We start from the raw sequence: 115,343 nt of genomic DNA, 5'->3' as shown, positions 1-115,343 counted from the left end.
CTATTTTGGATGCCAAATTGAACCAATCTTTTCTTGATTCATCTCGCCGCGTTGGGGATTCATCGGTGTATTGATCGACAGAAGTCGAAACAGATGACCAGAAAGGGACCGCACAATGTCGAACTCCGTTGACACGAATATTGGCGCCTATACGGCTCTGGCTTCGTTGCGCACGACTCAGAGCGCGCTCAACGTCGCGTCCAAAAAGGCTCAGACAGGGTATCGCGTTGCTGAAGCGGCCGATGGCGCGTCAGCTTTCTCGGTTTCGCAAGGCATCAGCGGCAACTTGCAAGCCTACAGTTCCATCCAGGCTTCGCTTACCAGCGGCGTCGGTATCGGCACGATAACGCAGGCGGCGCTTACGAACATTTCGAACACGATCAGGAACCTTCAGGCCAGAATAATGCAACTCGGCGACGGATTTATCAGCACCAACCAGCGCTCGATCTACACGGCCGACTTCAATACGCTCACAACCCAAGTCGCGGACTTCATAAGCCAGGCAAGCTACAACGGCACAAATCTGATTTCCGCCGGTTCAACTGCAAAAGCGTTTCTTGCCGACAATAACGGCACGGCGCTGACCATGACCGCTCAGTCGTCGGTCGACGCGGCCTTCAACGCGTTCGCGTCCACTGCCAACATCGTCGCGACCGCGTCGGATGCGGCAGCCGGTCTTAACAGCCTCTCCACCTTCCAACAGGCGGTGGCCACGTCGCTAGGCATCAACGCAGCCGAAACGCGCACGTTCACACTGCAATCACGTTTCATAAACGCGATTGTCGATTCAACGTCGATTGGCTTTGGCGCCATCGTCGATACCGATATCGGCAAAGTGTCGGCAATCGTGCAGGCGCAGCAGGTACGCCAACAGCTTGGCATTCAGTCGCTGTCTATCGCAAACCAGCAGCCTTCGGTGCTGCTTAACCTGCTCCGCTAGTACAGACGTTATTTGTTCTGTCGTAAACGGGGGACCAACTCGGCCAAAGACCTTGCGCATTGCGAAGCCCGTCGACTTTGCAACAGAGTAAAATGCGCCACGCAGAAGAATCTTCTGCTGTATTGAGAAAGGCACGTGACTGACTCCATCAAAAAAATTATTTATTCTGTTATATTGTCCATCGCAGAAAAAGTACCAAAGAGTTTAAGCCAAAGGCCCCATAAACACGCCTCGGAGTTTTAATGAGCGTCACCTAGCGCGACTGGTCTTCGACGAGACGGTCAAGAAGCTGGTTCAATCGTTCGTGTGCGTTTTGCGAGAGAGAGACATAGGATCGGCGTCGGTCGAGGGAATCGTCGTGTCGCACGAAAAGTCCCGCTTGGACCAAGTCCTGAATACGCCTCACTGCGGTTGTGTGGCTTGTTTGCGCCAATACGGTCAGACCGCTCACCGTTGTTCTTTTGCCGCTCCGTTCGATCAGCGCAAGTTCCAAAAGCATACACCAGGCGGGGTCACCGAATAGATCTTGCGGCAGTATTTCGGATCGGAGCTTCAGCGAACGCAACATCAACCCCAGCATTTCGGTCCGTTGCCGCTCTCGTTCCTCGTAGCCCACGGCGCCAAACTTATCTTCGTCAACATGGGGTAGGGCGACGATCGGCGTCGGAGCATTCAAGAATGTGCGAAGCGTCGATACCGCAAGGTCCCGGGAATTGGCCACGTCGATGGCTTTCCTATAGCTCGAAACGGCAGCAGACGTTGCTGCGAGGGCTTCGTCTGGCTCGATCGGCTTTAAAAGGTACTTCTCGACCCTCAAATCGACTGCGGCAATGGCATTGGCGACTTCCGGAAATCCGGTCATGAGTATGAGTCCGCAAGCCGCGCCGCGACTGCCACAGCGGCGGATCTTCTTGAAAAATTCGACCCCGTCTTGCATCGGCATGTGGAAGTCGGAAACGACTACACCGATACTGTTGTCGCGGAGGAAACTCTCGAGCCCTTGTGCCGCACTGTGCTCGCCGATTGCATTGAACCCAGCGGCGCGCAACGCGTAGACGAGTTCTTCGACAGCCAATTCTTCGTCGTCCACAACAAGAATCTTCACGACATCGTCGGCTTGCCAGACTTGTGGCATGATTCGAAACTCCTGGGCCAATCCTACGCGGAAACCGGTGCCGGCACAGTGGCCCTACGTATCGGGAGCGATACGACAAAGCGTGCGCCGCAACCGTCATTGGAGGCTTCGATTGTTCCATTCAGGCGTTCGATAGTGGCGCGGCATATGGCCAGGCCAAGTCCAGTGCCCCCATTGCTGGATCGAGTGGTAAAAAAGGGCTGAAAGATCTGCTCGATGATGTCGGCAGGAATGCCTCCGCCGCTATCTTCGACCAAGATTCGGGCGATCTTCTGCGCACCGGGATCCTGTTCAATGCGAACCCTTATAATGTCTGGCGACCGCTTGCTGGAACCGGGAACCGACTTCTCGTGCGACCGAGATCTCAGAATCGCATCGTAGCCGTTCGCCAGCAAATTCACGAAAACCTGTTCGAGTTCGATGCGACTGCATTCCAGTGCGCAGTCAACATCCGTTTCGACAATCAGTTTTATTCCGTCGATACGAAACTGCTCCTCGTACATGCCGGTCGCGGCATATATCGCATCTGAAAGTTGGACATTCTCGACGAAGTCCCTGTCCTGCCGAACCAGCGAACGAAAGCGCGCGAGGATCTTTCCTGTGCGCTGGATGTTGTCGATCGTCTTGTCCGCGCGGACCAGGAGATCTTCTTTCGGCGCGCCCTTCTCGATAAGCGACTTCAGATTTCCAAGTCCAAGCCGGGCGACGTTCAAAGGTTGAACTATTTCGTGATTCAGCGTTGCAGCAAGACGACCGAGCGACGCTAGTTTCGAAGATTGGATCAGCATCATTTCTTTGGCCCGTAGGTCGGTATTGTCGATCCCGACACCGACGAAACGCCCCTCCACCCCATCGCCTATGCGGCTTTGCGTCCAGCTCCACATAATATCGATCCGAGGCTTGTTTTGGCAGATCGGCGCAAAAGACGACTCGAATTGAACCGGATAGGTCGTGGCGAGGCGCACACCGGAGAAATGGTCGATCTGCCCAGCTTTCAAGCCGCCACTCTCCACAATCGAAACAATTGACCTCCCAAGAAATTCTGTTCGATCCGCTCTCCCGACCATCGCAGCAAACGCCGAATTGCAGGCAACGATCGTTCCTTCTGTGTCGGTCTGAACGAGAACGGCGCCACAGCCATCCATAATGCCAACAAGCTCTTTGAACTGGCGATCCTGCAAAGCCGCAACGGCTCGGCTGACACGTGCCTGGTCCTGAAAGCGCGATAAAGTTTCGAAAGACACGCCGCCGACGACGACGAAGAGCGCTGCAACGAACCCGAACCCGAGATAGAGTCGGCGTTGACGATAGAAGTCATCAAAGACGGTATCGCTGCTTTTGCTGACGAGGACGATCATTCCGAAATCGTCGAGATGCCGAAACGCGGATACCAGCTCCATTTGATCGAAACGGCTGTAGCTTCGAAAGGCTCCCTCCCGCGCGCGCAGAACGAGTTGTTCGAGATCCAGGTCGGCAATCGACATTCCGATGATGTTATGTCCGTTCGCCACGGGCGCGCGTGCGCGTATGGTTCCATCGATCCCGATCAGAGAAACCATCGCAGTATGGCGCTCGTCGAGCACGCTGAGAAAACCGGAAAAATGGGCAGGATCGACCGAAACAACAGTCGCGCCGATGAAAGTGCCGTCGCTCCTGCGAATAGGCCGGCTGATGTTGAGCGACGATCGGCCCGTAGCGCGCCCGACAAGCGGCTTGCTGATGAACATTCGATCGTCGTTCGAATCCAGATGAACCCGAAAATGCTCGCGGTCCGACAGATCGAGACCGATGCTCGAAGCGCCTTCGGTCGTCGCCGCTAATCTTCCGTCGGCGCCGATGACGCCGATCTGAAAGAGAGGTTTGCGCAGAACGGCGCGCCGTACGGCCCACGCCGCAAGATCGGGATGGAGCCCATCTTCCAAGATTTCTTCGCGCAGCTGCAGAAGCACTTGGTCAAAAGCCTGCAGGAGGCTTTTTGTATAGGCCTCGAAGAGTCGGGCTTCGTATCGGACCTCAAGAATTGCGCGATTCTCGTACTCGGTTTCAAGACGACGCGACAAACCAAACGAAGCGAAGATGATCGCGGCCACAAGAAGACAGCAGACGACAGAAGTCGCAACGCAGCGATTCTTTTGGTTAGCGAAGTAACCAAATTCATGTTCTGTCGTCTCGGTCGGATAGTTCAAGCGTTGCCTGCTTCGTGTTGCGATCAAATTTCTTGTTCGTCTTATCGCAGGCGCCTGGCCCAAGTCGATCAGGTGAATAGTTCAATTTGAAATCTAATATGAACCAGATTTGCCTTTATCGGCATCTAGTACTGCATACTATCGTATCTAAGCTTAGACTGGTTAAATCTACACCAAGTTTTTGTATCTAGTTAATGGCTCCTTGATCGTATTCCGTTGCCTGATGCCGACAGCGAGAGTGGACCTCAGAGATGGCGACCACGAGCGAAAATCACCGAACACCTAATCCGACGGAAGAAGTCATTGCTTACCGGAGCCAGACTGGGTCCTCTTTTGTGCCGATCAATGTGACATCGCTTTCTATTCGAGGCACTCATGACGCGGAGGTCGGAACCACGGCTGATGCCGACGCGCGCAGCGGTGTGCCGGCAAAGGCAGAAACGTCCGCCATCAAGACTGGACTCTTTGCCAATCTGAACCAAGAAGCTCGTAGCTCTCTCAACGCAATTATCGGGCTTACGGAAGTTCTCTTGAGCGAAACCGCAGCAACATCGGTATGCGCCAAAACACGTCAGAGAGAGGAGTTCATCGCGCGGATCAACAGCGCCGGCCTTCACCTTATCGACCTCCTCGACAGTGCCGCCGACATAGTGCTGATCGAGGACAATCGCCTGCCGCCCGAAAAGGCACTTATCTGTGTAAACGATCTAATTCTGGAATTGGTCAATCGATTGACCCCCATTGCCCAGCAATTCGACATCTCTTTCCAGACCTCGCTAGATCCCGAGTTGCCGTACTGCATGCTTGATGCCGTGCGTGTCCGACAGGCCTTGAGATGCGTCATCGACAATGCGATCAAGTTTTTGCAGCCGGATGGTGTTGTCGATATATGGACGACACTATCGGACCAGCGCGGAATTGTTGTTGTCGTTGCCGACAGGGGCGTCGGGATCTGTCGCGAGGATCTAGAAAACATTTTCCTGCCGTTCCAAAGGCGCGTCCCATCAACCGCAAGGCGCTATAACGGTGCGGGTGTGGGGCTCGCTTTGGCTAAGAAGTACGTCGAGTTCCACGAGGGCAAGATTTGGCTCACCAGCGAGCCTGATGTTGGCACGACGGTCGAAATCATGCTTCCGCATGGCGCCGCACCAGAGCGATCGGAGTGAGGTGCTGTGTCTGCCGAAAGCTGCAAAGTCCTCGTCATCGACGACGACGCGAACTGCGCGGGGGAACTTTGCCTCTTGCTTGCCGCAGCCGGATTTTGGGTCGAAAGCGAGTCGAATGCAGCGGACGGAATACGCCGCTTTCTGGACGAGCCGAACTTCCGCGTCGTAGTTTCCGACATACAGATGCCGAATATCAACGGTATCGACCTGATGAAGCTTATCCGAGGCAGTTGCCCTCGCGGGGCGACTGCCAGTCTTATCTTCGTGACAGGGTATCCCGTGAGGAATCTTGTAAACGAAATATTGCAAGTCGGCTTATCGACAATACTTCTGAAGCCGCTCGATCCACTAGAAATCGTCCATGCAGTTTCGAGAGCGGTCAATCTGCACACGGCACCCAAGAGCCGATCCGAACTGAAACTGCTACCGGAACGTCAACACAATGTCAGAACTCGCAAGGCAGACCGTTTGGACGAGATACCCCTCGTGGACGTCTTGGCCGCCTTGCGGAGAATAATTCGGGAAGACAACGCGACCTGAAACGCCGCCATCGGATCCAATTGAAGATTCAACTGGCCGCGTCGACTAACATTGTTGGGTTATGCGTTATCGTCGGCTTCGCAGCAGCCATCCTTAAAAGTGCAGCCGCCTTGCTCGAACTCAAAGTCGCCGGTCCCGTTTACGATCACATCGTGTTGAGCAAGGATCTTGTCGCCGATATTCTGCCCCCGCCCGCCTACGTGCTGGAAGCCTATCTCGAGGCCACGCTTGCGATGCAGCCGCAAAGTGACGTGGCCGCGCACAAGCAAGCGCTCGTCAAGCTCCAGAAGGCCTACGACGAGCGCCAGGCGTTCTGGCGCGGTCAGGACATCGACAGCGACCTTCGCCGCACTCTCACCGTCGATGCGCACGGCCCCGGCCAGGTATTCTGGGAGACCGTCAATGCGCGGCTCGTGCCAGCCCTTGAATCCGGCAACACTGCCGCCGCCCAAGACGCATATGGCAGCTTGCGCCAAACCTATGCGCGCCACCGCACGGGCATCGATACAGCCGTCATCGCATCCGAAAAAATGAACGAAGCGACCGAAGCCCATGGAGCCGCCCAGGAAGGCCGCTTCATGCTGGTTCTTTGGGTCGTCTCAGGGCTCGGCATAGCGGTCGCGATCGTCGGCGTGGGTTGTGTCATTCTCGGCATGATCCGCCCGATCCGCACGATGACAGGGGCCATGCGCGCGCTTGCGGGCGGCGATACCAATCTCCAGATTCCGGCGCGCGAACGTGCCGACGAGATCGGCGAGATGGCCAAGGCCGTCCAGATATTCAAAGACAACGCGATCCAAAACCAACGCCTGAACAACGCAAGCGCTCTTGCCGCACGCCTCAAAGAAACGGCCCAGGACGTGACTGCGGCCGCCCAGTCGATCCGCACGGCCGCCAACGAGATTGCGCAAGGCAGCGACGATCTGGCCAAACGCACCGAGCGCCAAGCCGCCACCTTCCAGCAGACGGCGGCAACGCTCGCCGAAATTTCAGCGACGGTTTGCGCCAATGCCGAACGCTCGGTACGCGCGAGCGCACTTGCCGGCGAGGCGCTGGTACGCGCCGAGAGCGGCGACCAAGCGGTCACAACCGTGGCGGGCTCGATGTCCCGCATTGCCGATTCGGCGACCCGCATTTCGGTCATCATAGCGGTGATGGAAGAAATCTCGTTTCAGACGAAGTTGCTCGCCCTCAATGCCGCCGTCGAAGCGGCGCGCGCAGGCGAGGTCGGCAAGGGGTTTAAAGTGGTGGCGCGGGAAGTGTGCGCGCTGGCCGACCGCTCGCGCCCAGCCTCGCAGCAGATCCGCGACCTCATCGCCGCCAGCGGGCGCGAAATGGCGCAAGGCGTGACGCTCGCTCGTGCGGCCGGATTGGCGCTCGCCCAGATAAGCGACATCGTGCGGCAGATGGCCGAGGTCGCGCCCGAGATTGCGGCCGGCAGTCGCGAACAGGCGGCAAGCCTCGGTAAGATCAATGCGGCGATTTCTACTCTCGACCGCGACACGCAGCAGAACACAGCCCTCGTCGAGCAATGCTCGGCCTCGGCGGCAGCCTTGCTCGAGCAGGCGGAAGATTTGGTTGGCTCAACGGCGAATTTCGGTTGAAGGAAATATGGATAGGGCGCCACGACAGTTGGATTTCGATGCCGTGACGACGGCGCACCGCGCCTATCTGATGGGCAGGCTAGGCGGCAAGCGCATGGACGTGCGTAACGAAAAATTCGGAGCGGTCGACGGACGCGGGCGCAATCTTTCGGCGGCCGTTCTGTCGGGCGCCAACCTGATCGGCGCGTTGATGCAGGATTGCGATCTGTCGATGGCCGACCTCTTCGCGGCCGATTTCAGCTTTTCCAATTTGAGCGGCAGTAACATGCGCCGTGTCGATGCGCGCGGCGGCCGGTTTGATGGCGCCCTGCTGCGCGACGCCGATCTGCGCGGCGCCGATTTCCGCCCGGGCCAGACCGTGCAATGGTCCGACGGTTCGAGCAAAGGCAACGCCGAACGTTCGGCGAGCTTCCGCGACGCAAATCTCGACAATGTCGAGCTCAAGGGGGCGAATCTCGAAAAAGCGGATCTGACGGGTGCTTCGCTTCGCGGATCCAAACTCGCCGACGCCGAGCTGGGCGCTTGCGTGCTCGCCAACGCCGACCTGACGGGCGCCAATCTTGAGGGCGCCAAGCTCAAAGACGCTATCCTCGACGGCGCCAAGTTACAGGGGGCGGTCCTGATCGGCTGCGATCTGCGGGGCGCGCGCATGCGCGGCGTGGTCCTCGACGGGCTCGATCTCAAGACCGCCAATCTCGAAGGCGCGAGTTTCGATCCGCCGATGGCCCCGCCCGCACCGCGCTTCGATGCGCGCGCGATACTGTCCCAGCACAAAATCTGGATTGCGACCAACGGCGCGCAAGGCCAGCGCGCCGTGCTCGACGGTCGCGATCTGAGCGGCATGGACCTGCGCGGCCTCGATCTCAGTGCCGCATCGCTGAACTGCGCCAATCTCGCGCGCGCCAACCTGTCGAACAGTTTACTACGGCTCACCAGTCTCATGCAGGCCAACCTTACCGATGCCAATCTCACAATGGCCGACATGGCCGGTGCCATACTGATTGACGCTAATTTGCGCCGCGCCGACCTTACTCAGGCGCGACTCGTGCCAGTCGAACATAAAGACGCGTCCGGGAAACCCAATGGTCGTAAATTTCCAGCCAATCTCAGCAATGCCAATCTCGCGCATGCGATTTTCGACAAGGCGAACCTGACAGGGGCCGTGTTGCGAAGGGCCCACATCACCCGCGCGAGCTTCATCGATGCGACGACCGAAGGGATGGACCTCACCGGCTTTCACAAACTTAGTTGAGTCGGAATTTACCAGATGAGCTATCTGAACAGCTATAATCTCGGCGTTTCCTGCAACTTCGCAAACTAGCCTTGGGAGTGACGTCGATGCCGGATGGCAAGCAGCGCATCACCTGTCACGTCTCGATGAAGGTTGGCGGCGAGGAGCTTGCAGCGCGGCGCTTCCATTCCGTTGATGACGCGGCAGCCTGGCTTTTGTCGACGGGAAACCGGCTGAAAAGCGCGGTCGATGCCCAACTTTTCGAGAAGATCGGCGACAAGTTCCTCGTTGACGTCAGCGCCACGGTCGACGAAGACGGCTACAGCGAAAGGATCGGTATCTTTTCGGGGCGGCTGCAGGATGCACAGGATACTCTCCTGAAGAGCATTCGAATGTTTGAGGAGAAGGTCCATGGCGATTTCCATGCGGCCGCTGAAAAGGCGACACGCGAACGCCGCGGTCGTCGATTGCTGTGGCAGATCAGTGGTGCGTTTGCAGGCGCCCTGTTGATAGCGGCCGGATATCATGGACTGCGTCTCCTTCCGCCCATGTTTGACACCGACATCATGAGCGACCGGCTACTTAGCGCGCCGTCGCCGCCATTTGTGGGAGCGTGGCGTCCGACGGGGGCTGCAGACGGATGCAACACAAGTCGCATTGCCTTCCAGCGCGGGCAGTTCGAACTTGTGGTTAACGGACGCCAACGGGTACTAAACGCGCGCTACGAAAACCTTAATTCTTCGACGATCAAGGTTGAATACACCGACGGTAATGTGCGCGTGACGCAGACGTTCCGGAGCCTCGCTGAAGCAGGTACGATTCAGTTGGTGGCCGTAAATGCGACGGATGCCGACGTGCAGGCTGCGGCGGGCCGGATCGTCGGGACCCGCTTTGCACGGTGCGGTCCGGGTTAAAGAAAGCGTGGGCTTTTGCTGCAGGCTTCTACGACAGACCAAGAACTTAGAGGGACAGATTTATGGGCCACAGAAATATCTGCCAACTAGTATCGTCGATTAGCATTTTTGATTATTTTTCGCGGTGGGGCTCCCTGGGGGCAGGATCGACCAGGCGTCTGACGCGGTGGGTCGGCGGCTTTCTTTTCGTGATCGCGGCCGGCGGCGTGTTTGCAGCGGAGCCCCCCCAGCGCGAAGCGCTCGTGCGCGAGGCATTCAAGATCGATGCGACGATCGACGGGCGCGTCCACACGCTCGAAGCACTCGCGGTCTATCCACCCGGCGACGGGCCGTTTCCGCTTGCGCTTTTCGCGCACGGCTCACCACGCGGTGGCCCTACGGTTTTTCCATCCGTCGTTCCGCAAGGCTTTCTTCCGCAGATGGAGGAATTCGCGCGTCGCGGCTACGGTAGCGTGATCGTCATGCGACGTGGATTCGGGGAATCCGCCGGTCCGGTCGCGGAGTTCCAAAACGTGTGTGACGGCGCCGATCATCGGCATACGACGCGCGAGGGCGGCAAGGATATGCGCGCGGCTGTCGCAGCACTCCGAGGTCACGCCAAACTTGATCTAACACGCTTTATCGCAGTCGGTTACTCCACTGGCGGCATGGCCATGCTTTCGATGGCGCGCGAACCTATCGATGGCCTCGCCTTGATCTTCGCCTTCGCGGCGGCCCGTGGATCGCGTGGGCCCAACGATACGTGCAACCCATCAGGCCTCGTGGCGGCTATGGAGGAGATAGGCCGGACCGCCCGCGTGCCATCGGTTTGGATCTACACCGCGAACGACACATTCGCCAATCTGCCGGTCGCACGTCGCATGCATACGGCGTATGTTGCGGGTGGGGCGGTTGCCGAGTTGATCGAGTTACCCGCTTGGGCCTCAGACGGGCATTTTCTCTTTAGTCGCGCGGGGATACCCGATTGGCGCCCAATCGTAGATCGCGTATTGTCGGGTGCCAGCCTGCCGAATTGGGCGGCGGCGCCGTCCGAATCGCCGTGGCCCGAACTGCCACCGCCGCCGAATCTATCGGCTGCCGCCCAAGCTGGCTGGGCGCAGTATCTTCGACAAGGACTACACAAGGCTTTTGCGGCAAATGGCTCGGGCAACTGGTCTTATCGGAGCGGATTTCGGACTCTGGACGCCGCGCGCGCCGCAGCTTTACAGGCGTGTCACAGTCAACGGGAAAACTGCCGGATTCTAGCTGTCGATGATGAACTTGAGCAGTAGGGCTCGATCAGCCGACAAAAAGAGAGCCTCCCTTAGCCAAGGCGGATGTCTCGATGTCGATGCATTCAAAGGTTTTCACCGTCGGTGCTCAATGTCCGTCGTCAGAGCAATCGGAACGCTTTGAGGTGGCTGATAACTGAGGCTCCGGCTCATCAAGGTTCTCGCTATCGTCGCCGCTGGCGTGCCGTAGCGGGCGAAGCTGGGCACTATTGGGCTCGTGTTCTTTAACCCGCTTTAGCCGACCCGGAGACGGGCGAATCAGATCGGTTCTCACTTTCATCGCCGCTGGCGTGCCGTAGTGGATGTAAGTGAGAACCTTTGGACTGAAGTCAGGAGAGCCCCGTTACTTCGGTAAGTCACTGAACTCGATTATGTTTCTTTCTCTACCTCAGCAGAACCCGGGGCAGCCCACTTTGGGCCTTCCTTCCTAAACTGAATATCTCAACTAGCCTGTTTCAAGGAAACCCGGTCAGGTCAGACCTAATCCAGTCTCCTCACGCAACCCTTACCGTTCCCTCAGCGTGCCCCGAGAGATACTCGACGATCCCGCGCATCTCTCGAAACGTAAGCCCGACATAATCCGGCCCTATCCGAACCACGACGGCATCGCCGGAGAAAGCGTCCGAGACCAATCGCACCCGCTCGCCTTTCGCTACCGGCAGTTGGCCCGACAACCGAGCCCCTTACGGCGACAAATCGGCCACGCGAACCCTGATATCGCTACCATCTTGGCGGATCAGGCGCCCCGCCACATCGGTCTTGTGGCGCTCGACGCGACGCCGTAAAACGCTAGTGCGGCGTGCCCCATTGGCGTGCGAGCGTCTCGGCAACCACGGCTTGAGCGGCCTCCAGAGCGGCCTGGTTCGGCTCGTAGCGGAAACGGCTTCCCGCCACTTCGAACGTCCCTTGCGAGGGTGAATCGAACCCGTGATGGGCGCCCACATATTCGTGGTACGCGACGGTGCCGCGCGCCTGGGCACGGCAGGCGCCGCGCGTGCCTTGGTATGCGCCCCACATGTCGGCGGCACCGTAGAAGATGTGCACCGGCACTTGCGCCGCAGCGAGCGGCCAATCGGTCACGCACTGGCCGCCGCAGCCCGGATAGAAGGCGAACACGGCGGCGGGCATTTGCGCTGCCCCCGCAAACGTCCTTCCGGCCCCCATCGCCTCGGTTCCGCCGCGCGAAAATCCCATGATCGCGAAACGCGACACGTCGATTTCCGGCCAGTCGGCGAGCACAGCCAGGGCTGCGCGCACGTCGCCCCCATAGCGCAGCTCGCAGCCCGTGCCGAACCAGTTCGTGCGACCGCGCGCCGCTGCCGACCGAATCTGGACGGCCGCAATGCCGCGCGCATTGAGGAACGCCGCCCAATTCGGCGGCACGCGATTACTGCCGCCAGTCCCCTCGAGCATCAGCACGACCGGCGCTTTCGAAGCGCCCGGCGGCAGTGCCACCTGCAGCGCGCTGGCTAGACCGGCATTGGCGGCCGCACCTTGGGCCGTTGGACCTTGCGCGCCCGTGACGGGCGGATCGGAGGCGGCGGTCTGGCAGCCTGCGAGCAGCAGCGCGCCAAACAAGGCGCGCAGAGCGCGCGCGCGAACGGCAGAAAGCTTCATCCGACATTTCCCAAATGAACCGTCGAAACAGTTGACTTTTACCATGCTGGGCCCTTTCGGGTAAACCGCGAAACATCGCCCGAGCTTTTCCGACATTTTTGCAGTGTCCGCCGCCCAAAATCCCGCTCGATCCATTCTCTCGGCCTTCCGCTTGTTATTCGGACGCACGCCTCCCTTGGTAATGGCGCATCCGCCGCGTTCAAACCGGCGTCGGAACCGGTCGCCGCCGCAGCCCGTCGATCCGCTGCAGGATTTGGTCAAACAATTCTCTTGGCACTGCGACCTCTGCCATTTGGAAGATTGCGTAGCGGGCATGTCGCACGATCTTGGCCCCGATCTTCAGGAGCTTCTCGCACAGGCTGGTCAGCGACCACTGTGCGACCGGGCCTAGACCCGCTGGCGCATAGACGGTGCCAGCTTGGCCGGTCCGGCCCTTGAAGAGGTAATGCGTGCCCAAACGCTTATTGCGATCACAGTACGAAACGCCCGGGGACCTCTAAGCGCCGAGAACGCGAGGGTATTCATGATCTGACCGGGTTTTCTTGGACCACGCTGATTGAGATAATCAGTTTGGAAAGGAACCCAGGGAGATGCCCAAGAAGCGAAACAACGCCGAACAGATCGTCACGAAGCTGCGGCAGATCGAAGTATTCGTGGCGCAGGGCCGGACCATTGGCCAGGCCTGCAAAGAGGCGGAGATTTCCGAGCAGAGCTAATGTCGCTGGCGCAACGAGTGACCTGACCAAGGTTTTGAACCAAGCCGAATGAGAGATTTCTGCATCACGGTCACCGGTTCGAGAGGCTGGATTTGGCCGAGCGTCACCGGTGCCGGTGGCCGATATCCAAGCGACAAGTGAGGTCGCTAATCTCTCATTCGGCTTGGTTCAAAAAGTCGGTCAGGTCAGCCGATCACTCGAAGCGCTGAAGCTTGAGCGCATATTGGTGGTCGGACATGAACTGTGGGCACATGTCCTTACTGGTTACGCCGTCGCAAACCCTCTGGGTGACCGTCCCTGTCACCCACGACGGGCACGCTTTCCAGGCAAGGAGGTGTGCCAATGGAAATCTGGGACTAGGCCGAATTCTATTGGACGACGGCACGCTATATCGCCGACGCGAAGCGACTGGGCGTTTATCTGACGGAGAACGATAAATCCTGCCAGCGGCCAGAAAAATGTGGGAAGCAAGCTTTCCGCGTATCGAGATATTCGCAAGCGGCAACACTTGTCGCTCCAATTTTTGCCGGGGCACGCGCTCGCAGTGAGCGCTTTAGGCTCGAATGTCGAGGATCGACCCTCGACGCGTTGGGGGCGGTGATGCAGCCGCCGACGGCGTAAAATCTGCTTTGGACGACGCGACCGTCTCGATCGCCGCGCTCTGACCGCCAGGGACGACCTGAGCGCTCGAACTGCGCGCACCTGCAACGTCGGTCTTTTCACCGCCAGGGATGTTTTGGAGGCCGGAACCGCGCGCTTGCTGGATCGAGGCTGCCCTGCCGCCAGGTACGGTCTGTGAAATCGGTGGCAAGATATCAACCATCGCGTCTCTCTACCAAAATTCTGCTCTGCCAGTCTTAGTGTAAAATGGGTCTGCGGGCTGCGTTCGGCGGGAGGATATCGTCCTTGTATATCCAGAATTGCTGGGGTTAGACCTTGCCTTCTTGGTCTGTCTCACACAAAATTTCATACAAGATTAAAGTGGAGGAATCGACATGTTCGTGGTTCGCCTGCGCAACAGAAGCGCTGGTGCGACGCATGAACTGATCCTGAACCTTTATTCGGGTCCAAAGGTTAGGCGAGGATTTAGGTGTCGTTGATGCTGCCCCGAACTTGGGTCTACTCGCCAATCGAATATTCGGGTTCTCACTTTCGTCGTCGCTGGCGTGCCGTAGTGGATGTAAGTGAGAACCTATGGCGGGCGGTTAATGCTCGGAAGGCCGATTAACGCTCGGCCAACAAAAATGTGCATTGGTAGGCCAAATTTGCCGTTTCTCGTGGATCGGAAGGATCCGTGTTGCCGGCGAGGTCTGGGCAACAAACACCCAAAATGAAATGCTAGGCCGAATTGGTAAGGCCACTTGACAGGCCTGACCAGATATGGCCTACTTGCCACATGACCAAGAGCGCTCCGAAAGCCGCCCTCAATCGCCTCGCGATCGTGCGCCCCAAGCGCCTGTACGAACAGATTGCCGAACAGATCGAAGGTCTCATACGCGGCGGCGCGTTTCTCGAAGGCGGCCGCTTGCCGTCGGAGCGCGAGTTGGCCGAGCAGCTCGGTGTCAGTCGGCCGTCGATCCGCGAAGCGCTGATTGCGCTCGAAGCGGCCAATCTCATCGAAACGCGCGTCGGCGACGGAACCTATGTCCGCAATGGCCCCAGCACCTTGCCGGTTTTTCCGCTCGGTTCGTCCGACGATATGGGCCCTGGCACGCTCGAACAATTCGAAGCGCGGCGCGCGGTCGAATGCTCGGTCGCCGAACTTGCCGCAAGACGTGCAACGGCAGCCGAAATCGGGATGCTGCGTAATTGCGTAGTCCGCATGCGCGCGAAGATTGCAGCCGGGGATCCGCCGGCCAAGGAGCATCTCGAGTTCCACACGCGCTTGGCCGAAGCCGCCCGCAATTCGATCCTTGCCGGGGCGGTGCGCGAATTGTGGCGCCTGCGCCAGGGGCCTATGTGGGATCTGCTGCGCCGCCATGTCGAAAATGCCGAAAGCTGGGATCGCGGCCTCGAGTTTCGCGAGCGCCTGATCGCCGCCCTCGCGGACCGCGACGCAGCACGCGCACGCAAAGAGATGCAACGCCATTTTGACCGGGTCGGAAAACTCTATTTCGAAACCAAAATCTGAACGGCGCGATCAACGCGCCCAACAACGGGAGAAACGCAGATGGCCTTCGACACGACGCGACGCGCGGCCCTCCTGGGCGCAAGCGCTCTGGCAATCCCAGCGGTCTGGCGACGCGCCGACGCCCAAGTGCCGACGACCGTTACGATGTGGACGTTTCTCGATCCGTCGCGGCCGGGCGGGCGCGAGTCCGCGCTCAAGCAAATGATCGAATCGTTCGAAGCCAGAAATCCGACCGTCAAAATCCGCGTCGAGCCGCAAGTCTGGACCACGCTCGCCGAAAAATTCGTGCTTGGCCACAATACGCGCAATGCGCCCGACATTTGCTGGGTCAATGCCGAAAATCTCGGCCTCATTCTCAACACCGATGCGGCTGCCGATCTCAAACCGCTGGTGCTCGATACCTGGTCGGCCGAGCGGCGCGCCGATCTGGCCGTGCCCGCCGCGATCGACGCCGTGACGGTCGATCGGCGTGTTCTCGCAATGCCATTGATGGCGATTACCTGGACGCTCATGTACCGACGCGACCTGCTGGCCCAAGCCGGGTTGGCGCCCGACAGCCTCAAAACTTGGAACGGCGTGCTCGAAGCGGCCAAACGCATGACGCGCGACACCAACGGCGACGGAAATCCCGACATTTGGGGCCTCGGCCTCGGCCTTGCGACCGAGCGGTTCTCGGCCACGCCGGCCGTTCTTGCGACGGTCGGCGCACAGAACGGCATCTTCGGTGACAAGTGTCGTGCGCGTCTTGCAACCCAAGACGCGGAACGGGCATTGGTGTGGCAAAGCGACCTCATCACCAAACATCGCGTGACGCCACGCGAAGCGATCGCGATGACGTCGGACGACGCGATCGACCAGTTCGCCGCCGGCCGCTACGGCATGATGATCATCGCCAACAGCCGGTTCGAGCAGATCCAGCGCACGGCCGCAGGCTGGAACAAAGACGATCTGGCGCAAGTCGGTATCCCCGGCTGGACGGCCGACAAGGCCGGCCCCACCGTCATTACCGGCTGGTTCGCGGTTGCGTGGCGCAATTCGCCGCGCCTGCGCGACGCGGCCCGCTTCATCGACCATATGGCCAGCCCCGACGCGATGGCACTGTGGAACGCGCCCGGCGGCCAGGTTCCGATGCTCAAGAGCCTGGCGGCTTCGCCGCGCATGCAGGAACCGGCCAATGCCCCGCTAAAGCTCGTGTCCGAACATTTCGCCAGCAGCGGCTTCATGATGCCGGGCCAATGCAATTGGTCGCGCACCTTTGCCGACTTCAATCTGGCGACGCAGCAAGTCGTGCTCGGCCAACGCTCGCCCAGCGACGCGCTGCGCCAGGCCGAACGCGCCACCCAAGAACGCCAATAGAAGGAATCGCCGGGCGGCGGGCAACCGCCGCCCGGCTTCCGGAAGACACAAACCGCATGCGCCGCGCCGAACTCTGGGTTCCCTACCGTCTTGTTGCACCTGCGGTTGCGATGGAGCTGGCCTTTGTCGTTGCCCCTTTGGCGATCGGCTTTTGGTACAGCTTGCACAATGTCCGGTTCTTCCAGATCCGCGGTTTCGTCGGCTGGGACAATTATGTGCGGGTGCTGACGTCGCCCGAGATCCTCAACAGTTTCGCCGTGACCGCGATCTTCGCGTTCTTCTCGCTCATCCTCACTTTCACCCTGGGCTTTGCGCTCGCACTCTGGCTCGAACGCGACGGCCGCCTCGCGACCTTCATGCGCGCGGTCGTGCTCGTTCCCTACATGATCGCGATGCTGGTCGGCTCGATGCTGCTCAAATGGCTGTTTTCGCAGGAAGCGGGACTTGCCCAGCTGGCGCTGGGTCCGCTCGGTCTTGGCGACACGTCCATCCTCGCAAACCCCAACTCAGCAATGGCCGCCCTAGTCTTCAACGCCATGTGGCGCGATGCCGCCTTTGCCATGATCATGCTGCTGGCCGGCCTCAAGAGCATCCCGCCCGGGCTGCACTTAGCCGCCCGCGTGGACGGAGCCGATGCCTGGATGCGGTTTCGGCGCATCACGCTGCCGCTGTTGCGCATTCCAATTCTGATCACGCTCGTCCGACTTCTGATCCATTTCGTTAATATCCTGACCTTTCCGCTAATCTTGACCGGCGGCGGGCCCGGCAATGCCACCGAAGTCGTGGTCCTCAAGATGTTCCGGCTCGGCTTCATGGACCATGTGCTAGGCCCCGCCAATGCTCTGGCGGTGGTGGTGTTCTTCGCTAATCTCGCCCTGGTGGCATTGCTGCTGCGACTGTTCAAACGCGCCGGGAGGCTGTAGGCGATGGCCGCACCCTATGCCGAAATGCTCCGTCGCCGGCTCGCGCGCACGCTCGTCAACGCCGTCATTGCGGCCGTCGCATTGCTGCCAATCCTGTGGGGGTTCTTTTCGTCGCTGAAACCGTCCGATCGGATCGTCGAATTTCCGCCGCGCCTGCTTCCCGAAACGCCGACGCTCGAACATTACCGGCGGATATTCGCCGACCAAGCAGCCGACTATATCGCCAACAGTCTGGCCGTGTCGGCGGCCAGCGTGCTGCTGACGCTGGCGCTTGGCGCGTTCGCCGGCTACGCGATCGCGCGTTTCAAGTTCCGCGGCCGCGACGGGCTGATGGCAGCGACCGTCGCAATCATGTCGATCCCGATCGCCTCGCTGCTCGTGCCGACCTTCACGCTGCTCAGCACGGTCGGGCTCACCGACACGCGCATCGGCCTCGTTCTTCTCTACAGCGCCTATCAGTTGCCCGTCGTCGTCTGGATGCTCTACGGCTATTTCCTGTCGCTGCCCGTCGAAATCGAAAATGCGGCGCGCGTCGATGGCTGCTCGCCAATGCGCGCGCTGGTCAAAGTCGTGTTGCCGCTTTCGAAGCCGGGCCTGATCGCGGCCGGCTTGTTCGTGCTCGTCTTCGCGTGGAACGACTTCGTCGTCGCCGTCACCATGACGTCGAGCGAAGCGGCACGCACGTTCCCGGTCGCGATCTATTTCTATCTCGGCTTCTACGGACGCGAATGGGGGCCGTTGCTCGCGGCATCCGTCGTTTCCATCGTACCCATCGTGGCGATTTTCGTCTTCCTGCAACGGCATTTCGTCTCCGGCCTGACCGGCGGCGGGGTCAAAGGCTGAGCGCATGTCGGCAGTTCTTTTCAGCGGCGTTTCGAAATCCTACGGCGCCAACGTCGCGCTGGCGCAACTCGATCTCGAAGTCGCGTCGGGCGAGTTTCTTTCGCTGCTGGGGCCGTCGGGATCGGGCAAGTCGACCACGCTCGGCTTGCTCGCAGGCCTCATCGACGCCGATGCGGGCCGAATCGAGATCGCCGGGCGCGACGTGACGGGCCTACCGCCGGAAAAGCGGGATCTGTCTATGGTGTTCCAAAACTACGCGCTCTATCCGCATCTGACGGTGTTCGAGAACATCGCCTTCCCGCTCGAAGCGCGCAAACCGCAGCCCGATGCGGGCGCCATTCGCGCCAAAGTCGAGGCGGTAGCGCAGACCCTCGGCATCGAAGCGCTGCTGGCCCGCTATCCGCGCGAAATCTCCGGCGGCCAGCAGCAGCGCGTGGCGCTGGGTCGTGCGATGGTGCGCGATCCCAAGGTGTTTCTGCTCGACGAGCCTCTGTCGAATCTTGATGCGCGCTTGCGCATCCGCATGCGCCGCGATCTCAAAGCGCTGCACGCCAAACTCGGCTCGACCATCGTCTATGTCACGCACGACCAGTCGGAAGCCATGACGCTGTCGAGCCGCATTGCGATTTTCAACCATGGCCGATTGCAGCAAATTGCCTCGCCCGCCGAAATCTACGACCGGCCGGCGAACGCGTTCGTCGCCAACTTCGTCGGCGACCGCGAGATGAATTTTGTCGATGGCGCTTTAACGAACGTTGCCGGGGCACCCTTTTTTGCGTTTCCCGGCGGCACGATACCGCTCGCCGCATCGGCCGCACTGGTCGACGGTCCGCGCGAGATCCGTCTTGGCGTGCGCGCCGAGGCTGTCGCCGCACTGCCTGCGTCGTCGCCGGGAACCGTCGGCGGCATCGTGCTGGTCAGCGAACTGGCAGGACCCGATCTTTTTCTGACCGTGCGCACGCAAGACGGCCAGGAGATCCTCGCGCGCGCCGACCCGCGCGCCGCCCGCTTCGGCGAAGGCGACAATGTGGGTCTGCAACTCGACCCGACGCGCATCCATCTGTTCGACCGCGAGTCGGGCGCAAGCCGGCATCACGGCGAAATGTGACTTTTTGAAACCCAATGGCAGAGAGACGGATATGGCCCAGAAAATCGAGCATGCGCAGTACGACGTTGTTGTCGTGGGCGGCGGCTGTGCGGGAATTGCGGCGGCAATCAGTGCGGCCAAGAACGGCGCCAAGACGCTGCTGGTCGAAGCCGGTTCGATGATCGGCGGCGAACTGATCACCGGTCTGCCGGTCGACGGCGCGCTCAATGCGCGCGGCGAATGGGTCGTGGGCGGCGTGCTCAAAGAAATTCTCGACGAGCATGCGCGCCTGGGCGGCTATATCGGCCCGGTCAAGGATTGGCGGCTGATCTGGTATGTTTGCATCGACCCCGAAATCATGAAGGTCGCCGTCAGCAATGTCGTGCGGCGCCACGGCGTGCATGTTTGGATGTATTCGTTTGCCGAAGATGTCGTAACGCGCGGCGGCGAAGTGACCGGCGTGGTCATCCTCAACAAGCGCCAACGCACGCTGGTCACGTCAAAGGTCTATATCGACTGTTCGGGCGACGGCGATCTTGCCGTGCAAGCCGGTGCGGACACCATGGTCTCGAACGATAAAGGCGAGTACCAGCCTTTGACGATGCTGTTCCGAATCTCGGGCGTCGATTCCAAACGTCTGCTCCAATTCTGCGTCGATGCGCCCGAAAATCTGGCTGTGGGCGAAAGCGAATGGATGGGGTCCGAGCTAACGGCGCGCCAATGCGCCGAAAAACTCTACGAACAGGGCCAGCCGGCCGTGTTCATCAAGGGCAACGGCCCCATGATCCAAGAGGGGATCCGCAGCGGCGATCTCAAATACGAAACCGCTCTCATCGGCATCATCCCCGTGTCGGCCGAGCGCGGCGAAGTGTCGGTCAACACGACCCGCATCGCCAATATTGACGCGACAGACACGGTCAAACTGTCCGATGCGTTCGGCACGCTCGTCGATCAGGTCTGGAGCTGCGTGGGATTCATGCGCCGCCGCGTCCCGGGCTTCGAGAATGCGCATTTCAGCGGCCTGTCGCATCGCGTTGGCATCCGCGAGACGCGCCGGATCGTGTGCGACTACGTGCTGACCGGCGACGACGTGCTGAACGCGCGCAAACGCGAGGACGGGATTGGTAAAGGCTCGCACCATATCGACATCCACCAAGACGGCATCAAGCAGGTGCGCATCCCGGTGCGCCATGGCGGCTCGTACGACATGCCCTACGACATGATCGTGGCGCGCGGCATCAAAAACGTTTACGTCGCCGGCCGCTGCATGTCGGCCGATCGGGAAGCGCACGGCTCGGCGCGCGTCATGGGGCCGTGCATGGCGCAAGGCGAAGCGGCCGGTCTCGGTGCTGCGATCAGCCTGCGTTCGAACGATCCGGGCGACATTCGCAGCGTGCCCATACGCAAACTTCGCGACGGGCTCGCGATGCAAGGAGCGGTGCTCGAAGGTACGCATTGATGGGAATGTCGGTCCCAGGTACGCGGGCCGACTATCTGATCGTCGGCGGCGGCTCGGCAGGTTGCGTGCTCGCCTCGCGCCTGTCCGAGGATCCGTGTCGCCGCGTTTGCCTTGTCGAAGCAGGCCCCGATTTCGATGCGCAGGCGCGCGCCGACCTGACCGATACGTATGGCGGCCGCGCTTTCGTCGATCCGCAGTATTTCTGGCCGAACTTGCGCGCCCGACATGCCCAAGGCGGCGACGACGCAGCCTACAAACAAGGCATGCTGCTGGGCGGCGGCTCGTCGATCAACGGTCAGATCGCGTTGCGCGGTGCGCCAGCCGACTACGAGCATTGGCATGAGAGCGGCGCAGCCGGCTGGAACTGGACGGCGGTGCTGCCCTATTTCCGCAAACTCGAAACCGATCTCGATTTCGGCGGCGACCTGCATGGCACGACCGGTCCCATCGCCATCAAGCGCACGCACAGTGCGACGTGGGATTCGGTCACGGCCGCCTATGCGCGCGCCTGGTCGCGCCTAGGTTTTGCCCATATTCCGGATTTGAACGGCGAATTCGGCGACGGCTACGGCCCGCTGCCCTTCAGCAACGACGGCACGACGCGCCATTCGGCATCGCGCGCTTATCTGGGCGCCGACGTGCGGGCGCGCGCCAATCTCGCGATTCTGACCCAGACGCGTGTGCTGCGCGTCGTGACCGAAAACGGGCGCGCCGTCGGTGTCGAAGCGATGCGCGACGGCGAGCCCGTCCGCCTCGACGCCGAACGCGTGATCCTCGCTGCGGGCGCCTTGCGCACGCCACAAATTCTGATGCTGTCGGGCATCGGCGACGGCAACGCGCTCGGCCGTCACGGGATCGCGACGATCGCGCACCGGCCCGGTGTCGGCAAAAATCTCCAAGACCATCCGATCGTATCGATCTCGGCCTACACCGAACCGACCGGCCGCACGGTGCCGCCCTCGCGCGCGGTGACGGCGTATCTGCGCTATTCGTCGCAAGTCGCCGGATGCGAGCCGTCCGACATGGTGCTGTCCGGCGGTGCGCGCGCGATGTGGCACGCGGTGGGTGCGCGCATCTGCGCGCTGCGCGCCTATATCGCCCTTCCCTATTCGCGCGGATCCGTCGCCTTGCGGAGCGGCGACCCGCACGTGGCACCCGCCATCGACTTCAACGGCATGTCCGACCCGCGCGACGTGCGGCGCATTGTCGGTGGCTTCCGGCTTGTCGCAACCGTGCTGAGCGACCATCTGCGCCCCGAGACGGTCAGCGACGTTTTCCCCGCGCGTCTGTCGCAACGGATCGAAGGACTGAGCCGCCCTATTTTGCGCAACGAACTTCTTTCGCGGATCGGCGCCCTTGCCATGGACAGCTCGAAGCCTTTGCGCCGTTTCCTCATTCGCCGGGTCATTACCAACGGCGAGTCGCTGACAGACATCCTGCAGAACGACCGAACAATCGAGGACTATGTGCGTTCTACACTCGGAACGTCTTGGCACGCGAGCGGGACGTGCCGTATGGGTGCTCGTAACGACGACGCCAGCGTCGTCGATTCGAGCGGTGCTGTGATCGGTGCGCGCAATCTCTTTGTTGCCGACGCATCGATCATGCCGCGGATTACGCGCACCAATACGAATCTTCCGACCCTCATGCTCGCCGAACGTCTTGCCGACCTCATTCCGAAAGCTGCCGCATGACCCAAGAAACCCCGCCGCGCATAGAAGTCCGAAACGCAAACGGTACAATCGGCGCCGACATTCTTGGCGTCAATTTCGCCAACCTCGCGTCGATCGACATTCCGACTGTTCGCAGCGCTTGGCTTGAGCGCGGCGTCGTTCGCTTTCCCCAATGCACGATCGACGACGCCACGCATGTCGCGTTCGCGCGCGCCTTCGGCGAGCTTGATTTCAATCCCGGCACGCGGCTTACAGGGCGCGTCTATATCGAAGGTTTTCCCGAGTTGGTAAGGGTTTCGAACATCGTCGAGAACGGCGTGCCGATCGGCGAGCTTGGTGCGGGCGAAGCCGATTGGCATTCGGACATGTGCTTCATCGAACGCCCGCCCTCGGCCTCTTTGCTTCGCGCACTCGAAGTTCCGAGCGGCGGCGGCAATACCCATTTCATCGATATGGTCGGAATTCTTGAGGCGCTCCCGAATGACCTTCGACGCGATATTTCGGGCCTCTCGATCAAGCACGACGCAGTGTACGCCTCTTCAGGTAAGCAGCGCGCTGGCACTATCGCGCCAACGGGCGGGGACATACGCAACATACCGGGTGCCGTCCATCCGATCGTTCAGCGTCACCCGGAAACTGGGCTGGAGACGCTCTATCTGGGAAAACGGTATAATGCCTATGTCATGGGCCTCGAAATTGCCGACAGCGAAACCCTGCTCGATCGCCTCTGGCAGCACGTATCAAACGCCTCGCCGCAGCATTTGTGGACACAAACTTGGCGGATCGGCGACCTGATCATGTGGGATAACCGCCGAACAATGCATCGCCGTGACGCGTTCAATGGCACCGCAAGACGACTGCTTCATAGAGCTGTTGTGAAAGGCTGATCACCTTTGCGGACTTAAGGGATTTCTGAAAAGGTCGAATAGTTCTCACTTTCGTCGCCACTGGCGTGCCGTAGCGGGTGAAAGTGGGCACTATTGGCGACGACCAATGGATGTCCCCTAAAGTCGTGCGGCGCGCGGCACATCGATTGGCGAATGGCGTGCCGAAGTGGACCTAAGTGAGCTCCTTTGGAGCAAGACATTCAGATCTGAGAATTGTCCATAGCTGTATGAGGTTTCTCGTATATCCGATCAGATCCTTACATCGCCCGATGTGGCCCAGATCTCTCATTCGCCCTGATACAAGAAAAATCAGTTAGGTCGGTCATCGGCGTCCTTTGGATTTCGCTGCAGTCGGCGTGCGCGCTCCGGCGGGTACGTGCTCGATAAAGCCCCGGACGGTAGGGATATCGAGTGACTCCTTCAACGCGACGGCATAAACACCGTGCGGTTTGGGCTGAGTTGCAAAGGGCACGCCGGTCAAGCGCTGGTCCTCGCCGAGTTCGTTCTCGAACACGGCGCCGAGGCCCATGCCGGCCGCGATCGCCTCCTTGGTCGCTTCGCGGCTTGCCAGCACAAGCCGCACGTCGAGAGGAACCCGCTCGGCTTCAAAGCACGCTTCGACGACGGCGCGCGTCATCGAGCCAACCTCGCGCATGACCATTGGCCGACCCGCAATCTCGGACGGGCGCAACGCCGCCCGGCGCGCGAGCGGATCGTCGGCGCGCATGCAGACGAGTAGACGCGGGGACGACACAAGCGCACAAGCGAACGAAGTAAGCGGCTCCATCAGCGTCATGACGCCGATATCGATGCGGCATCGCGTGATCTGATCGAGAAGTTCGGCAGTGTTGCCCATTGTCGTGGTCAAGGTCACAGCGGGATAGGACTTCATGAACGCCGCCACGATGGGCAGGGCGCAGTGCGGCGTCGACATGCCGATCCGCAAGGACCCGCGCTGCATCAGGCGCAGATCCTTCGCCGACGTCGCAAACTCTTCGGCCCGGCCGACCGCCAGGCGCGCGCGCACGAAGAGTTCGGCACCCGCTTCGGTCAATTCGAGATTCGGCCGGCGGTTGAGCAGCAGCACGCCGCACGCGTCCTCAAGTGCTGCGAGCTGGACCGAAACCGTCGGCTGGCTGACGCCAAGGGCTTGAGCTGCGCCCGCGAAACTGCGCTTTTCGGCAACCGCCACGAAGGTGCGCAAGCCCGACAAAGTGATTTCCCGCTCGCGGCGACCAGGGCCCTTGGAATTTTCGTCGAGCATCATCAATCCGTCACTCTTGTTCTTTACAATACATAAAGTCGATCCCCTGAACATAGATATTTTCTATGGAGATGTCAATGCCCAAGCTCACCCGTCGCTCCGCTCTTCTCGGAGCAACTGCCCTGATGACAGCCTTCGACTCCGCGCTACTCGGATCGGCATTTGCGCAATCGGTGCTGCCGAAACGGGGTGGCACGCTTGTCTACGCGCAATGCTCGGGCAATCGCCGCGGCGGCGACGCGTCTAACACTAAGCATCCGTACTTCATGATAGATCTCATCACGCGCTCCGCCTACAACACGCTGACATGGGTCGACGAAGGACTGAACATCGTCAACGAATTGGCCGCCAATCTGGCGCCGACGGACGACAAGCTCAATGTTTGGGATGTGACCATTCGCGAGGGCGTGAAGTTCCACGACGGCCGCGATGTGACCGCAAAGGATTGGGCCTCGTCCTTCGAATTGCACCGCCGACGCAACTTCGCCTCTCAGCAGATCAAGTCGACCGAGGTGACGGGGGCCCATTCCTTGCGCTTCTTCCTTGACGCGGGCAATTCCGAGTTTCCCTACGTTCTGGCCGAGTATGACAACGTCGTGATGCCGGCGAACGACGATTTCGAGAAGATCGGCATGACCGGCATCGGCACCGGTCCGTTCAGAATCGTCGAGGCGGATCCGCAGCGCCGGATGGTGTTCGAAAGGTTCGACGGCTACTGGCGGAAAGACCAGCCTTTCCTCGATCGCCTCGAAGTGATCAACCGCGAAGGGCAGATGGAAAGTGCGATCAACGGCTTCCGTTCGCGCCAATTCGACGCGGTACTGAACATCGACCCGCGCCTGGTGCGCCAGCTAACCGCCGAAGCGGAAACTGAGGTCGTGCCCGCTTCCTCCGGCGACCAAGCAGTCATCATCCTGCCCAAGCACCCTGGCTCGCCGTTCCTCGACGTCCGCATTCGCCGGGCCCTCGCCTATGCCATCGACCGCGAGGCGATCCAACGCATCGTCTACGGCGGCGCGCGATTCGGTTGGCTCGGGAACGACAGTCACATGGCAGGCACCGACCCGATGTTCGTCGGGCGCCCGATCAGGCGCGATGTCGCCAAAGCGCGGGCCCTGCTGGTCGAAGCCGGCCACCCCAATGGCATCACGCTGCCGACGCTGTATTACGCACCGCAATGGCCGGAGATGGGTCGCTATTTTCAGGTCATTCAGGAAACCGTGAAGGAAGCAGGCATCACCCTGCCCATCGAAGAGCGGCCGAACGACGGCTATTTGAATTTCCGCCAAGGCGACGCGGACGTGACGAAGGGCAACTGGCATAAATTCGCCTATACCGCCGTGGGGCCGCGCAACCCGGGCATCAGCCTTTTCCGCATGCGCGGCGCCAACAACGAGTCGGGCTACTGGTCCGGCCCCGGCCACGACCGCTACTTGGCGCTGTACCGAGAGGCCATGGTCACGGCCGATACGGCCAAACGCAAAGCGATCTACGCGGAGATGCAGAAGATCTGCTACGACGAGGTCCCCGCCATCCTGCCGGCCGGCCGCAACAACGTGTTGATCCGGCGGCCGAACGTGCGCGGGCTCAACAACCACCCGCAGCACTGGTCGATCACCTGGGACGGCGTCTGGAAGGCCTGAGGCCATCCCGTACCAGGCGCATCGCACGATCGCGTCAAAGCAAGACCAAATACCAACTCGATGAGGATTGCCATGAACCGGATTGATCGGCGTAACATCCTGAAGGGCGGGGCTGGCGCCGCCCTCCTCACAGCGGTCGGCGCCGTGTTGCCCGACGCAGCCGCCGCGCAGTCGCAGCCCCAACGCGGCGGGACATTGGTCTGTGCCCAGCTTTCTGCCAACCGGCGCTCGGCGGGACCAAACAACCACCGACACCCGTACTTCATCGTCGATGCCAACACGAAACCGATATGGTCGACGCCGACTTGGGTCAATCCGCAGCTCGGCGTCGAGCTTGAGATCGCGAGCAAGCTTGAGCCGGTCGACGAGACCCTCGCGGTTTGGGACATGACCTTGCGCGAGGGCGTCATGTTCCACGACATGACGGAGATGACGGCCGCCGACGCGACGGCGTCGTTCGAATACCACCGCCAGAACGCACCCTTTGCCCGCCAGATCACCAAGGTCGAACAGACTGGAAAGCACGGCGTCCGGTTCACGCTCGAGTCCGGCAACGCCGAATTCCCCTATGTGCTCGCGGAATACAACAGCCCGATCATGAAGGCGGGGCCCTTGGAAACCATCGGCCTCGACGGAATCGGGACCGGTCCCTACCGGATCGTCCAGAGCGATCCCAATCGTCTTATGGTCCTCGAGCGATTCGACGGCTACTGGCGCAAGGGATTTCCCTATCTCGACCGGATCGAAATCCACAACCGGGAGGGGCAGCAGGAATCGGCGCTCAACGGGCTGCGCTCGGGGCAGTTCGACGCGGTTCTCAACATCGACGCGCGCGCCGCCGTGCAACTTGCGAACGATCCAGCCTTCGACATCGAGAGCTCCAAAGGCGGCTATTCCTTCGTGATTCAGCTGCCTAAACACCCGGGCTCGCCTTGGCTCGACAAGCGCGTGCGGCAGGCCTTCGCCTACGCGATCGACCGCGAGGCGATCGTCCGCATTGCCTACGGCGGCAAGTACGGCTGGGTCAGCAACGACAGCCATCTTATGGTCACCGATCCCGTTTTCGTTCCGCGTCCAGGCGGCCGCGACGTGGCAAAGGCCAAGCAGCTGCTGGCCGAAGCCGGCTATCCGAACGGCATCAATCTCGGCGCGCTCTACTGGTCGCCGCAATTGCCCGAAGCCGGCCGCTATTTTCAAGTGCTTCAGCAGACGGTTCGGGACGCCGGCTTCACGCTGACGCTCGACGAGCGCCCGAACGACGGCTACATCCAGTTCCGCACCGGCGACAACGACTTCGCCAAGGCCAACTTCCACAAATTCGCGATGACGGCGGTCGGTTCGCGCAATCCGGGCATAAGCCTTTTCAGAATGCGCGGGGCCTTTGTCGAAAGCGGCCATTGGCGGGGGCCGGAGCACGACAAGTATCTCGCGCTTTACAACGAAGCGATGGTCACGGCGGACGCCCTCAAGCGCAAGGCGATCTACGCCGAGATGCAGGCGATCTTGCATGAGGAAGTGCCGGCCATTCTGGCGGCCGGCGGCGACACGTTCCTCGTGAAGCGCAAACACATTCGCAACATGCCCTACCATCCGCAAATCTGGTCCATCCGCTTCGAGGAGATCTGGCGGGCGTGAGATCGTTCGTCGCCACGAAAACGCCCGGACGCGGATGGCGACCATGTTGATCGCCGTCTCGCGCCGGCTTGCGCTGTCGCTGGTTACGCTTTTCATGCTCGCGATATTCGTCTTCGTCGCGACGGAGATCATGCCGGGCGACGCGTTGGACGTGTCGCTGTCGGCCGACGAGATCGCGATGATCCCGCCCGAGCGTCTCGCGCAGATGAAGCGTGACCTGGGCCTCGATCGTCCCGCGCACGAGCGCTTGGGCGCATTTCTGGGCGGCGTCGTGCAACTCGACTTCGGCCGGACGCTGATGTCCAAGACGCCCGTGACGACGATCGTCGGTTATCCGTACCGCAACTCCTTGATCCTCGCCGCCGCCGTGCTGCTCGTCGCGATCCCGTTTGCGCTCGCTATCGGGATCGCCGCCGCCGCCTGGCGAGGACGGCCCGTCGACAATATTGTCTCCACTGTTGCCGTGATCGGGTACTCGATCCCGGAGTTCGTCATCGGTACGGTGCTGGTGATGCTTTTTGCCGTCACATGGCCGATTTTTCCGGCGACAATCATCGCATCGACGCGCGATCCGGCGCTGACATTGCTCGCCGCGTCGCCGCTCGCCGTGGCGACCGTGGTGATCGGCTCGGTCGCCTACCTTGCGAGGCTCGTCCGCACCGGCATGATCGAAGCGCTCGCCAGCGACTTCGTCGAACGGCTGCGGCTCACCGGCATTCCCGAGTGGCGCATCGTCTTCCGCCACGCGCTGCCGGCGGCGATCATCCCGAGCTTGACGGCAATGGCGCTCTATGCGGCAGCACTTGTCTCCGGAATCGTCGTCGTCGAACTCGTGTTCGCCTATCCCGGCCTCGGGCAGGAACTGGTCCGAGCCGTCACGCGGCGCGAGGTCCATGTGGTGCAGGCCATCGCGCTCGGTTCGGCCGCGATCGTCGTCGCCCTCAACCTTCTCGCCGATCTTGCCATTCTCGCGCTCGACCCCAGAACGAGGGGCGCATGATCCAGTTTCTGAAGCGCCTTTTCCGGCGGCCCTTGACGATGCTTGGCCTCGCACTTGTCGGCGGGCACCTTGCCGTCGCGGCTTTGGCACCTTGGATTGCGCCTTACGATCCATTGCGGCTGCTCGAAGCACCCCTCGAGCCGCCGACCGCGACATTCTGGCTCGGCACGGACGAACTCGGCCGGGATTTCTTCTCCCGCTTGCTCCTGGGCGGCCAGATCTCCATCGTCGCGGCCGCTTGCGCCGGCCTGATCGCGGCCTTTGGCGGCGGCCTTCTCGGTCTCGCTACCGCCTTCTACCGCGGCGCATTCGACGATGCCGTGTCTCGAATCGTCGAGATGAAGCTGTCGATTCCCGCCATCCTTCTCGTCTCGCTCTTTGTTACCGGCTTCGGCCAGTCGCTCGGAGTCCTGATCCTCGTGATGGGGCTGATCTACATGATGGGGGTCATTCGCACGTCGCGCGCCCTGGGCATGACGCTCATGGAGCAAGGCTACGTGAAGGCCGCAAAGCTGCGCGGCGAGACCGCAGCGGCGATCATCCTTCGTGAGATGCTGCCCAACATCGCCGATCTCCTGACCGTCGAATTCGCACTGCGGACTTCAAGCGCGCTCTTGCTCGTCTCGGCCCTGTCTTTTCTGGGTCTCGGCATCTCGCCGCCGACGCCGGACTGGGGTTTGATGATCCAGAGCGGCCTCCAATCGATCCGCTCCGAGCCGTGGCTGATTCTCGCGCCGGCGCTGTGCGTCTCGACGCTGGTGATCGGAATCAATTTCGCGACCGAAGGCGTCGCCGACCTCCTGGGATTGGAGGCTGCCCGTGGCGCCACAGGCCAGTGATCCGATCATCCGGTGCGAGGGTGTGTCGATCGGCTATGTCGATATGCTCGGTGCGGTCACGCGCGTCGTCGATGGGGTCTCTTTCATTCTCGAACCCGGCCGCTCGATCGGCATCGTCGGCGAGTCGGGGTCGGGAAAGTCGACTCTTGCCCGTGCATTCTTGGGATATTTGCGCGGCGGCGGCCAATTTCTCGGAGGCCGCCTTGTCGTCGACGGCGTGGACGTCGCCGCAGCGAATGGCAGGGCGATCCGCGCGCTGCGCGGGCTGCGGGTCGCGATGGTGCCCCAGAACCCGCTCGCTTCGCTGACCTACCACCTCCCGGTCGGCCGACAGGTCGAGGAGGTATTGCGGGCGCGTCGCGGCCTCGTTCGCGCGGAGGCCGAACGCCGCACAATTGAGCTGTTCGCCGAAATGGGGCTTCCCGATCCCGAAGCGATCGGGCGGCGCTATCCGCACCAACTTTCGGGGGGCCAACGCCAACGCGTCGTCATCGCGGCAGCGCTCGCCTGCGAACCCGCGCTGCTCGTTCTCGACGAACCGACGACGGCGCTCGACAAGACCGTCGAGGCGCAGGTCCTCGAACTCGTCCAGCGTTTGCGGGCCGGCCGCGGCGCGGCGCTTGCGTTGGTGACGCACGACCTCAACGTCGTCGCCGATATCGCCGAAGACGTGCTGGTCATGAAGGACGGCCGCATCGTCGAACAAGGCGCTGTTTCGACCGTGTTCCGCAAGCCACGGAGCGACTACACAAAAACGCTGCTCGCCGCGTCGCTCGACTTGAGCGGCGCGGCACCGCACATCGACGCGGACGCGCAAGAACTGGTCTCGGTCCGGAAATTGTCGTTCTCCTACGATCGCCGCCGCTGGTTCGCCCGCGCTGCGGCACCGACGCGTCCCACGCTCGACCGGATCGACTTGACCCTCGCGCGCGGTGAGGTGCTTGGCGTGATCGGCGAGTCCGGCTCCGGCAAAACCACGCTCGGCCTTGTGCTTGCGGGTCTGCTGGCGCCCGAGACGGGCAAGCTCACGTTGGAGATGGAATCGATCGCGATGGTCGCGGGTAAACGGCGTCCGGAACTCCGGCGCCGCATCCAGACCGTGTTCCAGGACCCCCTCTCCTCCCTCAATCCGCGCCAGACCGTCGCGACCTCGATCGCGCGGCCCTTGCGCCATTTCTTCGGCCTCGGCCGGAAAGCGGCGCGCACCAAAGCGGCGGCGCTGCTGGCCGATCTTGGCCTGGGACCCGAGTATCTCGACCGCTACCCCCGCCAATTATCCGGCGGCCAGCAGCAGCGCGTCGCCATCGCGCGCGCCTTCGCGGCCGAACCGGACGTGCTCGTCTGCGACGAGATTACCTCGGCGCTCGACGCCTCGGTGGCTGGCCAAGTCCTGCAGGAGTTGGACGCGCTGCGCCGACGCAACGGTGCAAGCGTCGTTCTCATCACGCACGACCTCGCCGTCATCTGGCGGATGGCGAGCCGCGTGATGGTGATGAAGGACGGGGTGGTGGTCGAACACGGGCCGACATCGGACATCTTCGCGGCGCCGCAGAATCCCTATACCGCGGCCCTGCTCGCGTCCGCGTCGCGGGTGAAGCGGCTGGGCGCGGACCCGGCACCGGCGCCTGGCGCGGACAGCCTCGTCGCCGCAGGCTAAGAAGGTTTCGCGTTTTCGGCGTCGAACCAGATCGGATTGCTCCACGCGCGGCGGCCTGAGGCGTCGATCACGACGACCCGGGCATAGCCGCCGCGCCGCAAGCGCTCGATCGGCAGGCGCACGCGCGTGAGACCGCATCCCAATTCGTTGGCGGCCTTGGAACCGCGGCCCAGCGCCATCACCGCCGCAGCGGGACTGCATTCGATTTCCAGCGTTTCGCCGTCGAGCGCGATCGCGTGGATCTCCGGGCCTTGCGTGGCGTAGTAGTCGCCCGCGCGAAGCGCGCTTACAATCGCGTCCGGATCGCGTTCGGACGCCTTGACCATGACCCAGCCGCCGAACGCGTCGTCGAAATTGAAATGCGCATCGTCGGTGGCGCAGGCGGACAACCGTCGGCCGCGCGCGAGCAACTCGTCGTAGAGTGCTGTTCCGTCGCCTCGGTCGTTTTTGACGGCGCTCGTGTGGTTGTAGATCTCGATGGCGTGAGCGGCAGAGATCGATTGCGCCTCGTCCGCCGTCAGCCCGTACCAGGACGGATGTACGACCGCAACGAAAGCGCCGGCGGCGGCGCAACGCGCGGCGATCTCGGGCGCCGTTTCGCCTTCGCGCGTTGGCGCGAAATCCAGCGGCAGGCCGACTGCGAGGATGTGCCAGATCTCCCCGAGACGCGTCGACGGCACGTGGACTTCGGCCCCATGAATCGTGGTGAATGACTCGGTCCTGTAACTGCTCGTGTCGGTGACTGGGAACCTGTAGGTGGGCAGAAAATGGTCCGTGAGCGCGATGAAATCGTAGCCCGCCTCCCGGTAGATCGCACAGACCTTGTCGGGTGGATGGCGCCCGTCGGATCCAGTCGAATGGGTGTGCAGGTTGCCCTTGAAGAATCGCCCGGGCCGCTCGAATGCCGAGATCGTCCGCATGTCGCACTTCTCCTCTTGTTGGCCTGCATCATGAATGTTATCTATCGAACAGTGTTTCTGCATACAATATTTATATGACAAAAAGGTGACGTGACATGCCCCGCGAAGCTGAACTCCTCGATATCTTCGGCAAGCGCGCGACCGCACGCTACGGTCTTGCCGCCGTCAACCAGCTCCAGCACGCGCTGCAATCCGCGACGCTGGCCGAGCGCCAAGGCGAGATACCGGCCATGATCGTGGCAGCGCTGCTGCACGACGTCGGCCACATGGTTCACCCGCTTGGCGAAACGCCGGCCGCCCAGGGCATCGACGATCGCCACGAAGCGTGCGGCGCAGACTGGCTCGCCGCCCAGTTCGGACCGGCAGTGAGCGAGCCGGTCCGTCTGCATGTGGCCGCCAAGCGCTTCCTGGTCGCAGCCGAGCCCGCCTACTTCGCTCGGCTTTCGTCCGACTCGATCCGCAGCCTTGAACTTCAGGGCGGTGCGATGGACACGACCGAGCAGGCGGCGTTTTGCGCACAACCTTATTTCGAAGCGGCAGTGCGGCTTCGCCGCATCGACGACGCGGCGAAGGACCCAAACGCCCGGACGCCTGAATTCACATACTTCCTGCGCGAGTACGTGGATCGCCTCGCACCCCGCAGAACTTCAGAAAACTGCGTTTAAATGTTAGTGGCGCGAATAGTGCCCACTTCGATAAGCGCTGGCGTGCCATAGCGGGCGAAGCTGGGCACTATTGGCATCGTATGCTTCAGCAAAATTTCGCACCGTTTTAGCGGAGCATCCTACAGACACAAATGAACTAAATTCTCCGTCGACCGCAGCCGCAAGCCGTCCCGATTGGTCTGACGACGGACAGCGCGCCTTACGGGAGGATTTCTTAACAATTTGGCAGAGGTCCCTAGACTGTTATAGTATAACACTCTATACCGTTTCGTCTCGCTCCTCGAACGTAGGTCCGATCAATTATGGTAAAAACTTTTTCACGCCGTGCGGCGCTCGTCGGCGGTGCAGCGCTCAGCTTGACGTCTTTGTCTTCACGCGCCCAGACACAACCAACGGCGCTGAAGATAGCGGCTCCTTTCGAAATCACGGGTTTCGATCCTGTCCGCTCCGGCTTCATCTTCGGTCGGCTCGAGATCGCCGAGACGCTGGTGACGGCCGACGACGGCGGACGCCCGGTGTCGGCACTGGCATCGTCGTGGACTGTATCCGACGACGGCCTGCTCTGGCGTTTCACGCTTCGATCAGGCGCGATTTTTCATGATGGCACCTCGGTCACGGCAGGCACTGTCGCCAATGCGCTGAACCGCACGCGCGGCGTTGCCGCAAGCGTGCTCGCCAATGCGCCGATCGCCGCAATCGGCGCGGACGGCGACCGCATCGTCACCATACGCACCGAGCGACCGTTTCAGTCGCTTCCGGCATTCCTTTCGCATTCGAGCGGGATCGTGCTGGCGCCGTCGTCTTTCGAAGGCGACTCGGCGGTACGTGCAATCGGCAGCGGACCCTACCGTGCTAGGCTCGTAGAGGCTCCATTGCGCGTCGAGGCTGAACTATTTCCAGGATGGACTGGTCCGAAGCCCACAATCGAGCGGATCAGCTATCTCGCCGTCCCTCGCGGCGAAACCCGCACTATCATGGCGGAGAGCGGGCAGGCAGACCTCGTCTATGTTCTGCCGCCCGAGAGCGTTGACCGCCTACGCCGCAGCACGCGCATCGCGGTAGAGGTGATCCCGATCGCTCGTACCCGAGCGATCAAGCTCAATGCCGCTCGGCCGGCATTTTCGGACGTTAGGACCCGCCAAGCCTTTAGCTTCGCCATCGACCGTGAGGGCATCGCCAAAGCGCTATTGCGTAGCCCGCGCTCGCAGGCCACGCAGATGTTCGCGCCCGCGCTCGCCGACTGGCATCAGCCGGGCCTACCGGCGCTGGCCCATGATCCGGCCCGCGCGCGCGCTCTACTGGCAGAAGCCGGTTGGCGGCCGGGTACCGACGGGGTGCTCGCCAAGAATGGCCAGCCGTTCAAAGTGACGCTGCGTACCTTCTCCGACCGCCCCGAACAGCCGCCCATGGCCGCCGCGATCCAGGCACAGGTCAAGGAAGTCGGAATCGATATGCAGGTTGCCATCGTCAACAGCGGTGAGATCCCAGCCGGCCACCGCGACGGCACAATGGATATGGCTCTCTTCGCCCGCAACTTCGCATTGACGCCCGATCCTCTCGGCACCTTGCTGCAGGATTTCGGTCCGAATGGCGGGGACTGGGGCGCGATGAATTGGTCGAGCCCGGAGTTGGTGTCGGTGCTGGGCCGGCTGGGATCGGAGACCGACGCAGCAGCCCGCTCCGCGTTGCGCCGGCGAACTTCCGAGATTCTGCATGCCGAGATGCCGGTTGTGCCGATCGCTTGGTTCGACCACGGTGTCGCCGTCAGCCGCAGGCTGTCGGGCGTTACTATCGACCCATTCGAGCTGAGCTACCGGGTTTCGGCGATGCGGTGGGGTGCCTGACGCGATGGGTTTCTGGATACGTTTCGTGATAACGCGGCTGACGCAGGCGCTGATCGTCGCCCTGATGGTAGGACTGGTCAGCTTCCTGCTGGTCGAAGCTCTGCCAGGCGATCAGGCATACCGAATCGCCGCAGGACGCTATGGCGAGGACCTCGTCAACACCGCTGCAGCCGAAGCGGTGCGCCAGGAGCTCGGCCTGGATCGACCCTGGTTTGTGCGGCTTTGGGCTTGGTTAGGCGATCTTGCGACTCTCAACCTTGGCGTCTCACTCGTCTCGAATGAGAGTGTTGCGGATGAACTTCGCGTGCAGTTTGGCGCGACGCTCGGTCTCTCGGTTGCAGCGCTCGCGCTGTCGATGCTCGTCGGCCCGCCGCTAGGTGTCTTGATGGCGCTTCGGCCCGGTGGACTCTTCGACCTCGCCGGTCTCGCCGTGTCTACCGCTGTCCGTGCTTTGCCCTCGTTTGTGATCGGACTTGTGCTGATGATCGTGCTGGCCGGCTGGCTCGGCCTGCTGCCTGCGGCGGGCTATGACCGGCCGGTCTCCTGGGTGTTGCCAACAGTAGCGCTTGCGCTGGGCCTCGCCGCCGTTTCGGCACGTGTGACGCGCAACGCTGCGCTGCAGGTCATGAACTCAGGCTATATCGCATTTGCACGAACCAAGGGCTTGCCAACCTCTGCTATCGTCTGGCGGCACACGATACGAAACGCAGCGGTACCGATCGTAGCGTATCTCGGCGTGCAGCTTGTCTACCTGATCGAGGGCGTGGTGGTGATCGAGTCGCTTTTCGCCTGGCCAGGCATCGGTCACGCGCTCGTGCATGCGGTCCTTTCTCGCGACATTCCCATGGTGCAGGGCACGGCGCTGGCCATGGGTTTGACGTTTGTGGCACTCAACGCTGTGGTCGATGCTGTCTGTCATGGGCTCGATCCGCGCGGCGCAGGCCGCGCATGACCGTGACCGATTTCATCCACAGCGCGCCGCGCCGTTTTCCTCGCCGCCGCTTCGTCGGCCTTGCGATACTTACCGCCATGGCCTGCTTCGCTGTCGTCGGTCCCTGGCTTATCGGTGTCGATCCGCTGAAGCAGGACCTGCGCGCCGCGCTCAGCCCGCCAGGCGACAGCTACACGCTGGGTGCGGATCACTTGGGCCGCAGCATGGCGGCGCGGCTCGCCCATGCGGCGCGACTGTCGCTGGGCTTCGGACTGGCGACAGTGCTGACTGCCGCTGTTCCGGGGGTCTTTCTCGGCCTTGCGGCCGCCTGGTTCGGCGGCTTCACGGATCGCCTGCTTTCGGGTCTCTGCGACGCTGTTATGGCGCTGCCTGGGCTGCTACTCGTGCTCATCATCGCGGCGTTCGCGCCAGGCGCCTGGTGGCCATTGTTCCTCGGCCTCGCGCTGGCGTTGTGGGTCGAATACTTCCGGCTGGTTCGGACCGTGGTCAGCCGACGGCTTGCAGCACCCGACGTTGAGGCCGCAAGGCTCTTTGGCTTCTCGGCCACGCATATCGCGCGCCGCCATTTGCTGCCGGAGCTCTGGCCGGCGCTCGCCACGCTGATGGCCTTTGGCTTCGCGACAGTGATTGTTGCCATTTCGACGCTCAGTTTTGTGGGCGTTGGCATGCGTCCGCCGACGCCGGAGTGGGGAAGCATGATGACGGAGTTGCTTCCCTACCATGACGAAGCGCCGCTGCAGGTCCTTATGCCTGCCTTATGCCTGTTCATCACCGTATTGGGGCTGCAGCTTTCCGCTGCTGAAGACGGGAAGTGACGGCTGCTTTAGTCGTCGACGATCTTGATGTCATGACGCGCGACGGCCGTCGGCTCGTTCGCGATGCCAGTTTCAGCCTTGATTCAGGATCGATCATCATCGTTTTGGGCGAGAGCGGCTCGGGCAAGTCACTGCTGGCACAGGCCGTTATGGGCAATTTGCCTGCCGACCTCACCTGTCGTGGCCGAGTGCGCTTGATGGGCGAAGAGGTGAGCGAGCTGAATGGTTACGCGCGTCGGGCGCTCTGGGGCCGCCGGATCGGCATGCTGCCGCAAGAGCCCTGGATTGCGCTGAATCCGCTAATGCGCGCCGACGCGCAAGTGGCCGAGGTTCACGCCCTCGTGCGCGGCTCCAAGTGGCAGGAGGCGAGGTCCCAGGCCTTAGCGGCGCTGCGGCGTCTTGGGCTAGGCGGAGTCGAACGGCGCTTGCCTTTCCGACTGTCGGGCGGCATGGCGCAACGCGTGGCGTTGGCCGCTACAGAAGCTGGCGGCACGCCGATCCTGATTGCCGACGAACCCACCAAGGGCCTCGATGCGGACCGCCGCGAGGACGTCGCAGCCCTGCTCCGCGCGCAAGCCGATGCCGGCGCGGCCGTAATGGTCATCACCCACGACATCGGGCTCGCCGAACGTCTGGGCGGCAACATGCTGGTGATGCTGGAGGCCGAAATCGTCGAACGCGGCGCGACGGCGACTGTGCTGTCGGCCCCGCAGCATTCCTACACGCGCAGGCTACTGGCGGCCGATCCCGCGCGTTGGCCGCCGGCTGCGCGCGCTGCCAGCGGGATTGATGAGGGCGAAGACGTCCTGGTCGCCGCCGACCTCACCAAGTGCCTGGGCGGGTGCGTCCTTTTCGACGGTCTCGATCTGCGGATCAGGGTGGGCCGGATCGCCGCCGCCACCGGTCCCAGTGGCTGCGGCAAGACCACGCTCGGCAACATGCTTTTGGGACTGATCGATCCGGACGGCGGCCGTGTGTCGCGCGCAAAGGCTGCACCACATCGCTTCCAGAAAATATGGCAGGACCCCGTGGCTGCCTTTGCCCCAAGCGCGACGCTCGGTGCGGCACTCGACGACGTCGCCCATCGCCACCGTCTCGATGCCGAGGTTGCCAAAACCCTGCTGGCGCGTATGCGCATCGACCCGGGCCTGTTGGTTCGTCTACCCAGCCAGGTCTCCGGCGGTGAGTTGCAGCGCATCGCCCTTGCACGCGCGCTGATGGTCGATCCCGTTTTCTTGTTTGCCGACGAGGCCACTTCCCGCCTCGATCCCGTTACGCAGCGTGAGGTGATGGAACTGCTGCGCGATAGCGTTGCCGAGCGGGGCCTCGCCATGCTGATGGTCACCCACGATCAGGATCTCGCGCATAGCATCGCGGATCAAGTTCTGCGTATGTAAACTGATGGCCCTGGGTATATCGCGGCGGCGGCGTAGACGGCCGTCTCGACTGTTGCGGCTTCGCAACGTGAGAGCCAAGCGGGTTGGCGATCAGCAGGTGTCCGTCGTCCAAACAACCGGGATGTTTTGGGGCCGCCGTTAAAGGAGAGATTTGACGAATGGGCTGGGAACCGCAGGTTCTCACTTTCATGGCCGCTGGCGTGCCGTAGCGGGCGAAGCTGGGCACTATTGGCGAGACACATTTTAGCGAATGTTTGGTGAGATTCAGGGCTTTGCCAAGCGCCACTTGGCCTCCACAGTCGACCGCCCTCGGCAGCTGTCACCCGAGGCCGCTGATCCATTTGCGGCCGGGCACCGAGTCTAACAGGCTGCGCGTATAAGAGTGCGCCGGCGAGGCAAAGATTTCCGCCGTCGAACCCTGCTCCACGATCTCGCCACGCTGCATGATAGCGATTTCCTCGTACACCGTTGCGGCGACACGCAGATTCCGATGTCGCGCTATACGCGCGCGGCAAACCTCTTGGAGCTGTGCGCGATCAGCCTGCCCAATGGTTCGACTGCGGCCGGCCTGCCGACGGGACTCCAACTGGCCATGATCGGCGGCGGCGATGCTGCCTTGCTGGATTTCGCTGAGCAGATTGCCGCAGCAGTCACCGCGGCATAATCCCGCGTCCGACATCGCCGCCATTCGAGGCATCCGGCAGCGCGTGCTTCTTTTGAATATGGAAAAAGCCCGCCAGCCGGTTTCCCGGCGGCGGGTTTCTAACCCCGCGAGACAATGTCTCGCGCCTCCAGTCCCCCAGTTCCTTAAGTATTAAATGTTTTCAATTTCAGTTTCCATTTTTCCCGACAACAAAAGGAATTCGGTTGGAACCAAGGGCATCGAAGGCCCTTCAAAAGCAACGTCTACCCTCACCTTTCATTTCGAAATCTCGGCGGTCGTTTAGCGGCACCGACCCAACGAACTGGTTTCCCATAGCCCGAAGTTCGATCCCCCTACGGCTTCCCAAAATTGGTCAAGCTTGACGGAGCCCCGCTCAAAGGCGCGCATCAACTACTACCGGCCAGTATTGTTGCTTTAGCTGACGCTTGAAGAGTTTGCCCGTGGGATGCCGAGGCAAAACAGCTCTGAAATCCACGGAGCGGGGGCATTTGTAGGCGGCGATTCGGGCCTTGCAGTACGCGATGATCTCCTCCGCGAGCGCGGGCCCCGCATTGACCATATCGAGCGGCTGCACGACCGCCTTCACTTCTTCGCCGAAATCTTCGTTCGGAACGCCGATCACCGCCACGTCGGCGACTTTGGGATGGCTCAGGATCGTGTCTTCGATCTCTTGCGGATAGATGTTCACGCCGCCCGAAATAATTAGGAACGACTTTCTGTCCACGAGATAGAGGTATCCGTCCGCGTCGAGGCGACCAATGTCGCCCAGCGTCGTCCAGCCTTTGGCGTTGCGGCTAGCGGCGGTCTTGGCTGGGTCGTTGTGATACACGAATTGCGGGCCGTTGGCGAAATAGACTTCGCCTTCCTCGCCGATCGGCAACTCCACGCCATGCTCGTCGCAGATGCGCAACTCGCCTTGCACCGCCCGACCGACCGACCCTTTATGAGCGAGCCACTCTTGTGTGTCGATTGCGCAGAATCCATTGTTTTCGGTGCCCGCGTAGTATTCGTGCAAAATCGGTCCCCACCAGGCGATCATCCGCTCTTTGACATCGATCGGGCAAGGAGCAGCTGCATGGATCGCCATGCGTATCGAAGACATATCGTAACGCGCACGCTGTTCGAGCGACAATTTCAGCATTCGAACGAACATGGTCGGTACCCATTGGCTATGGGTGATCCGCTCGCGCTCGATGGTGGCCAGCGCCTCCTCGGCGTCGAACTTCTCCATCACGAAGACCGTTCCGCCTTGCTTGATGACGGTCATCGAATGGCGCATGGGTGCTGCATGGTAGAGCGGCGCGGGCGAGAGATAGCGCGTGTCCGCGCGATACTCGAACAGCCGCGAAAGGAGGTCGACGAGCATCGTACGGCCGCCCGGCGGCCGTTCCGGCAAAGGCCATTTTATTCCCTTCGGCCGGCCAGTCGTACCGGAGGAATAAAGCATGTCGAGCCCTTGCCACTCGTCCGCGACGGGCGTGGCAGGCTGGGCGGACACGGCATCGTCCCAGTCCGCAAAACCCGGCCGATCGGCACCGATCATGAACCAGAATGCAATGTCGGGCAGCCGGGCGCGCAGCAGCTCCATCAATGCGACTTGCGAACGCGACGTAACCACCAACTTGGCACCGCAATCGCGCAGGATGTAGGCGACCTCGTCGGCGACGAGGTGCGTACTGACGGCCGTGTAGTAGATGCCGGCCCGGTCAGCACCGAAACACACCTCCAAAAACTGCCGGTTATTCTCCATCAGAACGAGAATGTGGTCGCCACGCCCAACGCCGCAGGCTCGAAAAAGCTGTGCGGCACGATTCGAGCGCTCGTCGAGTTCACGGAACGTGACCGATTCGCCACTCCGGACCATGCGATAGGCGATCTTGTCGGGATGGGGCGTCGCGAACTGGGTCGGGTACAGCATGCTCAATGCTCAATCCAAATCTTGCCGAACTGCCGTCCGGACTTGAGATGGGCGAGCGCCGCCTTCAAATCCACGAAGGCAAAACGACGATCGAGAACGGGCTTGATCCCGTGTTGCGCGATCGCGGCCAGCATGCGCTCGAAGGAATCCCGGTTGCCGACGGTGACTCCCTGAAGCTTGATCTGGCGCGCGACGATGGGCCCTAGCGACGCGTTCAACGAGAGACCCGACAGTACGCCGATGACCGAGATCGTTCCGCCCGGACGCACGCAACGCAGCGACAAAGGAAGCGTTTTCTCGCCGCCCAACTCGACGATGTTGTCGAAGCCACCGCGGTCGGCGACGATGTCACGCGCGGCCTTCGCCCAGTCTTCGTGCGTGATGTAGTTGATCGTCGCGTCGGCACCGGCCGCCCGCATGCGAACGAGCTTGTCGTCCGACGAAGAAATGACCGTGACATGCGCGCCATGGATCTTGGCGAAAGCGAGGGCGAATTGCGCCACACCGCCCGTCCCCTGCACCAAGATCTTATCGCCGGCCTTGATGTGGCCGAGCGTGACGAGTGCGCTCCAGGCGGTGAGTGCCGCACAAGGCAGCGTGGCCGCTTCGGCGAAACTCAATTCCGGCGGTAGGCGAACCACGCCTTCTTCCGAAAGCAGCATGAATTCGGCCATCGTGCCGTCGAGTGGCGCACCCAAGGACTTGGCGAAGCTTTCGGGCCGCGCGTCGCCACCGATCCAAGACTGGAAGAAAGTCGGACAAACCCGATCGCCGATTTTGACGCGCGCGACACCCGGGCCGATCGCCGCGACTTCGCCGGCACCATCGGAAACCGGGATCAGTGGCAACTCACCGGTGGAGCGGCCATAGCCGCGATCAAGCACCACCAGATCGCGGAAATTCAGCGACGCAGCTTTCATTCGCACCAAAACTTCCCCGCGCCCCGGCGTGGGAACTGGGCGACGCGCGAGCGTCAGATTATCGAAACCCCAGTCGCCTTGAAGCTGGAAGACCTGCATATCGTCCATTAACTCGAACCCTTCGTAGTGAATTTTGCGACCCGCTCGAGCAGCATCTCGGTCGAGCCGTCGACAAGTCCTGCAAACTGCGCGCCGATCAAATGGCGGCCGAGCGGGTGGCACGTCTTCAATCCTTCGGCCCCCATTGCATGTATGAGTTCTGGGATACGCGATTGAGCCATCCTCACAGCTAGAATCTTGGATTGCGCGGCTTCGAGTTGGATATCCGCACCTGCATCGAGGGCTGTAGCCGCCGAGCGCACGAGGGCGCGCACGCCCGCAAGATCGGTCGCCGCCTCGGCCAGCGCCAAGCGCCAGCTTTGGTGTCCATACAGCTTCTTACCAAATGCCGTGCGGCGCTGGCCCCAGTCGGCCGCGAGACGAAGGGCGGCATCGACCATCCCGCAGCACATTGAGGCGACGTAAACCCGCGCGCCATTGATCTCAACGAGGATGGATTTAAATGCGGCACCCGGCGCATCCAGCATGGCGTTCGCAGGAACAAAATAGTTATCGAGGCGAAACCCGCCGGAACCACATGAATGCAAGCCGATTGAGCCCGCATCGGGTCCGCGTACGAACCCCTCGCACCGCGCATCAACCAGGAACGCGCCGATCCCATTAACGTCACCTTGCGACTTGGTTTGCGCGTAGACGACGATGGTATCGGCGTGCGTCGCGTTGGTGATCCAAGCTTTACTTCCACTCAGGTGCCAGCCGCCTTCGCAAGCGACCGCACGCATCGCGATGGCGGCGAAGTCGGAACCCGCTTGCGGTTCGGACAGCGCCGTGCAGCCGACACGCACGCCCCGCACCAGATCGGCAACGTAGACAGCGGCAATGTCGGCGGTGGCCGAGCCCGCGATTTTCTTGGCCACATTTTGGGAGTTGATTAGCGCCATCGCCGCGCCGAAATCCGCGCCTGCGAGGATCGCGCAGATCTCCGCCTTAATGGCGAAACCGAGCCCTGCACCTCCGAAGGAGACGGGAACCTCGATACCGAGTAAGCCCGCACTGGCGGCGGACGCAAAGAAATTCTCGGGTAGGCCGCCGTGCGTCTCCCAAGCTTGGGCATGAGGCGCGATTGCTTCGTCCGCAAAGCGGCGCGCCGCCGCGAGGAGCGTCGCGGGGTTCATTTCGTCCCGCCGAGTCGACGCACGGCGAAATCCCACGCCCGTTCGAACACATGTAATGCGCCGCGCGGCATGAAGATTGTCGCCACCACGAGCAGCAGTCCATAGACGATGAGCCGGAAACTATCGGCGATACGCAAATACTCGGGCAGGAAGACCACGGCGAAAGCGCCCAGCACGGGACCAAACAGCGTGCCCGTGCCGCCGAGAATCACCGCAAGGATCGCGTCGAGTGATTGGGCCACGCCGAAGGTTTCGGGATTGATGAAGCCGATGTAGTGCGCATATAGGGCGCCAGCGGCGCCCGCATAGAACGCGCTCGCGACGAACGCGAACAGCTTGTACCTCCAAACGGCAACGCCGCAGGCCGAGGCCAGGTTCTCGTTCTGGCGGATAGCGCGCAAGATGCGGCCTATCGACGAACGCATCAATAGCCACGTCAGAAGGGTCATCACAACTGCGACGGCAAGAACGAGATAGTAGTAAGCGACGCGATCGTCGAAATCGACGAGGCCGAAAAGGCTCTCGGGCCGCTTGATGTTCGGAATCCCCGCTTCACCGCGCGTCAGCGTCGTGAAATTCAACAGCACGGTGAAGATGACCATATTGAAAGCGAGCGTGACGATCGCAAAGTAGTGGCCCTTCACGCGCAAACTGGGATAGCCGACGAGGATCGAAAACAACGCGGTGATGAAGGGTGCAACCGCCATGCTCGCCCAGACGGGCCAGCCGAGTCGGATACTTAGTAAGGTCGACGCGTAGGCGCCCACACCCATCAAACCGGCTTGGGTGATCGACACGTAGCCGGTCATGCCTTGGATGATGTTCTGCCCATGCGCCATGATGGTCCAGATCAGCGCCAGCAAGATGAGCTGCACGTAGTATTTGACCGTGATGTACTGCGGCGCGACGATCGCCAAAGCGAGCATTGCCGCGACCGCGAGAAAAGCGAGCGGGCCCTTCATGAGCGCTTCCCCATAAGCCCTTGCGGTCGTACCAACAGCACGACGATCATCACCAGGAACGCGATGACGTCCTTGTAGGCGGAGGAAATGAACCCAGCGGCCAGCGCTTCGGTCACGCCCAGGATGAGCCCGCCGACGATGGCGCCGGGGATCGAGCCGAGCCCACCCAGGATCAGTACCGAGAAGCCCTTGATGGCGAGCCCCTCGCCCACACCGGGGGCGATCGCGAAAAGTGCGCCGATCATGATCGCGGCGGCCACGCCCAGCATCGAAGACATCGCGAAGACCAGCATCGTGATCCGCGAAACGTCGACACCCATCAGGATCGCCGCATTGCGGTTCTGCGCCAGCGCACGGATCGCATAGCCCGTCTTGCTGCGCTGGATATACAACGTCATCGCCACGATCAGCGCGACCGTGACAAGGATGACATAAAGACGAAGCTCCGTTAGCGTCAGCGCGCCAAGTCGGAAAACCGACTGCAGACCAGTCGGGATCACGATCTGGTCCGCACCGAACAAGCGCAGATTGGCGCCCTCGGCGAACATCGTGAGACCGAGTGCCACGATGAACGCGTTGATCGGGTTGTCGTCGCGCACCGGCCGATAGGCGAGCCGCTCGACCAAAACACCGAGCACGAAACCGGCCGCCATTGCCGCAAGACAAGCGAGGGCCAGCGGCAGCCCTCGCTCGGTCACCAGGAAGAAGACGAAATAGCCGCCGAACATCGAGATCGAGCCGTGAGCGAAGTGCGAAATATGCAGAATTCCGAAGACGATCGTCAGGCCGAGTGCAATCAGCACATAGACCCCACCGATCGTCAGGCCGTTCAGAATCTGCTGGAGTATTTCGACCATCTAGCGCTCCGAATTGGGACGGGGGCGGCCCCGAGGCCGCTCCCGCCCTTCGCCCCTACTGCCTAAGCCCGCGCAGGAAGCGCGAATAGTCGGCCGGATCGGACGGCAGATCTTCGACGAACACCCAACGGCCGTTGCGCCATTGGAAGGCGGCGTTTGTCGTGTAGGCCTGGCCGTTCTCGTCGAACATGCGGCCGCCAACCGGAAGGTAGCGCATCACCGCTTCGGGCGGGATCGGCGCCGTGCGGATCACTTCGGCTACGCGCTTGGTGTCGGTCACGGTGCCTGCGCGCTCGAGCGCGTGCTTGAGCACGTAGACTTGATCGTAGGCATAGGGCGAGCTTGGAGCCGGCGTCGCGCCGAATGCGGCGCGGTAATTGGCTTCGTAGCGGACACCAGCAGGGCTTGCCGATTCCATCGTCAACTCGGTCGGACGCAAATCCCATACGCCCTCCATCTGCTGAGATGTCGCCACGCGCAGGAACTGATCCTCGCTGCCACTGGTGAAACCGTATCGCCGCACATTCAAGCCCAGTTCTACCGACTGGCGATAGACGAAGGCGGCCGGCTCAACATAGCCGATCACCAGGATCGCGTCGGGATTGAGCGCGCGGATTTTGGTGAGTTGCGGGGTCATGTCGCGGTCGCGCAGACCGAAGCTTTCCTTGGCAACAATGGTGCCGCCGCTCTTGGCGAACTCCTTCTCGAACGCGTCGAGATACTGCACGTAGAATCCGACCTCGAGCGAGCCGATCACCGCGATTCGGCGTGGGCCTTGGGCGGCGACGAAGCGGCCTGCGGCGGCGCCGGTATAGTCGGCCGGCGGGCGGGTGCGGAACAGATTTTGGATGCCTTGCGTCGTGATCGCGCGCTCGGCGGCGTTACCCACGAGCATGACCGCGTCCTCGCGGCCGATGAATGAGGCGACAGCGCTGGTTGGGCCCGAGCAGCAGAAGCCGAGCAGGAACTTGGCGCCGTCACGGTCGAGCAAACGGCGCACACTGTTGGTCGCTTCCGTGGGGTTCGCCTTGTCGTCGTACTGTACGACGCGCAGATTGTAGACGGTCGTGCCGACCCGGATGCCGCCGGCGGCATTGATTTCGCGCGCCGCCATCTGGACCGAATTGGCTTGGGGCAGTCCGTAGACCGCGCCGGGGCCGGTCAGCGCATCGTTGACGCCGATTACGAGTTCGCGCTGCGCGACCGCGGGGGCGGTCGCCGCAAGAATGGCCCCGGCCGCGAAGGCGGCGACGGACAAGCTTCGAAGCATTTTCATGGTTGGTCTCCTCGGGTTGTCTTGGTTGGCGCGTTCATTCGGCGTTTCATTCGCCCAGATAGGCTTTGGCAATGGCGGGATCGTCTCGGAGCTGGGCGCTTGTGCCGGTCAGCACGATCTCGCCGGATTCGTAGAGATAAACGCGATCGGCCAGGCGCAGCGCCATGGCGGAGTTTTGCTCGACCAGCAGTGTGGTCATACCTTGTGCCTTGATCCGCGCGATGGTCGCTTCGACCTCGGCGACGATCTTCGGTGCTAGTCCCAGCGAAGGTTCGTCGAAGATGCACAGTTTCGGCCGCGCCATCAGCGCACGCGCGATCGCCAGCATCTCCTGCTCGCCGCCCGACAGCTTGCCGGCGTCCTGTTGCGCGCGTTCGCGCAGGATGGGGAAGAGATCCTGCATCGCTGCGATGTCGGATTCCTGCTTCGAATCCTTGCGCGCATAGGCGCCGATCCTTAAATTCTCGACGACGGTCATTTCTGGAAAAACCTGGCGGCCTTCAGGGCACATCGCGATGCCGCGCTTGACGATCGTGTGCCCCGGCATTCCATCGATGCGCGCACCCTCGAACGTCACCTGGCCGGCGCGCACGGGCAGAAGCCCGCAGATCGCCTTGAGCGTCGACGTCTTTCCAGAACCATTGGCGCCGATCAGCGCAACGCATTCGCCCGCGTTGACTTCGAACGAGACGCCGTGCAGCACCTCGATGGTCCCGTAGCCGGCGCGCAAGGACTCGACCGTGAGCATCAGTGCGAAGCCCCCAGATAGGCGTCGATCACCTTGGGATCGTTGCGGATGGCTTCGGGCGTGCCCTCCGCGATCTTCTGGCCAAAGTTCAGCACGACGATCCGGTCGCAGACCTTCATGATCAGCGCCATGTGATGTTCGATCACCATCACCGAGATCCCGCGTGCCTTGATTGCCAGAATGAGGTCGCCGAGCGCGCGGCGCTCGGCCGCGACCATGCCGGCGGCGGGTTCGTCGAGCAACAGCACGCGCGGATCTGACGCGAGCGCCGAGCCGATCATCAGCAATCGTTGCTGCGCCGACGAAAGGCTTTCGATTGGCGTACGCTCCTGGCCGCCGAGCCCGACAAATGCGAGCAGTTCCTTTGCTGCGTCTATCCGCGCGGCTTCCTCGGCTTTGGCGGCCCGGCTGCCGAACAGAGCCCCCACCCCTCGCTCGCGCGTGCAGACATGGCCGCCGACGAGCATCTGTTCGATCGCAGTGAAGCCGGGAAACAATGATGCAGTCTGGAAAGTGCGTGCGAGACCGAGCGGTGGCCGCCCGTGCTCGGGGATCGCTTCGATCGCGTGCCCTTCGAGGTAAACCGAACCAGCCGTAAGCGGAAACACACCAGCTATCAAGTTGACGGTCGTAGATTTGCCCGAACCGTTGGGGCCGATCAGACCAAGAATCTCGTTAGGCGCCAACGTGAAGGAAAGATCATCGACGGCGCGCACGCCACCGAAATGCTTCGACACCCCGCGAAGCGACAGCGCAGGTGACGTGGCGGCCTTAGACATGGCCAACATTATTACGGATCGATCGGCGAAGCTTTGTCACCGGTTTCCATCCCCGTCAGAACGGCGATCTCAATTCCGCAAGCGCGGAACGGTCGCCAATTGATCGAAGTTTAGGTCAGGGTACATGGCGCGCTGAAATTCATTCTTTCGCCGTATCATCGAAATTTTAGATGACAAGCCGGGCGCTGGGCGTAAGATTAGGCAATCAGAGGCTCTAATGCCGCGAATCGCCCATCTCAAAGCCATTCAAGTTTTCGATGCGGTCGCACGCGCGGGGAATCTCACGCGAGCGGCGGCCGAGCTCAAAATTGCGCAAAGCGCGATCAGCTATCACATCGAAATTCTGGAGACAGATATCGGCGCCAAGCTATTCGAACGAACCGCGCGCGGCGTGCGACTGACCGAAGCGGGGCAAAAGCTCGTGCCCTTCGTGCGCGAAGGGCTTCGCGCGATCAAGACGGGGCTTGCGACGGTCGCGAACGTACCGGCGCGCGCCGTGGTACGGGTGGCGGTGTTGCCGATGTTCGCCAGCCGGTGGCTAGCACCCCGCTTGGCCGATTTCTGGAGCAAGTATCCGAAGATCGAGCTCTCTTTCAGCCACGAAAACGACACTTTTTCGGCCGCGTCGGATCCATCGGAAGTCGCCGACGTCGCCGTGCAATGGGGAGCGGGCGCATGGCCGCATCTGGAGTCCCGTCGCCTGCTCGAAGCGCCGCTGATCGCCGCATGCAGCCCCGAGCTTCTAAAGAAAACACCGCTGCGCGACGCAGCCGATCTCAAGAATCACACGCTCCTGCATGTCGATGATCACAATATGTGGCGGCAATGGTTGGCGGCGGTTGGCGTGCCCGATGCGGAGACGATCGGAAGTCGCGGCTTGATGATGAGCGACCGGCATTTCCAACTCAGCGCTACCTTGAATGCGGTCGGTGTGTCGCTCTTCATCCAGTCGTTTATCAAAGAAGAACTGCGCCAAGGGACGCTGGCCTCGCCGCTCTCGAAGGAGAAGCGGACCGAGTACGCTTACTACCTCGTTCGGCAGAAGGGCCGGAAGCTCAGCCCAGCGGCTGCGCAGTTTCACGACTGGATCTGCGCTCAAGCAGTGGCGCAGGAAGCCGCCTAAGCGCGGGTACACCAAACCGAACCTATCTGTTGCATTGTCGAACGTACTCTGGTTCCAGCTAGGTGAGCTGGTAGGCGCTGCCCATAATTCGGTTTGTTTTCAGGAAACAGTCCAGTTAGCACGAAAACTGTCGACAATAGTTTTGACGCGATCGGATAGTATAAAATGCGTCAGGTTCGGCGGACCCACAGTCAAGCCAACCGAGCACTCGCTTCAAAATCGTGTCTCGTGAATAGTGCCTGTTTTAACAAGCGCTGGCGTGCCGTAGCGGGTGAAGCTGGGCACTATTGGCTCCGAAGTATTTGATCGGCAAGGTCAGAGATTTAAGAGTCAGCCCATGTTGACTATAGTGGTGGCGGCCGACGGAGGGCGCAGGGAAGATTGTGGATCGCCACCGACGGGGGGCTCAGGGTTGAGATGCGCAACGGTCAAAGTCAGTCTTTCTATTCTCAATCACCTCTTTAGTGAGAATTTTTGGTAGACTGCCCTGCATCAGCTTGCGTCTGTTGCCTTTCGTTTCATTAGCCCATTTGGCAAGTGCGTCGACAATAGAAGGTGCGAAAGAGCTGGCTCGGAAAATCTGCACAGCGGGATAAGTGGCGTTTCTGCCTGACGGCGGCCAGGATGGCCGCATGACAGGAGAAGAAGATGAGCAGACGAGCGCGCCTGAATCACACACCGGCATTCAAGGCGAAGGTGGCACTGGCGACAGTTAAAGGCGAACTGACACTGGCGGAGCTGGCGCAGCATTTCGACGTGCACCCGAATCAGATCGCGCAGTGGAAGGCGCAGCTTCTGGAAAGCGCGTCTGCCGTGTTCGACGGGCGTGCGGCGCGGCCGGAGCCGGCGATCGACGTGAAGTCTCTGCACGCGAAGATCGGCGAGCTGACGCTCGAGAACGATTTTTTGGAAGGTGCGCTCGGCAAAGCCGGCCTGCTGAGCGCAAGACGATGATCGACCGTTCGCACGATCTGCCGATCGCCCGTCAGGCGGCAGCACTGGGTATCAGCCGGGGCAGCGTCTACTACCTGCCACGGCCGGTCTCAGTACCCGACCTGGTGCTGATGCGCCGGATCGACGCGCTGCATCTGGAGTTCCCTTTTGCGGGCAGCCGAATGCTGCGCGACCTGCTTGCTGCCGAGGGGATTGCTGTCGGACGCCTGCACGTCGCCACCCTGATGAAGCGCATGGGGATCGAAGCGCTGTATCGCCGCCCGAGTACGTTGAGACCGGCACCGGGGCATCGGATCTATCCGTATCTGCTGCGCAAGTTGGCAGTGACGCCGCCTGACCAAGTCTGGGCGATGGACATCACCTACATCCCGATGGCGCGAGGCTTCGTGTATCTGGCGGCGGTGGTCGACTGGTTCAGCCGCCGTGTGCTGGCGTGGAGGCTGTCGATCACGATGGAGGCGGCGTTCTGCGTCGAAGCGCTCGAAGAAGCGCTGGCGCGGTTCGGCAAGCCGGATATCTTCAACACCGACCAGGGCAGCCAGTTCACTGGTGCTGCATTCACCGGCGCGCTCAGTAGCCGGAAGATCGCGATCAGCATGGACGGCAAGGGCGCCTGGCGCGACAACGTATTCGTCAAGCGGCTGTGGCGGACGATCAAATACGAGGAGGTCTATCTGCGCGCCTACGACACGGTGAGCGAGGTCCGCGCGTCGCTCGGGCGGTACATCGCGTTCTACAAGGCGCGGCGTCCGCACTCGAGCCTTGACCGGCAAACGCTGGATCGGGCGTACTTCAAACGGCAGCCGCTTCTCGCGGCGGCCTAAACCCGGCAGAGGCGCCACTTATAAAACCCGGAAAACTGTTCAAACAAACCGAGCCAGCTCTCTTGACCATGTCGTAGGCAGGGCCTTCGCTCGGAAAGTGGAGCTCAATCATTGCTCCCCTCCCCGGACTTAACGACTGAACCGCTGTTGTCGCTGACGGACAACGCCGATACTGGCGGCTCGGGCAGTATCAGTGTCGTGCTGATGCCCAGCATACGGCGTTCAAACTCGGCAACTTCAAGAATCTCCTTGTCTGTGTCGCGCCACAAGTGCCCATAGGTGTCCAAGGTCATTTGGACGGAGCCATGACCCAAGCGCATCTGGATTTGCTTGGGATTAAGCTTCATCTCGATCAGTTGGCTCGCGTAAATGTGGCGCAGAAAATGGAAGGTCCATCGCGCGTTTCCCGTTGCGCTATCCTCAAGACCGGCCTTTCGCATCGCCGGTCGCCAAACGCGGATATGAAAGTTGGACATGTCCATCGGACGGCCGCTTTCGGCCGGAAACAACAGGGGCGACGCTACGACGCTGCGCAGCGGGATCCAGCGGCGAAGCAGCATGGCGAGGTCCGGCCCGATCGGCACCGTCCGCCGCCCGTTTCGCGACTTTGGCGGGCCGATTTGACACCATTGATCTGCGCGTTGCGCGACCGTCACAGTTGGCGGAATCGCGACGAGATCGACATCGGTTACGCGAAGCCCACGCAGTTCGGAAGCCCGAAGGCCCGAACCCAATGCCACGCGGACAAAGACATAGCCGCGGGTGGGTGGTGCTCCGGCCGCAATCTCGCTTCCGCCGAGTGCATCGAGAAGCGCTTGAATGTCCGACTTGCGCGGCGCATCGATCCGCGCCTTTTCGCGGGACGACAGATCGAACCGCAGGCCGGTGGCAGGGTCGCCCTCGCGCCACTCGCGCCGAACCACATGCGCCATGACCGACTTGGCGGTCATGAAGACGGAACGTGCAAGACTTCGACTGAGTTTGGCAACCAGATCCTCCTGCAACTTCACAAAGTCCGAACGACGCAACGAGCGGACATCGCGTCCGCCGATCAAGGGCCCCAGATGCATTCGAACTTGGCGCTCGTACATGTCGTAAGTGCTGCGCTCGCGACCCAGATTGCGACGGCTTTCGATGAAATCGTCGGCCGCTTTTGCAAAGGTTATCTGGGTCTCCTCAAACGGAGCGCCGCCGTTTTCGATCGATCGGCGATGGCGTTTGGCGTCCAGCGCGCTGGCGAACAGTTTGCGCCGCTTTTCGCGCTTTTCGTTGGTCCACTCCACGCACCAGCGCTGCGAGATTTCGCCCGATTTCCGTTTCCAACGGACTTTGTAGATCATCGCCATGGGGCCACAGCCCTCCTTCGCGTTTCCGGTTGAGAGAAATGCGAATGCCGACGACGGGTTCTGGTTCCCAAAGATCCCTTGAAAAAAGCCTCGTGCGAGGAAAATGCGAGGAAGAATTTGAGGGTTTTCGCGGGAAAATAGGATTATTAATCCAGCCCCACTCCAACCGCCAAACTGACCAGGTTCCTACACTGCCGCTGAAACCTGCTGCCTCAGCGCTCGAAAAACGATTTGTTTTCAGTGGATTGTATGATTCTATTTGGCGGCCCGAAAAACCGACCCCAAATAGGGAAATTGGTAGCGGCGGAGGGATTTGAACCCCCGACCAAGGGATTATGATTCCCCTGCTCTACCACTGAGCTACGCCGCCAAAGAGCGGTCGGTTTAAGGCCAGTCGCGGGGCCTGTCAAGGCGCCCGACGCAAGCCCGTCCGGGCGGCTTTCCATAACCGCACGCGCAGCGAAAACAAGCCGCGGCCGCAGTCGCGCTTGGTCTCGCGCAAGCCCTCGGCGAGCGCCTTCGGACCGCGCGCATCGACGTATCGAAAATCTCCGATCGACTATCGGCCGGCGAGTTCTAGCCGCGCGAAATCCAGCCGCCGCCAAGCACGCGGCTGCCGTCGTAGAGGACGCACGCCTGTCCGGCCGCAACCCCAAATTCGGGATCGTCAAGCGTGACCAGGGCCGTTTCGTCGGGCCCGCGCGCGAATTTCGCGGGCTTCGGCGCCGTGGTCGAACGGATCTTGGCGAGCGCTGCCCCTTCTGAAACTTGCCCGCCCAGCCAATTGGCGCGCGCAAGTGCAATGTCGCGGCGCGCCAAGGCGGCGTGCGGCCCCACCGTCACGCGTGCGGCTTGCGCATCAACCGCGAGCACGTAAAGCGGTTCGGCCGCCGCATCGCGAGCACCGATGTTGAGGCCGCGACGCTGGCCGACCGTGAAGCCGATCGTGCCGTCGTGGCGGCCGAGCACGGTGCCGGCCTGGTCCACGATGTCGCCGGGCCGTGCGGCTTCGGGGCGCAACCGTGCGACGATCTCGCGATAGTTGCCGCCGGGCACGAAGCAGATGTCCTGGCTGTCGGGCTTGCTTGCCACCGGCAAGGCAAGCCGCTCGGCTGCCGCGCGCACGGCGCTCTTCGGCAATCCGCCCAGCGGAAAGCGCAGGAAATCGAGCTGCTCTTGCGTCGTCGCGAAAAGAAAATAGCTTTGGTCGCGCGACGGATCGGCCGCCACGTGCAATTCGGCACCCTTGGGCGTCGCAAGCCGCCGCGCATAGTGCCCGGTGGCAAGGGCCGAAGCGCCGAGATCGCGCGCGACCGACAGCAGGTCGCGGAACTTGACCGTGCGATTGCACTGCACGCACGGGACGGGCGTTTCGCCGCGCGCGTAGCTGTCGGCGAAATCCTCAATCACAGCGTCTTTGAAGCGGCTCTCGTAGTCGAGCACGTAGTGCGCAATGCCGATGCGGTCGGCGACGTTGCGCGCGTCGTAGATGTCCTGGCCCGCACAGCAAGCGCCCTTCTTCTTCGCCATCTCGCCCTGGTCGTAGAGCTGCAGCGTGACGCCGACCACGTCGTAGCCCTGCTCTTTGAGCAAGGCCGCGACGACCGAGGAGTCGACACCGCCCGACATCGCCACGACGACGCGTGCACCGGGAGCAAGATCGATATCCTGCGCTGCGATGTTCGCCGTGTCGCTCATGCAGCCGACAATCCCTGGCGCCAGAAATCGGCCTCGAGGCGGCAGGCTTGCGCGAAGGTTTTTGCAAGATCGTCGAAACGCGCAGCACCGCCGCGCGTCTGCCCAAGCCGATCCACCTCGTCAGCCACACCGCGTGCGACGCCGAAAAATTCGTCGCCCGCATACATCGCGATCCACGCCGCATACGGATTTTCCGCCGTCGCCTGCGCGGCCAGCGTGCGGCCGATCTCGGCATAGCCGAGCGCGCAGGGGCTCAATGCGACGACAAGGTCCAAAAGATCGCCGTCGAGCCCGCGCGCCAAAACGTAGCGCGTGTAGCCGAGCGTGGCTTCGCCTTCTTGCGTCGCTTCGAGCGCCGCTTCGTCGATGCCCCAATCGCGGCAGAACGCCACGTGCAGGCCCATCTCGATATCGAGGATCGCTTTGACCGAGGCGTTGGCGCTGCGCATTTCGGCGAGGCTCGAAGCCTTGGCCGTGGCCAGCGCCCAAGCGCGCGCGTAATGGATCAAGAACAGGTAATCCTGCTTCAGATAATGCTGGAACGCCTGTTTGGGCAGCGTGCCCGCCCCCAATTGCCGCACGAAATCGTGCCCAACATAGGCCTGCCAGGCGGGCATGCACGCGTTGCGCAGCCGCGCGAACAGCCCACCTTCATGCCATAAAGATAAGAACGCGGGAGAACGCGTCATTCGCGTTCCTTGAGCCACGCCATCTGGATCGCTTCGAGAATCTTCTCGTTCGATTTGTTCGGATCGTCCGCGAAGTTCGGCAGCGCTTGCACCCATTTCCACAGATCGGTGAAGCGCAGATTCTCGACGTCGGCCTCCGGATGCGCCTCCTCGAGATCGATCGCAATGTCGGCGACGTCGGTCCAGCGCAGCTTCATCGGGGCAGGTCCTTTAGGCCTTATCGACCATCATGTTGCGCGTGGCCGTGGGCAGCGCCACGGTGAGCCCGTCGAGCTCGTCCGTGATCGTGATCTGGCAGCCCAGGCGCGACGTGTGCGTGAGGCCGAAGGCGAGGTCGAGCATGTCTTCTTCGTCTTCGCTTGCTTCCGGCAGGCGCTCGTAATCGTCCTTGTCGACGACGATGTGGCAGGTCGAGCAGGCGAGCGACCCTTCGCACGCACCTTCGAGCGGCACATCGTTGCGGTGGGCGATCTCGAGCACGGACAGGCCCACGGGTGCGTCCACTTCCTTGCGCGTGCCGTCGTTCAGGATGAAGGTCATCTTCGGCATGGTCGTCGTGCTTTCTATGTTGAGGTTAGAAGTTTTCGAAGGTCAGCCGCCGATTTCGGCGACGTTGCGGCCCGCAAGCGCTTTGCGAATGCCGCGATCCATGCGCCGTTCGGCGAAAAACTTGGTGCCGTGCTCGAGCGCTTCGGCGGCCCCCTGGATGGAAGCCCGGTCGCTTTGCGACATCGCGCGCTCGAGCGTTTCCTGCACCGCCGCAATGCTGCCGCGCTCGGCCTCGCTCAGGAGATCGGCGTCGACCGCGAGTGCTGCTTCGAGCGCGTTGATCGCCCGGCGCGCTTCGACGCGCGCTTCGGTGAGCAACCGGCGGTCCATGTCGGCTTCGGCATTGTCGATGGAGGCGCGCAACATATCGGCCATCTCGTCTTCGGTGAGGCCGTAGGACGGCTTCACTTCGACGCGCGCCTGGCGGCCGGTCGTCGATTCCTCAGCCGAGACCGACAGGAGCCCGTCGGCGTCGACGGCAAAGCGCACGCGGATGCGCGCGGCCCCGGCCACCATCGGCGGAATGCCGTCGAGTTCGAAGCGTGCGAGGCTGCGCGTCTGGTCGGCCATCTCGCGCTCGCCCTGCACCACATGGAACGACATGGCCGTCTGGCCGTCCTGGTACGTGGTGAAATCCTGGCCGCGCGCGACCGGGATCGGCGTGTTGCGCTCGACGATCTTCTCGACGATGCCGCCCATCGTTTCGAGCCCGAGCGACAGCGGCAGCACGTCGAGCAGCAGCGTGTCCGAGCCCGCGGTCAGCGCTTCGGCCTGCAACGCCGCACCGACCGCCACGACCTCGTCTGGGTTGATGTCGGCGAGTGGGGTTTTCCCGAAAAATTCTTCGACTTTTGCGCGTACAAACGGAACACGCGTCGAGCCGCCCACCAGCACCGTGCCGTCGATCGCCTCGGGCTTCACGCCGGCGTCTTCGAGCACGCCCGCCGCGATCTTGAGCGTGCGCGCGACCAGCGGCTCGATCAGCTTTTCGAGCTCGGCGCGCGTAAGGCTGTGGCTGCTGTCGCCGGCATCGAGCATCAGCTCGCCTTCCCACGGATCTTGGGAACTCACGCATTCCTTGGCGAGGCGCGCTGTCGCCAGCGCTTGCTTGACCTCGTCGCGGCTGAATTCGCCGCCGCGCTCGGCCAAGAACTTCGCCGCCACCGCATGGTCGAAATCGTCGCCGCCAAGGGCCGCATCGCCGCCCGTGGCCAACACCTGGAACACGCCTTTTTCCAGGCGCAGCAGCGAAAAATCGAATGTGCCGCCGCCAAGGTCGTAGATAGCAAAAACGCCCTCGGATTTGCTGTCGAGCCCGTAGGCAAGGGCTGCCGCCGTGGGCTCGGCCACCAGGCGCAGCACTTCAAGCCCTGCAAGGCGGGCCGCATCGCGCGTGGCCGTGCGCGCCGCATCGTCGAAATAGGCGGGCACCGTCACGACCGCGCGATCGACACTGCGGCCAAGTGCAAGTTCCGCACGTTCTTTGACCGCACGTAAGATATCCGCGCTGATTTCGACGGGCGTAAGCAGCCGGTCGCCGATCTTGAGGCGCGCCATGCCGCCTTCGGCAGCCGCACCCAGCTCGTAGGGGAGCTGGCCGCCCAAGCGCGCCAAATCGGCTGCGCCGCGCCCCATCAGCCGCTTGATCGAGGAGACGACGATTTCGGGCCGGTCGAGCAACTGGCGGCGCGCCATCTCGCCGACCAGCGGATCGGCCCCGTCGATATACGCCACGACCGAGGGCACGAGCCCTGAGCCGCGCGCATCGCGCACGATCTCGGCCTTCTGGTCGCGCGCCAGGGCCACGACCGTATTCGTGGTGCCGAGATCGATGCCGACCGCGAGCCCCTGTTCGTTTTCGTGCGGCAGCGGCGTCTGGCCGGGTTCGTAGATCTGCAGCAGCATCAGGCCGGTTCCGATCTGAGGGCGAGCAACGCGCGCCGATTGCGCGCCTCGTCGGCGAATTTGTCCAAATATTTGAGGCGCAGCGTGGCAAGCCGTGCTGCCGCCAAGTCGCCGGTCGCAAAGGCCGCTGCGATTTCGCCCAAGCACGCGGCGGCATCGTTGCGGGCGACGACGGCAAGTTTTTCGACAGCGGCGGCGTCCGCCGCTTCGTGCAGCTTTTCGCGCCGCTCGAGCTGGTCGTCGAGCAATTCCATGTCGCGGATCGTATGGCTGCCTTCGCCGTCGATCGGCAGGCCGAGCAAGGCCAGCAGATACGTGGCACGCGCCAGCGGGCTCTTCAGCGTCTCGTAGGCGTCGTTGAAGGCAACCGCCTGGCTTTGCGAAATCTGGCGCGCGCGCGGGGCCGCATTGGCGAAACGATCGGGGTGCAATTGGCGCTGGAAGCCAAAATAGAGCTGGTCGAGCACCGGCACTTGCAGGTCGAAACCGGGTTTAAGCCCCAGCCGCGCAAAATGGTCGAGCGGCTGCGGCGGCTGGATCGCCTTGCAGGTGGCGCAGAACAAAGCCGCCGCCGCCACGGGTCCGCGGCACGACCAGCACGCGCCAAAGGCGGCAGCTGGCCGGGCAGAATCGGAATCGGGTGCGAGCGGCGTGATCTGCATTTTGCGGGCGGCGTTGGAAAGCGGCGGGCGGGCTTAGATGTGGAAGCTTTCGCCGCAGCCGCAGCGGCCTTTTTCGTTCGGATTGCGGAACACGAAACCCGACTGCAGCTTTTCCTCGACGAAATCCATCTCGGTGCCGAACACGAACATCGAGGCTTTCGGATCGATCAGGATTTTGATGTCCTGGGCGGGTTCCACCACCTCGTCCGCCGGACCTTTGTCGTCGGCATATTCGAGCGTGTAGGTCATGCCCGAACAGCCGCGCGTGCGCACGCCCACGCGCACGCCGAACGACGGCTTGCCGCGCTTATCGAGCAACGCACGCACGCGTTCCACCGCCGCCTCGGTTACCGTAATCGGCGGCGGGCGCACGCGGGGGCTGCGCTTGGGCGGTGCGGCGGCAGCAACGGGGGCGGCGGTGGGTTCGCTCATGACGGAACGTCCTTCGCTTTTTAGGCGTGCTTCTTGCGGTAATCCTCGATCGCGGCCTTGATCGCGTCTTCGGCCAGCACCGAGCAGTGGATTTTCACCGGCGGCAAAGCGAGATGCTTGGCGATGTCGGTGTTCTTGATCGTCGCGGCTTCGTCGACCGTCTTGCCCTTGACCCATTCGGTCACGAGCGACGACGACGCGATCGCCGAGCCGCAGCCGAAGGTCTTGAACTTGGCGTCTTCGATGATGCCGTCGGGACCGACCTTGATCTGCAGCTTCATCACGTCGCCGCAGGCGGGGGCGCCCACAAGGCCCGTGCCCACGCTGTCGTCGCCCTTGTCGAAAGCGCCGACATTGCGCGGATTTTCGAAATGATCGATCAGTTTTTCGCTGTAGGCCATGGTGGAGACTCCTGGTTCGAGGGGGTTATAGCGGGTTCGGGCGCCAACGTCAGCGGGGGCGTGTCAGTGCGCTGCCCATTGGATGGATTTGATGTCGATGCCGTCCTGCGCCATCTCCCAAAGCGGGCTCATGGCACGCAGTTTCGACACGGCCTGGATGATGCGCTCGGCCGCGTAGTCGACCTCGGCTTCCGTCGTGAAACGCCCGAAGCCGATGCGCAGGCTCGTATGCGCCAGCTCCTCTTCCACGCCAAGGGCCCGCAGCACGTAGCTGGGTTCGAGCGACGCCGACGTGCAAGCCGAGCCCGACGAGACCGAGAGATCCTTGATGCCCATCATCAGCCCCTCGCCTTCGACATAGGCGAAGGAGAGGTTGAGATTGCTCGGCAGGCGGTTTTCGAGATCGCCGTTCAGGAACACTTCGGGCAGCTTGGCGTTGATCGTGGCCATGAAACGGTCGCGCAGCGCTTTCATGCGCGTGGCTTCGGCCGCCATTTCGTTCTTCGCAAGCTCGGCGGCTTTGCCGAGACCCACGCACAACGGCGTTGGCAGGGTGCCTGAGCGCATGCCGCGCTCCTGGCCGCCGCCATGGATCATCGCCTGCAGGCGCACGCGCGGCCGGCGACGCACGAACAAAGCACCGATCCCCTTGGGCCCGTAGATCTTGTGGCCCGAGATCGACATGAGATCGATCTTCATGGCTTCCACGTCGAGCGGGATCTTGCCGAAGGCCTGCGCGCAGTCGGTGTGGAAGAAGGCACCCTTCTTGCGGCACAAGGCGCCGATTTCGGCGAGCGGCTGAATCACGCCGATCTCGTTGTTGGCGGCCATGATCGAGACGATGACCGTGCGCTCGGTGATCGCGGCTTCGAGCGCCGCGAGATCGACGAGCCCGTTCTGCAGCACGGGCAGATACGTGACCTTGAAGCCTTCCTGTTCGAGATGGCGGCACGTGTCGAGCACGCATTTGTGCTCGGTCACGAGGGTCACGATATGGTCGCGCTGGTCCTTGTAGAAGCGCGCGACACCGCTGATCGCAAGATTGTTCGACTCGGTCGCACCCGACGTGAACACGATCTCGCGCTCGTCGCCGCCGATGAGATCGGCGATCTGCTGGCGCGCTTTTTCAACGCCCTCTTCGGCTTCCCAGCCGTATTCGTGGTTGCGGCTGTGCGGGTTGCCGAATTTCTCGGTGAAATACGGCATCATCGCTTCGAGCACGCGCGGATCCATCGGCGTCGTCGCCTGGTAGTCGAGATAGACCGGGCGGCGCGGCGCGTTGGCGCGGTCGTCGGATGCGGCGGTCTTTAGGGCGGTGTTCATGTGTCGCTGGCTCCAGTTCGGTCAGGCGGCTTGTAGCGGTTGCTTGCTGCCGAGGCGCTTTGCAAGTGCGACCCAGGCTGCGGCGAAAGCATCGATATGGTCGGGCGTCGTGGTCGGCCCCAGCGACACGCGGATGGCGTCGCCGGCGGCGGCGCCGGCCCCCATGGCGGCGAGCACGCGGCTCGTCTTGACCTTGCCCGACGAGCACGCAGCCCCCGCCGACACGGCAAAGCCCGCAAGGTCAAGAGCCATAACTTGGGTCTCGGCGGCCACCCCGGCAAGGCCGATCGAACTCGTATTCGGCAGACGCGGTGCGCCAGCGCCATGAATTTGCACGTGCGGCCAAACTGCGCGCAAATTCGCTTCCAAACGGTCGCGCAGATCGGCGGCGAGCGGCGTTGCGGCGGCCGCTGCCGCCCCAAAGCCCGCAATGCCGGCCACGTTGTGCGTGCCCGCGCGCAGGCCAAGCTCTTGGCCGCCGCCGCGCAGCAATGGGTTGATCGCCACACCGTCGCGCACCACGAGGGCGCCCACACCCTGCGGGCCGCCCAATTTATGCGCCGACAGCGCCAGCGTATCCACGCCGAGGGCGGCAAAATCGACTGCGATCTTGCCAAGGCCCTGCACCGCATCGCAATGCAGCCGCACGCCCGCCGCCCGGCACAGCCGGGCCACTTCGGCGATCGGCTGCACCACACCGGTTTCGTTGTTGGCCAGCATCACCGCCACGAGGCGCGGACGCGTGGTCGCGATCAATGTTTCGAGAGCGGCAAGATCGACCACGCCGTCGCGGTCGACTGGGATTGCTGCGGCACCGTTGAGGGGGGCGAACACGCAATCATGCTCGATCGCCGACACAAGGCACGCCTCAGGCGGGAAACCGTGCAAGGCGGCGGCATTGGCTTCCGTGCCGCTGCCCGTGAACACGATGCGCGCGGGCCCGGCATTGATCGCTTCGCCGAGCTGGGCGCGCGCAGTCTCCACGCGCCGACGCGCGGCACGCCCCGCCGCATGCACCGACGACGGATTGCCGACCTCGGCAAACGCATCGAGCATCGCTGCCTGCGCTTCCAGCACCAGTGGCGTGGTCGCATTCCAATCGAGATAGACGGGCACGGTCATTCGGCGGCAGCCATCTCGCCGCAAGCTTGCCCAGGGCTCGGCAGATTGCCGGCCGTACCGCCCACGCGGCGTGCGCACACGTCGGCGAGGCTCACGCGCGACAAATAATGGTGAATCTGGTTGCCGAGCTCTTCCCACAGATCGTGGGTCAGGCACCGGCTCTTGTCGACGCGGCAGCCGACCGGCGAGTGCGAAGCGCAGCGCGTCGCACGGATCGGCTCGTCGACGGCCATGATGATGTCGGCAACGCGCGTGGCTTCGCTGGCATGCGCCAGCAGATAGCCCCCGCCGGGCCCGCGCACCGAGCGCACGAGCCCGCTGCGCCGCAGCTTGGCGAACAGCTGCTCGAGATAGGACAGCGAGATTTCCTGCCGCTCGGCAATGTCGGCAAGGGCAACGGGCTGGCCCTTGCTGGCATTGGCCAGATCGACCATCGCCATCACCGCATAGCGCCCTTTGGTGCTGAGTTTCATGCTTGCGATTCCTCGGATCTATCGATCGAACTTGGCCGGTGAAGATTCAAAGCGGGCGGCTTCGAGATCCCGCGCATCGAGCTCGTCGCGCTGGGCCGCCACGCGGCCTTCGAGCTCGGCGATGCGCGCGCGCAAAGCACCCATCTCGCCTTCCATGCGGTCGAGCGCACGCGCCACCGGATCGGCGATCTCGCCGGTCGCCCCATAGGCGCAAAAATCGTCGTTCTTCGGCCGGCCGACCATGCGCGCCGGAATACCCACGACCGTGGCCCCGGCCGGAACCGCCTCGAGCACCACGGCGTTGGAGCCCACGCGGGCACCCTTGGCGACCGTGAACGGCCCCAGGATCTTGGCACCGGCCCCCACAATCACGCCGTCTTCGAGCGTGGGATGGCGCTTGCCATGGTCGAGCGACGTGCCGCCGAGCGTCACACCCTGATAGAGGGTCACGTCGGCGCCGATCTCGGCCGTCTCGCCGATTACCACACCCATGCCGTGGTCGACGAAAAAGCGCGGCCCGATCTTGGCGGCCGGGTGGATCTCGATGCCGGTCAAAAACCGCGCAAGGCCCGAAATCAGCCGCCCGAGCAGCTTGAAATCGGCCGACCAAGCGCGATGGGCGAGCCTGTGCAGCAGCACCGCGTGGAAGCCCGGATAGCTCAAAATCACTTCCAGACGCGAGCGCGCAGCGGGGTCGCGCGCCAGAACGGCGTCCAAGTCGGAGCGAATAGCCTTGAAAACCATCGGGTTGACTGCCTAATCTGCGGCTGAAGAGGGGCCGAACATCTACGACGCCCCGTAATGTCCTACGCCGTTGCTCAAGAATTTAGGTTACCCGACTAGTCCGATCAAGTATCTTTTTGTTCAATCGCCGCAAGCGGCACGAATATACCCGACTACCCAACGCGGGTTTTCGGTGTATCTGGAGGAACGATGCCCGACGTCATTATCAACGGGGCCGACGGCCGGTTGGAAGGCCGCTTCGTCCAGGGGCCGAGCGAGCGTGCACCCATCGCGTTGCTGCTGCATCCGCATCCCCAGCATGGCGGCACCATGCACAACAAGGTCGTCTATACGTTGAACCAGGCGTTCCTCAAGGGCGGCTTTTCGACGATGCGCTTCAATTTCCGCGGCGTGGGCCGCAGCCAGGGCGTTTACGGCCGCGGCGAAGGCGAATTGCAGGACGCCGCCTCGGCGCTGGATTGGCTGCAGCAGACCAACCCGAACGCCGCAAGCTGCTGGGTTGCCGGCTTTTCGTTCGGCGCATGGATCGGCATGCAGTTGCTGATGCGCCGGCCCGAGATCGACCGTTTCATCGCCGTGGCCCCGCCCGCCAACGTGTTCGATTTCACGTTCCTCGCCCCGTGCCCGTCGTCGGGCCTCATCGTGCAGGGCGACAAAGACGAAGTCGTGCCCGAGGAATCGGTCGTCAAACTCGTCGACAAGCTCGCCAAGCAGCGCGACATCCGCGTGGACTACCGCGTGATCAAGGGTGCGAACCACTTCTTCACCGACCGGCTCGACAAGCTCGAGACGATGGTGAACGAATATTCGAGCCAGCCCGTCCCCATCCCGCCGCCCCCGCCGCCGCCGCCGCCGCCGCCGGTGCAGGTCGACAAGAAGCTGCCCTCGCCGCTGCCGCCGACGCAAATCTCGGCGCGCACGACCGCGCGCAATGCCGCCGCCGCCAAGGCCGACGCCAAAGCAGAGGCCAAAGCGCCCCCGGCCAAGGCTTCGGCAGCAAAAGCCGCCGCCCCCGCCAAGCCCGCACCGGCCAAGCCCGCGCCGGCCAAGACCAAACCGGCCGCCAAAAAGCCCGGCAAGAAATAGCTGCCTCGCGCAATGACAGCGCGACGCGTGCCCCTTTATAGGTGGCACGCGCGCGTGCTAAGCCCGCATCCGCCATGACAGAGCCCAAATCCGACTTCCTGCGCGAGGCCAAGGCCCGCGGCTTCGTGCACCAGATCACCGACGAGGCCGCCCTCGATGCGCGGCTTGCGAGCGGCACGCCGCAGGTCGCCTATATCGGCTTCGACGCGACGGCCGACTCGCTGCACGCAGGCAGCCTCGTGCAGATCATGCTGCTGCGCCTGTTCCAGCGCACGGGCCATCGCCCGCTGGTGCTGATGGGCGGCGGCACCACCAAGATCGGCGATCCGTCGGGCAAAGACACCGCGCGCAAATTGCTGACCGAGGCGGACATCGCCGCCAACATCGTCGGCATAAGGCGCATCTTCGACAAGTTCCTCGTCTTCGGCGAAACCCAAGCGCTGTCGGCCGACAATGCCGAATGGCTCGACACGCTTGCGTACATCCCGCTGCTGCGCGACGTCGGCCGGCATTTTTCGGTCAACCGCATGCTGACGATGGACTCGGTCAAGACGCGGCTCGAGCGCGACCAGCCGCTGTCGTTCCTGGAATTCAACTACATGGTGCTGCAGAGCTACGACTTCGTCGAGCTTGCCAAGCGCTACGGCGTGGCCCTGCAAATGGGCGGCTCGGACCAGTGGGGCAACATCGTGATGGGCGCCGAGCTCGGCCGCCGCATGGCGGGCCTCGATCTGTTCGGCCTTACCACGCCGCTGCTGACGACCGCCTCGGGCGGCAAGATGGGCAAGACCGCCGACGGGGCGGTGTGGCTCAACAAAGAGCGCCTGTCGCCGTTCCAATATTACCAATACTGGCGCAACACCGAAGACGCCGACGTGACGCGCTTCCTGAAGCTATTCACCGACCTGCCGCTATCGGAAATCGCGAAACTCGAAAAGCTTGCCGGTGCGGAGATCAACGAAGCCAAAAAGATCCTGGCCTTCGAAGCGACGAAACTCTGCCACGGCGGCGACGCGGCCACCCAAGCGGCCGAGACCGCACGCCAAACCTTCGAACAAGGTGGCTCAAGCGAAGGCCTGCCGACGGTCGCGGTCCCGCAAGCCGAACTCGCGGCGGGAATCCCGATCTTGGACCTATTGGTGCGCGCGAACCTCGCAACGTCGAAAAGCGAAGCCCGCCGCCTCGTGCAAGGCAAGGGTGCCAAACTCAACGACGCGATCGTCGAAGACGACACGCTGCGCGTGACGGCAGACGCGCTGTCGCAAGACGGCACGCTCAAACTGACGGCCGGCAAGAAGCGGCATGCGTTGGTGAAGCTCGGCTGAGCCGCGCCTAGCGATCCTTGGCGTGCCAGAGCGTGAGATCACCGCCCAGCCAAGACTGGAACTGCGGGCGTCGGTCGCCCAATGCCGCCGCGAATTCGGGCCTAGCGAATTCGCCCGCGTAAATCTCGACCCATGCCATGTCGTAGAACCTGGAGAAAGGCTCCTGCGTTTTGCCCGTGCGCGCTTCGAACGCCGAGGGATCCACATAGGCATCGTGCGTCCGCTTGGCGAGGCGGTGGAACGGCCCGTCGGCGGCACCCGCCAGATCGACGCCGTTGGGCCGCGCCAGAAACGCCGCCAGCGCCAGCGGCCCCAGCGTGAAGCTGTGATAGTGCAACGCTTTCGCACCGCGCAGAACTTCGAGCGGCAAGAAGCCTTGCGCATCGACCTGGTCAAGCGTCAGGCGAATGCGCGAAATTCCCCAGTGCCAGGTCGCTTCGTCGCCGACGGCGAGCGCCAGCGCCATCGCGCAGATCCCAGCCCAGGTCGCGTGGTTGTTGAGCTGCATCGAAGGGGCAGGTCCACGCCCCGGCGGCTTGTCGTAGGTTTCGCGCAAGTGCGGCAGATAGCGCGCGAACCAGGTGCGCACGCGGTCTTGCGCGGCTTCGCTGTATTCTTCAGCAGAAACGATCTTTAGATGTGCTAACGCCAGCGCACAGAACATCCATTTGCGCTCAAACCCGCCTTGGATATTGACCTGGCCGAGGGTCGAATCCGCCTGAGCCATCGCATCGAGAATCGCGACTGCACAAGACGCGTGACGCGCGTCGGCAGGCACGCTTTGCGCCCAGCGGTCCGCGCTCGACGTTAAGTTGCGACTGATCGCCTCGATCGGCCGCACCAGCGCGTTGCGCGCTTCCAGCCGGTCGCGGTCGATCCGGCTGTAGATCGGCGGATCGGCATAGAAATCGGGCACCACGAGATCGCGCGCCGGCGGCGACATCGCTGGGCATTGCGCGTTGGCGGGTCCCGGTTTGCCCTTGCGCGCGCGTAGCGCTGCGACCTCGTAAGGATTGGCAAAACGGGTCGGCACTAGGGCAAGACCAACGGGTACGGCAAGCGACGGGACCGCAAGCATCGTGGCGGACGCGGTCAACAAGGTACGGCGGGAAAAAAGTTTCATCCGCGCAAGGCTAAGCGGCGAACCGCACGCATGCAAGCGACCGCAAACGGCCGCATTACAGCACGTTATGTCGCAATTCTTCGCATTCGCATGCCGCCTCTTTAGGCTGCGGGATCGCAAATGATGCAGCTGATTTACGCCGCGTTGGAAGCCACCGTCCGAACCGGCAAACGCGCAATAGCGCGCCCCGCCTTTTTCGCCGCAAGGCTGATCTCATACGCCCGCTGCAGATTGAGCCAGAACTGCGGACCGGTGCCGAACCAATGGCCGAGCCGCAACGCCGTGTCCCCTGTCACGGCGCGCGTGCCCGCAATGATCTGGCTCACACGATTGAGCGGGCACTGCGATCTGGCGCGCCAGCGCCGTCGGCGAAACGCCCATCGCTTCCAACTCCTCCTTGAGAACTTCGCCCGGATATACGGCGCGCATCAACATCGTCTCGTCCTCGCTCCTCAACGGTTGCACGCGGTCCCAACATTGTCGGGGCGTGCAGATTTCCCAATACGACGATCCATCACAGCCGTCAGAGCATTTTTCTTTTATAACCTAGATATGCTATATTACCTTTATGAAGATTGCTCGATTCAATCAGCTGGAGACTTCAAATTCGGGGCGCAAATGTAGCGTCCACCAAATCCCGTGCGATTCGTCTTCTGAATTATTATTTATCAATTACTTGGCTAAAAAAATGTCGCGCGTATGTCGCGTCTATGTCGCGCAAGTGGCGCATGGATGCCGCGTCAATGTCGCGCAGATGTCGCTTGGAACTTTCAAGCAACGTACCAGGGTCGATGGCGCCAAACAGGTGTCAGCGCACGTTTTCGTTGGTGATGTAGGGATCGACCGGCGGGCCGTCGGTGGGGCCGTTGGCGGAACCGCTGCCGGGGCCGCCCGAGAACACGCCGAACAGGCGGCGCAGGAAGCCGGGCGTGAGGGTCGAGAGCGGATTGATGCTCGTCTGCACGTCGGCCATCGCCCCCGAGGCACGGTAGTTGGCCGCGAACACGCCCGAGCCGCGCTCGCCCACCAAAAGCTGGCCGATCAGCGGAATGTTGCCGAGGATCGAGTTGACCGCATAGGCGGGCACCAACGTGCCTTCGAGGTCCATCGTGTCGGCTGCCAGATCGACCTGGCCGCGCGCGGTGATGCCGAGTGCGGCCCCATGCATGCGGCCGTCCTTGATCTCGATCTTGGGATCGGCCCAGGCAATGTCGGCATCCAGGCGCCGGAAGCCAATTCCTTCGCCGCGCAGAGAGTCGAGCACGCCCGTGAGCAAAGCCACCGACAGGAGCCGCGCGAAACCCGGCGCATTGACGACGCGGAATTCCTCGATCGCGATCTTGCCCACGATCGCGCGGTCGGCGCGGGCCGGGTCCTCTTTGCCGTCGATGCGCAGCGTGCCGCCGACGACGTTGGGCGTGATGTCGAGGGCCGCCAGCAAGGCGCCGGCATCGTCGGCGGCGGCTTTCAGCGTCAAAAGCCCGTCCGCACCGGGCACGATCGAGACGACCAGATCGCTGTTCGCCACCGCCCGCACGCGCGCCGGCGTTTTGGCGGTGATCTCGAGCTGCAGCCACCGCAGGTCGTCGCGATGGCCGTGCAGCGAAAAGCCGAACAGATCGCGCCCCTCGCCCAGAGACACGCGCGCAATGTCGAGGCCCAAGCGCAGCCCCGGTCGGCCGGGGACCGGCGGCGTCTTGTCGGCCAAAAAGGGCTGGGCATCGAAGAAGGCACCCTTGCCTTCGAACGCATTGGTCGTGAGGCCGCCCGCGCGCGCGGGCGCCTCGCGCTTGATCGCGGCCGTATCGAGATCGATGCGGCCCGCCAGCAGCAGGCGCTGCAGGTCGGCGGCTTTGAACGTGCGGCCGTCCGGTTCGAACTCGATGCGGCCCTTGGCGGCAAGCCCCTCGCCCGCCAGATCGAGCCGTTCGATCGTGCGCAGAACGTCGCGCTCGAGGCGCAGATTCATCGCAAGCTTGGTGCCGGATGTGGGCGGCCGCGACCAGTCGATTTCGGGGACGGTGAAATCGACGCCCGCCAGATCGAGCTCGAGGCCGATGTCGCGCTTGCCGTCGCGAAACGCTCGCGTGGTCATCGCAAGGCCGACGGGGCCGACCGCATAAGGTGCGAAATCGAAGCCGAGCCGGTTGACGGTGCGGGTGGAGACGGCAGCCGCCCGCGCGGTCGCGGTTTCGACCGGGCCGTTGGTCGCTTCGAACTCGCGGCGATAGACGATCTCGGCATCGGCCCCGGCAAGCCGCACAGGCCCGCGAATATCGAGGCCCTTGGCATCGACGCGGAAGGTGAGCGTGCCGTTTTCGATGTCGTTGCCGAGGATCGCGTTGCGCTGCGTGAAATTGGCGACCCGGCCGCTCGCCACGACCGCGATGTCGTCGAGCTTCAAGGCCGCCAGCAACGGGAAGCGCGCGACGATGCGCATGTCGGCGGCCCCGCCGAAACTTTCGGGCTGCTCGCCGATGCGCTTCAAGAAACCGAGCGGCGCACGGTCGACGAGCTGCAGGGCTTCGAGTGCGGGGCCGACAACCGGCACCTCGATCGCCGCATATTGCAAGGCTTGGTCGAGGCCGGTCAGCGTCATGCTGCCGTTGCCCACCTGCAGGGCGCCGATGGCACCGCCGCTCGTGCGCATCTCGAGGCGCTTGGCGTCCATCGTGGCCCTGCCGGCCACGCCGCGCACCGGCGGCAGCCCGTCGATGAACGTCACGGCCGCCCCTTCGACCGAAAACTCGAAGCGCAGTTTCTCGACGGCGGCTTTGTTCCAGTCGGCAGTGGGCCCGCGCAAGGAAAGCTCGGCCTTGGCCGAGGGGATGCGCCCGCCCGCGATGTTTTCGGCGATCCAGGTTCGCGCATTGGGGCTCGCAAAAAGCGGCCACAGGCGTTTGAGTTCGTCGGTCGTGAGCCCTGCGATATCGACCTTGGCGTCGAGCTGGGCACGCTGGAACGGCGACGGGATTTCGGCGGTCGCGTGGATCTCGGTCGCCCCGACGCGCAGCACGAGATCGTCGAGATCGATGCGGGAGAGATCGCCCGCCAACGTCGCCCGCAAACCCACCCGGTCGAGCGTCACGGCTTGCGCGAACCAGCTGCGGTCGCGCAGCTGCAGCCCGTCGGCGTCGAGGGCGAGCGAAACGGGGCCGAGCGTGCCGTCGAGCGTCAGCGTCGATCGCAGATCGAGCCGGGCGGTGGCGTCGATGTTGCGCAAGGCAGCCAGGCGCGGATCGAGGTCGGCCAAGGCCGCCACATTGATCGCACCGGCCGCAACCGAAAACGCGATCGCAGAATCGGCAACGCGGTAGAGCGCGTCGACGTCGAAGCGCAGCCGTTGCGCCCCCAGCACGGCGGGCAAGGTGGCCTGCAAGCCGATGCCGCCGCCGTAGCGGCGCAGGGCCAGATTGGCGCCTTCGACGCCGAAGCGCAGGCCGCTTGCCGCATCGTCGATCGCGATCGTGGTGTCGGCGAAAACCGCTTCGGCAAGCAGGCCAAGCGGCCGATTCGTATCGGCAGGGGCCGCAAGTTCGGCGATCAAAAAGGTCACGAAGCGGCTGCCGCCTTCGGGCGGTACGGCCTCGCCGCCTGCTTCATTGGCATCGGCGGCGGGCGGCGCATCCTTCAGCTGCAGCTGGCCATCGGCGGTGCGGACGAGATTCAAACGCAGGCCCTGCAAGCGCAAAGCTTCGGGCTGGATCTCGCCGTGCAGCAGCCGGTTGATCGACAGCGACAGCCACGCCTCGGGGATGTGCACGATCTCGGCGCCGTCGCTTGCCAGCACGCGCGTATCCAAGACGCGCAGTTGGATCGAGCGGCTGCTGGCCGACCAGTCGAGCGAGGTGTCGCCCACGTCGATCGACATGCCGCTGGTGCTGTCCTGCAGGGCCGCTTCCAGCAAGGGTGTGACGAACGGCACCGTGATCGGCCCCACCGACAGGCGCCACAGCAGCACGCCGGTCGCGATCAGCAGCAAGGCCGCAAGCGTGCCGACCAGTTCGAGGAACAGGCGGATCGGGTGGCTCATGGTGCGGCTTGACCCCACGACAGACGTCGGGCCAACGTATCGCCGGGCGCAAGACTGGCTTTGCGCCGCCACAGATCAGAACGGATTCGCCGCATGGCGTCAGTGTACCCCGGATTTGCGGCAGCGAAATGGCCGCTTGCATCCGATGCGGAAGCCGCCGCCCGCGCCTTCGAGCGCTGGCCGGAAGCCTTGGACGAAATCGCCGACAAAACCGCCAAGCGCGCGGCCCTGGCCCTCGCCGCCAAGCCGCCCGGCCGCACGGCTTTTTCGGCGTTGTTCGGCAACTCGCCGCATCTGGCCGGGCTCGTGCTCGGCGATCCGGAATTCGCCCTCCGGCTGTTTGCCAAAGGCCCCGACGTCGCCTTCGCCGCCGCCTGCGATCTTGTCCGCCGGGATTTCGCCGATGCGGGCGATATGGTCGTCCTCATGGCGGGCTTGCGCCAGTTCAAGAAGCAGGCCGCCTTGGCGATCGCGGCGGCCGACATTGCGGGCGTGTGGCCCCTGGCCAAGATCACGGCCGCGATTTCGACCGTCGCCGACACGGCATTGCGTTTGGCCTGCCGCTTCCTGTTGCGCGAAGCGGCCCGTCGCGACGGGCTTGTGTTGCCCGATCCGGCGGATCCGGAAAGCGGCAGCGGCCTTGTGGTGCTGGCGATGGGCAAGCTCGGGGCGGGCGAGCTCAACTACTCGTCCGACATCGATCTCATCCTGCTTTACGACGCCGAACGCGCCAAAGGCCCGGACCCGGACGAGCTGCAGGCCGTGTTCGTGCGGCTCGCGCGCAATCTTGTGAAGATCATGGAGGCGCGCACCGCCGACGGCTACGTGTTCCGCACCGATCTGCGGCTGCGCCCGGATCCGGCGGCAACCCCGCTCGCCCTTTCGACCTTGGCGGCCGAAACCTACTACGAGAGCATCGGCCTCAACTGGGAGCGGGCGGCAATGATCAAAGCCCGCGTGGCGGCCGGCGATGCCGTTGCCGGGGCTCGCTTCCTCGCCGCGATCCGGCCCTTCGTGTGGCGCAAGCATCTCGACTTCGCGGCCCTTGCCGACATCCACCAGATCAAGCGCCAGATCCAGGCCTATCGCGGCGGCGAAACCGTGGCCCTGCACGGCCACGACATCAAGACCGGCCGCGGCGGCATTCGCGAGATCGAGTTTTTCGCCCAGACCCAACAGCTCGTGTGGGGCGGACGCGATCCGGCGTTTCGCGTGCCCGCCACAGTACCCGCACTCGAAGCGCTCGCCGCATCGGGGCGCATCCCGCCCGCGGTTCGCGACGAGATGACGGAATGCTACGTCTTCCTGCGCACGCTCGAACATCGCCTGCAGATGCTCGACGACGAGCAGACGCAGAAGCTGCCGACGACCGACGCCGAATGGCGGCGGCTGTCGATCTTCATGGGGTTTGCCGACGAGGCGGCGTTTGCCGACAGGCTCAAGCGCACGCTCGACAGCGTTGCCGTCGCCTATTCGAACCTGTTCGAAGAGCCCGACGCGGCGGCCGCAAGCGATGCGGCCCCAAGCCTCATGTTCGGCGGCCCTGAGGACGATCCGGCCACACTTGCGGCGCTCGAAGCGCTCGGCTATCGCGAGGGTGCGAAGATCGCCAACGCAGTGCGCGGCTGGCATGCCGGGCGCTATCGCTGCACGCGCACGCCGCGCGCACGCGATCTGCTGGTCGAACTAGCCCCCCGTATGGTCGAAGCCTTCGCGCGCACGCCGCAGCCCGATGCGGGCTTCGTCCGGTTCGACCGCTTCCTCGAAAAACTGCCGGCGGGCGTGCAGCTCTTCTCGCTTTTCCAGGCCAATCCGTCGCTGATCGATCTTGCGGCCGAGATCATGGGGACGGCACCGCGCCTTGCCGAGGCCGTCGCCACCCACGTGCATCTGCTCGATGCGGTTTTGAGCCCCGGCTTCTTTTCGCCGCCGCCCGGCAAGGCCGCGCTGGCCGCGAGCCTGGCGGCAGCCAACGCCCAAGCCCGCGACTTCCAGGACCGGCTCGACATTGCGCGCCGCTGGCAGCACGAGTTGCAGTTCCAGATCTGCGTTCAGCTGCTCAAGCGCACACTCGACGCCGAGGCCGCCGGTGCGGCCTTGAGCGATCTTGCCGACTGCACGCTCGCAAGCCTGCTCGCCGACTGCGCGGCGGAATTCGCACGTCTGCATGGCCGCCTCAAAGGGGCAAGCTTCGTAGTCCTCGGCTTGGGCAAACTCGGCGGCCGCGCGTTGACGGCGACGTCGGACCTCGATCTCGTTCTCGTCTATTCGCATCCGGCCAAACTCGAAGAATCCGACGGCGTCAAACCGCTGTCGCCGTCCCATTATTTCGCACGGCTCGCAAGCCGGTTTGTTTCGGCCCTCAGCGTGGCGACGGCCGAGGGTGCCCTCTACGAAATCGATTTGCGCCTGCGCCCGCAAGGGGCCAAGGGGCCGCTAGCCTCCGAGATCGGCGGCTTCTCCGACTACGTCGCGGGCGAAGCCTGGACCTGGGAGCATATGGCGCTCACGCGCGCGCGCTTCGTGTGCGGCGATGCGGGGCTCGGCGCGCGCGCCCTTGGCGCCATCGCTGCGGCGCGCAACCGCAAGACGGCACCGGCTAAACTCGCCGCCGAAATCGCCGACATGCGCCTGCGCATGGCGGGCGAACGGCGGGCCGAGACGGTTTGGCAGATCAAGGATTGGCGCGGCGGCCTCGTCGATGTCGAGTTTCTGGTCCAGCATGCGCTGCTCGCCGGTGCCGCCAAAGCACCCGACGCGGTCGACCCGCATCTGCCGACCGCGATCGCCAATCTCAAACGCAAAAAACTGCTGGCGGCCGCCGACGCCGATCTGCTGCACGCGGCCCAAACACTCTATGCCGAAATCCAAGCCGTGCTGCGCCTCACGCTCGACGACGATCTCGACGTGGCGAACGCCCCGGCCGCCCTCAAGACGCTGCTCGCGAAGGCCGCAGGCACGGTTGACTTTTCCGCGTTGGAAGCCAAGCTGTCTCGAACCACCCAAGACGTGCGCGCCTTGCTCGCCAAGCGTCTTCCGGGTGCTGTTTGATATTCTCGAGGAGTCCGCCATGGCCGCAAAGAAAAAGACCGCCGCGAAAAAAGCCGCCCCCGCCGCCGAAGCACCGGCGCGCGGCCCCAAGGTCGGGAGCAAGGCGCCCGCCTTCGCGATGCCGGTCGTGGGCGGCGGCGATGTGTCGCTCGCCAAGCTCAAAGGCAAAACGGTCGTGCTCTATTTCTACCCGAAAGACGACACGCCCGGCTGCACCAAGCAAGCTTGCGGCTTCAACGACATGCTGATGCAGTTCAAGAAGCTCGACGCCGAAATCGTCGGCGTCTCGCGCGATGCGATGAAGAGCCACGACAAATTCGCGGTCAAATACGGCCTCAAATTCCATCTCGCCTCCGACGAGGACGGCAAGACCTCGACCGCCTACGACACCTGGGTCGAGAAGAGCATGTACGGCCGCAAATACATGGGCATGGAACGCTCGACCTATCTGATCGACAAGACCGGCACGATCCGCAACGTGTGGCGCCCGGTCTCGGTCACCGGCCACGTTGAAGAGGTGCTGGCAGCGGTCAAAGCGCTCTAGAGTCTAGAACTCGAGCGTATAGACCGCCTGTGCGCCGAAGCTGTGCGTGGTCGCCTGCCGTGTCACGTCGCCGAAGGCAGGGACCGCGCGCGTCTTGCGGTAGCCCACACCTAGGGTCAGATCCTCAAGCACCTTGTAGAGCAGATTGGCGGCAAGCTGCCGGTCTTCCTGGTTGAAGAACGTGCCGGCCGCGGCTGAGCTGTTCGCGTCGTCGAACCGGCGCGTCATGCGGCTCGCGACGAAGGTGAAATCCTGCCAAGTGAAGATCGCCGCCGTCGTAAGATACGTGCGATCCTTGAACTGATTGCCCAAGCTCGGATCGGCGTTGAACACGTCCGTGAAACGCGCCCACTCGACGAAGGGGGTCACGACCACGTCGAGCGGTAGGCCGATCTCGTAGCGCGCCCCTGCGACATAGCCGTGCGAGTCGCGGCTGGCGACCGGGCCGTTGCCGGCATCAAGCGTCAAAGGCTGGCGGGTGCCGGCCCGCAGATAGCGATAGCCCGCCCCAACCATGAGCCCTTCGAGATTGGCGGGATCGGCAAGCTCGTACTGGACGGCGAGCGATTGGGGCGCATTCGTGTTGCCGGGGCCGCCATAGACGAGGCGGTTCTGGCCCAGGCGCTGCGTCGTCGACAGCGGGCCTTGGCCGGGACCGTAGGCCGGATTGTTGAACGCCGCCCGCGACAGGAACGAATTGTCGAAGAAGAAAGCGGCGACGTCGACCTTGTGCTTGCCGTAGGCAGCAAGATCGAGCGCGTAGCCGCCGCCCGCACCGATCGCCTCTTTCATCTGGTAGTCTTTGGCGAATTCGTTGGCGTAGAAGCCGGGCAGCTTGGCGTCGTCCCAGCCCATCCCAAAGGCGGGATTGAATTTCCCGGCATAGAGCCTTGCGGCATCGAGATCGAGATTGGCCGAAAGATTCTCGATATACATGCCGTGGCCGCCGAAGGTGCGGCTCTCGGTCGGAAACTTGATCCGCTCCCAATGCAGTTTGGTCTGCACGAAGAAGTTCCGGTTGAAAAACAGCTTCGCGACCGCCTCGGCCTCGCCGTAGGTGTCGGTCAAGACCGAACGCGCGTTGCTGGAGCGATAGTTGCGATCAACGCCCAACTTGAGCGTGACGTCGGCATCGACATGCGCCCCCTCGCCATGCGCGTGCTGGGCAAAAGCAGGCGACGCGGCGGCCAGAAGGCCCCCAACACAAACAGCAACGGCAAGGACACTCGAACGCATGGGCGGCTCGATTTGTTATACTATAACATAGTGGCCACAAGCCGAAGCCGTCGTCAACCGGCCTAATTCAGATCCTCGACTGGGGCCGTTCCGCCTTTGAGGCGCGAGGCGAGCGAGGCCTCGAGGAAACGGTCGATGTCGCCGTTCAACACGCCTTGCGTGTCCGACGTCTCCTCGCCCGTGCGCAAATCCTTGACCATCTGGTAGGGCTGCAGCACGTAGGAGCGGATCTGGTGGCCCCAGCCGATGTCGCTTTTGGCCTCGTGCGTGGCGAGGGCGGCAGCTTCGCGTTTGCGCAGTTCAGCCTCGTAGAGGCGGGCCCGCAACATCTTCCAAGCACGGTCGCGGTTCTTGTGCTGCGAACGCTCGGTCTGGCAGGCGACGACCGTGTTGGTCGGGATGTGCGTCAAGCGGACCGCACTCTCGGTCTTGTTGACGTGCTGGCCGCCGGCCCCCGACGAGCGATAGACGTCGATGCGCACGTCGGCTTCGTTGATGTCGATCTCGATGTCGTCTTCGATGGCCGGGAACACCCAGGCCGAGGCGAAACTCGTCTGCCGACGGGCGTTCGAATCGTAAGGCGAGATGCGCACGAGCCGGTGCACGCCCGATTCCGTCTTGAGCCAGCCATAGGCGTTCTCGCCCGAGATGCGTAACGTGGCCGACTTGATGCCGGCTTCTTCGCCGGGGCTTTCTTCGAGATACTCGGTCTTGAAGCCGCGCTTTTCGGCCCAGCGCAGATACATGCGCACGAGCATCTCGCCCCAATCCTGCGCCTCGGTGCCGCCGGCCCCGGCATGGATTTCGACGAAGGCGTCGTTGCCGTCCGCCTCGCCCGACAGCAGCGCTTGCAGGCCGCGCTGTTCGGCCTCTTTCTTCAGCGCAACGAGCTGGTTTTCGGCGTCGGCCACCACGCCTGAATCGTTCTCGGCCTCGGCCAATTCGATCAAGCCCACCGCATCGTCGAGCTTGGCTGTCATGTCTTTGACGGCCCCCACGGCCGCTTCAAGCTGCTTGCGCTCGCGCAAGAGGGCCTGGGCTTTTCGGGGGCTGTTCCACAGTGTGGGGTCTTCGGCGAGCGCGTTGAGCTCGTCGAGGCGTTTTAGGGCGCGATCCCAGTCAAAGAAACCTCCGCAGCAAAGTCAGCGACTGCTGGATTTCTTCGGCGACGGCGGCGATTTCGGCACGCATGTGGGAAACTCCATTCGAACAGGCTTTAGCGAGAAGCACTTGGGGCTATACGAACTCGCCGGATTCTTTGCAAGCTCGGCGACTTCGTGCTTCCCTTGCGACAAAGCCGATCCAAGCCGGAGGAACCGCCCGATGAATCTTGCCGCCAAACTCGCCGCCCGTGCGGCCGCAGGCAAACCCGTGACCGTCGGGCTTATCGGGGCCGGCAAATTCGGCACGATGTTTCTGGCCCAGGCCCGCAAAACGGTCGGTCTCCATATTGTGGGCATTGCCGATTTGTCGCCGCCGCGCGCGCGTGCGGCCCTTGCGAGCTGCGGCTGGGCGGAAGAGCGGACGGCCGCAACTTCGCTCGGCCAAGCGATCGACAAGGGCACGACGTTCGTCACCGACAATGCCGATGCCGTGATCGACCATCCCGGCATCGAAGTGATTGTCGAGGCGACCGGCGATCCACGTGCAGGCATTCGCTTTTGCTTGAACGCGATCGCGGCGGGCAAACACATCGTGATGGTCAATGTCGAAGCCGACGTCGTCGCGGGCCCGCTCCTCGCCGCCAAGGCGCGCGCGCAAGGCGTGGTCTATTCGCTGGCCTACGGCGACCAACCCGCCCTCATCTGCGAACAGGTCGATTGGGCGCGGGCCTGCGGCTTCGAGGTCGTGTCGGCCGGCAAAGGTACGCGCTACCATCCCGACTTTCACCGCTCGACGCCCGACACGGTGTGGGCGAATTTCGGTTTTTCCGACGAGATGGCCCGCAAAGGCGGCATGAACCCGAAGATGTTCAACAGCTTCATCGACGGCTCGAAATCCGGCATCGAGATGACGGCCGTGTCGAACGCGACGGGCCTGCTTGCCCAAGATGACGGTCTCGCCTTCCCGCCCGTCCCCGCCCCGGACCTTGCCAAAATCTGCAAGCCCAAAGCCAAAGGCGGCGTGCTCGACAAAGCCGGCACGGTCGAAGTCGTCTCCTCGCTCTATCGCGACAAGACGCCCGTACCCAACCATCTGCAATGGGGCACTTACGTGGTCGTCGCCGCCGACCACGAGTACGTCCGCCGCTGTGCGGCCGAATATTGCATGCTGCCCGACGAAACCTGCGAGCATATGGCGCTCTACCGGCCGATCCACATGATCGGCCTCGAGATCGGCATCTCTGTCGCAAGTGCCGCACTCCGCAACGAACCGACCGGTGCCCCGCTTGCCTTCCATTCGGACGTCGCCGCGACGGCCAAACGCCCGCTCAAAGCCGGCGAAGTGCTGGACGGCGAAGGCGGCTATTGCGTGTGGGGCAAACAAGTGCCCGCCACGCGCTCGCTCGAGAAGGGCTTTCTCCCGCTCGGCCTCGCAAGCCACGTCACGCTGAAACGCGACATCGCCGAGGGCGAGCAGATCGGCTGGGCCGACGTGGTCTACGATGCGACCGACCATGCGGTCAAAATCCGCCGCGAGATGGAAGCGGCGTTTGCCCGGCCCAACAGCAAAGCGGCCGAGTAAGCCCGCGCGGCGCAACATCTGCGCGACATAGACGCGACACAAGCGCGACATCCACGCGACCTAGACGCAACCTTTTTGGCCGTCTTACGCGACATTTTTCTGAAGACACGTCTCTAAGCGCTTGATTTTCCGAGACCCGAAGATCGGGCAATGCGACAGTCGCACTGAAAAAATTGCGACGCGTCCGTGCTGCCCAAACTCCTCATTCACAATTTCAAACAGCACCGCTGGAACGTGTTTCCAACTTGCGAATACACTACAAGAAGAAAATGAACAAAACAAGAATATTCGAGCGTGCTTTTGCACCAAGGCAGGACGGGCGCTTGCACGTGGTATTACTGGGTAATACTTTTGATTATTGCGTTTTCCCGAGAGAATGCCCATGACCGTAAAATCTTCGATTTCGCTGACCGACGATCAGCATTCCTTCGCCAAGCACCTTGTCGAAGCCGGTCGCTTTCAGAGCGTGAGTGCGGTTCTGCAGCAGGGCGTCGAGCTTCTGCGCCGGCAGATGGAAGCCGACGACATGGAGCGGGCCGCCCTCGCCGAACTGCTGGCCCGACGCCGTGCGGGCAAATTCGTTTCCGGCAAAAAAATGGACGAAAATCTGTCCCGACTTGTCGCCAGAAAGCGTCGGGAACATGGCGTTCAAGATTGAGTTTTCGGCCGACGGCGCGCGCGATTTCGAGGCGATCTTCGACCATCTTTTCGCAAGCTATGTCGGGTTCGGCGAAAGCGCCGAACAAGCTTTGGATCACGCAGCTCTGCGGATTGCGGCGATCCGACACGCGGCCGCCACGCTCGCCGCATCGCCGATGCGCGGCACGCTTCGCGACGACGTTCTACCGGGTGTGCGGCATATCACCATCGATCGCGCCATCTACTGGTTCGACGTCGATCCAGCAGCCAAGCGCATTCGGATACTGGCGATCTTCTTCGGCGGCCAGGACCTTGTTCGCCGTATGCTCGTTCGCCTGTTGCGCGACGACGAAGCGGTCAAATAAAGCGATCCTCGATGTGGGTGCGCCGTCGGGAGAGATGCCCCCGGCGCCTCACGCCTTCGGCTTCAGCGAGAACATCGCAAGTGCGCCGTCTTCGCCCCCGCCGGCGGCGTGCCAGCCGTCGCTCGAGAACGCAAGATTGCGGATCGGTTTTGCGGTCTCGCTCGGCTGGCGCAAGGTGAGTTCGCGTTTGCCGTCGAGATCGCCGAGGCGAATCGCTCCGTTTTCGTAGCCGCCCAACAGGAAGGGCGCGTCGGGGTGCACGGCAATGCCCGTCATCGTCGCCCCGTCGCCGAAACCGAATTCGAGCGGCGGCTGGCCTTCCGGGCCCTTGCCCGAAAAGTCCCACGCCACGAAGCAATCGGCCGCATCCGACAAGAGCCAGCGCGCATTCGCCGTGAACACGAGCTGGCGCACTTTCACGCGGTAGCCCGCCATCTGCATGTCCTGGCCCGTCGACAGGCGCCAGACATGAATCGCGTTGTCCTGCGTCGTTGTCGCCAAGAATTTTCCATTCGGCGCATAGCGCACCTGGATGTGGCTGCCCTTCCAAACGAGCGTGCGCGGTTTTTCGTCCGGGCGCTTGCACTGCCAAATCGACACGCCGTTGTAGTGGGCTGCCACGAGGCGGCTGCCGTCGGGGCTGAAATCGAGCGCCGCCACCGTACTCGGATGCGGGCCCAGGATCGCAGGCGCCGAAGCACCCGGCATCCACAGATGCACTTCTTTGCCGGCAACGGCGGCAAAGGCACCCGATTTGTGCGCCGCCAGCACTTCGATCCAGCGGCCTTTGACTTGGCCGATCTCCTGCGTGGCACCGTCGCGCGCCGTGCGCACGATGCGCCCGTCGTCGCCGCCGCTCAAAAACGAATCGCCGTCCGGGTGGGCCGCGAACGACAGGATCGCCCCCTTGTGCGGCTGGGCGGTCGCATCGCTTTCCTGCATCACGCCGATCAGGCGCACGGCCCCGGCTCCGGTAGCGGCGGCCAGGATCTCGCCGTCGCGCGTGAAGGCAACGCCACTTACGTAAGCGCCCAGCGTGAATTCGCGCAGCGGCGGCAGCTCGTTTTTGGGCTCGGTCATAGGCAGCGTTCCGGTTCTTCGGCTAGATTGGGGCTGTCCTGTTTAGCGATCCCGCCGGTTCGAGGCCAGAGGCGACATTGAGCACCCGCACACCCCGCCCTGCCGCCATCGCCGTTCTCGAACATGCCGGCAAATTCCTGCTCGTGCGCCGCGCCAACCCGCCCGATCCGGGGCGCTGGGGCTTCCCCGGCGGCAAGATCGAATGGGGCGAGACGGCAGCCCAAGCCGCGGTGCGCGAACTTGCCGAGGAAACCGGTATTGTGGCCGCGGCCGTCCGCGCCTTCGATTGCGTGGACGTGATCAAGCCCGACAGCCAGGACGCCCCCGGCCATCACTATGTGCTGGTGGCGGTCGCTTGCCGCTACGTGTCGGGCGAGGCCGTTGCGGCCGATGATGCGGCGGCAGCCAAATGGGTCTCTCTTTCGGAAATCGAAGCAAAATCAATGGATTTCCTGGATCAGGTTGCGCGCATCGCCCGCCGGTCGCGCGCCCTGGACGGGGACCTTGTTTAGCCCACAAGAAAAGCTTATAGTAAGAGTATGCAACTCGGCGTTTATGCTCAGACCTATGGGATCGGCCGTTCGGTAGCGCTGCAGGCGCAGATCGCCAATTCCCAGCAGCCAACGACCCCCACGCCGCAGCAGCAAGCGGTGCTGGCTTCGGCTGTCGCGGCCCAGCGCACGGCGCCGGCCCAGCAGACCCAAATCGCGTCCGCCCCGCAAGCCACGGGCCGCGTCGAAGCCGCCCGCGAGGCGCGCAGCGGTACGGATACCGCCGCCGCCAACGACACGACCGCCAACGCGCTCGAGGCGAATACGTCGCGTCTGGCCGTGCAGCCGCGCGGCTCGCGCGTCGATCTTTACACGTAAGATTCGCGCGCGAGCGCCGGACGCTAGCTCGCGCGCAGGCGCGAGACGAATTCCTCGACTTCGGCTTTGAGGCGGTCGGACTGGCTCGACACGGTCTGCGTGGCGGCGCCAAGCGATTGCACCGCAGTTCCCGTCGCCTCGGCCGCATCGGTCACGTGCACGATCGAACTCGAAACGACCTGCGAGCCGCGCGCGGCTTCCTGCACGTTGCGCGAAATCTCGGCCGTCGCGGCCCCCTGCTCCTCGACCGCCGTCGCGATTTCGGCTGCCGTGCCGTGGATCGCGCGGATTGCGTCGCCGATGGCGCGGATGTCGCCGACGGCCTGCTGCGTGGCCGACTGGATTTCGCCGATCTGACGCGAGATGTCTTCGGTCGCTTTGGCCGTCTGCGTGGCGAGATTCTTGACCTCCGAAGCGACGACGGCAAAACCCTTGCCGGCGTCGCCCGCGCGCGCGGCCTCGATCGTGGCGTTGAGGGCCAGAAGATTGGTCTGGCCCGCGATGTTGTTGATGAGTTTGACCACGTCGCCGATTTTGCCGGCCGCTTCGGCAAGCGTTGCAACCGTCGCGTTCGTCGCTTCGGCCTGGGTTACGGCAGCGCTCGCTGCGGCGGCACTGTCGCCCACGCGGCGCGCGATTTCGCGCGTCGAGGCCGAAAGCTCTTCTGTCGCCGCCGCGACCGTCTGCACGTTCTGCGTGGTTTCGCCGGCCGCGTTGGCGACGTCTTGCGCGCGCGACCGCGTGCCGTCGGCCGTGCGGTTGAGATCGGCGGCGGTACCCGACAGATCGTGCGCAGAACGCGCCAGACTGGCGATCACGTCGCGCACCGAACGGTCGAGTTCTTCGGCGAGGCCCGCGCGCTGGGCGCGGCGCTCCTCGGACGTGCGCGCTTCAAGTGCCGCACGCTCGGAAGCGATGCGCGCGTTTTCCTCCATGCGGTCGCGGAACACGGCCAACGCCGCTGCCATGCGCCCGACCTCGTCGCTGCGCCCAAGCCCCGGGATGGCGGCTTTGGAATTTCCGGACGAGATTTCCGCCATGGCGCTTTCCATTGCCACGAGCGGGCGGAACGAGACGCGCACGGCGATCCAGATCAGCAGGCCGGTCAGCGCCAGCGCCACCGCACCGGTCAGCGTTGCGAGCTCGACGATACGGTCGATCGCAGCGGTGAAATCCGCCTCAGGAATACCGACGAACAGGATGCCGATCGTCTTGCCCGACGCGTCTTTGATCGGATCGTAGGCCGTGAAATAGGGCTGGCCGAGAATGATATTGGGGCCGCGGAAGGCCCGGCCGTCGCGCAGCACCGTGTCGTAGACGGCGCCAGGTGCGAGCTTGGTGCCGATCGCGCGCGTGCCGTCGGGGCGCTGGATGTTCGTCGTAATGCGCAGATCGCCCAAGAAAACGGTTGCCACGCCGCCAACAGCCGCCTTGATGCGGTCGACGGCCGCCGTGTCGCCGTTCAGTGCCCGGTCGCCCAAGAGCAGGCGCTCACCATCGACCGAAAAGACGCTGCCAGCCCCTGCCCCGAGAAACTCCCACGCGACGCGCATGTTGGCGTCGAGCTGTTTGAGGCCTTGGCGATGCAGCTCGCGGTCGGCGTCGCGCATCGTCGCTGCCACCGTCGCGGCGAGTGCCACGGCCGCACACAAGATCGCCAGCATTGACAGGCGGGTGCCGATGGAAAGGCGCGCCAGCAGGCGCAGCGGATTGAAAGCGGCAGCGGAAAGTTTTTTCACAGCAGGCTCCAGGCGGGGGGCTTAAGATTGCCGACTCTGCATTTTGCAATGCAAAACGGGAACACGCGCCAATGTAAGCGCGCAAATATTAACAATCTGTAAAAGGTATTGCTCAGCCGCCCAGATTTTTGCGCAGGATCTCGGCCATGCGCTCCGGCGTGGTTTCGTGCGTGAAATGCGCGCGATAGGTGCCGTCGGGGCCCATCAGATACACAAGCGACGTGTGGTCGACGAGATATTCGCCGCCACCCGGCGGTGTGGCCTTGCGGTAGAACACGCGATAGGCCTTGGCCGCTTGCGCTACTTGGGCGGCACTGCCGGTGAGGCCCCACAGCCGCTCGTCGACGGCGGCCACATAGGCCGCCATCTGCTCGACCGTATCGCGCTCGGGATCGACGGTCACGAAAACCGGCTGCACGCGCGCGGCGAGCGGGCCGATCTGGTCGAGCGCTTCGGCCATCGCCACGAGGGCTGTCGGGCAGGCATCGGGGCAATAGGTGAAGCCGAAATAGATCAGCGCGAATTTGCCGCGCAGATCGGCTTGCGTGCGCGTGCGGCCGTTCTGGTCCACGAGTTCGAACGGGCCGCCGATCGACGCGGACGTGACTTGGGTCCCTATGTCGCTGGGTGCCCACAGATGAACGGCCCATGCAGCGCCGAGCCCCAGGATCAAACCCACAGCAAGCAGACGGATGGTTTTAAGCAGACGCGATGCGGGCATGGGCATTTGCGCTTTAGAGGAGCCCGCGCACGGCGGAAGCGACGGCGACCGTGCCCTCGCTTGCGTAGGCTTCGTGGTTGGCTTCGATGTCGGACAGGCGATAGAGATAATTGACCATGAGGCCCGCCGATTGTTTGAGGCCCTTGGCCGAACAGTCGGCACACCAGTTCAAACGTTCGACGCGCGCCCCGTTCGACAGATGGAAATGCGCCACGGGATCGAGCGCGTTGCCGTTGCTGCGCTTGGTTTCGAGCAGATACTGTGCGCAAGCACGCGACAAGGGGGCTTGGAGGGCGGCGCGCAAGGCGGGCTTGTCGATCCAGCTTGCGTCGGCGAGGGCGCGCTTCAACGTACCCTTGTTGGCCGATGCCGGTTTTTCGCCGGGCTCGGCCAAGGCTGCGGCCAGCGCCTTGCGCTCTTCGGCCAGCAGCAGGCGCGGCATGCCCTCGGCGATGCGCGCCTCGAGCCAACTACGGAAACCCGGAATCGGCGACAGAGTCGCGAAAGTTTTGAGATTTGGGAACTCGGCCTTCAGCGTTTCGACCACGCGCTTGATGAGGAAGCCGCCGAAGCTGATGCCGGCAAGGCCGCGCTGGGCGTTGGTGATCGAATAGAAGATCGCCGTGTCGGCGGCTTTGGGGTCGCCCAAGGGAGCTTTGTCGTCGAGCAGATCGTGCACGTTGCCCGCGAGCCCCTTCACCAGCGCCACCTCGACGAAGATCAACGGCTCGAGCGGCATGCGCGGATGGAAGAACGCAAAATAGCGCCGATCGCTGTCGAGGCGGTTTTTGAGATCGGCCCAGTCGCGCACGGCGTGCACGGCCTCGTAGGCGGCCAAGCGCTCGAGGAGGGCCGCCGGGCTCTCCCAGGTGATGCGCCGCAATTCGAGGAAACCCAGATCGAACCAGGCCGAAAACAGCTCGTGCAGATCGCTTGCAAGGGCGGCGAAGGCCGGATCTTCCTTGGCCCATTCGGTCAATTCGGCGCGTCGATCGACGAGGAATTTGACGCCCTCGCCCATCGCCGTGAAATGCGCGAGCAGGCGCGCGCGCGGCGGATCGAGGGCGGCGCGCAACGCGGCTTCGGCCTTGCGCACGGCTTTGGCCTCGCCGCTCTGCCAGGCTTTGAGCGCTTGGGCGGCCGCATCGGCGGCGGCCGCACGGTCGATGTCGAAGTCGCTCGCCAGCAGTTGCATGAAGCGTTTGCGGCCCGCGATCGACAGGCCGAGATAGGTCTGTCCCAATTCGGCCGCGCGCGCGCGGGCACTGGCTTCGCCGCCGCGCCCGACGAGACAATCGAGCAGGCGCGCGCGCAACAGCGGCAGATCGGCATCGACAAGATCGGGACTCGCGATGCGCGGGGCGCCGACGGCGGCCATCGCCCCGGTCGAGAGGCCGCGCCAAGCCTGTTTGAGGCGGGCGACAAAACGCTGCGGCGTGCGGACATCGGTCATGGGATGCAGTGTCGCTTGCCGGCTTGCGGCCTGCAAGTGGCGTTACGAAGACGACTTTAATTCAGGCGGCTTAATTCAGGCGGGTGGCCGGATCGGCCACGTCGGCGCGCAGGACGCGCTTGATCTCGTTCCAATCCTGCTCGGGCAGATCGGACAGAATCTCCTTGGCCGCACGCCAATCGCCGGCATCGTCGGAACCGACCGCGCGCGCAAGTGCGCGGCAGGCGACATGCTGGTCGCCCAAAACGGCCTCGGCAGCTTTGAGAAGCGGATGTTCCAAGCTTCGTCCTTCCCGATGCCCCTGCGCGTGCTGCGCAGGCTCGCTGTACAGGTGGGGCCGCGTGCAGTTGCACACAAGAGCGAATCTTCAAACGCCGTCAGATTCTGTCGGAAAATCGAAAGAAGCCGACGGTTTTGCGGTACCAAGATGCGTATGCGCCGCCAACTCAGCCAAGACGCGGGGCAGGCATGCAGCGAGGTCATCGGCAACGAGACCGAGGCCAGCGGTACGCGCACACGCGGCGTGCAAGAACACCGCAGCCGAAGCCGCTTCGAAACTCGGCATGCCTTGCGCCATGAGCCCGGCCACGAGGCCTGCAAGCACATCGCCGGCCCCGGCTGTCGCAAGAAACGGCGGCGCGGTGTCGCAGATGCTCGCACGCCCATCCGGATGCGCCACGACCGTGTCGGCTCCTTTCAGCAGCACGACCGCATTGGCGCGCTTGGCGGCCGCGCGCGCGCGCGCCAAACGGCTGCCGGCAAGATCGGGGAACAGCCGCTTGAACTCGCCGTCATGCGGCGTCAGCACGGCATCTTGTGCGAGACGCGCGAACAGGGCGGCCGGCGCTTCGGCGAACACGGTCAACGCATCGGCATCGAGCACGCATCTTTTGTCGGCCGCGAGAGCCGCTTCGACGCGTGCACGGCACGCCGCGTCGGCCCCGTTGCCGGGCCCGAGCAGCACGCAATTGCGCCGTCGATCGGCCAGCAGGCCCAAAAAATCGGCGGACGTGTCCATCGGCCGTACGATGAGGGCTGCGAAATCGGCGGCGTAGATCGGGATCGCGTGCGTCGGGCTTGCGAGCGTGACGAGCCCCGCCCCGACGCGTGCTGCCGCGCGTGCGGCGAGCCGCGCCGCCCCCGTCATCGCGCCGCCGCCGACGACGAGCACTTGGCCGCGCGTGTATTTGTTCGAATCAGCAGCCGGAACGGGAAATGCGCCAGCCCACAAAGCCGGGCTGTTGCGAAATGCTGTCGGCGCGATCGCGTCCAATATGCTTGCCGACATGCCGATATCGGCGACGATCGTTTCGCCGCACAAAGCACGGCCCGGATAAAGCAGGTGTCCGGGCTTGCGCCGGAAGAAGGTGACGGTGAGTGCCGCCGGTGCGGCGACGCCGAGCACTTCGCCCGTGTCGCCCGCAACCCCGCTCGGCACGTCGATGGCCACGATCTTGCGCCCCGCCAAAGCCGCAACGAGTTCGGCCGCACGCCCATCGAGCGGGCGCGACAGGCCCGCCCCGAACAGCGCATCGACGAACAAGCTCGCGCGCGCCAGTGCCGCAGGCTCGGCCGCTTCGGTCGGCCCGGTCCAGAGTGTTGCCATATGTTCGGCGTCGCTGCCGCCGCGCGGCGGCGACAATTCGGCCACATGCACGGGCCATCCCGCCGCCGCAAGATGGCGCGCCACCACATACCCGTCGCCGCCATTGTTGCCGGGCCCGCAAAGTACGAGCGTGTGCTGGCGCTTGAAGCGCGCTTCGATATGGCGTGCGACGGCCGCCCCCGCTGCTTCCATGAGCGCCGTCCCTGCAATGCCGGACGCGATCGCGGCGCGGTCGGCCGCCGCCATCTCGGCACAGGTCAAAAGCGCTTCGATTTCCGCCCCCTCAATTTCCATCGCCATCTCCGCAATGATGCCATATTGGACGGGCAATAGAGAGAGCGCATGTCGAAACGATCCCCCCTTGCTCGCCGCACGCTGCTGCAGGCGGCGGCCGCCTCGGCCCTGGTGCCGCACAAACTCGCCGCCCAGAGCGATGCGGTCGACGCCGCAATCGTGCTGGCGGTCGATTCCTCGTCGTCGGTCGATATGGACGAATTCTATCTGCAGATGGAGGGCTACGCGGCGGCCCTGCGCCATCCGTCGCTTGCCGAGGCGATCGGCAGCGGCAGGCTTGGCGCCGTCGCCCTCTATTTCTTCGAATTCGCCAACGCCAAAACCCATCTCGTCAATCTCGACTGGCGGCGCTTGGCCACAAGCGCCGATCTCGAGGCTTTCGCCAAAGAGCTCGAGGGTGCCCCGCGCCTTGTCGTGGGCGGTACCACCGCGATCGGCGACGCGATCGACTTTGCGCACGATGCGCTCGACGCATGCCCATTTGCGCCTGCGCGCCGCGTGATCGACGTGTCGGGCGACGGCGCTTCGAACGCGGGCCGCGACGTGCGCGCGGCGCGCGCCGACGCACTCGTCGCCGGCATTGCAATCAACGGCCTGCCGATCCTCAACGAGGAGCCGGACCTCGAAGCCTTCTACCGCGCGTTTGTAATCGGCGGCCCCGGCGCTTTCTGCATCCCCGCACGCGACTATCGCGACTTCCGCGAAGCGATCCGCGACAAGCTCGTGCGCGAGATCAAACTGGTTTCGTGATCGCAAAACGGAGCGTATGAGCGCCGGGGCGTCGCGCAAGTATTTCAAGCGTTCCATTACGTCGTACTGCTTCTATAATTTTCCGTCGTCATGCGAGTCTCAGGCAGCGGCGACGGAAAGAGGAGCCGCTTGCAGCCCCCGCCCTTCCCGCCTTCCGCCCCCCGGTCTTCCGCGCCGCGCCCGCTCGCCCCCCGCATGGCCCCCGTGCCGTTCGGGCCGGCCGCAATCCAGCCGGTCGCGGCCGCGAGCGACGGGCGGCGGACCTTCGGCTTTCTGGTGACGAGCGAAGCCGGGCGCACACGCCCCGCGATCGTCGGCATTGCGGGGGCCTTCCGCGAATCCTCGCTGCTGTTCCCGACCGTGCTTGCCCTGTGCGCCGAGTTCGACGTGCTGCTCGTCGATATGCCCGGCATGAACGGCACGAGCCCGGCCGTGTCGGCAAGCATCGAAGGCTTTGCCCGGCATGTCGTCGATCTCGTCGGTACCGAACTTGGCGGTCGCGACATAATGCTGCTCGGCGAATCCTATGGCGGCCCGGTCGCACTCGAAGCGGCGGCGATGCTGGGCACGGCTGCGGTGCGCGGCATCGCCCTCGTCGATCCGCCTTTGACCTATGCGGCCCAGCTGCGCGTACGCGCCTACATGCAAGCAGCCGGCTTGCCGCGCACGCCGTTCCTCGATTCCTACATCGACGGCAGCGGCATCGTGCGCGACGCCGATCCGGCTGCGTATCTCGACCGCCTGCGCGCGGCCGGCGCTTCCGCAAGCGTGCTGATCCTCGCGGGCGGGCGCTTCGACGACAATACGCTGGGCGCTCCCGCGGCATTGGTGTCGCCCGCCGACGAAGCCGAGATCGCGGCGTGCGCGCTCGGCGACCTGTTTTTCCTGCGTCTGCCGCAGGCGGGCCATCTCGTGCTGCAAGAAGCGCCCAATGCCGCGCACGAGGCGTTGCGCGATTTTTTCCGCGAACGCCTGGCGCCAAGCACGCCGCGCTTGGCGCCGGCGGCGGCGGCCTTCGCGAACGCACCGCACGATGCAGCACTGCGCCGCGACCTGCTGACCGCCTTGCGCGCCAAACCGAAGCACAGCCGCCGCAGCCAGCGCGATACGCTGCTGGCGATCCTGACGGCGACCCCCAACGACGGCGAGCTGCTCGCCGACATTTTGCGCGCACTCTACGACCTACCCGACACACACGGCCTTGCGGCGGTCGAAGAAGCGATGCGGCGCGCGAGCGACGCGCGCGCGATGCTGTGGGCCGGCATGCATGCCGTGACCACGCTGTTCCGCATCGGCGATGCGGACGCGGCCCTTGGCCTGTTGCGTACGCTGCGGTTCGAGGGCGACATGCCGCAGAGTGTCGCGTGCCAGATCCTCGCGCACGAACTCTACGCGATGGATGCCGACGATCGCAGCGTGGCCGCAGCCAAAGAAGCGAACTTGCGCAACATCCGCAAATTGCTTGCGGCCGATCCGACGCCGTCACTGCCAGCACTCGAATCGCCCGCGATCGCGTCCGCGCGTCCACGCATCGGCCTCGTCAGCGCGTTTTTCGGCCATCGCAACTATACCAGCCTGATGCTGCCTTTCCTGCGCGAACTGGCCCAAGGCCCGCTCGACGTAGCCTTGCTGTCGCTCGCCAGCCGCAATCTCGACCATGTGCGCGCCGTCTTGCCCGACAGCATCGCCGTGCGTGAACTCGCCGTGCTGCCGCCCGACGCCGCCGACCGGCCCGACATCTGGCGCCAAGCCAATGCGGCGTTGCGCGCGCAGAATCTCGATCTGCTGGTCGATCTCGACGAATCGCTCGCACCGCATTCGCCGGCCTGCGTCGTCGAGCGGCCCGCCCGCGTACAGGCGACGTGGTTCAACATGACAGGGCCGAGCCTCGACCCGTGTTTCGATGCGGCGATCGGCCCCGACACGCTCTATCCGCACGCGCTCGACGCGACGTTCGGCCGGCGGCTCGCGCGCCTGCCGGGCGATCTCTACGTGTTCGAGCCCGAGGCGTGGGCGGCGCAAGGCATTGCATATCCGGACGCAGGGAAGCCGCCCATGCTTGCAAACGGCTATCCAACCTTCGGGTCGCTGTCGAACGTCTACAAAATCAGCGATGCGTGCATCGCCCTGTGGGCGAAGGTGCTGCGCGCTGTCCCCAACGCGCGGCTCTATCTCGGCAACGAGATGGCGGCCGAGCCGCTCGCCGTCGCAAGGCTCCGCCGCCTGTTCGCGCGGGAAGGTATTGACCAAAGCCGCATCGACATTCGCTACCATTTCGGCTGGCCGGACTATCTCGCAGGATATCGGCGCATCGACATCGTGCTCGGCACCTGCCCGGTCGCGGGCGGCACGACGATGTTCGAGGCGCTGCATCTGGGCATGCCGGTGTTGAGCCCGGTCGGCCACACGAGCCTCGGGCGCATCGGCCTGTGGCTCGAAGCCGCAACCGGGCGTGCCGGCCTCGCACACGCCAGCGACGAAAGCTTCGTCGCCGAAGCCGTGCGGCTTGCCGCTGCACCGGACGAACTCGTGCGTCTTCGCCGCGAGGAGCCTGCGCGTCTGCGTGCGAAATCGGCAATCGATGCGGCGCGCATGGCGCGCGCCTTCGAGACGATCGTGCGCGATCTGGCTGCGTAATGTGGAAGCCTGAGGCGAACCTGGCTGTATGATTTCGAGTAGCGATGCACCCCAAGGATATTGACAGACGTGCACGTATTCGTTTGGGACATCAACCATCCGCACCAGGCCGAAGCGTTCGAGGCCGTCCGCCGATCCTTCGAACATCGACCCGGCAAGGCCGAGCCCCGATCCGGCGATACGGGACCCAGCGGTCCCGTCAATATGCGCAGCTACACGCGCGACGACGGCACCAAGGTCGATGCCCATTCGCGCAGTGCACCCGCCTTGCACGGGCGCTGACGTGCCGTCGCTTGGCGCTATTTGCGCCCGACAGCGCCGCGGAAATCGGCGTCGTCGATCTGGGCGTCGCGCAGATCGGCACCCGTAAGGTCGGTGTCGATGAATTTGGCGCCCCTGAGATCGGCGTCGCGGAAATCGGCGCGCTGGAACATCGATTCCGACAGATCGGCCTCGCCCAGCTTGGCGCCGCGCAGATCGACGCGCTGCAGCTGGGCGCCGCGCATGCGCGCGGGCCAGCGCCCTGTCGCGGTCGTCGGCAGCGGCATCGGCCCCAGATCGGCGTTCGAGAGGTCCGCACCGTTCAGGATGCAGCGGTCGAGTGTGGCCCCGCGCAGATCGGCATTGGCGAGATTGGCGCCCGCAAGATTGGCGCCCGTGAGGTCCGCCATCTGGAATTTCGCCCCTGCGAGATTGGCGTCGATCAGCGTGGCGCGCTTGAAACGCGCGGCCGAAAAATTCACTGCGGGTGCGTCGAAGCCCGACAGATCGACCGCGTCGAGCACGGCCTGCACGCCCTTCTGCCCGCCGCTCTGCAGCCACAGGAAATGCCGCTCGACGATTTCGCGCACCGGCAGATCGAGCGTGTCGAGGGCGCGCGGCAGGATCGCCTTGGACACGTCGGTGCGCTCGAAATCCTTTTTGGTGAATTGGGCGGCCGTAAGATCGGCCCCCTCGAGATTGGTGTTGTGGAGCAGCGCACCCGCCAGCACGGCCCCCTGCAGCAGGCAGTGCGAAAGGTTGGCGTCGGTGAGATCGGCCCCGCTCAGCACCACACCCGACAGATCGGAATAGGAGAAATCGGCTCCTGCGAGATTGGCGTTGCGCAGAATGCAATTGGTGAGATCGGTACGCCTGCCGAAGGCGCGCGCGATTTTGGCGTCCGTCATGTTGGCGCGCGCGAACGAGGCGTCGTCAATATTCGCGACGCGCTGCGTGGCCTTCGCGAAATCAAAATCGCCGTTTTCATCGGGCACGATCAGGAAACCGTCGCGCAGATCGACCTGCGGCATCTGCGCGCCCTCGAGGTTGGCGCCGCGCAGCAAAACGCCGCGCATGTCCGCGCGCGTGAGATCGCAGCCCTTCATGTTGGCGCGCGTGAGATCGGCGCCGAAGAAATTGGCGCGCGCAAGATTGGCGCCGGCAAAATCGGCTTCCGCGACGCGCGCACCCACGAGTTCGATCTCGGCAAGCTGCTTGGCGCCGAAGCTCAGGCGCTCGAGCGTGTGGAACGGCAGGGCGAGGCGTTTGCCGTTCGACTGCTTGGACAGCATGCGGCCGTGCGCTTCGATCGCTTTGGAAAGATCGAGCTGGGAGAGTTTGGGATAGGTCTGCGGTTTGGGCGCCATCGCCCCCCATTATAAACAAAGCCGACGGGGACAACGGAAAAAGGAGGCTGGGGCGACCGACGGGGCTCGAACCCGCGACAACCAGGACCACAACCAGGTGCTCTACCAACTGAGCTACGGCCGCCACAGCAGGCCGGGTATTTACACGCCTTGCCGCCGCCCTGCAAGCGCGCGGCGTTTGCCTCCGGCAGTGCAGGCATGCTAGGTCCTGCCGCCTCGAAAAAAACACGGGAGAAGCGTCGATGGATCCGATTCTGGCCGAACGCATGGGCCGCCTTGGCACCGAGACTGCGTTCGAGGTGCTGGCGCGCGCCAAAGCGCTCGAAGCCAAGGGCAAATCGATCGTTTCCTTGAGCATCGGCCAGCCCGATTTCCGCACGCCCGAACACATCGTCGAGGCCGGCATCAAGGCGCTGCGCGACGGCCATCACGGCTACACGCCCGCCAACGGCATCCTGCCGCTGCGCGAAGCGGTCACGCGCGATCTGCATCGGCGCTTGGGTGCCACCGTCTCGCCCGAGCAGGTGCTGATCGTGCCCGGCGGCAAGGTCACGATGTTCTTTGCGATCATGATGCTGGGCGAACCGGGGGCCGAGATCATCTATCCGAACCCCGGCTTTCCGATCTACGAAAGCGTGATCAAGTTCTCGGGCGCCACGCCCGTTCCGCTGCCCTTGCTCGAAAAGAACGGCTTTGCCTTCGAAGCCGACGACATTCTCTCGCGCCTTACTGAACGCACGCGCCTTGTGATCCTCAATTCGCCCGCCAACCCGACCGGCGGAGTCACGCCCAAGGACCAGGTCGACAAGCTTGTCGCGGGCCTCGCGCGTTTCCCCAAAGTCGCGATCATGTCGGACGAAATCTACGGCCAGATGACCTACGACGGTCGCGAACACGTGTCGCTTCTGAACTATCCCGAGCTTGCCGACCGGCTGATCCTGCTCGACGGCTGGTCCAAGACCTATGCGATGACCGGCTGGCGTCTGGGCTACTCGGTGTGGCCCAAATCGATGATTGCGCACGCCGAGCGGCTGGCCATCAACAGCCATTCTTGCGTGAACGCCTCGGCCCAGTTTGCCGGCCTTGCCGCCCTCGACGGGCCGCAGGATGCGGTTGCAACCATGGTGGCCGCCTTCGCCGAACGCCGCCGCGTGATCGTGGACGAGCTCAACACGATTCCGGGTTTCCGCTGCGTCGAGCCGGGCGGGGCGTTCTACGCATTCCCGAACATCGAGGGGACCGGCTATTCGAGCCGCGCGCTCGAAACCTTGCTGCTCGAACAGGCGGGCGTTGCCGTCCTCTCCGGCACGGCCTTCGGGCAATATGGCGACGGCTATCTGCGGTTCTCCTACGCCAATTCGGTCGAGAATATCCGCCTGGCCATGCAGCGCATCCGGACCACGCTCGCAGCCCATCCGGCCGCCAAATCCGCCTGATTTTTGCGCACAATGCACAATAATGCGTCAGAAATCGGTTGTTGTGGGCCACAAAACCGGGTACGAGCCTTGGCCCGATGCGGCACGCCGGTGCGTGGTTTGTCTGGCATGGGGCGTGCTTTAATCCGCGTCGAAGCAGCCTGCGCCTGGCGCCCTTTTTGCGAAATCGAGCCATGAAAAAGATCGAAGCGATCATCAAGCCCTTCAAGCTCGACGAGGTGAAGGATGCGCTGAACGAAATCGGCATCAAGGGCATCACGGTCGTCGAGGCCAAGGGATTCGGCCGCCAGAAGGGCCATACCGAGCTTTATCGCGGGGCCGAATACGTGGTCGATTTTCTGCCCAAGGTGAAGCTCGAGGTCGTGATCGAAGACGCGCTCCTCGAGCGCGCCATCGAGGCGATCCAGCGCGCGGCCCAGACCGGCCGCATCGGCGACGGCAAGATCTTCGTTTCGGCGATCGAAGAGGCCATCCGCATTCGCACCGGCGAGCGCGGCGCCGAGGCGGTCTAGAGAACCCATTCTCCATTCAACCTGCCGGCCAGTCGTGCCGGCCAACCACAGGAAAAAGCCTATGTCGGATCCCAAGACCGTCCTCAAGAAGATCAAGGAAAACGGCTGCAAGTACGTCGATCTGCGCTTCACCGATCCGCGCGGCAAGATGCAGCACCTCGCCCATGCGGTCGAGACGATCACCGAAGAGACCTTCACCGAAGGCCTCATGTTCGACGGTTCGTCGATCGCGGGCTGGAAGGCCATCAACGAATCCGACATGACGCTGATGCTCGACCCGACCTCGGCCGTGATGGATCCGTTCGCGGCCCAGCCGTCGATGACGATCATGTGCGACATCTACGAGCCGGGCACGGGCCAGCCCTACAACCGCGATCCGCGCGGCATCGCCAAGAAGGCCGAAGCCTACGTCAAGGAAACCGGCATCGGCGACACGGCGTATTTCGGCCCCGAAATCGAATTCTTCGTGTTCGACGACGTGCGCTTCAAAGTGTCGATGAACAAGACCTCGGTCGAAATCGACTCCGAAGAAGGTCCGTACGTGACCGACAAGGTCTATCCGGACGGCAACCTTGCGCATCGTCCGCGCATCAAGGGCGGCTATTTCCCGGTTCCGCCGGTCGACCAGGGTGCGGATCTGCGCGCCGAGATGCTCACGATCATGAAGGACATGGGCCTCGACATCGAGAAGCACCACCATGAAGTGGCGCCCTCGCAGCACGAGCTCGGCGCCAAGTTCACGACGATGGTGAAGGCCGCCGACGGCTGCCAGATCTACAAGTACGTCGTCCACAACGTGGCCCAGCAGTACGGCAAGACGGCCACCTTCATGCCGAAGCCCATCAAGGGCGACAACGGTTCGGGCATGCACGTGCACCAGTCGATCTGGAAGAAGGGCAAGCCGCTCTTCGCCGGCAACGGCTACGCCGATCTTTCGGAAACGGCGCTGTTCTACATCGGCGGCATCATCAAGCACGCCAAGGCGATCAACGCGTTCACGAACGCGTCGACGAACTCGTACAAGCGCCTGATCCCGGGCTTCGAAGCGCCCGTGCTGCTCGCCTACTCGGCGCGCAACCGCTCGGCTTCGTGCCGCATTCCGTTCGGCATCGGCCCGAAGGCCAAGCGCGTCGAAGTCCGCTTCCCCGACCCGACCGCCAACCCCTATCTCGGCTTCGCCGCGATGCTGATGGCGGGCCTCGACGGGATCAAGAACAAGATCCATCCCGGCGAAGCCATGGACAAGAACCTGTACGACCTGCCGCCCAACGAACTCAAGAAGGTGCCGACGGTCTGCGGTTCGCTTCGCGAAGCACTGCAGAATCTCGACAAGGGCCGCGCCTTCCTGAAAGCCGGCGGCGTGTTCACGGACGACTTCATCGACAGCTACATCGAGCTCAAGATGGAAGAAGTCTACGCCTTCGAACACACGCCGCACCCGATCGAGTTTGAAATGTACTACTCGGTCTGATTTACCCTAACGTCGTCGCGAACGGCCCTGGAGCGATCCAGGGCCGTTTTGCATTTCTAGCAGTCCGCAAAATTTACTGGTCGGGCAGATGCGCTAATTGTAGTCTGTTTAGACAATGAGCAAATCCGCCCAGCAATTGGATTTCGAAGCCGCGATGACGGCGCACCTCGCCTACCTGATGGGCAAGCCCGGCGGCAAGCGCATGGACGAGCGCAACCACGAGTTCGGCGCCGTCGACGGACGCGGGCGCAACCTTTCGGCAGCCGTGCTGTCGGGGGCGAACCTGATCGGCGCAGTCATGCAGGATTGCGACCTGTCGATGGCCGATCTGTTCGCGGCCGATTTCAGCTTCTCCGACTTGAGCGGCAGCAACATGCGCCGGGTCGATGCGCGCGGCGGCCGCTTCGACGGCGCTCTGCTGCGCGACGCCGATCTGCGCGGTGCGGATTTCCGACCGGGCCAGACCGTGCAATGGTCCGACGGCTCGAGCAAAGGAAACGCCGAGCGTTCGGCGAGTTTCCGCGACGCCAATCTCGACAATGTCGAACTCAAGGGCGCCAATCTCGAAAAGGCGGATCTTACGGGCGCTTCGATGCGCGGCGCCAAACTCGCCGACGCCGAGATGGGCGCTTCCGTTCTGTCCAACGCCGACCTTACGGGCGCCAATCTCGAGGGAGCCAAACTCAAAGACGCGATCCTCGACGGCGCCAAGTTGCAAGGTGCCGTGCTCAACGGCTGCGATCTCCGGGGTGCCCGCATGCGCGGCGTGGTCCTCGACGGGCTCGATCTCAAGACCGCCAATCTCGAGGGGGCCAATTTCGAGCCGCCGCTGGTGCCGCCCGCCCCGCAGATCGACGTGCGCACGGTGCTGGCGCAGCACAAAACCTGGATCACGACGAGCGGCGCGCAAGGCCAGCGCGCCGTGCTCGACGACCGCGATCTGAGCGGCATGGATCTGCGCGGCCTCGATCTCAGCGCCGCCTCGCTGAACCGCGCCAATCTTGCGCGCAGCGATCTTTCGCGCGCCCTCATGCGCCTCACGAGCCTCGTACAGGCGAACCTCACCGACGCCAACCTCACGCTTGCCGACCTCGCCGGAGCCGTGCTGACCGGGGCCGTGCTGCGGCGCGCCGACCTTACGCAAGCCCGCCTCACGCCGGTCGATCTCAAAGATGCGGCCGGCAATTCCTCGGGCCGCAAATTTCCGGCCAATCTCAGCAACGCGATCCTGAGCCACGCCAAGTTCGACAAGGCGAACCTGACCGGGGCCGTGCTGCGCGGGGCCGACATCACGCGCGCGAGCTTCGTCGACGCGACGACCGAAGGCATGGACCTTACCGGCATTCGCAAGCTCAATTGAGGCCCTTGAGGTTCGAAGGCTTCCCGATCTAGTGTGGCTTTCTGAACAAGGGCGCCAGCGACAGACCGTCGCGAGGGCCCGACAGATCCTCAAGGGAGAGCCCCCCATGTTTCTTGCACGCCTTACGGCCATTGCCGCTCTGAGCGCTTTGGCCTTCCCCGTTGCCGCGCAGCAATTCACGATCACGCATCCGCTGCCCGTGAATTCGCACTACGGTGCGGGTGCGGTCGCCTTCAAGGAAGAGATCGAAAAGCGCACCAACAACCGCATCCGCTTCAACATCCAGCGCTCGGACAATGAGCGCGAGAACATCGAAGCGCTGCAGATCGGCACCGGCGACGTGACCGTGACTTCAACGGGCCCGGTCGGCAATTTCGTGCCCGAGTCGAAAATCTTCGACATCCCCTTCCTGTTCCGCGACTACGCGCATGCGCGCGGCGTGCTCGACAGCCAGGTCGGCCAGGACGTGCTGGGCCGCTTCCCGGCCGCCAATCTGGTCGGCCTTGCGTGGCTCGAAAACGGCTTCCGCAATCTCACCAACAGCCGGCGCGAAGTTTCGAAGCCCGACGACATCAAGGGCATGAAGATCCGCACGATGGAAAACCAGGTCCATATGCAGGCCTTCCGCACGCTGGGCTCGCTGCCCACACCCATGGCCTTCTCGGAACTGGTTCCCGCCCTGCAGCAGGGCACGGTCGACGGCCAGGAAAACCCGATCCCCGTGATCGTGGCCAACAACCTCAACCAGGTGCAGAAGTTCCTCTCGCTCACGCGCCACGTCTATTCGCCGGCCGTGCTGATCGTTTCGCCCGCCGTGTGGAACCGCCTCAACGACGCGGACAAAGCCGTGTTCCGCGAAGCGGCGAAGGCGGCCCAGGCCGCGAACCGTGCGCGCGTTTCGGCCGACGAGGAATCGGGCGTGGACGAACTGCGCCGCCGCGGCATGACCGTGTCGACGGGTGTCGACATGTCGGGCTTCCAGGCCGCCTTGCAGCCGGCCATGGAAGGCTGGGGCCGCGAGTTCGGCGCTGCGAACATCGAGCGCATCCGCAACTGGCGCGCGAACTAAGGCCGGAAGCTTGAAGCCGATCTCAAACGGGCTTCTGGCACTCGACCGCTACACGACCGGGGCTGCCATGGCGCTTGCCGTGGCAGCCCTTGTCGTGGCGACTTCGGCAGGCTTCTGGCAGGTGTTCAGCCGTTTCGTGCTGCACGAGCCTGCGACGTGGTCCGAAGCGCTCGTGCGCGTTTCGCTGATCTGGATGACGTTCCTCGGGCTCGCGGGCTGCTTCCGGCACGGTGCGCTCGTGTCGATCGACCTTGCCCACCGCCTTACGCGAGGGGCGGTGCGCCGCACGCTCGAGACAGTGGCGCTCGCAGCCTCGCTCGTGCTGCTCGGCGTTTTGATCTGGTACGGCTGGGCGATGGCCGAGCGCGTGGCGCGCCAGAATCTCGCCGGCCTCGACATTTCGATCGCCTGGGGCTACGCCGCGATTCCGATCGGCTCGGCCTTCAGCGTCGTGGGCGTGCTCGCCCATTATTTCGATCCCGCCCGCCGCAACGAAGAGCTGGAGAACGCCGTTTGACCTCCGCGATGATGATCGCAATGTGCGTGCTGTTCGCGGCATCGGTGCCCATCGCCGTGGCGATCGGCATTTCGGCCCTTGTGGGCCTCGAATTCCACACGCGCTTTCCGCTGCTCGTGGCCGCCCAGCAAATGTATGTGCGGCTCGACTCCTTCCCGCTCGCGGCGATTCCGTTTTTCATCCTCGCGGGCAATCTCATGGATGTGGGCGGGATCTCGCGCCGCCTCGTCGAGTTCGCCAAATCGATCGTCGGCGGCGTGCAAGGCGGGCTTGCCTGCACCTGCATCCTCACCTGCATGATCTTCGCCGCGATCTCGGGCTCGTCGGTCGCCACCACCTTCGCGATCGGCGCGATCATGATCCCGGCCCTCGTCAAACACGGCTACCCGGTGCCGTTCGCGGCCGCCTTGCAGGCCACGGCCGCCGAACTCGGCGTGATCATCCCGCCGTCGATCCCGATGATTCTCTACGGCGTCGCCACGCAAACCTCGATCCCGGAACTGTTCATCGCGGGCTTCGGTCCCGGCCTGCTGATTGGCGCGGCATTGATGGCGACCGTGCTCGTGTGGTGCCGCATCAAAGGCTGGGGCAAACACGACGGCGAAGGCCGCCTCAAATTCTGGCCCGCCACGCGCCAGGCCCTGTGGGCGCTGATGATGCCGGTCGTGATCTTGGGCGGCATCTATGGCGGCATCTTCACGCCGACGGAGGCCTCGGTCGTGGCCGTGGTCTACGCGCTGGTCGTGGGCCTGTTCGTCTACAAGGAGATCAAGCCCGCCCAACTCTACGGCGTGTTCGCGAAGTCGGTGCTGTCGTCGGCCTCGATCATGTTCATCATCGCGGTGGCGGGCCTGTTCAGCTGGCTCCTCAATCGCCAGGGCGTGCCCGACGCGATCGCCGCCTGGCTCGTCGACGCGTTCGACACCGGCAATCTCTATCTGCTCGGCGTGAACCTCTTCTTGTTCGTGGTCGGCATGTTCGTCGAAACCTCGGCCTCGATCATCGTGCTGGCCCCGATCCTTGCGGCCCCCGCCCAGCAATTCGGCATCGACCCCGTGCATTTCGGCACGATCATGGTCGTGAACCTCGCGCTCGGCATGATCACGCCGCCCTTCGGCGTGAATCTTTTCGCGGCCGCCCAAGTCGCCAAGGTCGGCATCCATCGCATGATCCCGTATCTGCTGGTCTTCATTTCGGTGATCTTCGTGTGCCTGATGCTGATCACCTATGTGCCGGCGATCTCGCTCACGCTGCGAGACCTCGTCTACAACTAGGGCCGGATGCCGCATCACACGCCGGAAACGCTGCTGGCTTTGCTCGACGCGATGGGCATTGCGACGACGACTGTGCGCCACGCCCCGGCCTTCACAGTCGCCGAGGCGCTGACCCTCGCGCACGGATCGCTGCCGCCGGGCGTGAACGTCAAAAACCTGTTCCTCAAAGACGCCAAAGACCAACTGTGGCTCGTCTCGGCCCCGTTCGAGCGGCAGATCGATTTGAAAGCCCTGCCCGCCAAGATGGGCTCGAAGCGCCTGTCCTTCGGCAATCCCACGCTGCTCATGGAAACGCTCGGCGTGATCCCCGGTGCGGTGACGCCGTTTGCACCCCTCAACGACACCGCGCGCCGCGTGCGCGTGGTGCTCGATAAGTGGATGATGGGCGAGAAGCGCCTCAACTGCCATCCGCTCGCCAACGACGCGACGACCAGCATCGCCCCCGCCGATCTGATCAAATTCCTGACTGCGCATCACCAGGTACCGACCCTCGTCGATCTGGCGAATTGAGCCACGCGGCCTCTGGCGACAAGGGGTTACAATAGGCGACCGTCGTCTATTTAAGCTATTGATAAAAAAGAATATAGCCACAATCTCCAAAGTCGCCGAAATCGGCGACATAGCCCGATCGGGCCGTTGCGATCTTCACTTTTCAAACAGCGCATGCCGCAAATGGCACTGCGTCTATAAATACATATTCCTAATAACTTTTCAAGTCTCTTGCGGTCCGCCCGGCTTGCGGAAGCGGTCGAGATGGCGTCGCAGATGCTGCAGATCGGGCAGCACCGCCTGGCAGCGCGCGGGCGGCATGGCTTGCGCCACGTCGGCGAAGCTTTTGCCGATCTCGACCACCACCGCGTCGCGCGCATCGCGCCCTTCTTGCGTGAGCCACACGCGCTTGCCGCGCGCGTCCGCCGGATCGGGCAGCACCGAGACAAGACCGCGCTCCTCGAGCCGGTGCAGCGTGTTGGTGATCGCCCCCTTAGCCAGCTGCAAGGCGCGCGCGATCGACACGGGGTTTTTGCCGTCGCCGGTGCGCGCGAGATGGTTGAGCAGGATGAAATGCGCCAAACGCAAACCGGCCGGGCGCGCCGCCTCAAAGCGGTTGCGCATCAGCTGTTCGATGATGCCGATCTCGTTCAGCAGCGCGAACAGCGGTGGGTCTTCGCGTGGCGCCTCGGGGCGGGGGAACGCGCTGGGGCCGGCCGGTTTTTCGGAGCGTTTTGTTTGTTTTCTCACGCTCTCATTATACGCGATTCGACCGGCCAACGGGGTGTCGGCGGCGACGCATTCGCACCTGCCGGCAAATAGCCGATGCGCGCCAGCATCTGGATGCGCCGCGGGCGGGCCACGCCCAACACCCGATGGATCTCGCCATAGGTCGCGTTCATCTCGGGATATTCCTGCAGCACTTGGCTAACGGGGTGCAGAACGGTGCCTTCGCCGACGGCCGCCAGCGCCAAGCGCATCCATTGGCGCCCGGCGGCAAAAGCGTCGCCCGGCGTGTCGCCGTCGCTGGTCGTCCAAACGAAGCCGGTTGTCGCCGTGGTGAGGGCCGTTCGGTAGCGGTCGATCATTACCTGGTGCGCCTGCGAGCCGGGCGTGGCGAAGGCCGGACGCGACAGCACGCCGTTCTGCACGAGCGGCTCGAGATTCGGGCCGTAGATGCTGATGCCGTCGGGATTGGCGGCGACTTCCGCCATCCCCAACCGCATCAGATTGACGCTCTCCATGTGGGCGGCTTGCGTCTCGAGCTCGACGACCCAGGCGCGCCACGAAATGTCGCGCAGCGTGGCCACGCGGGCGGGCTCGGACGTGCCGAAGAAGCCGGCCCCCGAGGCTTTGGCGATCGCCGCAAAAGAGGCCTCGGGCACGGGGCGATCGGCATCGAAAGGCCGCTTCTCGCTGCGCCGGGCAAGCACATGCGCAAACAGCGGATCGCGCGCGGCTGCACCCGTGCGCCGCGCGAAACGCGCGACCGGCCCGCCCGTGGGGGCGCCCGTTTGGCCCGCCGGGAACGGCAGCACATCCACGCCCACGCCCATTTCGGCCGCCGCAAGCACGAACAGCTCGGCAAAACAGCCGAGCCCGATCGTGATCTGCCGGCTTTTGGGGTCGGTCACCGGAAGGAGGCGATCCGGCGCGCAGCGCAGAATGGCGCTGCCGTCGTCCGCGAGCACGACTTCCCAAGGCTGGCGGTTGTGCGGGTTCGGCGCAAGAACCGCCCAGCCGAAGGCGCGCACGCGCCAATCGGCGTGCGTGGCCGCAGGTGCCGCACGCCAGGGTGCCGTCGGATCGGCCGCCTGTGCGGATGCCGCACGCAGCACGCTGAGACCGCCCAAAGTTTCGAGCACGATGAGGCCGCCGGCACCGGCGAAGAATTTGCGACGCGTCAACATGGCTGCTTCTCCTTGTTGGTTCAACGATGAACAATATCGTTTGACGTTGAACTATTGTCAAGCGGCAATCGCGCGCCCTTGCGTCGCGGCGCCGCCGAGGCCACGATGCTGGAAAGCGGCACAACGCCGCATCACAAGGGGGAACCGCGCCATGGCATCGATCTTCACCGACGCGCAAAAACGCGACTACGAACGCGACGGCTATGTGATCGTGCGCGGCCTATTCGATGCCGAGGAAGCCGCGATCCTGCGCGAGGCGATCGAAAAGGATCCGGCCCTCGCCGCGAATTTCTACGACCGCAAAGACGCCGACGGCAAAGCCACGAAGATGGCGCTGTGGAACCATCCCGGCGACAGCGTGTACGGGCTTGCCGCGCGCAGCCGCCGCGTGGTGGACACAGTCGAAGAAATGCTCGGCGGCGAGGTTTACCACTACCATTCCAAACTCACGGCCAAAGACCCCTACGAGGGCGGGGCGTGGGAATGGCACCAGGATTACGGCTATTGGTACCATAATGGCTGCCTCACGCCGGACATGGGCAGCGTGATGGTCGCACTCGACAAAGCGACCAAAGCGAACGGCTGCCTGCAAGTGCTGCGCGGCTCGCACAAGGCCGGCCGCATCGAGCACGGCGTGCTGCCGGGCGAACAGGTGGGGGCAAACGCCGAGCGCATCGAGCAGATGCTGAAGCGCTACGAGCTTGTCTATGTCGAACTCGAGCCGGGCGATGCGCTCTTCTTCCACTGCAACGTCATGCATCGCAGCGACCAAAACCGCAGCCCGGACCGCCGCTGGACGGTGCTGTTCTGCTACAACGCCGCGAGCAACAACCCGTTCATGGCCCACCACCATCCGGGCTACACGAAACTCGACAAGGTCGACGACGGGGCGATCAAAGCGGCCGGCGTGACGTTCACGACAAACAACTCGGCCGGTTTCCGCGAACGCTCCTACCGTCCGCCGGGCCTAGCGAAGGGGGCTTGAGGCCGACGCGCCTTAAAAACTCCGCTCATTCAAATCTGGGCAGAAACCTCAACTCTTTTGCAGAAAGCTCGACAGGTTTTGCAGGGATCAACTCAACACTACGCGCAGCTCGCAGTCCGAAATAAAAGCCGTAGTCAAGCATCAGTGCGATAAATCTTTCACCCGCCCTACCTGGCGTAACTCCTTCGTTCAGAATATGCACTACCCGTAAAGCAACTAATTTTTGAACGAGGTTAAACCTCAAGTTTCCATAGTCACTTCGCATAAGAAACGCATTCTTTCGATTGCGCTTAACACAAAATTCAATCACTTCCTCAAGCATCCCCCTCAACTCGAGTGTCGTCCCTCCGCTATCTACGTCGATTTCTTTGAGCTTCTCCTCTGCCATGTCGGAAGCAGCAATGTTCACACTTGTGAGAGAAACTCGTCTTTGACTTTTTGCAGATGCTTTTGAGATTGCCTTGGAAAACAGACTCATTGCGTCACGGGGCACACCCGCAGCGACGAGGACAAGTCGAGAAAGCACGTCATCTCCAGAGAGATAACTGATATCTGGCAGCCCACAAAACTGGGCGTGTGAATCCAGAATACCAACGATATGCTCTTTTGACTTTTGAGGTTGGGTCAAATTTCTATCGAGATGCAACTGAACTGCATCTCCGGGAACTTGCAATCCGGTTTGCAATTCATTATCCCAAGCTCGCGAAAACTGATCAATTCCAGATGCCTTAATGTAACAATTGTTACCTCTAGAAAACTTATAGATATAGCCTAAGACATGCGGCTGAAGCTCCTGGGCAACTACATGAAGATCATCAAGGAAGATCGTAAATGGCTTTTCTTGGGTCGCAATTCTCGAAATAACTCTTCTTATCTTTAGCATCTCCCGATCAAGACTTCGCGAGATGTCATCTCGCTCCGATCGCTCGGCAAGATCATCAAGTGATTTTGCAATGCTTGCGATCTCTTCTCCAAAATTTCGCTTATCGCTAATTCCATTCAGTATCTCCGCGCAAACCTCTGCGACAACTCCAATATCACGACCTCGCGCGAATGCTTGCATTGCAACCCAGCTAAATGGATCACCATTTCTCTTGGCAACATGCATCGCATAGGCCAAGAGACTGGACTTTCCAGCGCCTCGGCGGCCATACAAAAGATAATTGGATCGAGCAGTTACGACCTGCTCAAAGTCGGTTACTGACGCAGTATATCGATTGAAGAATTCATCGCCGAAGCTATGCTGATCAATAGTCAAACTCTCTGATATCTCCTTTGTTAACATACGCGTTTCCGGCATTTGAAGGCGATTGGCAGGCGCTATCTTTCGACGGCCGACTGATGATCGGTATCGAAAAATGTTCTGCTCCGATAGACGATCAATCGCAGCATTATGAATCCTGAAATGTCGCTCACCTGGCAATGCAAACTCAAACACAAGAAATGGGCCATCAGGACGGTTGAGGACTTTATAGTCAGGTTGTATGCCACCATATTCTTTTGAATACGCTGCTAGTACCTCTGTAAGTGCGCTTGATGTTGTTGGATCCATTTCACTAGGAGATAACACAGTCATAGAATAACTCCGCGGGAGGTCAGAAGCGTTTGACAGTCTGCGATGAATTTTTCAGCCGCCTGGAAAGCCGATGATACTGGATTAACAAGGTTCGACTCGGACGCACCGTGAGTGTAGTCCGCTAAGTTTCGATCTTCTCTTAGGCTGCGCAAAAAATTGATGTGTGCCTCGCGATTGCTTAGTTCGTTCGGAATGTCCCCCGCAGTCCCGTGATCGCTCACATCCTGAGAAAAATGGCCATTGATTTTCAACATCGTGGCCCTTCGAACATGATATACTGCATAGTAGCATCTAGATATTTTTTGTCGCCACTGAGTTGAAGGTAAGTTCTTTGCAAATTTGTAATGTTCAATGCCTAACTCAAAAAGACCAGTTACATGAACATCTAAACTCTTATGGATTTTGTCTAGTTCTGGCTGGGTCAATACGTGTTCAAGGTTTTTGATCATCGAGTTTACATTTTTCGATGCCAGCAAAATGTTCGGCGGCGTCAGGCGATTTGACATAAATTTATTCCTGAATAATCGATGTTAGATTCAGTTTATTGTCGTGCATGCCATAATTGCAAGCGAGATATCGTTTTCTCACGCGGAGCTAGTTTGGCGGAAAAATGGGGGGCTCGAACGAAGCCCATTGCAGATGCCTGGATAGTGTTTTCCTTAAATGACTTCCGCACAGCAGCAGCTTTCGTGGACCCACATCAATTCAGTGTTGGCCGAAATAGCCTATTTGTCCGCGCAAATCTTCTCGCGGCGCCCTACCCCTACCCGCCGCGCTTCGCCGCCTTGATCCACGCGAGTGCCCCCGGCGTGGTGGTCCAGGCGCGCGCGGTGTTCACCGCAATCACGATCGCTTCGTCGCGGCTGGCGGGATCGATGCTCGTCGGGGCGGCCTTTGGCGGTTTGCGGTCGCCGACGAGATAGGCGGGCACGAAGCCGTTGGCTTTCACGGCCACGGCACGCGCGGCATCGGATTCGGCCCCTGCCCCGCCGACGCGGAACGCGATCAAGGCGCGCGCATAGGCGAGCCTCGCACTTGCATCGTCGGGGAAACGGTCGGCGATGGCGCTAGCTTCCGTCGTGTGGCCGCCATCAAGCAGGGCGTCGATGAAATCGTGGCGGCATTCGCTGGGATCGGACTGGTCGGCGTCCAGTACGTCGCGCCATTGCGCAAACGCCGTGTCGCGTTCGCCCTTGACCGACAGCACGCTTGCAAGATGCTGGCGCGCTTCGAGCCCGGCCAAGCGCTGCGCGTCGCTGTCGTCGGCGGCTTGGGCGATGGCGTGCGTTTTGAGGGCCAAGCGCAGAAAGGCTTCGCGGGTGGGCAAATCGCGCGACAAGAACAGCGACAGCAACGTGAGGGCCGACGGGCAATAGCCGCTGATCGCCAAGGCGGCCGTGGCTTGGGCTGCTCCTTCGCGCGGGGTTTTGGCATTCCATGCCGCTGCCGCCGCTTCGCGCGCAGCGACGATGGCTTCTGGGCTGGCATCGTCTTTCGCGGCAACGCCGTGCTCGTCGAGGAAGCCCCAATCGGCTTGCGTGGGTTTTTCGGCCGCACTCATACGGGCGCTCCTTCGGTTTCGTCGTCCACCGGGCGCGGGCGGCGGTCGAGGCCGATCGCCACATAGGTGAACACGCCCTGCGTAACCTTGACGCGCTGGCTCGCCTCGCGCGCGCGTGTCCATGTTTCGACCGCGATGGTGATCGAAGTGCGGCCCACGCGCTCGATGCGGCAATAGCAGCTCACCTCGTCGCCGACATGGACGGGCAGATGGAACGTCATCGCGTTGATCGCGACGGTGGCCACACGGCCGCGCGAGCGCTGGCTTGCGAGGCTGCCGCCGGCCAAATCCATTTGCGCCAGCAGCCAGCCGCCGAAAATGTCGCCGTTCGGGTTCGTGTCGGCGGGCATGGCGATCGCGCGCAAGACGGGCTCGCCTTCCGGTATGGGGGCGGGTTTGGGTTCAGAGGGGCGCGAATCGGGGGTTTGCATCGAATCGACCATGGCGCTTAGTCTCCGGCGCTGGAAGAGCCTTTCACCCCAACCATAGCGTTTTTGACCCCATGGCCGACCTGTTCTCGAATTCCGGCAAAAATGCCGATTCCTACACCGCCAAAGACATCGAGGTGCTCGAAGGGCTCGAGCCCGTGCGCCGGCGGCCCGGCATGTATATCGGCGGCACCGACGAACGCGCGCTCCACCATCTGATCGCCGAAGTGCTCGACAATTCGATGGACGAGGCGGTGGCGGGCCATGCCGACTGGATCGAGATCGAAATCGCGGCCGACGACGCCGTCACGATCCGCGACAATGGGCGCGGCATTCCGGTCGATCCACATCCGCGCTTCCCCAAAAAGTCCGCGCTCGAGGTGATTCTGACCACACTGCATTCGGGCGGCAAGTTCTCGAACAAGGCCTATGCGACGTCGGGCGGTCTGCATGGCGTGGGCGTGTCGGTCGTGAACGCATTGTCGGACGTGTTCGAGGTCGAGGTCGCGCGCGACAAGACGATCTACGCGCAGAGCTATTCGCGCGGCGTGCCGCTCGGGCCGCTCAAGAAAGTGGGGCCGACGCAGAATCGCCGCGGCACTTCGGTGATGTTCCATCCCGATCCGCAGATCTTCGGCAAGAACATGCATTTCAAGCCGCAGACCATCTACAAGATGGCGCGCGCCAAGGCGTTCCTGTTCAAGGGCGTCGAGATCCGCTGGAAGTGTGCTGCCGATCTCTTGAAGCCCGAATGGGGCATTCCGCCCGAGCAGAGCCTGCATTTTCCGGGCGGGCTTTCGGACTCGCTCGCCGAAGCGCTCGGCAAACGGCCCTGCTACACGCCCAAGCCCTTTGTCGGCGACGTTAAGCTCGACAACCAGGGCGGGCGTCTGGAATGGGCCGTCGCCTGGCCCGGCGACGAAGACGCGGAAGTGCATTCGTATGTGAATACGGTGCCCACGCCGCAAGGCGGCAGCCACGAGCTGGGCTTGCGTGCGGCCTTGACGCGGGCCCTTCGCGGCTACGGCGACATGACCGGCAACAAGAAGGCAGCGCAAATCGCGGGCGAAGACGTGTGCGACGGCGCCGTCGTGTTCCTGTCGCTGTTCATCCGCGAGCCGCAATTCCAGGGCCAGACCAAAGACCGGCTCGGCATGCCTGAGGCGCAGAAGCTCGTCGACGGGGCGCTCAAAGACCAGTTCGACCATTGGCTGGCGGCGGACCCTGCGGCGGCCAAACAATTGCTCGAGCGCGCGGTCGAACGCGCCGACGAGCGTGCGCGCCGGCGTGCGCAGAAGGAAATGGACCGCAAGACCGCCACGCGCCGCCTGCGCCTGCCGGGCAAGCTTGCCGATTGTTCGTCCTCGTCGTCGGAAGACACCGAGATCTTTCTGGTCGAAGGCGACTCTGCCGGCGGCTCGGCCAAACAGGCGCGCTCGCGCGAGCGCCAGGCGATCCTGCCGTTGCGCGGCAAGATCCTGAACGTGGCCTCGGCCTCGGCCGACAAATTGCGCGGCAACCAGGAGCTGGCCGATCTCGTGCAAGCGCTCGGCTGCGGCACGGGCGAAAGTTTCGACGAAGCCAAGCTGCGCTACGAGCGCGTGATCATCATGACCGACGCCGACGTGGACGGCGCGCATATCGCGTCGCTGTTGATCACGTTCTTCTATCGCGAGATGCCCAAGCTCATCGAAAGCGGGCATCTGTTCTTGGCGCTGCCCCCACTCTACCGCATCGCAGCGGGCGGCGACGTCGTCTATGCGCGCGACGACGCGCACAAAGACGAGCTCATGAAGACCAAGTTCAAGAACCGCAAGGTCGAGGTGAGCCGCTTCAAAGGTCTCGGCGAAATGCCGCCGGCCCAATTGAAGGAAACCACGATGGACCCCAGGAAGCGCACGCTGCTGCGCGTGGTGGTCCCCGACCGCGACCATCGCGAGGCGTTCGAGGAAACGCAAAACCTCGTCGAAAGCCTGATGGGCCGCAAGCCCGAGCTGCGCCTGGCCTTCATCCAAGAACACGCCACGGCCGTGGGCGAGCTCGATATCTAGGTTTTGGCGTCGAGCCGCGCTTCGAGCTTCTCGAGCAACGCGACGAGGCGCGCGATTTCGGTTTCGCGCAGCAGGTCGATTTTCTGGTGCAGAGTCTCGATCTCGAGCTCGGCTTTGAGGTTGATGTTGTAGTCGTCTTGCGCGCGTGCGCGGTCGATGTCGCCCATGCGGTTCTGGCTCATCATGATGATCGGGGCCGTGTAGGCCGCCTGGAACGACAGCACGAGATTGAGCAGGATGAACGGGTACGGGTCCCACGCCTGCACCCAGGCGAAGATGTTCGCCGACAGCCACAGCACCAGCAGGCCGCTCTGCCACAGAATGAAACGCCACGAGCCGACGCGCGCGGTGATCCAGTCGGCGGCCGCAGCACCCAAGCTCGCTGTCGGCGGCGGGGTTTGCGCGGCGGCGATCGCGGCGGGTTTGGATGCTGCCGCACGATGGCGGCGGCGATGGCCGCGCAATTCGTGCAGCAGCGTCAGATCGGCTGGATCGAGCTTCGGGATCGCGTTCATGGATGCTGCTCCTGGGCGCCTAAAGGCGCAGACCGGGCGGCACGAACAGCAGGAAATCCTGGCGCCGCGCCGTCGCGTGGCAGGCCGCACAATAGCGCACCTTGGCGTCGTCGGGGCCGTTGGTCACCCCCACCGTGCTTCCGTCGGGGCCGATCAACGCAAAACGCCAATCGTTCGTGTCGGGCGAGAAGCCCGGCGCCATGCGCTCCATCACGAACAGCGCGAAGGGCGACGCTTTGCCGTCGGCGGCAACGCGGAAGCTGCGTTTGAGCACCACACCGCCGACCGGGATCGGCACGCCCAACTCGTATTTGAGGTATGAGCCGGAAGCTGCCGGGTTCGTGTAGACCTGCAGGAACATGCCGTGCTCGGAGCCGCGATAGGCCTGCGACATCGCCGACCAATCGGCGGCACCGCGCAAGGCCGAATCCTGCGCCGAGGCCAGCACCGCAGCGAGGGCCGGCGCCAAACACGCGGCCGTCGCCGTGACTTCGGCCGCCGTCAGATGCTCGGGCGGCGTGCCGAGGCCGCCGAGCGTGTCTGAAGCCGCCGGCTGCAGGCGCAAGCGCTCGACCGTGCAGGCCTCGACGACCGCACCCGGCCCGCCGCCGCCAGACGTGCACGCAGCCGCAAGGCTCGCTGCCAGGAGAAGTCCGAATACGATGCCGCGATGTTTCATGGCCCAGGGTTCGACGGTGCTGGCGAGAAGGTTTCGGGCGGCATGCAGGAATTCGAGCCGCGACAGAATCGTTGTGATGGGCCATTATACGCGAAACAAGCTGCGCCCACCGGAGAAGCGTCCATGTGCCGTTGGTTGGCCTATACCGGCCGTCCGCTCTATCTCGAAGATTTCCTGTTCAAGCCGGAAAATTCGCTGATCAACCAGTCGCTCCATGCCCGCAAGGGCCATGTGGCGACCAACGGCGACGGGTTCGGCGTGGGCTGGTACGGCGACCGCCAGGAACCCGGCCTGTTCCGCGACATCCGCCCCGCCTGGAATGACGAAAATCTGCGCTCGATCGCCGAGCAAATCCGCACCGGCCATTTTTTCGCCCATGTGCGCGCCTCGACGGGCACGTCGATCAGCCGCGCCAATTGCCATCCGTTCCAGCACGGGCGCTGGATGTTCATGCACAACGGCCAGATCGGCGGTTTCGACCGCGTGGCGCGCGATCTCGATTTCGCGATCGCCCCCGACCATTACCGCATGCGCCGCGGCACCACCGACAGCGAAACGATCTTCCTGCTGATGCTGACCTACGGGCTCGAGCGCGACCCCGAACATGCGGTGGCGCAAGCGCTCGGCAAGATCGTCGACACGCTCGCCGCCGCCAAGGTCGACGAACCGTTCCGCTTCACCGCCGCCTTCACCGACGGCAGGCGCATCTATGCCGCACGCTATTCGACCGACGGCCAGTCGCCGACCTTGTACTACGGCTGCGGCAAGGGCGTGCGCGCGGCGGCCGGCGGCGAATGTTCGGATTTCGACGGCGGCTCGGACTCGCTCCTGGTGCTGTCCGAACCGCTCGACACCGAGAAGGGCCATTGGACGGCGGTCGAAGAAAACTCGTTGCTGATCGCCGAAAACGGCCGCGTCGAAATCAAAACACTGCGCCCGCTGCGCGCACGCATTGCCGCCTGAAGGAGAGGTTCGTTTCCATGCTCACGATCTACGGCCGCAACAGCTCGTCCAATGTGCAAAAAGTACTTTGGCTGTGCGAAGAGATGGACCTGCCCTACACAAGCGCCCATTCGGTGGCACCGGGGACCGCCAAAGACAGCGACGCGTACCTCAAGCTCAATCCCAACGGCCTCATCCCGGCGATCGACGAAGACGGCTTCGTGCTGTGGGAGTCGAACGCGATCTTGCGCTATCTCGCGGCCAAACACGCCAACGGCACGCTGTTCGCTTCCGATCTTCGCGTGCGGGCCGACGGCGACCGCTGGATGGATTGGCAGGCGACCGTGATGGCGCCTTTGATGGCGATCATGCTGCGCCAGCTCGTGCGCACGCCGCCCGAACAGCGCGACGCCAAACTGATCGCGGCGACCGCCGCCGACATCCGCGCCAAGGTCAAGATCCTCGACGACGCGTTGGCGGGCCGCAACTATCTCGCCGGCGACGCGTTCACGATCGCGGACATCGCGGTCGGCCAATGGATGTGGCGCTACGTGACGCTCGTGCCCGACCGCGCACCGACACCGAACCTGCAGGCCTGGTACGCGCGACTGCAGCAGCGCAAAGCCTTCGTCAAAATCGTGATGCAGCCGCTCGTCTGATCGCTTAAGCGAGCAGCCAGCGGCGCAAAGCGTCGTTGGTTTCTGCCGGTTTCTCGAGCGTGGCCAAATGCCCGCAATCCTCGAGCACGCGCAATTGCGAGCCCGGAATGTCGGCCGCCATTTCCTGGCTCAGGGCGAGCGGCGTTGCCTGGTCCTCGCGCCCGCACAGCACAAGTGTGGGGCACGCGATCTGCGCCAACAGGCCGCGGCTGTCGGGCCTGCCCATGATCGCGTTCTGCTGGCGGCAGAAGGCGTCCGCACCCACGCGGTTCGTCATCGCTTCGACCGTGTCGATCAAGCTCGGATCGCGCGCGGTCGATTTGGGGCTGACCCAATTGTGGATCAGCTGCGGCGTCACACCCTTGAACTTGCCGCGCTTGGCGTGCGTCACGAAAAGCTGGCGGCGGCGCTGCTGCTCGGCCGTGTCGGCGCGCGCCGAGGTGTCGAGCAGCGCCATGCGCGCGATGCGCGTCGGCGCTTGGCGCAGCAGCTCAAACGCGAGATAGCCGCCCATCGACAGGCCTGCGAGCGCAAAGCGCGCCGGTGCGCGCCCCAGCACGTACGCGGCCATGCCGGCCACCGTATCGGCTTGCGTGAGGTCGGCGACCTGCATGTCGGCGATGTCGCGCAGATCCTCGAGCTGGCTGCGCCACAGGGCCGCATCGCAGAGCAGGCCGGGGAGAAGAACAAGCGGAATGCGGGTCATTTGATCAGCGCCAACATGTCTTTGAATTCGGGCGTGCCTGCCCGCCCCAGCCATTCGAACAGAACCATCTCGGTGCTGACAAGTACGACACCCGCCTGACGCAGCCGGTCGGCCGCCAGCGCGCGGTCGCTTTCGCGGCGCGAGGCTGTGGCATCCCAAGCAACGGCAACGCCGAGCCCGCGTGCCGCAAATCCAAGTGCGGTTTGCAGCACGCAGACATGCGCCTCGATGCCGCACAGCACGAGTTGCGTGCGACCGCTTGCCGCGACCGCATCGGCGATCGCTTGCGTATCGGCGCAGGAGAAAGTCATCTTCGCGAATACGCTGCCGGTCGGCGCGAGAGCTCCAAGCGCGGGCACCGTGGCGCCGATCCCTTTGGGATATTGCTCGGACACGAGCACCGGCACACCGAGCCGGGCGGCCACCTTCATCAATTTTGCAGCTGCCGCGACGACGCGCGGGGCCTCTTCCATCGCCGGCAACAGCCGCTCTTGGATATCGACGACGAGCAGTAGGGAACGCGAAGCGTCGAGCAACATGATGGCAGCGACCCTACAAGGCGCACGCCGCTTTTGCCAACCCCTTGCTCGACTTCCGCCCGCTTCGCCCTTAACGTCGAAGGGCCGATTCCATGGAAAGTCCTGCCGCCATCGCTGAGCTTGAAACGCAAGCGCTTGCCCACGCGCGCGGCGGGCGCATGGAAGAAGCGCTTGCGCTGTTCGCGCGCGTGGCCGGCGCCCGACCGCAATCGGCGATGGCCGCGCGCAATTGCGGGGCAGCGTGCCTCAATCTCTACCGCAACGCCGAAGCGCGCGACTGGTTCGCCAAAGCCGAAAAGCTCGCGCCCGACGATGCCGACGCCGCACTGGGCCATGGCACGGCAAGCCACATGCTGGGCGATCTCGACGACGCGATCGCGGCGTTCGACCGCGCCCTTGCCATGCGCGCCGACTGGTTCGATGCCGTGCTTGCGCGCGCCAATGTGCTGCAGCATGCCGGGCGCCTCGCGCAAGCCGAGGCGGGCTTTCTCGCCGCCCTCGCCTTGCAGCCGAACGAGGCGCGCGCCCTCAACAATCTCGCCAATCTGCGCGCCGACCAGACGCGCTTTCGCGAAGCGCTCGATCTCTACGCGAAAGCCGGGGCCGAGCATGGCTGGCTGTTCGCGCTGAACTACGATCCCGACGTGTCGGCCGAACAGCTCGCCGCCGCCTATCGCGGCTGGGGTACGCGCCATGCGGAAGCACCGCGCGTGGCGCCGGCACCGGCAGCACTTGCGCCCAAGGCGCGCTTGCGCGTGGGCTTCGTGTCGTGCGATCTGCGCCGCCATTCGATGCAGCATTTCCTGCTGCCGGCTTTGGCGCATCTCGAACCTGCGCGCATCGAGCTGTTCCTCTATTCGGCCACCGGCAAAAGCGATGCGGTGACCGAGCGCTACCGCGCACTCGCCGCCAAATTCGCGAGTCTCGACGGCGTTGGCGACGACGAAGCGGCAGCACGGATTGCGGCCGACGGCATCGACATTCTGGTCGATGCGTCCGGCCACACGGCGGGCAATCGGCTTGGGCTGTTCGCGCGCAAACCGGCCCCCGTGCAGGCGACATGGCTTGCCTACGGCACCACCACGGGCATTGCCGCGATCGACTGGTTCTTGGGCGATGCGCGGCTCGTTCCGCCCGGCGGCGAGCGGCATTTCGTCGAGCGCGTGTGGCGCTTGGCCTCGGCCTATTGCTACGCCCCGCCCGAAGGCTTGCCGGATGTGACACCCCTGCCCGCCACCCAAAACGGCGCCGTCACGTTCGGCTGCTTTTCGCGCACGATCCGCTTGAACGACCGCACGCTCGCAGCCTGGGGCCAAATCCTCGCCGCCCTGCCGCAAAGCCGCCTCAAGCTGGACTCTCTGCCGTTCGTCGACGAAGCCATGCGCAACGATTTCGCCGGCCGCCTGTGCGGCCTCGGCGCACGACCAGACCAGCTCGAGATCGGCTACACCACGCCGCAAAGCGCCGTCTGGGACGCCTACGGCCGCATCGACATCGCCCTCGACCCGTTCCCGCACAATGCGGGCGCCACGACCTTCGAGGCGCTGTGGCTGGGCGTGCCGGTCGTCTCGAAGCGCGACCGCATCCCGCTGGGGCGCTTCGGCGATTCGATCTTGGGTGCGGCCGGGCTTGGCGATTGGGTCGCCGACGACATGCCGGGCTATGTCGCGCGCGCGGTCGCGGCAGCGTCCGACGTCGCTGCCCTGGCAGCCTTGCGATCCAGCCTGCGCGACCGGCTCGCGGCCAGCAAGCTCGGCGATGCCCCCGCCTTCGGCAGGGCGCTGGGCGACGCGTTCCACGGCATGTGGCAGCTGGCGTTGCCCAAGAAACCTTGACTTTTCGCTGGAAAAGCCTAGTTTCCCAGCGTCGTCGAGGCCCTTTGCGGTCGCAAAATCACCCTCGCGGCATATGTCCGTGGTTCCCCCTTCGGGGGACCGGTCGTGGGCACAAATGCACACGACGCGCTGCCGAAGACAAAAGCGGCGCCAACCGAAAGAAGACACTGAAGATGAATTTTGCCGATTTGGGCCTGTCGGAGCCTGTGCTCCAGGCCATCGCGGATGCCGGCTACACCACGCCGACGCCGATCCAGGAAAAAGCCATTCCCTACGTTCAGATGGGCCGCGACGTGCTCGGCTGCGCGCAGACCGGAACGGGCAAGACCGCCGGCTTCACCCTGCCGATGATCGATGCGTTGAGCCAGGGCCGCGCCAAAGCGCGCATGCCGCGCTCGCTGATCCTCGAGCCGACGCGCGAACTCGCCGCCCAAGTCGCCGAGAATTTCGACAAGTACGGCAAGTATCTGAAGCTCACCAAGGCGCTGCTGATCGGCGGCGTGTCGATGGACGAGCAGGAGAAAGCGCTCGACCGCGGCGTGGACGTGCTGATCGCGACCCCGGGTCGCCTCATGGATCTGTTCGACCGCGGCCGCATCCTGCTGCACGACGTGAAGATTCTGGTGATCGACGAAGCCGACCGCATGCTCGACATGGGCTTCATCCCCGACGTCGAGCGCATCGTGTCGATGCTGCCGCCTCTGCGCCAGACGCTGTTCTTCTCCGCCACGATGGCGCCCGAAATCCGCAAGCTTGCCGACCGGTTCCTGTCGAACCCCAAGGAAGTCTCGGTCTCGGCCCCGGCGGCGACGGCCGACACGGTCACGCAAGGCATCGTCACGGTGGCCGAGCGCGAGAAGCGCGAAACGCTGCGCCGCCTCATCCGTGCCGCGCAGATCAAAAACGCGCTCGTATTCTGCAACCGCAAGCGCGATGTCGATATTTTGTGGAAGTCGCTGAAGCGCCACGGATTCAGCGCCGGCGCTTTGCACGGCGACATGGACCAGGGGACGCGCAGCGAGACGCTCGAAGGCTTCAAAAAGGACGAAGTGCAGATCCTCGTCTGCTCGGACGTCGCCGCACGCGGCCTCGATATCGGCGGCCTGTCGCACGTGTTCAATTTCGACGTGCCGATCAACGCCGAAGACTACGTGCACCGCATCGGCCGCACGGGCCGTGCGGGGCGCAGCGGTGTGGCCTACACGATCGCCAGCCGCGACGATTCCAAGTTCATCTCCGCGATCGAAAAGCTGATCGGCAAGAAGATCCCGCCGCTCGAACTCGAAGGCTTCGTTGCCCCCGTTTCCACGCCCGAAGAAGAAGCCGCCGACGCCGCCGCCAAACCGCGCGGCGGACGCGAACGCGGGTCCTCGCACGGATCTTCGCGCGGCGGTTCGCGCGGCGGTGCGAAATCCGGTTCGAGCCGGCCGCGCCATCGCAGCAGCGGCACGGAAGATGTTGCCGCAGCATCGAGTGCGGGTTCCGGCTGGGGTCCGGGCAACGATGCGCCCGCAGCGCTTGAAAACGCAGCACTTGAAGTCGTCGCCCCGGTCGCAGCGCCGATCGAAGTCGCCGCAGCGGCACCGATCGTCGCACAGGCACCGGTCGCAGTAGCGACGCCCGCGCCGAAGCGCGAGCGCGAACGCCATGCCCCGCGGGCGGCTGCCCCCGAGCGCGCGCGCGAACAGCGCCCGACGCCGTTGGCCGATCCGCAAGGGCGCGGCTTCGACGACGACCAGGTGCCTGCGTTCCTGTTGCGCGGCAAGCGCGCGGCGGGCTAGCGTTTCGAGGACGCAAACTTCGGCGCCGAGGGTGCGATGCAGACGATTTTCATCATGGTGAAATGCGAGCTTGGCCGCGCCTACGACGTGGCCGAAGCCGCGATGGAAACCGAGCAGGTCTCGGAGGTCTTTTCGATCTCCGGCCAGTACGATCTGCATCTCAAATGCTATCTGCCCGACGACGCGGATATCGGGCATTTCGTGATGACGATCCAGCGCCTGCCCGGCGTCAAAGACACGTTCACGCTGATTACCTTCAAGGCCTTCGGC

The 115,343-nt window shown here is 63.3% G+C and carries 101 protein-coding genes, 2 tRNA genes and 4 pseudogenes (1 of these 107 cut by a window edge); 56 read left to right on the top strand and 51 right to left on the bottom strand.

What is annotated here, in order from left to right; all coding sequences use genetic code 11:
- Positions 1–115: 115 nt before the first annotated feature.
- Positions 116–940 carry a flagellin gene (locus O9320_19705; protein MCZ8313076.1) on the top strand — a complete coding sequence of 275 codons (825 nt, stop codon included), beginning with the start codon at positions 116–118 and terminating at the stop codon, positions 938–940.
- Positions 941–1,193: 253 nt separating this feature from the next.
- Here the strand turns inward: O9320_19705 and O9320_19700 are convergent, their stop codons facing one another.
- Both O9320_19700 and O9320_19695 read right to left on the bottom strand, forming a co-directional pair.
- Entirely contained in the window at positions 1,194–2,075 is an 882-nt protein-coding gene (locus O9320_19700; GenBank protein MCZ8313075.1) for a response regulator, read from the bottom strand.
- Between the two features lie 23 nt (positions 2,076–2,098).
- Positions 2,099–4,261 (bottom strand): ATP-binding protein, encoded by a 2,163-nt coding sequence (locus O9320_19695; GenBank protein MCZ8313074.1) that lies wholly within the window; start codon positions 4,259–4,261, stop codon positions 2,099–2,101.
- Positions 4,262–4,512: 251 nt separating this feature from the next.
- On the opposite strand from O9320_19695, the gene O9320_19690 reads away from it, so the two are divergent.
- The 6 genes from O9320_19690 (at position 4,513) to O9320_19665 (ending at position 10,987) form a co-directional block, all read left to right on the top strand.
- On the top strand, positions 4,513–5,427 hold the full coding sequence (locus O9320_19690; protein MCZ8313073.1) for a HAMP domain-containing sensor histidine kinase: 915 nt from the start codon (positions 4,513–4,515) through the stop codon (positions 5,425–5,427).
- Between the two features lie 6 nt (positions 5,428–5,433).
- Positions 5,434–5,967: a response regulator gene (locus O9320_19685; GenBank protein MCZ8313072.1), complete on the top strand. Its 534-nt coding sequence runs from the start codon at positions 5,434–5,436 to the stop codon at positions 5,965–5,967.
- Between the two features lie 110 nt (positions 5,968–6,077).
- On the top strand, positions 6,078–7,571 hold the full coding sequence (locus O9320_19680) for a methyl-accepting chemotaxis protein (protein MCZ8313071.1): 1,494 nt from the start codon (positions 6,078–6,080) through the stop codon (positions 7,569–7,571).
- 28 nt (positions 7,572–7,599) lie between these two features.
- Positions 7,600–8,823, top strand: coding sequence for a pentapeptide repeat-containing protein (locus O9320_19675; GenBank protein ID MCZ8313070.1), 1,224 nt, complete (start codon positions 7,600–7,602; stop codon positions 8,821–8,823).
- A gap of 86 nt (positions 8,824–8,909) precedes the next feature.
- On the top strand, positions 8,910–9,716 hold the full coding sequence (locus O9320_19670; GenBank protein MCZ8313069.1) for a hypothetical protein: 807 nt from the start codon (positions 8,910–8,912) through the stop codon (positions 9,714–9,716).
- A gap of 188 nt (positions 9,717–9,904) precedes the next feature.
- Positions 9,905–10,987, top strand: a complete 1,083-nt coding sequence (locus O9320_19665) for a dienelactone hydrolase (GenBank protein ID MCZ8313068.1) — start codon at positions 9,905–9,907, stop codon at positions 10,985–10,987.
- Between the two features lie 789 nt (positions 10,988–11,776).
- Here O9320_19665 and O9320_19660 read toward each other — a convergent pair.
- The gene (locus O9320_19660) at positions 11,777–12,604 is read right to left on the bottom strand and encodes a dienelactone hydrolase family protein (GenBank protein ID MCZ8313067.1); all 828 of its coding nucleotides are present in this window, start codon (positions 12,602–12,604) and stop codon (positions 11,777–11,779) included.
- A 199-nt stretch (positions 12,605–12,803) separates the two neighbouring features.
- Positions 12,804–12,983 (bottom strand): annotated as a pseudogene (locus O9320_19655) (IS1380 family transposase).
- Between the two features lie 211 nt (positions 12,984–13,194).
- Here O9320_19655 and O9320_19650 point away from each other — a divergent pair.
- The 9 genes and pseudogenes from O9320_19650 (at position 13,195) to O9320_19610 (ending at position 23,679) form a co-directional block, all read left to right on the top strand.
- Positions 13,195–13,317 (top strand): annotated as a pseudogene (locus O9320_19650) (IS3 family transposase).
- Positions 13,318–14,716: 1,399 nt separating this feature from the next.
- Positions 14,717–15,451 carry a FadR/GntR family transcriptional regulator gene (locus O9320_19645; GenBank protein ID MCZ8313066.1) on the top strand — a complete coding sequence of 245 codons (735 nt, stop codon included), beginning with the start codon at positions 14,717–14,719 and terminating at the stop codon, positions 15,449–15,451.
- A 39-nt stretch (positions 15,452–15,490) separates the two neighbouring features.
- On the top strand, positions 15,491–16,807 hold the full coding sequence (locus tag O9320_19640) for an extracellular solute-binding protein (protein MCZ8313065.1): 1,317 nt from the start codon (positions 15,491–15,493) through the stop codon (positions 16,805–16,807).
- A 56-nt stretch (positions 16,808–16,863) separates the two neighbouring features.
- Positions 16,864–17,730 carry a sugar ABC transporter permease gene (locus O9320_19635; protein MCZ8313064.1) on the top strand — a complete coding sequence of 289 codons (867 nt, stop codon included), beginning with the start codon at positions 16,864–16,866 and terminating at the stop codon, positions 17,728–17,730.
- A gap of 3 nt (positions 17,731–17,733) precedes the next feature.
- The gene (locus O9320_19630) at positions 17,734–18,573 is read left to right on the top strand and encodes a carbohydrate ABC transporter permease (GenBank protein ID MCZ8313063.1); all 840 of its coding nucleotides are present in this window, start codon (positions 17,734–17,736) and stop codon (positions 18,571–18,573) included.
- 4 nt (positions 18,574–18,577) lie between these two features.
- Complete coding sequence (locus tag O9320_19625) at positions 18,578–19,681, top strand: ABC transporter ATP-binding protein (protein ID MCZ8313062.1); 1,104 nt, start codon at positions 18,578–18,580, stop codon at positions 19,679–19,681.
- A 31-nt stretch (positions 19,682–19,712) separates the two neighbouring features.
- The gene (locus tag O9320_19620; GenBank protein MCZ8313061.1) at positions 19,713–21,119 is read left to right on the top strand and encodes an FAD-dependent oxidoreductase; all 1,407 of its coding nucleotides are present in this window, start codon (positions 19,713–19,715) and stop codon (positions 21,117–21,119) included.
- Positions 21,119–22,813 carry a GMC family oxidoreductase N-terminal domain-containing protein gene (locus tag O9320_19615; protein ID MCZ8313060.1) on the top strand — a complete coding sequence of 565 codons (1,695 nt, stop codon included), beginning with the start codon at positions 21,119–21,121 and terminating at the stop codon, positions 22,811–22,813. Before O9320_19620 ends, O9320_19615 begins: the two co-directional genes overlap by 1 nt.
- Positions 22,810–23,679, top strand: coding sequence for a TauD/TfdA family dioxygenase (locus O9320_19610; protein ID MCZ8313059.1), 870 nt, complete (start codon positions 22,810–22,812; stop codon positions 23,677–23,679). Before O9320_19615 ends, O9320_19610 begins: the two co-directional genes overlap by 4 nt.
- Before the next feature lie 322 nt (positions 23,680–24,001).
- Here O9320_19610 and O9320_19605 read toward each other — a convergent pair whose 3' ends face one another.
- Positions 24,002–24,946 (bottom strand): LysR substrate-binding domain-containing protein, encoded by a 945-nt coding sequence (locus O9320_19605; protein ID MCZ8313058.1) that lies wholly within the window; start codon positions 24,944–24,946, stop codon positions 24,002–24,004.
- A gap of 74 nt (positions 24,947–25,020) precedes the next feature.
- On the opposite strand from O9320_19605, the gene O9320_19600 reads away from it, so the two are divergent.
- The 5 genes from O9320_19600 to O9320_19580 all read left to right on the top strand — a co-directional run bounded on the left by O9320_19600 (position 25,021) and on the right by O9320_19580 (position 31,717).
- Positions 25,021–26,586, top strand: a complete 1,566-nt coding sequence (locus tag O9320_19600) for an ABC transporter substrate-binding protein (GenBank protein MCZ8313057.1) — start codon at positions 25,021–25,023, stop codon at positions 26,584–26,586.
- Positions 26,587–26,658: 72 nt separating this feature from the next.
- A complete protein-coding gene (locus tag O9320_19595; GenBank protein MCZ8313056.1) occupies positions 26,659–28,221 on the top strand; it encodes an ABC transporter substrate-binding protein in 1,563 nt (520 codons plus the stop codon).
- A gap of 43 nt (positions 28,222–28,264) precedes the next feature.
- Entirely contained in the window at positions 28,265–29,221 is a 957-nt protein-coding gene (locus O9320_19590) for an ABC transporter permease (GenBank protein ID MCZ8313055.1), read from the top strand.
- Positions 29,218–30,060, top strand: coding sequence for an ABC transporter permease (locus O9320_19585; protein MCZ8313054.1), 843 nt, complete (start codon positions 29,218–29,220; stop codon positions 30,058–30,060). Before O9320_19590 ends, O9320_19585 begins: the two co-directional genes overlap by 4 nt.
- On the top strand, positions 30,041–31,717 hold the full coding sequence (locus O9320_19580; protein MCZ8313053.1) for an ABC transporter ATP-binding protein: 1,677 nt from the start codon (positions 30,041–30,043) through the stop codon (positions 31,715–31,717). Before O9320_19585 ends, O9320_19580 begins: the two co-directional genes overlap by 20 nt.
- Here the strand turns inward: O9320_19580 and O9320_19575 are convergent.
- On the bottom strand, positions 31,714–32,637 hold the full coding sequence (locus O9320_19575) for a CehA/McbA family metallohydrolase (GenBank protein MCZ8313052.1): 924 nt from the start codon (positions 32,635–32,637) through the stop codon (positions 31,714–31,716). The two genes, O9320_19580 and O9320_19575, sit on opposite strands and share 4 nt — an antisense overlap.
- 95 nt (positions 32,638–32,732) lie before the next feature.
- On the opposite strand from O9320_19575, the gene O9320_19570 reads away from it, so the two are divergent.
- The 6 genes from O9320_19570 (at position 32,733) to O9320_19545 (ending at position 38,974) form a co-directional block, all read left to right on the top strand.
- Positions 32,733–33,302, top strand: coding sequence for an HD domain-containing protein (locus tag O9320_19570; GenBank protein ID MCZ8313051.1), 570 nt, complete (start codon positions 32,733–32,735; stop codon positions 33,300–33,302).
- A 302-nt stretch (positions 33,303–33,604) separates the two neighbouring features.
- Complete coding sequence (locus O9320_19565) at positions 33,605–35,146, top strand: ABC transporter substrate-binding protein (GenBank protein ID MCZ8313050.1); 1,542 nt, start codon at positions 33,605–33,607, stop codon at positions 35,144–35,146.
- A gap of 4 nt (positions 35,147–35,150) precedes the next feature.
- Positions 35,151–36,098, top strand: coding sequence for an ABC transporter permease (locus O9320_19560; protein ID MCZ8313049.1), 948 nt, complete (start codon positions 35,151–35,153; stop codon positions 36,096–36,098).
- A complete protein-coding gene (locus O9320_19555; GenBank protein ID MCZ8313048.1) occupies positions 36,095–36,913 on the top strand; it encodes an ABC transporter permease in 819 nt (272 codons plus the stop codon). The genes O9320_19560 and O9320_19555 overlap by 4 nt, the downstream gene beginning before the upstream one ends.
- A 32-nt stretch (positions 36,914–36,945) precedes the next feature.
- Complete coding sequence (locus O9320_19550) at positions 36,946–38,310, top strand: ATP-binding cassette domain-containing protein (GenBank protein ID MCZ8313047.1); 1,365 nt, start codon at positions 36,946–36,948, stop codon at positions 38,308–38,310.
- Between the two features lie 490 nt (positions 38,311–38,800).
- The gene (locus O9320_19545) at positions 38,801–38,974 is read left to right on the top strand and encodes a hypothetical protein (protein ID MCZ8313046.1); all 174 of its coding nucleotides are present in this window, start codon (positions 38,801–38,803) and stop codon (positions 38,972–38,974) included.
- 373 nt (positions 38,975–39,347) lie between these two features.
- Here the strand turns inward: O9320_19545 and O9320_19540 are convergent, their stop codons facing one another.
- From O9320_19540 to O9320_19505, 8 genes are read right to left on the bottom strand one after another with little or no spacing between them, the layout of a single operon-like run.
- Positions 39,348–40,892, bottom strand: a complete 1,545-nt coding sequence (locus tag O9320_19540) for an AMP-binding protein (protein MCZ8313045.1) — start codon at positions 40,890–40,892, stop codon at positions 39,348–39,350.
- Between the two features lie 2 nt (positions 40,893–40,894).
- Entirely contained in the window at positions 40,895–42,034 is a 1,140-nt protein-coding gene (locus tag O9320_19535; protein ID MCZ8313044.1) for an NAD(P)-dependent alcohol dehydrogenase, read from the bottom strand.
- Positions 41,920–43,047, bottom strand: a complete 1,128-nt coding sequence (locus tag O9320_19530) for an acyl-CoA/acyl-ACP dehydrogenase (protein ID MCZ8313043.1) — start codon at positions 43,045–43,047, stop codon at positions 41,920–41,922. Before O9320_19530 ends, O9320_19535 begins: the two co-directional genes overlap by 115 nt.
- Positions 43,044–44,009: a branched-chain amino acid ABC transporter permease gene (locus O9320_19525; protein MCZ8313042.1), complete on the bottom strand. Its 966-nt coding sequence runs from the start codon at positions 44,007–44,009 to the stop codon at positions 43,044–43,046. Before O9320_19525 ends, O9320_19530 begins: the two co-directional genes overlap by 4 nt.
- Entirely contained in the window at positions 44,006–44,866 is an 861-nt protein-coding gene (locus O9320_19520; protein ID MCZ8313041.1) for a branched-chain amino acid ABC transporter permease, read from the bottom strand. The genes O9320_19525 and O9320_19520 overlap by 4 nt, the downstream gene beginning before the upstream one ends.
- A gap of 55 nt (positions 44,867–44,921) precedes the next feature.
- Positions 44,922–46,142, bottom strand: coding sequence for an ABC transporter substrate-binding protein (locus tag O9320_19515; GenBank protein MCZ8313040.1), 1,221 nt, complete (start codon positions 46,140–46,142; stop codon positions 44,922–44,924).
- Positions 46,143–46,188: 46 nt separating this feature from the next.
- Positions 46,189–46,890 carry an ABC transporter ATP-binding protein gene (locus O9320_19510; GenBank protein MCZ8313039.1) on the bottom strand — a complete coding sequence of 234 codons (702 nt, stop codon included), beginning with the start codon at positions 46,888–46,890 and terminating at the stop codon, positions 46,189–46,191.
- On the bottom strand, positions 46,890–47,669 hold the full coding sequence (locus O9320_19505) for an ABC transporter ATP-binding protein (protein ID MCZ8313038.1): 780 nt from the start codon (positions 47,667–47,669) through the stop codon (positions 46,890–46,892). The genes O9320_19510 and O9320_19505 overlap by 1 nt, the downstream gene beginning before the upstream one ends.
- A gap of 217 nt (positions 47,670–47,886) precedes the next feature.
- Between O9320_19505 and O9320_19500 the strand changes: the two genes are divergently transcribed.
- Positions 47,887–48,792: a LysR substrate-binding domain-containing protein gene (locus O9320_19500; protein MCZ8313037.1), complete on the top strand. Its 906-nt coding sequence runs from the start codon at positions 47,887–47,889 to the stop codon at positions 48,790–48,792.
- Positions 48,793–49,440: 648 nt separating this feature from the next.
- Positions 49,441–50,570 (top strand): IS3 family transposase gene (locus tag O9320_19495; protein ID MCZ8313036.1). Its coding sequence is split into 2 segments (ribosomal slippage): positions 49,441–49,702 and positions 49,702–50,570, totalling 1,131 coding nucleotides; the frame shifts between segments, so codons are not numbered across the junction.
- A 104-nt stretch (positions 50,571–50,674) separates the two neighbouring features.
- On the opposite strand, the gene O9320_19490 is transcribed toward O9320_19495, so the two are convergent.
- From O9320_19490 to cysE, 14 genes are all read right to left on the bottom strand, one after another.
- Positions 50,675–51,916, bottom strand: coding sequence for a site-specific integrase (locus O9320_19490; protein MCZ8313035.1), 1,242 nt, complete (start codon positions 51,914–51,916; stop codon positions 50,675–50,677).
- Between the two features lie 295 nt (positions 51,917–52,211).
- Positions 52,212–52,286, bottom strand: a tRNA-Met gene (locus tag O9320_19485).
- Between the two features lie 206 nt (positions 52,287–52,492).
- Positions 52,493–53,614: a tRNA 2-thiouridine(34) synthase MnmA gene (gene mnmA / locus O9320_19480; GenBank protein MCZ8313034.1), complete on the bottom strand. Its 1,122-nt coding sequence runs from the start codon at positions 53,612–53,614 to the stop codon at positions 52,493–52,495.
- Positions 53,611–54,303 carry a thiaminase II gene (gene tenA, locus O9320_19475; GenBank protein MCZ8313033.1) on the bottom strand — a complete coding sequence of 231 codons (693 nt, stop codon included), beginning with the start codon at positions 54,301–54,303 and terminating at the stop codon, positions 53,611–53,613. Before tenA ends, mnmA begins: the two co-directional genes overlap by 4 nt.
- The gene (gene iscX / locus O9320_19470; protein MCZ8313032.1) at positions 54,300–54,500 is read right to left on the bottom strand and encodes a Fe-S cluster assembly protein IscX; all 201 of its coding nucleotides are present in this window, start codon (positions 54,498–54,500) and stop codon (positions 54,300–54,302) included. Before iscX ends, tenA begins: the two co-directional genes overlap by 4 nt.
- Before the next feature lie 13 nt (positions 54,501–54,513).
- A complete protein-coding gene (locus O9320_19465) occupies positions 54,514–54,852 on the bottom strand; it encodes a ferredoxin family 2Fe-2S iron-sulfur cluster binding protein (protein MCZ8313031.1) in 339 nt (112 codons plus the stop codon).
- A 42-nt stretch (positions 54,853–54,894) separates the two neighbouring features.
- Positions 54,895–56,757 (bottom strand): Fe-S protein assembly chaperone HscA, encoded by a 1,863-nt coding sequence (gene hscA, locus O9320_19460; GenBank protein MCZ8313030.1) that lies wholly within the window; start codon positions 56,755–56,757, stop codon positions 54,895–54,897.
- Positions 56,757–57,419, bottom strand: coding sequence for a Fe-S protein assembly co-chaperone HscB (gene hscB, locus O9320_19455; protein MCZ8313029.1), 663 nt, complete (start codon positions 57,417–57,419; stop codon positions 56,757–56,759). The genes hscA and hscB overlap by 1 nt, the downstream gene beginning before the upstream one ends.
- Positions 57,420–57,452: 33 nt before the next feature.
- Positions 57,453–57,851, bottom strand: a complete 399-nt coding sequence (locus O9320_19450; protein MCZ8313028.1) for an iron-sulfur cluster assembly accessory protein — start codon at positions 57,849–57,851, stop codon at positions 57,453–57,455.
- A gap of 20 nt (positions 57,852–57,871) precedes the next feature.
- Positions 57,872–58,252 (bottom strand): Fe-S cluster assembly scaffold IscU, encoded by a 381-nt coding sequence (gene iscU, locus O9320_19445; GenBank protein ID MCZ8313027.1) that lies wholly within the window; start codon positions 58,250–58,252, stop codon positions 57,872–57,874.
- 63 nt (positions 58,253–58,315) lie between these two features.
- Entirely contained in the window at positions 58,316–59,575 is a 1,260-nt protein-coding gene (locus O9320_19440) for an IscS subfamily cysteine desulfurase (protein ID MCZ8313026.1), read from the bottom strand.
- 21 nt (positions 59,576–59,596) lie between these two features.
- A complete protein-coding gene (locus tag O9320_19435; GenBank protein ID MCZ8313025.1) occupies positions 59,597–60,697 on the bottom strand; it encodes a cysteine desulfurase family protein in 1,101 nt (366 codons plus the stop codon).
- Positions 60,694–61,170: an Rrf2 family transcriptional regulator gene (locus O9320_19430; GenBank protein MCZ8313024.1), complete on the bottom strand. Its 477-nt coding sequence runs from the start codon at positions 61,168–61,170 to the stop codon at positions 60,694–60,696. The genes O9320_19435 and O9320_19430 overlap by 4 nt, the downstream gene beginning before the upstream one ends.
- Positions 61,171–61,188: 18 nt before the next feature.
- Complete coding sequence (gene cysE / locus O9320_19425; protein MCZ8313023.1) at positions 61,189–61,914, bottom strand: serine O-acetyltransferase; 726 nt, start codon at positions 61,912–61,914, stop codon at positions 61,189–61,191.
- A 189-nt stretch (positions 61,915–62,103) separates the two neighbouring features.
- Here cysE and O9320_19420 point away from each other — a divergent pair.
- Both O9320_19420 and tyrS read left to right on the top strand, forming a co-directional pair.
- Positions 62,104–62,721: pseudogene (locus O9320_19420) on the top strand (alpha/beta hydrolase).
- Between the two features lie 353 nt (positions 62,722–63,074).
- Positions 63,075–64,325 carry a tyrosine--tRNA ligase gene (gene tyrS / locus O9320_19415; GenBank protein MCZ8313022.1) on the top strand — a complete coding sequence of 417 codons (1,251 nt, stop codon included), beginning with the start codon at positions 63,075–63,077 and terminating at the stop codon, positions 64,323–64,325.
- Between the two features lie 7 nt (positions 64,326–64,332).
- Here tyrS and O9320_19410 read toward each other — a convergent pair whose 3' ends face one another.
- The 3 genes and pseudogenes from O9320_19410 to O9320_19400 form a co-directional block, all read right to left on the bottom strand.
- Entirely contained in the window at positions 64,333–65,448 is a 1,116-nt protein-coding gene (locus tag O9320_19410; GenBank protein MCZ8313021.1) for an alginate lyase family protein, read from the bottom strand.
- A gap of 134 nt (positions 65,449–65,582) precedes the next feature.
- A pseudogene (locus O9320_19405) lies at positions 65,583–65,877 on the bottom strand (HigA family addiction module antitoxin).
- Positions 65,878–66,256: 379 nt separating this feature from the next.
- Entirely contained in the window at positions 66,257–69,481 is a 3,225-nt protein-coding gene (locus O9320_19400; GenBank protein ID MCZ8313020.1) for an AsmA-like C-terminal domain-containing protein, read from the bottom strand.
- A gap of 93 nt (positions 69,482–69,574) precedes the next feature.
- Between O9320_19400 and O9320_19395 the strand changes: the two genes are divergently transcribed.
- Positions 69,575–72,532 carry a bifunctional [glutamine synthetase] adenylyltransferase/[glutamine synthetase]-adenylyl-L-tyrosine phosphorylase gene (locus O9320_19395; GenBank protein MCZ8313019.1) on the top strand — a complete coding sequence of 986 codons (2,958 nt, stop codon included), beginning with the start codon at positions 69,575–69,577 and terminating at the stop codon, positions 72,530–72,532.
- A gap of 19 nt (positions 72,533–72,551) precedes the next feature.
- Positions 72,552–73,076, top strand: coding sequence for a peroxiredoxin (locus O9320_19390; GenBank protein MCZ8313018.1), 525 nt, complete (start codon positions 72,552–72,554; stop codon positions 73,074–73,076).
- Positions 73,077–73,079: 3 nt separating this feature from the next.
- Here O9320_19390 and O9320_19385 read toward each other — a convergent pair whose 3' ends face one another.
- Both O9320_19385 and prfB read right to left on the bottom strand, forming a co-directional pair.
- A complete protein-coding gene (locus tag O9320_19385) occupies positions 73,080–74,312 on the bottom strand; it encodes a hypothetical protein (protein ID MCZ8313017.1) in 1,233 nt (410 codons plus the stop codon).
- A 62-nt stretch (positions 74,313–74,374) separates the two neighbouring features.
- Positions 74,375–75,503 (bottom strand): peptide chain release factor 2 gene (gene prfB / locus O9320_19380; GenBank protein MCZ8313016.1). Its coding sequence is split into 2 segments (ribosomal slippage): positions 74,375–75,433 and positions 75,435–75,503, totalling 1,128 coding nucleotides; the frame shifts between segments, so codons are not numbered across the junction.
- Positions 75,504–75,635: 132 nt separating this feature from the next.
- Between prfB and O9320_19375 the strand changes: the two genes are divergently transcribed.
- From O9320_19375 to O9320_19365, 3 genes are all read left to right on the top strand, one after another.
- Positions 75,636–76,997, top strand: a complete 1,362-nt coding sequence (locus O9320_19375) for a Gfo/Idh/MocA family oxidoreductase (GenBank protein MCZ8313015.1) — start codon at positions 75,636–75,638, stop codon at positions 76,995–76,997.
- A 382-nt stretch (positions 76,998–77,379) separates the two neighbouring features.
- Positions 77,380–77,655 carry a type II toxin-antitoxin system ParD family antitoxin gene (locus O9320_19370; protein ID MCZ8313014.1) on the top strand — a complete coding sequence of 92 codons (276 nt, stop codon included), beginning with the start codon at positions 77,380–77,382 and terminating at the stop codon, positions 77,653–77,655.
- Complete coding sequence (locus tag O9320_19365; GenBank protein ID MCZ8313013.1) at positions 77,639–78,001, top strand: type II toxin-antitoxin system RelE/ParE family toxin; 363 nt, start codon at positions 77,639–77,641, stop codon at positions 77,999–78,001. Before O9320_19370 ends, O9320_19365 begins: the two co-directional genes overlap by 17 nt.
- A gap of 48 nt (positions 78,002–78,049) precedes the next feature.
- On the opposite strand, the gene O9320_19360 is transcribed toward O9320_19365, so the two are convergent.
- Positions 78,050–79,081, bottom strand: coding sequence for a hypothetical protein (locus O9320_19360; protein ID MCZ8313012.1), 1,032 nt, complete (start codon positions 79,079–79,081; stop codon positions 78,050–78,052).
- Positions 79,082–79,158: 77 nt separating this feature from the next.
- Between O9320_19360 and O9320_19355 the strand changes: the two genes are divergently transcribed.
- Together O9320_19355 and O9320_19350 are read left to right on the top strand one after the other, a co-directional pair.
- Complete coding sequence (locus tag O9320_19355; GenBank protein ID MCZ8313011.1) at positions 79,159–79,593, top strand: NUDIX hydrolase; 435 nt, start codon at positions 79,159–79,161, stop codon at positions 79,591–79,593.
- A 27-nt stretch (positions 79,594–79,620) separates the two neighbouring features.
- Positions 79,621–79,950, top strand: coding sequence for a hypothetical protein (locus tag O9320_19350; GenBank protein ID MCZ8313010.1), 330 nt, complete (start codon positions 79,621–79,623; stop codon positions 79,948–79,950).
- Between the two features lie 23 nt (positions 79,951–79,973).
- Here O9320_19350 and O9320_19345 read toward each other — a convergent pair whose 3' ends face one another.
- From O9320_19345 to O9320_19325, 5 genes are all read right to left on the bottom strand, one after another.
- Positions 79,974–81,689, bottom strand: coding sequence for a cache domain-containing protein (locus O9320_19345; GenBank protein ID MCZ8313009.1), 1,716 nt, complete (start codon positions 81,687–81,689; stop codon positions 79,974–79,976).
- A gap of 112 nt (positions 81,690–81,801) precedes the next feature.
- A complete protein-coding gene (locus O9320_19340) occupies positions 81,802–82,410 on the bottom strand; it encodes an SCO family protein (protein MCZ8313008.1) in 609 nt (202 codons plus the stop codon).
- Between the two features lie 13 nt (positions 82,411–82,423).
- Positions 82,424–83,863 carry a malonyl-CoA decarboxylase family protein gene (locus O9320_19335; protein ID MCZ8313007.1) on the bottom strand — a complete coding sequence of 480 codons (1,440 nt, stop codon included), beginning with the start codon at positions 83,861–83,863 and terminating at the stop codon, positions 82,424–82,426.
- Between the two features lie 70 nt (positions 83,864–83,933).
- Positions 83,934–84,143, bottom strand: coding sequence for a hypothetical protein (locus O9320_19330; GenBank protein ID MCZ8313006.1), 210 nt, complete (start codon positions 84,141–84,143; stop codon positions 83,934–83,936).
- 87 nt (positions 84,144–84,230) lie between these two features.
- On the bottom strand, positions 84,231–85,769 hold the full coding sequence (locus O9320_19325) for an NAD(P)H-hydrate dehydratase (GenBank protein MCZ8313005.1): 1,539 nt from the start codon (positions 85,767–85,769) through the stop codon (positions 84,231–84,233).
- Positions 85,770–85,811: 42 nt separating this feature from the next.
- Between O9320_19325 and O9320_19320 the strand changes: the two genes are divergently transcribed.
- The 3 genes from O9320_19320 to O9320_19310 all read left to right on the top strand — a co-directional run bounded on the left by O9320_19320 (position 85,812) and on the right by O9320_19310 (position 89,432).
- Positions 85,812–86,513 (top strand): DUF1194 domain-containing protein, encoded by a 702-nt coding sequence (locus tag O9320_19320; GenBank protein ID MCZ8313004.1) that lies wholly within the window; start codon positions 85,812–85,814, stop codon positions 86,511–86,513.
- Positions 86,514–86,708: 195 nt separating this feature from the next.
- Entirely contained in the window at positions 86,709–89,150 is a 2,442-nt protein-coding gene (locus O9320_19315) for an alpha/beta fold hydrolase (protein MCZ8313003.1), read from the top strand.
- A 69-nt stretch (positions 89,151–89,219) separates the two neighbouring features.
- Positions 89,220–89,432 (top strand): hypothetical protein, encoded by a 213-nt coding sequence (locus O9320_19310; GenBank protein ID MCZ8313002.1) that lies wholly within the window; start codon positions 89,220–89,222, stop codon positions 89,430–89,432.
- Between the two features lie 17 nt (positions 89,433–89,449).
- Here the strand turns inward: O9320_19310 and O9320_19305 are convergent, their stop codons facing one another.
- Entirely contained in the window at positions 89,450–90,778 is a 1,329-nt protein-coding gene (locus tag O9320_19305; GenBank protein MCZ8313001.1) for a pentapeptide repeat-containing protein, read from the bottom strand.
- Positions 90,779–90,826: 48 nt separating this feature from the next.
- Positions 90,827–90,902 (bottom strand) — tRNA-His (locus O9320_19300).
- 118 nt (positions 90,903–91,020) lie between these two features.
- Between O9320_19300 and O9320_19295 the strand changes: the two genes are divergently transcribed.
- The 8 genes from O9320_19295 (at position 91,021) to O9320_19260 (ending at position 98,927) form a co-directional block, all read left to right on the top strand.
- A complete protein-coding gene (locus O9320_19295) occupies positions 91,021–92,214 on the top strand; it encodes a pyridoxal phosphate-dependent aminotransferase (GenBank protein ID MCZ8313000.1) in 1,194 nt (397 codons plus the stop codon).
- Positions 92,215–92,387: 173 nt separating this feature from the next.
- Positions 92,388–92,726 carry a P-II family nitrogen regulator gene (locus O9320_19290; GenBank protein ID MCZ8312999.1) on the top strand — a complete coding sequence of 113 codons (339 nt, stop codon included), beginning with the start codon at positions 92,388–92,390 and terminating at the stop codon, positions 92,724–92,726.
- Positions 92,727–92,787: 61 nt separating this feature from the next.
- The gene (gene glnA / locus O9320_19285) at positions 92,788–94,197 is read left to right on the top strand and encodes a type I glutamate--ammonia ligase (GenBank protein MCZ8312998.1); all 1,410 of its coding nucleotides are present in this window, start codon (positions 92,788–92,790) and stop codon (positions 94,195–94,197) included.
- A gap of 115 nt (positions 94,198–94,312) precedes the next feature.
- Positions 94,313–95,557, top strand: coding sequence for a pentapeptide repeat-containing protein (locus O9320_19280; GenBank protein MCZ8312997.1), 1,245 nt, complete (start codon positions 94,313–94,315; stop codon positions 95,555–95,557).
- A gap of 106 nt (positions 95,558–95,663) precedes the next feature.
- On the top strand, positions 95,664–96,626 hold the full coding sequence (locus O9320_19275) for a TRAP transporter substrate-binding protein (protein ID MCZ8312996.1): 963 nt from the start codon (positions 95,664–95,666) through the stop codon (positions 96,624–96,626).
- A gap of 10 nt (positions 96,627–96,636) precedes the next feature.
- Positions 96,637–97,143, top strand: coding sequence for a TRAP transporter small permease (locus O9320_19270; protein ID MCZ8312995.1), 507 nt, complete (start codon positions 96,637–96,639; stop codon positions 97,141–97,143).
- Positions 97,140–98,417 (top strand): TRAP transporter large permease, encoded by a 1,278-nt coding sequence (locus O9320_19265; GenBank protein MCZ8312994.1) that lies wholly within the window; start codon positions 97,140–97,142, stop codon positions 98,415–98,417. The genes O9320_19270 and O9320_19265 overlap by 4 nt, the downstream gene beginning before the upstream one ends.
- Before the next feature lie 6 nt (positions 98,418–98,423).
- The gene (locus O9320_19260) at positions 98,424–98,927 is read left to right on the top strand and encodes a prolyl-tRNA synthetase associated domain-containing protein (protein ID MCZ8312993.1); all 504 of its coding nucleotides are present in this window, start codon (positions 98,424–98,426) and stop codon (positions 98,925–98,927) included.
- A gap of 201 nt (positions 98,928–99,128) precedes the next feature.
- Here O9320_19260 and O9320_19255 read toward each other — a convergent pair whose 3' ends face one another.
- Together O9320_19255 and O9320_19250 are read right to left on the bottom strand one after the other, a co-directional pair.
- The gene (locus O9320_19255) at positions 99,129–99,656 is read right to left on the bottom strand and encodes a MarR family transcriptional regulator (protein MCZ8312992.1); all 528 of its coding nucleotides are present in this window, start codon (positions 99,654–99,656) and stop codon (positions 99,129–99,131) included.
- Positions 99,653–100,816 (bottom strand): hypothetical protein, encoded by a 1,164-nt coding sequence (locus tag O9320_19250; GenBank protein ID MCZ8312991.1) that lies wholly within the window; start codon positions 100,814–100,816, stop codon positions 99,653–99,655. Before O9320_19250 ends, O9320_19255 begins: the two co-directional genes overlap by 4 nt.
- A gap of 151 nt (positions 100,817–100,967) precedes the next feature.
- Between O9320_19250 and O9320_19245 the strand changes: the two genes are divergently transcribed.
- Positions 100,968–101,801: a phytanoyl-CoA dioxygenase family protein gene (locus tag O9320_19245; protein ID MCZ8312990.1), complete on the top strand. Its 834-nt coding sequence runs from the start codon at positions 100,968–100,970 to the stop codon at positions 101,799–101,801.
- Between the two features lie 25 nt (positions 101,802–101,826).
- Here the strand turns inward: O9320_19245 and O9320_19240 are convergent, their stop codons facing one another.
- The 4 genes from O9320_19240 to O9320_19225 form a co-directional block, all read right to left on the bottom strand.
- Positions 101,827–103,377: an ATP-binding protein gene (locus tag O9320_19240; GenBank protein MCZ8312989.1), complete on the bottom strand. Its 1,551-nt coding sequence runs from the start codon at positions 103,375–103,377 to the stop codon at positions 101,827–101,829.
- Positions 103,374–103,883, bottom strand: a complete 510-nt coding sequence (locus tag O9320_19235; GenBank protein ID MCZ8312988.1) for a hypothetical protein — start codon at positions 103,881–103,883, stop codon at positions 103,374–103,376. Before O9320_19235 ends, O9320_19240 begins: the two co-directional genes overlap by 4 nt.
- Positions 103,884–104,140: 257 nt before the next feature.
- Positions 104,141–104,938 carry a hypothetical protein gene (locus tag O9320_19230; protein ID MCZ8312987.1) on the bottom strand — a complete coding sequence of 266 codons (798 nt, stop codon included), beginning with the start codon at positions 104,936–104,938 and terminating at the stop codon, positions 104,141–104,143.
- Positions 104,935–105,288 carry an acyl-CoA thioesterase gene (locus tag O9320_19225; protein ID MCZ8312986.1) on the bottom strand — a complete coding sequence of 118 codons (354 nt, stop codon included), beginning with the start codon at positions 105,286–105,288 and terminating at the stop codon, positions 104,935–104,937. Before O9320_19225 ends, O9320_19230 begins: the two co-directional genes overlap by 4 nt.
- A 152-nt stretch (positions 105,289–105,440) precedes the next feature.
- Between O9320_19225 and parE the strand changes: the two genes are divergently transcribed.
- Entirely contained in the window at positions 105,441–107,417 is a 1,977-nt protein-coding gene (gene parE, locus O9320_19220) for a DNA topoisomerase IV subunit B (protein MCZ8312985.1), read from the top strand.
- On the opposite strand, the gene O9320_19215 is transcribed toward parE, so the two are convergent.
- Positions 107,414–107,932 (bottom strand): DUF1003 domain-containing protein, encoded by a 519-nt coding sequence (locus O9320_19215; GenBank protein MCZ8312984.1) that lies wholly within the window; start codon positions 107,930–107,932, stop codon positions 107,414–107,416. The genes parE and O9320_19215 overlap by 4 nt on opposite strands.
- Before the next feature lie 19 nt (positions 107,933–107,951).
- A complete protein-coding gene (locus O9320_19210) occupies positions 107,952–108,611 on the bottom strand; it encodes a cytochrome P460 family protein (protein MCZ8312983.1) in 660 nt (219 codons plus the stop codon).
- Positions 108,612–108,734: 123 nt separating this feature from the next.
- Between O9320_19210 and O9320_19205 the strand changes: the two genes are divergently transcribed.
- Together O9320_19205 and O9320_19200 are read left to right on the top strand one after the other, a co-directional pair.
- Positions 108,735–109,574, top strand: a complete 840-nt coding sequence (locus tag O9320_19205; GenBank protein ID MCZ8312982.1) for a class II glutamine amidotransferase — start codon at positions 108,735–108,737, stop codon at positions 109,572–109,574.
- 17 nt (positions 109,575–109,591) lie between these two features.
- Positions 109,592–110,212, top strand: a complete 621-nt coding sequence (locus O9320_19200) for a glutathione S-transferase family protein (protein ID MCZ8312981.1) — start codon at positions 109,592–109,594, stop codon at positions 110,210–110,212.
- A gap of 4 nt (positions 110,213–110,216) precedes the next feature.
- Here the strand turns inward: O9320_19200 and O9320_19195 are convergent, their stop codons facing one another.
- Positions 110,217–110,918 carry an alpha/beta fold hydrolase gene (locus O9320_19195; protein ID MCZ8312980.1) on the bottom strand — a complete coding sequence of 234 codons (702 nt, stop codon included), beginning with the start codon at positions 110,916–110,918 and terminating at the stop codon, positions 110,217–110,219.
- Complete coding sequence (locus tag O9320_19190) at positions 110,915–111,457, bottom strand: hydrolase (GenBank protein ID MCZ8312979.1); 543 nt, start codon at positions 111,455–111,457, stop codon at positions 110,915–110,917. Before O9320_19190 ends, O9320_19195 begins: the two co-directional genes overlap by 4 nt.
- A 92-nt stretch (positions 111,458–111,549) precedes the next feature.
- Here O9320_19190 and O9320_19185 point away from each other — a divergent pair, with 92 nt between their 5' ends.
- The 3 genes from O9320_19185 to O9320_19175 form a co-directional block, all read left to right on the top strand.
- Positions 111,550–113,292 carry a hypothetical protein gene (locus O9320_19185; protein ID MCZ8312978.1) on the top strand — a complete coding sequence of 581 codons (1,743 nt, stop codon included), beginning with the start codon at positions 111,550–111,552 and terminating at the stop codon, positions 113,290–113,292.
- 173 nt (positions 113,293–113,465) lie between these two features.
- Positions 113,466–115,073, top strand: coding sequence for a DEAD/DEAH box helicase (locus O9320_19180; GenBank protein MCZ8312977.1), 1,608 nt, complete (start codon positions 113,466–113,468; stop codon positions 115,071–115,073).
- Positions 115,074–115,109: 36 nt separating this feature from the next.
- On the top strand, positions 115,110–115,343 hold the 5' portion of the coding sequence (locus tag O9320_19175) for an Lrp/AsnC ligand binding domain-containing protein (protein MCZ8312976.1). Its footprint extends 3 nt past the window's final position; the window shows 234 of its 237 coding nt (coding positions 1–234); its start codon is at positions 115,110–115,112; its stop codon lies beyond the right edge, outside the window.

This window comes from Magnetospirillum sp., assembly GCA_027532905.1.
Classification (GTDB): domain Bacteria; phylum Pseudomonadota; class Alphaproteobacteria; order CACIAM-22H2; family CACIAM-22H2; genus Tagaea.
The sequence above is the reverse complement of the archived record's forward strand: the minus strand, read 5'-3'. Positions and strand labels throughout refer to the sequence as shown.

Bases quoted from the DNA above. Each gene is read 5' to 3' on its own strand.
- O9320_19705 (MCZ8313076.1), top strand. From the start codon at position 116: ATGTCGAACTCCGTTGACACGAATATTGGCGCCTATACGGCTCTGGCT.
- O9320_19700 (MCZ8313075.1), bottom strand. From the start codon at position 2,075: ATGCCACAAGTCTGGCAAGCCGACGATGTCGTGAAGATTCTTGTTGTG.
- O9320_19690 (MCZ8313073.1), top strand. From the start codon at position 4,513: ATGGCGACCACGAGCGAAAATCACCGAACACCTAATCCGACGGAAGAA.
- O9320_19670 (MCZ8313069.1), top strand. From the start codon at position 8,910: ATGCCGGATGGCAAGCAGCGCATCACCTGTCACGTCTCGATGAAGGTT.
- O9320_19660 (MCZ8313067.1), bottom strand. From the start codon at position 12,604: ATGAAGCTTTCTGCCGTTCGCGCGCGCGCTCTGCGCGCCTTGTTTGGC.
- O9320_19645 (MCZ8313066.1), top strand. From the start codon at position 14,717: ATGACCAAGAGCGCTCCGAAAGCCGCCCTCAATCGCCTCGCGATCGTG.
- O9320_19640 (MCZ8313065.1), top strand. From the start codon at position 15,491: ATGGCCTTCGACACGACGCGACGCGCGGCCCTCCTGGGCGCAAGCGCT.
- O9320_19635 (MCZ8313064.1), top strand. From the start codon at position 16,864: ATGCGCCGCGCCGAACTCTGGGTTCCCTACCGTCTTGTTGCACCTGCG.
- O9320_19630 (MCZ8313063.1), top strand. From the start codon at position 17,734: ATGGCCGCACCCTATGCCGAAATGCTCCGTCGCCGGCTCGCGCGCACG.
- O9320_19625 (MCZ8313062.1), top strand. From the start codon at position 18,578: ATGTCGGCAGTTCTTTTCAGCGGCGTTTCGAAATCCTACGGCGCCAAC.
- O9320_19620 (MCZ8313061.1), top strand. From the start codon at position 19,713: ATGGCCCAGAAAATCGAGCATGCGCAGTACGACGTTGTTGTCGTGGGC.
- O9320_19615 (MCZ8313060.1), top strand. From the start codon at position 21,119: ATGGGAATGTCGGTCCCAGGTACGCGGGCCGACTATCTGATCGTCGGC.
- O9320_19610 (MCZ8313059.1), top strand. From the start codon at position 22,810: ATGACCCAAGAAACCCCGCCGCGCATAGAAGTCCGAAACGCAAACGGT.
- O9320_19605 (MCZ8313058.1), bottom strand. From the start codon at position 24,946: ATGATGCTCGACGAAAATTCCAAGGGCCCTGGTCGCCGCGAGCGGGAA.
- O9320_19600 (MCZ8313057.1), top strand. From the start codon at position 25,021: ATGCCCAAGCTCACCCGTCGCTCCGCTCTTCTCGGAGCAACTGCCCTG.
- O9320_19595 (MCZ8313056.1), top strand. From the start codon at position 26,659: ATGAACCGGATTGATCGGCGTAACATCCTGAAGGGCGGGGCTGGCGCC.
- O9320_19590 (MCZ8313055.1), top strand. From the start codon at position 28,265: ATGTTGATCGCCGTCTCGCGCCGGCTTGCGCTGTCGCTGGTTACGCTT.
- O9320_19585 (MCZ8313054.1), top strand. From the start codon at position 29,218: ATGATCCAGTTTCTGAAGCGCCTTTTCCGGCGGCCCTTGACGATGCTT.
- O9320_19575 (MCZ8313052.1), bottom strand. From the start codon at position 32,637: ATGCGGACGATCTCGGCATTCGAGCGGCCCGGGCGATTCTTCAAGGGC.
- O9320_19570 (MCZ8313051.1), top strand. From the start codon at position 32,733: ATGCCCCGCGAAGCTGAACTCCTCGATATCTTCGGCAAGCGCGCGACC.
- O9320_19565 (MCZ8313050.1), top strand. From the start codon at position 33,605: ATGGTAAAAACTTTTTCACGCCGTGCGGCGCTCGTCGGCGGTGCAGCG.
- O9320_19560 (MCZ8313049.1), top strand. From the start codon at position 35,151: ATGGGTTTCTGGATACGTTTCGTGATAACGCGGCTGACGCAGGCGCTG.
- O9320_19555 (MCZ8313048.1), top strand. From the start codon at position 36,095: ATGACCGTGACCGATTTCATCCACAGCGCGCCGCGCCGTTTTCCTCGC.
- O9320_19550 (MCZ8313047.1), top strand. From the start codon at position 36,946: ATGACGCGCGACGGCCGTCGGCTCGTTCGCGATGCCAGTTTCAGCCTT.
- O9320_19545 (MCZ8313046.1), top strand. From the start codon at position 38,801: ATGTCGCGCTATACGCGCGCGGCAAACCTCTTGGAGCTGTGCGCGATC.
- O9320_19540 (MCZ8313045.1), bottom strand. From the start codon at position 40,892: ATGCTGTACCCGACCCAGTTCGCGACGCCCCATCCCGACAAGATCGCC.
- O9320_19530 (MCZ8313043.1), bottom strand. From the start codon at position 43,047: ATGAACCCCGCGACGCTCCTCGCGGCGGCGCGCCGCTTTGCGGACGAA.
- O9320_19525 (MCZ8313042.1), bottom strand. From the start codon at position 44,009: ATGAAGGGCCCGCTCGCTTTTCTCGCGGTCGCGGCAATGCTCGCTTTG.
- O9320_19520 (MCZ8313041.1), bottom strand. From the start codon at position 44,866: ATGGTCGAAATACTCCAGCAGATTCTGAACGGCCTGACGATCGGTGGG.
- O9320_19515 (MCZ8313040.1), bottom strand. From the start codon at position 46,142: ATGAAAATGCTTCGAAGCTTGTCCGTCGCCGCCTTCGCGGCCGGGGCC.
- O9320_19510 (MCZ8313039.1), bottom strand. From the start codon at position 46,890: ATGCTCACGGTCGAGTCCTTGCGCGCCGGCTACGGGACCATCGAGGTG.
- O9320_19505 (MCZ8313038.1), bottom strand. From the start codon at position 47,669: ATGTCTAAGGCCGCCACGTCACCTGCGCTGTCGCTTCGCGGGGTGTCG.
- O9320_19500 (MCZ8313037.1), top strand. From the start codon at position 47,887: ATGCCGCGAATCGCCCATCTCAAAGCCATTCAAGTTTTCGATGCGGTC.
- O9320_19490 (MCZ8313035.1), bottom strand. From the start codon at position 51,916: ATGGCGATGATCTACAAAGTCCGTTGGAAACGGAAATCGGGCGAAATC.
- mnmA (MCZ8313034.1), bottom strand. From the start codon at position 53,614: ATGAGCGACACGGCGAACATCGCAGCGCAGGATATCGATCTTGCTCCC.
- tenA (MCZ8313033.1), bottom strand. From the start codon at position 54,303: ATGACGCGTTCTCCCGCGTTCTTATCTTTATGGCATGAAGGTGGGCTG.
- iscX (MCZ8313032.1), bottom strand. From the start codon at position 54,500: ATGAAGCTGCGCTGGACCGACGTCGCCGACATTGCGATCGATCTCGAG.
- O9320_19465 (MCZ8313031.1), bottom strand. From the start codon at position 54,852: ATGCCGAAGATGACCTTCATCCTGAACGACGGCACGCGCAAGGAAGTG.
- hscA (MCZ8313030.1), bottom strand. From the start codon at position 56,757: ATGCTGCTGCAGATCTACGAACCCGGCCAGACGCCGCTGCCGCACGAA.
- hscB (MCZ8313029.1), bottom strand. From the start codon at position 57,419: ATGCAGATCACGCCGCTCGCACCCGATTCCGATTCTGCCCGGCCAGCT.
- O9320_19450 (MCZ8313028.1), bottom strand. From the start codon at position 57,851: ATGAGCGAACCCACCGCCGCCCCCGTTGCTGCCGCCGCACCGCCCAAG.
- iscU (MCZ8313027.1), bottom strand. From the start codon at position 58,252: ATGGCCTACAGCGAAAAACTGATCGATCATTTCGAAAATCCGCGCAAT.
- O9320_19440 (MCZ8313026.1), bottom strand. From the start codon at position 59,575: ATGAACACCGCCCTAAAGACCGCCGCATCCGACGACCGCGCCAACGCG.
- O9320_19435 (MCZ8313025.1), bottom strand. From the start codon at position 60,697: ATGACCGTGCCCGTCTATCTCGATTGGAATGCGACCACGCCACTGGTG.
- O9320_19430 (MCZ8313024.1), bottom strand. From the start codon at position 61,170: ATGAAACTCAGCACCAAAGGGCGCTATGCGGTGATGGCGATGGTCGAT.
- cysE (MCZ8313023.1), bottom strand. From the start codon at position 61,914: ATGGTTTTCAAGGCTATTCGCTCCGACTTGGACGCCGTTCTGGCGCGC.
- tyrS (MCZ8313022.1), top strand. From the start codon at position 63,075: ATGACAGAGCCCAAATCCGACTTCCTGCGCGAGGCCAAGGCCCGCGGC.
- O9320_19410 (MCZ8313021.1), bottom strand. From the start codon at position 65,448: ATGAAACTTTTTTCCCGCCGTACCTTGTTGACCGCGTCCGCCACGATG.
- O9320_19400 (MCZ8313020.1), bottom strand. From the start codon at position 69,481: ATGAGCCACCCGATCCGCCTGTTCCTCGAACTGGTCGGCACGCTTGCG.
- O9320_19395 (MCZ8313019.1), top strand. From the start codon at position 69,575: ATGGCGTCAGTGTACCCCGGATTTGCGGCAGCGAAATGGCCGCTTGCA.
- O9320_19390 (MCZ8313018.1), top strand. From the start codon at position 72,552: ATGGCCGCAAAGAAAAAGACCGCCGCGAAAAAAGCCGCCCCCGCCGCC.
- O9320_19385 (MCZ8313017.1), bottom strand. From the start codon at position 74,312: ATGCGTTCGAGTGTCCTTGCCGTTGCTGTTTGTGTTGGGGGCCTTCTG.
- O9320_19375 (MCZ8313015.1), top strand. From the start codon at position 75,636: ATGAATCTTGCCGCCAAACTCGCCGCCCGTGCGGCCGCAGGCAAACCC.
- O9320_19370 (MCZ8313014.1), top strand. From the start codon at position 77,380: ATGACCGTAAAATCTTCGATTTCGCTGACCGACGATCAGCATTCCTTC.
- O9320_19365 (MCZ8313013.1), top strand. From the start codon at position 77,639: ATGGCGTTCAAGATTGAGTTTTCGGCCGACGGCGCGCGCGATTTCGAG.
- O9320_19360 (MCZ8313012.1), bottom strand. From the start codon at position 79,081: ATGACCGAGCCCAAAAACGAGCTGCCGCCGCTGCGCGAATTCACGCTG.
- O9320_19350 (MCZ8313010.1), top strand. From the start codon at position 79,621: ATGCAACTCGGCGTTTATGCTCAGACCTATGGGATCGGCCGTTCGGTA.
- O9320_19340 (MCZ8313008.1), bottom strand. From the start codon at position 82,410: ATGCCCGCATCGCGTCTGCTTAAAACCATCCGTCTGCTTGCTGTGGGT.
- O9320_19335 (MCZ8313007.1), bottom strand. From the start codon at position 83,863: ATGACCGATGTCCGCACGCCGCAGCGTTTTGTCGCCCGCCTCAAACAG.
- O9320_19325 (MCZ8313005.1), bottom strand. From the start codon at position 85,769: ATGGCGATGGAAATTGAGGGGGCGGAAATCGAAGCGCTTTTGACCTGT.
- O9320_19320 (MCZ8313004.1), top strand. From the start codon at position 85,812: ATGTCGAAACGATCCCCCCTTGCTCGCCGCACGCTGCTGCAGGCGGCG.
- O9320_19315 (MCZ8313003.1), top strand. From the start codon at position 86,709: ATGGCCCCCGTGCCGTTCGGGCCGGCCGCAATCCAGCCGGTCGCGGCC.
- O9320_19305 (MCZ8313001.1), bottom strand. From the start codon at position 90,778: ATGGCGCCCAAACCGCAGACCTATCCCAAACTCTCCCAGCTCGATCTT.
- O9320_19295 (MCZ8313000.1), top strand. From the start codon at position 91,021: ATGGATCCGATTCTGGCCGAACGCATGGGCCGCCTTGGCACCGAGACT.
- O9320_19290 (MCZ8312999.1), top strand. From the start codon at position 92,388: ATGAAAAAGATCGAAGCGATCATCAAGCCCTTCAAGCTCGACGAGGTG.
- glnA (MCZ8312998.1), top strand. From the start codon at position 92,788: ATGTCGGATCCCAAGACCGTCCTCAAGAAGATCAAGGAAAACGGCTGC.
- O9320_19280 (MCZ8312997.1), top strand. From the start codon at position 94,313: ATGAGCAAATCCGCCCAGCAATTGGATTTCGAAGCCGCGATGACGGCG.
- O9320_19275 (MCZ8312996.1), top strand. From the start codon at position 95,664: ATGTTTCTTGCACGCCTTACGGCCATTGCCGCTCTGAGCGCTTTGGCC.
- O9320_19260 (MCZ8312993.1), top strand. From the start codon at position 98,424: ATGCCGCATCACACGCCGGAAACGCTGCTGGCTTTGCTCGACGCGATG.
- O9320_19250 (MCZ8312991.1), bottom strand. From the start codon at position 100,816: ATGTTGACGCGTCGCAAATTCTTCGCCGGTGCCGGCGGCCTCATCGTG.
- O9320_19245 (MCZ8312990.1), top strand. From the start codon at position 100,968: ATGGCATCGATCTTCACCGACGCGCAAAAACGCGACTACGAACGCGAC.
- O9320_19240 (MCZ8312989.1), bottom strand. From the start codon at position 103,377: ATGACTGTGTTATCTCCTAGTGAAATGGATCCAACAACATCAAGCGCA.
- O9320_19235 (MCZ8312988.1), bottom strand. From the start codon at position 103,883: ATGTCAAATCGCCTGACGCCGCCGAACATTTTGCTGGCATCGAAAAAT.
- O9320_19230 (MCZ8312987.1), bottom strand. From the start codon at position 104,938: ATGAGTGCGGCCGAAAAACCCACGCAAGCCGATTGGGGCTTCCTCGAC.
- O9320_19225 (MCZ8312986.1), bottom strand. From the start codon at position 105,288: ATGCCCGCCGACACGAACCCGAACGGCGACATTTTCGGCGGCTGGCTG.
- parE (MCZ8312985.1), top strand. From the start codon at position 105,441: ATGGCCGACCTGTTCTCGAATTCCGGCAAAAATGCCGATTCCTACACC.
- O9320_19215 (MCZ8312984.1), bottom strand. From the start codon at position 107,932: ATGAACGCGATCCCGAAGCTCGATCCAGCCGATCTGACGCTGCTGCAC.
- O9320_19210 (MCZ8312983.1), bottom strand. From the start codon at position 108,611: ATGAAACATCGCGGCATCGTATTCGGACTTCTCCTGGCAGCGAGCCTT.
- O9320_19205 (MCZ8312982.1), top strand. From the start codon at position 108,735: ATGTGCCGTTGGTTGGCCTATACCGGCCGTCCGCTCTATCTCGAAGAT.
- O9320_19200 (MCZ8312981.1), top strand. From the start codon at position 109,592: ATGCTCACGATCTACGGCCGCAACAGCTCGTCCAATGTGCAAAAAGTA.
- O9320_19195 (MCZ8312980.1), bottom strand. From the start codon at position 110,918: ATGACCCGCATTCCGCTTGTTCTTCTCCCCGGCCTGCTCTGCGATGCG.
- O9320_19190 (MCZ8312979.1), bottom strand. From the start codon at position 111,457: ATGTTGCTCGACGCTTCGCGTTCCCTACTGCTCGTCGTCGATATCCAA.
- O9320_19185 (MCZ8312978.1), top strand. From the start codon at position 111,550: ATGGAAAGTCCTGCCGCCATCGCTGAGCTTGAAACGCAAGCGCTTGCC.
- O9320_19180 (MCZ8312977.1), top strand. From the start codon at position 113,466: ATGAATTTTGCCGATTTGGGCCTGTCGGAGCCTGTGCTCCAGGCCATC.